Below are 112,518 nucleotides of genomic sequence, written 5' to 3'. Positions count from 1 at the left end.
CGTGGGCGCCAGCAGGTCGGGTGCCTGCACCTGGGCGTGGAACGGCACTCCGAACGCGTGCGCGGCCACGGCCAGTCCCAGTGTGCCGACCTTGTTGACGACGTGCCCGTCCATGGTGACGCGATCCGCCGCCGTGACCAACGCGTCGACCTCGCCGCTCTGCAGGACCGCGGCGCCCATGCCGTCGGTGATGAGCGTGGTGTCGACGCCCATCTCGATCAACGTCTCCGCCGTGAGCCGGGCCCCCTGCAGGTACGGCCTGGTCTCGGTGCAGAAGAACCGCAGCGTCTTGCCCTGCGCCTGGGCCGCCCTGACCGTCTCCGTCAGGTACAGGTCGGCCCAGCAGTGCGTCAGGACGGTCGCCTTGTCGGGCAACAGGGTCGCGGTGTGCTCCCCCAGCGCCTGGCTCTTGGCGCGGTACCGGCGGTCGCCTTCCTCGGCGCCCCGCAGGGCGTGCGTGACGTCCTGGGCGGCGTCGACCGCCTCCAGGACGACCTCGGTGGCCTTGCGCAGGGCGTTGTTGGTGCGCCTGGTGTTCTCCAGCAGCCGAGCGGTCTCACCCAGCTGTGCGCGGGCCTGGTCGAACGGCAGGGCTTCGAGGGTGCGCGCCTTGAGCACCATGCCGTACAGGACGGCGAAGTACGGGCCAGAGGACTGGGTGACCATGTCCTCGATGGCCCGGGCGACCTCCTCGGCCGTCCGGCACAGCACCCAGTCGCGTTCGAACGGGAACTGGCGGCGGTCGAGGATCAGCACGCCGTCGCCGGTGAGCCGCACCGAGTCGGCGAGCACCGGCTGCATCAGCTGTACCCGGTGTGGGCGGGGCGCGCGCCGGTCAGGAAGTTCTCGCCGACCTCGCGGGCCTTGTAGACGACCGGGTCGTGCAACGTGAGCGTGCGGGCGTTGCGCCAGAAGCGGTCCACGCCGTACTTGGCGGCCGTGCCGCGTGCGCCGACCTGTTCGAAGATGCGGCTGGTGACCTCGTTGACGAGCTTGGTGCTGACGACCTTCGCCTCGGAGATCGTCACGGCGACCTCGCCGCGCTTGGCGGGCGTGAGGTGGCGGCCGAGTTCGGACGCCTCGTGCAGCCGGCGGGCGGCCTCGTCGGCGAGCAGTCCGGCGGCCCTCGTCTGCGACACCATCTCGCCGTACGCGACGACGATGTACGGGTCCTCGGTGGCCGCCTCGACACCGCTGACGAACCACGGGCGGGTCTTCGTGCGGGTGTAGTCGGCGGCCTCGGCGAGCGCGCCCTCCGCGATGGCCACGTAGAGCTGGGCGAGCACGAGCTGGAAGCCGAGGGCGGCGAGGCTCAGGCGCGGGTCCTCGTTCGCCGGCTGGACGCCGAGGACCTCGCTCACCTGGACGTTCTCGAAGTTCACGCCACCGGACGCGGTGAGGCGCTGGCCGATGTTGTCCCAATCGTCCAAATAGGTGATTCCGTCGGCCTTGCCGTCGAGCAGGAAGGTGAGTTTCTCGCCGTTGTCGGTGCGGGTCGCGCTGACCACGAGGCGGTCGGCGACGGCGGCTCCGGTGGCGAAGGTCTTGCGGCCGTTGAGCGTGTAGCCGCTGCCGTGGGGGGTGAGTTCGAGGGCCGCGTCGAGCGGGTTGCTGACGCCCGCCCAGAACTGGTCGGGGTGGACGGTGAACTGGGCGTCGAACAGGCCGCTGCGCCAGATCTGCAGGTAGTGGTACCCGAGGAGGTGGCCGGCGTTGGCGTCGGCGGCGCCGATGACCCGGCCGATCCGCTGCTGCTCGGTCCAGTCGGTGACGTTCAGGAGGCCGCTCTGCCGGAGCAGTTCCACCTCTTTGGCGGGTGGCTGGTTGGCCCGGTCCCTGTCGGCCGCGTCGGACCTGAGCGTCGCCGCAACCTCGTGCGCGACGTCCAGCCAGTTCGTCATCCCTGCTCCTCTCGGTGGTACCCGGTCCAACTTACTTCTTCACACCACCGGGCTAACCACGATGTGAGAGAGACCTGTGCCTGGCAGACTGCGCGCGAACCTCGCTCTGGCGGGGGTCCATCATCTAGGGAGCAATCGGTATGGCGCAGGGCACCGTGAAGTGGTTCAACGGCGAGAAGGGCTTCGGATTCATCGCGCAGGACGGCGGTGGTCCGGACGTGTTCGTGCACTACTCGCAGATCTCCGGCTCGGGCTTCAAGTCGCTCGACGAGCAGCAGCGCGTGGAGTTCGAGATCGGTCAGGGTCAGAAGGGACCGCAGGCGCAGGACGTCCGCGTCATCTGATGTGAGCTCTTCGGGGCCCGTCCGGCATTCGTGCCGGGCGGGCCTTTTTGATGCCCTGAACTGCGGTTTCCCGAAATTGTCAGACCTGCCTGCCATGGTGATCACGTGCTTCGACCGGAGCGCTCCACGATCGAAAGGCCGGTACCCGCTGTGCGCATCGTCGCCTCGTTCCGCGGTGAGCTCCCCACCCAGGTCTGGGCCCGCAGGCTCGGGACGGGTCTCGGGGACCGGCGGGCCGACGTGGTGCCGCGCGCTCCTCGGGGGCGGTGGGGAGGTCCGGGAGCGGCCCGGCCGTCCGGCCGGGGCGAGCGCTGAGGACGGCACCCCGCACACGACACAGGCGCCGCGGCCCGTCGGCCACGACGCCTGTCCTGCCCGCCGCGGGATGTCGACGAGGAGTGCCCGGCAGGAAGCCCTGCGAGCGAGTGGCAACCGAGGGAGTCGAACCCTGCGCGGCTTGTGAAGGCGGCGCCCGAGACCGGCCCTAACCCTTCGGCTGGGCGACGGCTGCCGTGGAGTTGTACTGCTCTGTTCGTGCGGTGTGCCCTGCTCGGCAAGAGCGGTTCACGTTGCGTGGGATACCCACAGTGTTAAACGTCCAAACGGTTGAAGCGGTTTCATGTTTCACCCGGATGGATGACCCTGGTCACATGCGATACCTCCCTGCCATCGCAGCCCTGCTGCTCCTGCCCCTGGTGCCCGCCCCCGCGCAAGCGGCCCCGGCCGGCACGTTCTACGTCACCGGTGTCCGGACCGGTCTCAACGTCGCCCAGAGCGGCGCTGGAGTCGAACTGCACCGCCCCAAGGGCAACGAGGACCGCCAGCAGTGGCGGCTGAGCGACGGGAGGTTCGAGAACACCGACTCGCCGGGTCAGTGCATCACCCGTCAGCTCACCATGGGTTCGTGTTCCCAGGGGGATGCGGTTCACCAGCCCGTCCAGTTCGGGGATCAGTGGGAGTTCTTCACCCTCAGCGGTGAGTCGCGCTGGTACCTGACGCCGGTCACCGCTCAGACCTCGCCGATGCCGGCGGATCCCCGGCTCGACGAGATGACGTTCCTGACCTCCCACAACGCGTACGCGAACGGGGTGGACGGCGGGTTCGCGCCGCCGTTCGTCAACCTCGCCAAGAACCAGACGCGCGGCATCGTGCAGCAGCTGAACGACGGCGTGCGGGGCTTCATGCTCGACATCCACCAGACGCCCGACGGCGCGATCCTGTGCCACAACAGCTGCACGCTGGTCAGCAAGCCGGTGGCGCTGAACGTGGACCTGCAGCGGATCGTGGACTTCCTGCGCGCCAACCGCAGCGAGATCGTCACGGTGTTCCTGGAGGACTACGTCGACGCGAACACCCTCAGGGCCGAGCTGCGGAAGGTGCAGGGGCTGAACGACGTCCTGTACCGGGCCGAGGGCGTGCGGCAGAACGGCTGGCCCACCCGCAGCCAGATGCGGAGCAGCGACAAGCGGCTGCTGATCTTCACCGACCACGGGAAGGACGGGCGCGAGGACTCGGGGGTGCTCTACCAGAAGGACTGGACGGTCGAGAACTACTGGTCGATGGGATCGGGGCTGGGCAGCTCCGACTGGTCCTGCTACTCCCGATGGGATGAAAAACCGCTCACGGCGACGGGCAGCTTCCGGCCGTTGTTCGTGATGAACCACTTCCGGGACGTTCCGTTCACGAGCACCGCCACGACCGACAACGGCAAGCTCGCGAACCGGGCACAGCAGTTCTGCCAGCCCGCGGCCAGGAAGAAGCCCAACTTCCTCGCCGTCGACCACTACGACCTCGGCGGCGCGGCGCAGGCCGTCGGCCGCCTGAACTCATACGTATATGGGCCGTAGCCCAAATGCTGGGAGTTGTACGCTCCGCGCATGGCCTCGATCCTGTTCACGCGCGGAGCGCCCTCTCTCGACATCATCGACCAGGAAGGCCTGCGCGAAGCAGCGCAGAAAGCCTTCACGGACGACCCCGGCGGCACCTTCGCGTACGGCACGAGCGTGGGCTACGTGCCGTTGCGCGCCTGGCTGGCGGAGCAGCACGGCGTGGAGCCGGAGCAGGTGCTCGTCACCAACGGCTCGATGCAGGCCGACGCGTTCCTGTTCGAGCTGCTCGTCGGCAAGGGCGACGACGTGGTGGTCGAGTCGCCGACCTACGACCGCACGCTGCTGAACCTGCGCCAGCGCGGCGCGAACGTCCACGCCATCGAGCTCGAGACCGACGGCATCAACGTCGACGCGCTCGAGAAGCTGCTGGAGAGCGGGGTGCGCCCGAAGCTCGCGCACATCATCCCGAACTTCCAGAACCCGGCCGGCTACACGCTGTCCGAGGCGAAGCGCGCGCGACTGCTGGACCTCGCGGCCCAGTACGACTTCGTGCTGTTCGAGGACGACCCGTACGTCAAGGTGCGCTTCGAGGGCGAGGCCCTGCCGACGATGCTGTCGCAGGACGAGAACGACAAGGTCGTCTACGCGTCGTCGTTCTCGAAGACCATGGCGCCCGGCATCCGCTGCGGCTACCTGGTGGGCCCGAAGGCGACCATCAAGGCCATCCAGGACATCGCCACCACCACGTACATCTCGCCGAACATGGTGGCGCAGTCGATCGTGAACTCGTACTGCCGTTCGGGCCGTCTCGAGGAGTCGGTCGTGAACGTCCGCACGGCGCTGCGTGCGCGCAGGGACGCTCTCGTGGCGGCTCTGCAGCGCGAGCTGCCGGAGGCGGTCTTCACCGCGCCGCAGGGCGGTTACTTCATGTGGGTCGAGCTGCCGGGCGTGTCGATCGACAAGCTGGCGCCGGTCGCGAAGGAGCACGGCGTCGAGTTCGTCAAGGGCTCCGACTTCCTGCTGGAGGGCGGCGACAACGCGCTGCGCCTCGCGTTCTCGGGCGTCACGCCGGAGCAGATCGACGAGGGCATCACGCGCCTCGCCGCGGCCGTTCGATCGCTCTGACCTGCGCTTCCAGGTGGTCCGGCAGCGCTCGGCGCTGCCGGAGCGCCTGACGCAACCGGGGTAGCGCCGCCCCGAAGGCCTTCGGGTCCTTCACCGACGCCGCGAGCGCCCGGTCGAACGGCCTGCGCATCCACGCGGACAGCACGGCGTTGCGCCGCTCGACCAGCTCCCCTCCCGGCGACCGCCCGGTGGCCGGGTGGTGGTGCGCCACCACGTCCTCGACGTAGCAGAGCGCCCATCCCGCCGCCGCGAGGTCCCACGACAGCAACGTCTCCTCGCCGCGGAAGAACAGCACCGGACTGAACCCGCCCGCCTCGACGAACGCCTTCCGCCGCACGATCGCCGAGCAGGCGAGGAACCCCAGCACGGACGGTCCCGCCACCCCGTCGCCCAACGGGCTGTGGCGCAGCAGCGGCGTGATCGGATCCGGCCGGTCCGACGGCCCGACGAGCGTGCGCGCCGCGATGAGCCCCAGGCCGGGGTGCTCGTCGAAGATCGGCTCGGCTCGTTCGAACGCGTCGGGCGCCCACCACGAGTCGTCGTCCGCGAAAGCCACGAACGGGGTGAGCGCCGCGAGCACGCCGTGGTTGCGCGCGACCGCGCCCTGGTTCGCCGACGCCTGGAACACGGTGGCACTCGGGAAGTCCCGCCGCACCCGCGCGACCGTGTCGTCGGTGGAGGCGTTGTCCACCACGATCACCGGCACAGCGAGTTCGCTGAGCCGCGAGAGCGTGTGCAGCAGGCTGTCCGCGCGGTTCCGCGTGGCGATGACGACCGTGGTCCGGGCCATGTCCTCCAGTACCCCGACGCTTCGCCCCTACACATGACATCAACTGACATGAAATATGGCAGTTACTGACTTTTTCGGCTACGGTGACGGCGTGGACACCTTGACCACCCGCGCCGCGAAGGAGCTGCGCACCCGCCTGGCGATCCAGGAGGCGGCCATCACCCTGTGCCTCGACCGGGGTTTCGCGGCCACGTCGACCAAGGCCATCGCCGATCGCGCGGGCGTGTCGGAACGCACCCTCTTCCGCACGTTCGGCACCAAGGCCGCGATCTTCTGGTACGACGCGTTCCTCAGCCGCGTCGTCCGCGCACTCGCGCCGGACCCGGATCCCGTTGCGGCGCTGGCGAAAGCGGTGCGCACGGCCGTCGACACGATCACCCCGGAGCAGTGGGCGCTGGAGCTCGGCCGCCGGGCGGTGATCATCTCCGAGCCCGACCTGATCGCGACCGGCACCCAGGAGCTCACCACCGGCGCCCAGCAGATCGCGACGATCCTGACGCCGCCGCTCGCGTCCCCCGCCCAGGCCTTCGACCTGCTGCTCTTCGCGCGGTTCGCGGTGGCGGGCATGGGGGTCGTGCCCGTCCACGCGGACACCACCCCGCCGGCGTGGGGCGCGGAACTGGAACGCGTGGTGCACAAGGCCGCGCACGGCGCGTTGGAGAGGCCATGAAGCTCATCACCGACCCGAACACCCTGGCCGGACTCAGCCACGACGAGGCCGAGTGGGCACCGGCGGGCACGCCGTACGCCGCGTTCCGCCCTCAGTCCACAAAGGACGTCCAGGAGGCCGTCAGGTTCTGCGCGGAGAAGCACATCCCGATCGTGCCGCGCGGTGCGGGCACGGGACTGTCCGGTGGCGCCAACGCCGTCGACGGCTGCCTGGTGCTCGACCTCAGCAGGATGACCGAGGTCGTGGAGATCGACAGGGACAACCTGCTCGCCGTCGTGCAGCCGGGTGTCGTCAACGACGACCTCAAGAAAGCCGTTGCGGCGCAGGGCCTCTGGTACCCGCCGGACCCGGCCAGCTCGCCGTGGTCGACGATCGGCGGCAACGTCGCCACGAACGCGGGCGGCCTGTGCTGCCTCAAGTACGGCGTGACGCGCGACTACGTGCTCGGCCTGGAGGCCGTGATGGGCGGGCCCGTCGAGTACGGCACGGCGGTGCGACTCGGCCGGCGCACCACCAAGGGCGTCGCCGGGTACGACCTGACCAGCCTGCTCGTCGGCTCGGAGGGCACGCTCGGCGTCGTCACCGAGATCACCGTTCGCCTGCGTCCCGCCCCGCGCCCGGCGGACACCGTCGTCGGCGCGTTCGACACCCTCGTCGCCGCCGGTCAGGCCGTCGCGCTGGCGACCGGTCGCGGTCTGCAGCCCGCCGCGCTGGAACTGGTCGACCGCGCGTGCCTGCAGGCCGTCGAGGACTGGAAGCACCTCGGCATCGAGCCGGACACCGAGGCCATGCTGCTGGCCCGCGCCGAGACGGCCGAGGACGCCGACGGCCTGGTCGCGGCCTTCACGGACGCGGGCGCCGCCTGGACGGAACGGTCCACGGACTCGACCGAGGCCGAAGCCCTCTTCGCCGCCCGCCGCCTCACCTACCCGGCACTGGAGCGCCTGGGCCCGCTGCTCACCGAGGACGTGTGCGTGCCGCGCACCCAGGTGCCCGCGATGCTCGCGCGCATCGAGGACATCGGCGCGCGCCACGGAGTTCGGATCGCCACCATCGCGCACGCGGGCGACGGCAACCTGCACCCGTTGCTGATCACCCCGCCCGGCGACGAGAACGCGCGCGTCGCGGCCCAGGCGGCGTTCGAGGACATCATCGACGGGGCCTTCGAACTGGGCGGCACCGTCACCGGCGAGCACGGCGTGGGCCTGCTCAAGCGCGACGGCATGATCCGCGAACTCGGCCCCGACGCGCACGCCGTCCACCGGGCCGTCAAGAACGCGCTCGACCCGCTGAACATCTTCAACCCGGGCAAGGCCTAAGGAGTTCGCATGCTCGTTCCCGTTGACGGTGGCGACCTCGCCGTCGAGATCCACGACGGCCACACCGCGCCCGTGCTGGCGATCCACGGCGTCAGCGGCAGCCGCAAGCTGTGGAACCGGGTCGCCGCCCACGGGTTCTCGCTGATCACCCCCGACCTGCGCGGCCGGGGCGACAGCTCCGGGGTCCCCGGTGCCACGATCCGGCAGCACGCCGACGACATGGTCCGCGTGCTCGACGCCCTGGAACTCCCGTCGGCGACGGTGGCCGGCATGTCGATGGGCGGCTACGTCGCCGTGGACCTGGCCGTGCGCTATCCGGACCGAGTGCGCGCGCTCGTGCTCGTGGACGGCGGCTTCCCCATGCCCGCGCACGCGCAGATGACCGAGGAGATCCTCACGGCCGCCCTCGCCCCGCAACTGGCGGCCCGCGAACGCACGTGGACCCCGGACGAGTACCTGGCCGTCCAGGCGGTGGTGGACCCGCTCATCGACACGACCGACCCGCTGGTCCGCGAGTACTACACGCACGACCTGACCGCCGACGGGCACCTGCGGCTACCCGCGGAGACGCTGCTCGCCGACACCCGTGACGTCGTCTTCGGCGAGTCGCGCTGGCAGGAGCTGACCGTGCCGACGTGGTTCGTGCACGCCGAGTGGAGCGTCGGTGCGGACAGCGCGCCCGCGTACACCGCGGAGCAGGCCGCCGGGTTCCGCGCGGCGCTGCCCGTGCTGCGCGAGCCGGTGCTGATCACCGAGGTCGACCACGGGGGCACGGTGCTGACGCGGAAGGGCGCCGCCGTCACGGCGGAGGTGCTCGCGGAGGCCTTGAAGTAGCCGAGTCTCGTGCACCACACCTCGTGGACCCGAGCCTGCCCTCCAGTTAGTGTGTACACCAATGATTAGTACACCAATCGTTCCGGAGAACCCGCTCGAGCTCGAGCGGCAGGTTTGCTTCGCCCTCGCCGTGGCATCACGCACGGTGATCGCGGTCTACCGGCCGATCCTGGAGCCGCTGAACCTCACGCATCCCCAGTACCTGGTGATGCTGGCGCTCTGGGAGCGGTCGCCGCGCACGGTCAAGGACCTGAGCAACGCCCTGCAGCTCGACCCCGGCACCCTCAGCCCGCTGCTCAAGCGGCTGGAGGCGATCGGGTACGTCGAGCGGCAGCGGGACAAGGCGGACGAGCGCGCGCTCGCGCTCACGCTGACGGCCACGGGGCAGGAACTCCGCAACGAGGCGCTCAAGATTCCCTTCAAGGTCGTGGAGCAGCTCGACATGACGTTCGAAGAGCTCGCGCAGCTGAACCAGGTGCTGCACAAGGTGATCGCGAAGGCGACCCGGTGAACCCGGCGCTGAAGGTCTGGTACTACGCGGGCGGCAGGCTGCCGCAGCGCTACCGGCAGTTCGTGTACGACGACGTGACCGGTCCGAAGTGGTTGCTGCGCTTCACGGTGCGCAGCCTCGTGCAGGTCACGCCACTCACCACGGTCATCGCGCTCGCACTCGTGTTCGGACTCGGTTCGCCGTGGCCGCTCGCGATCGCGTGCGGTGCGCTCGGTTTCGTTGTGGGGCTGTACTTCGCGCTGTCCTACGCACCTGAAAGTGTGGACCATAGGCTGACGAAATACGGGTATCCGAGAGGAACGGCGACGCAGGGGCGCCGGGACCGCAACGCCGTGCAGGACCGCGAGAAGCAGGCCAAGTACGACGCGGTCTGGCGGCGATCCGAAGGGTAGAGACCTATGGCCTTGTCGACCGCGCAGTTCGAGTTCACAAGGCCACAGGCACTCACCCTCACGGCGGGCGTGTTGCAGCTCGCGTTCGGATGGCTGGACCTGTTCGCCCTGAACCCCAACTACCGCGTCGTCCAGCTCGGCGTCGGGGTCATGGGCATCGTGATGGCGTGGCGGCTCGACACCGCGCGCATGTACGGCCTCGTCCTGCTGCTCGGGTTCGGGATCCTGGCGTTCTCCCTCGAGAACATCACGACCGAGGGGTTCCTCGGGGTGCGAACGGCGCTGGTCGGGCTCGTGATCACGCTGGCCAGGCCGGCAAAGCGCGCTCCCGGCTGACGTCGCGGTCGACGGAACGCAGTGCCGTCAGGGTCGCGAAACCCTCTGCCAGCAACGCGGTGTCCGTGCCCGGCACGAGGGACTGCTCCGCGTAGACGTGGACGAGTTCGACCTCGCCGTCACCCACGTCGTCCACCCGGCTCTGCACGGTGCCGAACCGGGCGAGCTCGGCCCAGCGGAGTCCTCGTACGTCGGCGTTCGGCACGTTCAGCGACAGCACCGGGGTCTCCGGCATCTCCAGCAGCATCGGCAGCACGACGCGCACCACGTCGCCTGCCTTGTCCCACAACGGTTCGGGTCCGTCCAGGCCGACGTCGAGCGACACCGCCATCGACGTGACGTCGTTGAGGTGCGCGGTGAGCGCCGCCCCGACCGTGCCGGAGTGCAGGACCGCGCGGCCCACGTTCGCGCCGAGGTTGATCCCGGAGAGCACCACGTCCGGCTTGCCGCCGAAACCGCCGCGGCACGCGATCAGCGAGATCAGTCCCGGGTGCGCGGCGACCGCGTAGGCCTCCACGTCGAGGCCGGGCAGCGAGCGGCGTTCGCTGACGACGCGGCCGTCGTCGCCGATCGCCGCGACCGACGCGCTGGTGCCGCTGGCCTGGGTGACCGGTGCCGCCACCACCACGTCCAGACCGGAGTCCGCGGCGGCCGCCGCCAGGGTCCACAGGCCGGGTGAGTCGATTCCGTCGTCGTTCGTGATCAGCGCGCGCATCCGCTCATTCCTCGATCGGCTCCAGTTCGACGCGTTTGCTCAGCTCGCGCACGGCCTCTCCACTGCCGCTGCCGAGGCCGTGCCGCGTCACGTTCACCGCGCCGGCGGCCGCGCCGAGCTTCACCGCGTCCGTCAACGACATACCCAGTGCCAGGCCCGCTGAAATCCCCGCGGTCATGGAGTCGCCGGCGCCGCGCGTGTCGACGGGCTCCAGCTTGGGCATGCGCACCAGGTACAGCTCGTCCTCCAGCAACGCCAGCGCGGGCTCGTCGGCACGGGAGACGACCACGCCGTGCACGCAGGAAGAAGCGATCTCGCGGGCCTTCTCGATGAGCTTCGGAAGCTCTTCCTCGCCCAGTTCCTCGTGCGAGACCTTGACGACGTGCGGACCGCCGCGCACGGCCTCGGCGAGCCGGTCCCCCGCCAGGTCCACGATCACGCGGCAGTCGTTGCTGGTCAGGTCCGAGGTGAGGCGGTAGTACGTCTCGTGGGGCAGCACGCGGTCGTCGGACGGCCCGCTCAGCACGGCGGTGCCCGCGCGGATCCCTTCGACCAGCGCCATCTCGTAGACGTCGTCGAGCTCGTGGCGGGACAACGCGTCCGGAAGCATCTCGACCATCTCGGAACGGCTGCCGTCGCGGCGGTCGTGCACGTAGGCGCCGTTGCGCGCGGCGACCTGCCGTGAGCGCAGGTCGACGTGTTCGCCTTCTAACAACGTGTGCAGCACACGGCCTGTCTCGCCGCCGAACGTCGCGCAGACGACGGCCTCGACGCCCAGGGCGGCGATCATCCTGGACTGCCAGAAACCCTGGCCGCCGGCGTGCAGGTGCACGTCCGGCTCACCGTCGAGGTCCTCGACGGTGACGGTCAGCTGGGGGGACGGGGCAAATACGGCAACTCGGGCATCCACGACAGCCTGGTACCCGATGCGGGCGAACACTATTCGCCCGCACCGGATGAATCAGACATCACGCCCCGGAGCCGCCGGTCGGGTCATCACCGTCCTGCGGTGGTGGCGCGCCGTCCGGTCCCATCTTCTCGTCGGCGCGCCACTCCCCAGGCTGCGTCATGTCGCGGTACTCGTCGACCTCCTGGGGAGTCGGGTCGACACCGGCTTCCTCGGCGAACTCCTCGGCCACTTCCGGATCCGTCATGACCGCGGAGTACCCCGGAGGAGTCAGCAAACGCCTCCGTCACGCCAGACGCCCCACTGACCGGTGGTGCCGGGCTCCTCGCCCTGCGTCCACCACTGCGCGGTCCACTTCCGGCTGTTGTGCGACACGACGTTGCCGCCGGTGTAGACCTTGCCGCGCTCCCACGCCGGCTGCGTGCAGGGGCCGGGCCCCGGACCGCCGCCGGTGTCCCACGGGACCTGCGTGGACTTGTAGAAGTTGATGCCCATCGTGGTCCAGCGCGGGCCCTGCGCGCCCAGCCGCACCTTGAACTGGTCCCAGTTGTGCGTCGACCACGGCGACCAGCCCAGTTCGGCGATCGCGGCGAGCCTCGGGAACGCCATGAACTCGATGTCCTGCGCCGTCACGATCGTCTCGCTCCACAGTGGAGCCTCGACGCCGCGGACCGCCGACTCCGGCACCCCGCTCACGTGCGTGCCGGGGTTCCAGTCGTACGCGGTCTGGACCTCGATCAGCCCGGCCCAGGACAGGCCGAGCGGCGTGCTGGAGTTGTACTTCATGTCCAGGTACGCCTTGTTCGCGGGCGACATGACGACCTTGTGCCCGCGCGCCGCCGCTGCCTGCACCACGGCGTTGGACGTCGAGGTGCCCCAGTACTGCGGGATGGTGGCGGTGTCGGTCGTGGTCTTCACGAACTCGTGCCAGCCGAGCGCCGTCTTGCCGTACTTCTTCACGATCGGCAGCGTCCGGTCCATGAACGTCTGGTAGTCGGCGTCGGGCGTGGAGAGCGCCTCGTCGCCGCCGATGTGGAAGTACGGGCCGGGCGTGAGCGCGGCGATCTCGCGGATCACGTCGTCCACGAACTGGTAGGTGATCTCCTTGTTCACGCACAGCGAGGAGTAGCCGACCTCGATGTCCGTGCGCAGCGGCGGGGCCTGGCCGTTGCAGTTGAGCTCCGCGTACGACGCCAGCGCGGCGTTGGTGTGGCCGGGCAGGTCGATCTCGGGGATCACCGTGATCTTGCGCGAGGCCGCGTACTGCACGATCTCGCTGTACTGCGCCTTCGTGTAGTACCCGCCGGGGCCGCCGCCGACCTGCGTGCTGCCTCCGTACGTCGCGAGGCGCGGCCAGCTGTCGATGACGATCCGCCAGCCCTGGTCGTCGCTCAGGTGGAGGTGGAAGTAGTTGATCTTGTAGAGCGCCAGCTGGTCGATGTAGCGCTTCACCGTCTGCACGGGGTGGAAGTGGCGGGCCACGTCGAGCATCGCGCCGCGGTAGGAGAAGCGCGGGTGGTCGACGATGAGAGCGCCCGGCACGGTCCACGGACCGGCCTGCGCGGTCGTGCTCTCCACCTTGGCGGGCAGCAGCTGCCGCAGCGTCTGCACGCCCGCGAACAGGCCTTCCGCGGTGTTGGCGCGCAGGACGACACTGCCCGCCGAGACGTCGAGCTGGTAGCCCTGCTGACCGACCGCGGCCGGCGCGCCCGAGAGCAGCAGCGAGATGCCGTCCGACGGCGTGCCGGACGTGTCGGAGACCGGGAACGCGTAGCCGGTCGAGGGCCGCAGCACGCCGGCCAGGAAGGTGCCCACGTCACGGGCGGCCGGTGCGGTGTAGATCTTCGTGGCGGCCGTCAGCGTGTGCGTGACACCGCTCTTGGCCTGCACCGACACCGGGACCGGCACCAGGCTCTGCAGTGGCTCCGCGGCTTGCGACTGCGCGCTCACGGACAGCGCTGCGGTGACAGCGACGACCGCGGCCAGAACGCGAGTTCTCACGACTCCTCCTCACGAGTCGGGGGCGGCGACCCTGCCTCCAGCGTGCTCAAGCATCCCTTTTGTCGTCAATGGTCTGAGCCAATTCTTTGTTCGGGACCGGCTCGAAAGCAGCCTTCCGGGCCGTCCGGCGCAGCGTCCGGAGCAGCACGGGCGCCGTCACCGCGACGATAACGGCGGTTGTCGACCCAGGGTCGTGCGGGAGGGATCGATTCGAGTCAAATGGCTGTGAGCCGGGCCATCCACCGGCAGAATCGGCGGCATGGGGGAATTCGAGGAGCTGGTCCGCACCGCCGCGCCGTCGGTCGAGGCGCTGATCCCGGCTGAACCGGCGGCCGAACTGGGCCGGCACACCGCGCGCAGGAGCCCGGACCGCTTTCCCGGCGGATCGGTCGCGCAGCAGGCGTTGCACCTGTTTCCCGGGCTGACCGCGGAACGGCTGCTGGGCGCGCTGGAACTGGGTGTCGCCCGGCTGGACCTGACCGCGCCCGCCCACGTCGTCGCGGGCCTGCGGCCGCTGCCGGACGGCAACAGCTTCATGTTGCTGTCGGCGAACGGGCAGAGCGCGATGACGACACCGATGAGCATGGTGAACGCGGTGCACCCCGGCGCCGCCGACCTCGTCGTCGAGCGGGTGCGCGCACTGCTCCCGGACCTCGGCGACGTCACGGGCGACGAGGCGGCCCTCGCCGCGAAGCGCGGCGCCGCACACCTCGCCGTGGCGGTGGTCGTGTCGAGGGCCGTGCTGAACGCGCTGGGCACGCCGACCGCGGCGGATCCGGTCGCCGCCATCGGGATCGCGATCGGCGCGACCGCCGAGGTCCTGCCGGACGTCCCGATGCCGGCCGCGTACGAGCAGGCGTTGCTGGAGAAGCGGCGCGCCGAGTACAGGGGCTCCTCCTGGAGCACGACCGTCCCGGTGTTCGACCACGAGTTCGTGTTCGCCGAGGAGGCGGCCCTCCCCGGCACGGACTTCACGGCGACCGGGCTCGTCGCCGCGATCGACACCGGGTTCGCCGTGCGCACCGGGATCGCGGAGGGCACCGTCCCGGTGTCGGTGCGGGTGGTGCTCGACGAGCCGGGAGAGCCGGACCTCGCCGACTGGGACGAGGTGGCCGAGACGAGCTTCACCGCTCGCAAGGGCGACGCGCGGTTCGGGCACGGCGGGATGCCGCCCTGGCCGGGCGATTTTCGCGTCCGCGTCCACGCGCACGGCCGCGACGGGGACGACGACGAGAGCCACCACCTGCTGATCTGGCCCGCGCCGCACGCGGAACCGCTGGTGCACAAGAAGACCGACCGGGTCGGCCACCGCCTGCGCGGGGAACCGGAGCCCGCCCGCGCGGCAGCCCCGGAGGCCGCGCTGAGGTGGCTGCCCGCCCTGCTCGGTGCGGCGGCGACCGTCACGGTGGTCACCGGCGTGGCCGACGTCGACGGCTTCGGACCGGACGCGATCACCGTCGAGGTCGACGGCGGCGTCGTCGTGCTGGAGTCCGACGGCTTCGCCGGTACCGAACGCGGGGTGCTGGAACGCCTGTCCCGCAACGGAAAAGCGGCCAGCCACTTCTGGAACGGCAACGGCGACAGGTGCCTGTCGTTCGCCCGGGCCGGCCGCGTCCTCGTCTCCCGGGAACCCTGGGAGCACACGGACTTCGGCGACGACCCGGAGGTCGCCGCCGCCCTCGCCGGGCTCGACTTCGGTGCGTGGCGGCACAAGGAGGCCAAGGGGATCACGGCGGTGGCCCGCTTCACCGGCGTCGCGCTCCCCCAGGACGAACTCACGGCCGTGATCCGCGCGAGGGTCAGTAGGTGGGAAGGCTGAGGCTGTTCACGACCTCGGCGAACTCGTCGGTGGGCGCGCCCCCGCCGGCCTGGTTCTTCAGCGCAATGTCCTGGTTCGCGAGCACGTAAGGGCGCAGGATCTCCTCGTAGCGCCGGAAAGCCGTCGAGGGGTCCTTCGCCAGCTCGCCGGCGAGCACGTACGCGCCGACCAGCGCCATGCTGGTGCCCTGCCCGGACAACGGCGAGCCGCAGTAGCCGGCGTCGCCGAGCAGCACGACGGTGCCGCGCGACCAGGAGTCCATCCGGATCTGGCTCATCGAGTCCATGTGGAAGTCCGGCGCCTCCCACATGTGCTTCACCGCGGTCGGCCACACCCAGCCGGCGCCCTCGAACTTCTCGGCGATCAACCGGCGCTGCGCGTCCACGTCGCGGTGGTCGAAGTCGACCTCGCCCGTGAAACCCATGTAGACGCGGCACTCCGTGTTCGACCGGGCGCTCATGATCCCACCGCCGATGACGTCGCCCTGCTGGAACGTCTGCCAGTGGTCGAGGCCGAGGAAGTTCGGCGCGGTGAAGACGGCGAGGTTCGTGCCGAGGTGCGAGACGAACCGCGACTCGGGCCCGAACACGAGCCTGCGGACCTGGGAGTGCAGGCCGTCCGCGCCGACGACCACGTCGAAGTCGCGCGGTGGCGCCTTCTCGAACGTGACGCGGGTGCCGTCGATCGAGGTGATGGTGTCGTCGAAGAGGTACTCGACGCCGTCGGCCGCGTCGAACAGCATGCGGGCGAGGTCGTCGCGCAGCAGTTCGATGTCGGGGCTCGACAGGTCGCCGCCGCTCACGGTGTGGGTGGTGGAGCGGAAGAGCTCGGTGCCGTCGGCGTCGACCACGTTCATGCCGCGCATGTTCGTGCTGGACGACCGCAGCCGGTCGCCGAGACCCATTCGCTCGACGACCTCCAGCGCGGGTCCGCGGACGTCGATGGCCTGGCCGCCGGGCCGCAGGGCGCGGTGGCGCTCGACCACCGTGACGGTGAAGCCGTGGCGGCGCAGCCAGTAGGCGAGGGCGGGGCCGCCGATGCTGGCGCCGGAGATCAGGACGTTCTTCACGGTGTTCCCCCTGTGGGTCGGTGATGCCCACAAGGTGCCGACCGGCGCTGACCGCCGGCTGACCGGACGCGGTCAGTGCCGGACAGCGATCCGGTACGCCGAGGTGCCGAGGCCGGAGGGGCCCTGCTGGAAAACGGGCAGCTCCGCGGTTTCGGTGTAGCGGCTGGTCTCCTCGTGCCAGTGCACGATCCCGGCGATCCAGTCCTTCAGCTCGTCGGCGTACCGGATCAGGCCGGCGCGCGCCCCGGCGTCCAGCGCGAGGTCCTCGAAGAGCTTCGGCAGATCGGTCTCGACGGACTCGACGAACTGGCCGAGGCGGGCGTCCATCAACGCGCAGGTGATCTCGAAGGCGCGTTTCTGGGGCACACCGAGGAAGTTCTCGACGACGCGCACCATGTTGTGCACCTCGCCCTCGTGCTGGATCTCCTTCCGGTACGAGAAGACGTCGTTGAGCATCGTGCAGTAGTCCATGGCCGAACGCTCCATCGTCTGCACGACCCGCGTTTCCCACAGCTCCGCCGGGACGGTGGCGGAGTGCGAGAAGCGCGAGAGCGACGTCGTCAGCTCGGAACCGAACGTGCTGCGCCGCATCTCCACGTAGTCGACCGGGTCGGGGATGCGGTTGTGGTGCATGTTGACCACCTCCCACACCCACGCGTCGAGCATCGCGTCGATCGTGTCCCGGAACGTCGCCCGGAAAGCGGGCGTCATGGGTGCCGCGGTCCGCCCCCACAGGTCGGCCAGCGAGAGCTCCATGGCGTTGGCGGGCAGCAGGGTCTGCACGAGGTCGAGCGGCATGCACGCCTTGAGCCGCGCCGTCTGCGTCTTCAGGCCGAGCAGGTTGCGGGTCTGGCCGAACCACAGCGGGTAGACGTCGTCGGCGTAGGTGCCCCAGGTGAGCCAGCAGCCGGACAGGAACAGCTCTTCCGGCGTCGCGTCCGGGTCGATGCCGGCCGAGCACAGCGGGAAGTCGAACCCGCGCACCTTCGCCGCGTCCCAGACGCCCTCGCTCGTCATGCCGTGCTCGACGGCCCACGCGACGCACTCGTCTCTGGCCTGGTCGACGTGCGGGCTCAGGGTCAGCGTGAACGGCGTCGTGAACTCCGGCAGCACGTACGGCTCGACGACCTTCGGCGTGCTGGAGAACTGCCGGATCCGTTGCGGCATCGTCCTGGCGTACGAGCCGAGGATCCCCGGTTGCGGCTTCGGGGCCTTGTTCATGTAGCGCGACGACCGCAGGTGCCACTCGTGCCCGCCCGCCTGCCAGTCCTGCAGGCCCTTCACGTAGCCCAGGACGGCCGCGCGCCCGATGGGGTCGATGGCGTGCTCGTCCAGCAGGATCGGCACCTCGGTGAGCGCCGTGTGCTCGAACTGGTGCAGCCGCGAGGTCAGCAGGTCGTTGACGGCCTCGGCGGCCTGCTGGGTGGGGAGGCCGAGGAACTTCTCGAACACCAGCACGCCGTTGGACAGCTCGCCCTCGTCGAGCACCTCGCGTTCGTAGGAGAACAGGTCGTTGCGCAGGTGCACGGCGTCGCTGAAGGTGTCCCTGAGCACCCCGACGGGCCTGCTGGACGCGATGCCCGCCGGCACCTCCAGGCCGACGGCGTGCTCGACGAGGTTCGCGCTCCACGGCGCGCCCCCGACCTTGCGGCGCATCTCGACGTACTCGATGGGGTTGGACAGGCGCCGGGTGCTGATGTTGTGCAGCTCCCACATCGACTCGTCCAGCAGGTGCTTCGTGTTGGCGGCGAACCGTTCGCGCCAGTCGCGTGAACGCGCCGGGACGGTGCGGCGCCAGAGGTCGGCGAGGCCCTTCTCGACCGGGTTGGCGGGGGTTTCCCGGATGACGCCGTTGAGGGGCATGAAGAGCCGGAGGCGGTCGAGGTGGGCCTGCGCGCCCTCGATGTCCGGGTTCCGCTTGTACAGCTCGACGAAGTGGTCGTCGAAGTAGAAGACCCACACGTACCAGTCGGTGACGAGGTCGAGCACCTCACCGTCGCAGTCGGGGTGGGTGTAGGCGCAGAGCAACCCGTAGTCGTGCGACTCCAGGTCCCCGGCGGTCCAGACACCGTTGCCGATCATGTCCATCTCGTGCGCCCAGGCACGGCTGTGGACGCGGGCGCGGTCGAGGTTCGGGTTCAGCCGGGCCGGGTGGGGCGTGTAGAACTCCGGCAGCTGGAACGGCATGTGCGTTGGACCTCCGCGCGTCGGGCTGGACGCACTGCACGCAACCAGCCCGGCGCACGCGAACGCCAGATGGTGGCACCGTGATCCACACGAGCGTGGCGTGGTGTCGCCCGTTCAGCCCAGCGAGGTCGCGGAGGGCGATACTCAGCGCACCAGCGACTGGGCGCTGAGCTTCACCGGGAACGGGAATTGCAGCTCGATGATTTCCTCACCGTCGGAACGGGCCTGTTCGACGTAGACGCCGTTTTCCAGGTGCAGGCACCGCAGCCACGGGGCGTCGTAATCGATCATCCAGTAGTTCTCGCAACCGACTTCCTGGAACTTCGCCCGCTTGAGTTCGAGGTCCACGTGTCGCGTGCGCGGCGACAGGACCTCGACCGCCAGCACCGGCGGCCCGATGAGCGCCTGTTTCGAGAACTGCTCCCGGCGCCCCACCACCAGGTCGGGGATGAAGACCGTGTCGTCGGCGAGCACGACGTCGACCGGAGCCGGGAGGACCTCGAGCTCCGGTGGGCAGGCAGCGGTCAGCGCCACCAGCAGGCGGGCGACCACGCGCTGGTGCACGGGGCGGGGTGAGGGGCTCATGACCAGCACCCCGTCGACGAGTTCGAAACGGTGCCCGTCATCAGGCATCGCCTCCAGGTCCGCCCACGTCAGCGGTCTGCCGTGGGGAAACGTCGGGACACCACCCATGGTGCGTTCCACCCCCTGGTCGAGGCCACCGTCCGCCGGACGGATCCCGGCGATGCCATTAGACAAGACTGGTCCGGTTCGCACGACTCGCAAGCCCCTTTTGGCCGACCCCACACCACTGCACGCACACCGCTCCGTCAACACCGTCCCGCAGGGTGAGCGGTGACTGGTCCTGCCGTGGACGGCACCACCCGGACGGAGCAGCGAGATGGTTTCAATCGAACAAGTGGCTAATTTTGGATCAATTTTCGGGCGATTTTCGGTAACGCACCCCGCCCCGCCAATTGTCCGCGAATGCGACCCTAACGGAATCTTACGAGCGCGCCAAGCACTCCGTTGGAGCAATACCTCACGAGTACCTCACACTGCGGTGATCAAAACACGTCCCGACGCATTCCGATGAATCCGTGTGATCGCGGTGGGGACGCCGTGGGGACGGGCTCGCACACCCTCGGTGGCATCACCACCGAGGGGAGCCAGGGGATGCGCAGGACGTCGGACAGGATCGGTCAGTGGGTGGCCTTCGCCGTGCTGGCGGCGGCCGTGATCACGCTGGTGGCGCTGGGGATTGCGCTTTAGCGAGGATCCGCTCCGCCACGGCGACGGCCCTGGGCTGGCGCAGGCGCTCGGCGGCGCGCACGGCCCGTTCGCCGTAGCGGACGGCGGTGTCGCGGTCGCCGAGCGCCAGGTGCAGGCGGCACATCTGGCCGAGCACCCGGTCACCCGCCCACCGGCGCTGGGAGCGCTCGACCGCGGCCAGGCACCACTCGCCGTACCGCACCGCGTCGGCCAGCCGGCCCTCGATCTCGGCGAGGATGGCCAGCACGAAGGAATGGCCCAGCTCCGCGTAGTGGTCGCCCATGTCCTTCATGGTCTGCAGGACCTCGTCGTCGTCGGTCACCCCCATGCCCGTCCGGTAGAGCTCCGCCGCCGCCCGTGCCATCTCCAGCGCCTTGCCCGGCATGCCGAACTCGAGCGCCGTGTGGGCGAAGTCGGACCGGGCGGTGGCCTCGCCCCGCCAGTCGCCCACCTCCTGGTAAGCGGCCAGCGACCGCTCCAGGTAGGCGACGCAGTCGTCGTCGTTGGACAGGTGGTAGTGCACGAAGCTGATGTCCTGCAACGCCATCGCGGCGCGGTTCACGTCGCCGTGCGCTTCCATCAACGCGAGCGCCGACTCGAGGTGCGATATCGCCCTGTCGTTGTCGCCTCGCAGCGCGTACATGACGCCGACGTTGTGCAGCGCCCTCGCCTCACCGGTCGGCGCTCCCGCGCTGCGCATCAGCTCCAGGCCGCGGTCGAAGTACTCCTGTGCGTTGTCGAGGTCGTTGCGTTCCCGCGCGATGATCCCCAGCAGGCCGAAGACCGACGCCTCTCCCCGCACGTCCCCGATCTGGCGCATCAGGTCAAGCGCCTCGTGCAGGTGCTTGAACGGAGTGTCGTCGTTGCGGTTCATGTAGGCCGAACCCAGGCCCTTCAACGCTTCCGCGCGGGCCTTCAGATCACCGAGCTGGTGCGTGGCGGCCAGCGCGACGCTCTGCAGTTCGATCCGCTCACGTCCGTAGCCGCGGAGCAGGTAGTGCGCGAGGTGGTGCGGCAACTGCCACGCGTGCGCGTAGTGGCCGCGATAGGCCGCCAGGTACACGGCGGCCCTGAGGTTGCGGCGTTCGGTGTCGAGCCACGCCACGGCCTGCCGCGGGGTGGTGAGCGGGGGTGGGTCGAACGGCAGGTACCGCACCGCGGAGGCGATCTGCGGGCTTCCCGGAGCTATCCTGAGCTCCGCCGTGCTCGCCACGTGCAGGTAGTAGTCGAGGATGCGCAACACCGCCTCCTCGGTCTCCTCCGGCTCCACGCACGCCTTCGCGTGGTCCGCCAGCAGGTCGTGGAACCGGTAACGCCCGTTCTCCTTCTGCTGCACCAGGTGCGCGTCGAGCAGCTCGTCCAGCAGCCGTTCGGCCTCGGCACGGGTCGTGCCGATCACCGCCGCCGCCAGGTGGGCGTCCCAGTCCTGGCCCGTGTGCAACCCCAGCAACCGGAACAGCCGCTGCTGCTCGGCGGTGAGTTGCTGGTAGGACAACGCGAACGCGCCCGCGACGCTGCGTTCGCCCGCGATCAGTTCGGCCAGGCGCTGCTCGCTCAGACGGCGGACCAGGTCCTGCGCGGACCACGCCGGCCTGGTGCGCCAGCGGGCGCCGACGATCCGCACGGCGAGCGGGAGGTGGCCGCAGAGCCGCACGACCTCCCGGCAGTCCTCTCCGGTCCTGCGGGCGATGCTCGCCAGCAGCTTCAGCGAGTCCTCTTCGGACAGCACGTCCAGCGAGATGGTGTGGGCGGCGTCCAGGTCCACCAGGCGGCGCCTGCTGGTCACGAGGACGAGGCCGGCGCCCGGCAGGAGCGGGCGGACCTGGGCGGCGCTGCCCGCGTTGTCGAGGACCACGAGTGCCTTGCGGTGCGCCATTTCCGCGCGCCACCGGGCGGCGCGGGCGTCCAGGCCGTCCGGGATGCTTTGCGCGGGCACGCCGAGGGCCGTGAGCAACGCCATCAGGGCGTCCGACGGGGTGCGCGGCTCGACGCCCGCCGTGTGGGAGTGCAGGTCCACGAACAGCTGTGCGTCGGGGAAACGGGCTGCCAGGCGGTGGGCGGCGCGGACGGCGATGGTCGTCTTGCCGATGCCCGCCATGCCGTCGATCGCGGTGATCGCGACGCACCCGGACGGCACGGCGGCGAGGATCTCGTCCAGGTCCTCGGTGCGGCCCGCGAAGTCGGCGATGTCGCCCGGGAGGTCGTTGCGGGCGCGCGGTCTGTTGTCGGCCGTGAGCACCTGCTGGTGGGCCCGTTGCAGGTCCCGGCCGGGGTCCAGGCCGAGCTCCTCGGCGAGGCGGCCGCGGATGTCGTCGTACGCCTGCAACGCCTCGGTCTGCCGGTCGCAGCGGTGCAGCGCCACGACCAGCTGCGCCCACAGCCGTTCCCGGACGGGGTGCTGGCGGGTGAGCGACCGCAGTTCGGGCACCAGCCGCTCGTGGCCGCCGCGGGCGAGGTCGGCCTCGATCCGGGCTTCCAGCGTCGTCAGGTACTTCTCCGTCAGCGCGGGCACGTGGTCGCGTTCCAGGGCGTCGCTGCCGATGTCGGCGAACGGGCGCCCGCGCCACAACGCGAGTGCCTCACGGGGTTCCAGGTGGTCGAACCGGTGGACGTCGACCTCGTCGGGCCGCACGTCCAGCAGGTACCCGCCGGGCCTGGTGAGCACCAGCGAGGGCAGCACCTCGCGCAGGCGGCCGACCGCGGTCTGCAGCGCGTTGCGGGAACAACCGGCCAGGTCGACCAGCTCGTCGACCGGAACGACCTGGCCGGGCCGCAGCAGCAACGCGGCGAGCACCACGCGCCGCTTGCCGGGCGGGACGTGGACGTGGCGCCCGTCGAGCACCACCTCCAACGGCCCGAGCAGGCCGAACGACCTCACGTCCACTGACCCCAGTGCACGACCTCGTCGAACGACTTGCGCTTGCGCCGCAGCGGCGAGGCCCCCTCGGAGATGCCCTCCTCCGCCGGGTGCCCGATCGCGATCATGCCGATCGGCACGTACGCGTCCGGCACGCCGAAGGCCGCACGCAGCTCCGGCCAGGTCTCCTTGTCCGTGCCGAAGAAGACGGCACCCAGGCCCTCGTCGACGGCGGTCTGCAGGATCAGCAGCGCGGCCATGCCCGTGTCGATGTCCCAGTACGGCACCGGCCAGCGGTCCTCGTCGCCGAGCGAGGTCCAGGCCTTGTCCGACTGGGAGTAGCGCTCGAGGTAGACGGACTTGGCGGAGAACGGGATGACGACGACAGGCGCCGTCTTCGCCTCTTCCCCGCCCCACCACTCGAACATCTCGCGGAGCTCGACCAGCTCCTCACCCCGCAGCACGAGGAACCCCTGGCCCTGCGAGAACCCCGCCGACGGACCGCGCACGGCGTTGCGCATGATCCGTTGGATGCTCTCGTCGCTGACCGGCTCGTCGGTGAACCTGCGCACCATCCGCCGGCGACGGACCACGTCCTGGAACTCCACGGCTACCCCCAGTCGTCTCGACTCGACCGTAGCGCAGGGGTCAGAGCCGGCGCAGGCCCGCCAGCACGCGTTCGAGCAGCATCCCGTCCGGCCTGTCGCCGCCGTAGGACGACGCCGTGCGGTGCACGTCGATCAGCCCGTGCCCGGCCATGTCGCCGAGCAGCACCTTGGTGACACCCAGCGGCAGCCCGCGCAGGGCGGCGATCTCCGCCACCGAACGGGGCTGCGCGCACAACGCCAGCACGTCCTGGTGTTCCGGGCGCACGGCCGTGGCCGAGAACTCGTTGACCGAGACCAGGGTCTCGATCTCCAGGTGCACGTCGGAGGTGGTGCGGCCGCCGGTCCACGCGTAGGCGCGCACGATCGACGACGAGTCGTAGCCCGACTCGACCGACGGCAGCGGCGGGATCTCGTCGAACGGGAGGGTCGCGTACGGATCCGGCTCCGGCGGCGGTTCCGGCGCGCGCTGGGCCTTCTTCTTGCCGCGCTTGCGGATCCGCTCGCTGTCGAAGCTGAACCCGCTCATCAGGTCACCGAAGTTGACCTGATCGTCCGGTTCCCCGCTCACAGGAGCTCAGCCCTCAGCTCGGGAGTGAGCAGCTGGCCCACCTGGCGGACGACGACCGTCATCTCGTAGGCGACCTGCGCGACGTCGGCCGACGACGACGCGAGCACCGCGAGGACCGAGCCGTCGCTGATCGAGGACAGCAGCATGACGCCCTTGTCCATCTGCACGACCGTGCGGACGACCGCCTCGCCGGCGAAGCACTGCGACGCCGACTCCGCGAGCGAGACCACTCCGGCCACGATCGCCGCGAACTGCGGCGCGACGTGCGCCGGCAGCTTCGACGTCGAGATCAACACCAGGCCGTCCGCGGAGATCACCACGGCGTGCTCGAGACCGGGCGTGCGTTCGGCGAAGTTGGTGACCAGCCAGCCGAACTGGTCCACCTGCGTGCTCATCGACTCTCCTGGTTCTCGGGAAGGCCGCGCTGCACACCGCGCTGGAAGGCGTTGAGGAAACCTCGTGCGGCTTCTGGCGTCTGACGTGCGGGTGCGGGGGGAGGTGGCGGTGCGGCGGCGGCGGCCGTCGTCGTCTGCTGGAACCACGAGGTCTGCTGCCGTTCGATCGCCTCCCCTCGGAAAGACTCCCAGGACTCTTGCCGCCGTGGTGCCAGTTCGGCCGGAACCAACACGATCGCGCGAGTCCCCTTGCCTTGTTTCGCGTCCAGACGTACCACGATCTGGTGGCTCGCGGCGAGCCTTCCGACGACGAAGAGACCCATCTCCCGGAAGACCTGCACGTCAACACCTTCGCCGGCGGCCTCGAGGCGTTCGTTCACCGCGGCGAGCGCCTCGGGGTCGATGCCGATGCCGTTGTCGACGACGTCGATCTGGACGATGCCGCCCGCCTCGATCGACGCGCTGATCGAGACCTGGGTGTGCGGCGGCGAGAACGCCGTCGCGTTGTCGAGGAGCTCGGCGAGCAGGCGGACCAGGTCGCTCGCCACGTAGCCGACGACCTCGGCGTTGGGTGCCGTGTGCACCATGACCCGCTGGTACTGCTCGATCTCCGCGGCCGCCGCGCGCAGCACGTCGGTGAGCGGGATCGGCTTGTGGAACCGCCGGGCCACGTCGCCGCCGGAGAGCACCATCAGGTTCTCGTTGTTGCGGCGCATGCGGGTGGCGAGGTGGTCGAGCTTGAAGAGGTTCGCGAGCTGGTCCGGGTCCTCCTCGTACTTCTCCAGCTCCTCCATCAGCTTGAGCTGGCGTTCGACGAGGCTCTGGCTGCGGCGCGAGAGGTTCACGAAGATGTTGCGCATGTTCGCGCGCATCGCGGCCTGCTCGATCACCGACTTCACGGCCTGCTGGTGCACCGCGTCGAACGCGCGCGCCACCTGGCCGAGCTCCTCGGTCGTGTCCACGGGCACGGGCTCGATCTTCGTGCTGCCGCGTCCGGTGGCGACCATCTCGGGGAGCTTGTTCCACGCCACGTCGAGCGCGGACCTGCGCAGCGTGTTCAGCGAGCGCAGCAGGTAGCGACCCACGCCGAAGCCGATGGTGGCCGCGAGGATCAGGGTGGCGAACAGGATGACGGACGCCGTGCCGGCCTGGTCGCTGGTCTCGTCGCGCAGCCGGTTCGCGGTGCTCAGCAGGTCGTCCTGCATGCCCTGCACGACGCTGTCCATCGACTTCCCGACCGCGCCGGAGGCACCGCTCCACTCCGCCGCCGAGATCGGCAGCGGGGTGGGCCTGGTGCCGGCATTGGGACCGTCGGAGGTCGGGTGCAGCATCGCGGCGGCGAGCATCTTGCGGTGCGCCTCGATGTCCGGCCCGTTGAACTTCGACGTCCAGTAGGTGTTCATCTGCTCTGGCGTCGCGAGAGCCGCGAACTGGTCGGCGATGTAGCCGAGCTTGACGTTCGACTCGAGCAGCGCGCGCACCTCGGCACTGGTCAGACGGCCGCGCTCGAGCCCCGCCAGCACGACCGACTGCTGGTTCATCACCTCTTCCTGCACGTGCAGGGCGTGGTGCATGCCCATGGCCGTGCGGGAGAGCGCGATGTCGCTGAACTCGCCGGCGAGGACCTCGTCCACGGCGAGCATCGACTCGGTGACGGCGGTGTAGCCGGCGAGCGCGGCCGGCACGTCGCCCGCCTGCTCGCGCAACCGCGGCAGGCTGCCGAGCTTCGCCGTCACGTCGGCCACCCTGGCCGTCATGACCTCGCTGAACCCGGCCTGGCCGATCTGGCCGCGCAGCCCCTCCAGCGCTCTCTCGGTGCGGCGCGACCGGTCCGTGAGCGACTCGGCACCCGACCCCTCGGCGATGGCCCGCCGCTCTCCCTGCACCCCCTCGATCACCGGGACGAGGGAGGCGCGGACCTTCACCAGCCGCTGGAACTCCGCGTAGGAGTCGGCCCGGTCGATGTAGGACATGATCTGCAGAACGCCGACGCCCGTCGCGATGATGACCGGAACGATCAACACCGCGGCGAGCTTCACCGGCAGGCGCCAGTTGCGCCAGTTGACGAGCGCGTTGAACATCAGACGAAGAGCTTGGCCGCGTTCAGGAAGAGCCGGTACAGGCCGTAGGCGAGCGGCAGGCCCACCCACAGCCACGCTCCGATCAGCAACAACGTGCTCGATCGGTTCTCCTGGGGTGAGCTCACTTCTTCACCGCGCCTTCCGCGTCCTGCTTCTCGGCCGACTCGGCGGCGTCCGCAGCTTCTGCTTCGTTCCACTTGGCGACCGCGTCCTCGTCCCGCTCGGGCGAGGGCTGCGCGGTCCCGGCCGCGGATTCGTGGAACTTCGGGTTGACCGGGCGGATCAACTCGTTCGCGACGAAACCGACGACCAGCAGCGAGATCATGATGTAGAACGACGTGGCGTACAAGTCAGGACCGGTGTGTCCCGCCTTCTTGCCCGCGTCCGCGATGGCGTTGACGATCAGCGGCCCGAGGACACCGGCCACGGACCACGCCGTGAGCAGGCGGCCGTGGATCGCGCCGACCTGGTAGGTGCCGAACAGGTCCCGCAGGTAGGCCGGGACGGTCGCGAAGCCCGCGCCGTAGAACGACAGGATCACCATCGCCGCGATCACGAACAGCGGGGTGCTGGTCGAGCCGACGGTCAGCAGCACCAGGTAGAGCAGTGCGCCGACGCCGAGGTAGAGGCGGTAGATGTTCTTGCGGCCCACGATGTCCGAAGTGGACGACCAGACGAAGCGGCCCGCCATGTTCGCGGCGGAGAGCAGCGCGACGAAACCGGTGGCGGCAGTCGCGGCGACCGGCGTCGAGGACTCCTTGAAGAAGTCGACCAGCATCGGGGCGGCCTTCTCCAGGATGCCGATGCCCGCGGTGACGTTGAAGCACAGCACGACCCACAGCAGCCAGAACTGCGGCGTCTTGATCGCGTTGTTGGCGGAGACGTTGAACGCGACGGTCGCCTTCGGCCTGTCCTTGAGCAGCGCCTCCTTCTCCGCCGTGAACTCCTTGGAGGGCAGGCGGATCAGCAGGACGCCGAGGCTCATGAAGACCGCGTAGGCGATGCCGTGCACGAGGAAGGCCTGGCCGATGCCCGTCGTCGTGGAGCCGAACGCCGTCAGCATCGAGGTCGACCACGGCGACGCGATCAGCGCACCGCCGCCGAAGCCCATGATCGCGATGCCGGTGGCCATGCCCGGCCGGTCGGGGAACCACTTGATCAGGGTGGAGACCGGCGAGATGTAGCCGATACCGAGGCCGATGCCGCCGACCAGGCCGTAGCCGAGCACGACGACCCAGTACTGGCCGGCCCAGACGCCGAGCGCCGAGATCAGCAGACCGGAGCAGAAGGCGATCGTGGACATCAGCATCGCCCAGCGCGGGCCCCTGCGCTCCACCGTCGTGCCGAGCACGGCGGCGGACAGCCCGAGCATCACGATGCCGAGCTGGAACGGGAGTGCGGACTGCGTTCCCGTGATGCCAAGCGATTTCTCCAGGGGCGTCTTGAAGACGCTCCAGGCGTACGCCTGACCAATGGAGAGATGAATCGCCAGAGCCGCAGGCGGAACGAGCCAGCGGTTCCATCCGGGAGGCGCGACTTGGCGTTCGCGCGCTAAGAACCCCACTTTATCCCCAACCGTCACCAATAACGCGGACCGACCGGATCCTAGGCCAGGTGCACACGTGCGACAACGGTCTTGAGGAAGCCTTCAGGTGTTGCACGTCTCGCAACTTCCGCGATCAGCTTGGTACAACCCCCGGGTCGAACCATTTGAGACGAATGAAAAGCCCGGGTTCCTGTCCGGTTGTGGTCCGATTCGGGTTCGCGGTTGGTCCGGTTTGGCCCGATTCCGCGCACCACGCGACATTGACTGCACACGTGAGGGCGCTACAGTAGGCGCCGCACACCGAGGGGCAGGGCCACATGACCAAGGCGATGAGGTCGCCTGGCGAAGCGCACCACGAGTACCGGGAAATCCGGGGTTTCGCGTCGTTCGACGACCCCGATGCTTTGTCGTACGTCGATTCCGACGGGCGCCCGAACTTCGCGCTGATTCAGCAGACCGACGAATTCCGCGTGTTGCGTCGCCGACTCACGACGTTCATCTTCCCGATGACCGCGCTTTTCCTGGCGTCCTACCTGACCTTCGTACTGCTGTCCGCGTACGCGAAAGACTTCGTCAGCACCAAGGTGATCGGCGTGATCAACCTCGGGATCCTGCTGGGCCTCGGACAGTTTGTGACTTCGATCATCATCACGCTCGGTTATGCCCGTTACGCAAAGCGACGGCTGGACCCGCAGCGGAAATTGCTCGCCGAGATGACAGGCGTCGAGGAGTAAGGCATGCCCACCACCGGCAACCCGGTGCTGAACCTCAGCGTCTTCGCGGTGTTCGTCCTGATCACCCTGTACATCGTCTACCGCTTCAGCAGCCGCAACGTCACGGCGTCGGACTACTACGCCGCGGGCAGCTCGTTCACCGGCGCGCAGAACGGCGTGGCGCTGTCCGGCGACTTCCTGTCCGCCGCGTCGTTCCTCGGCATCTCCGGCGGCATCGCGGCGCACGGCTACGACGGCTTCCTGTACTCGGTCGGCTGGGTCGTCGCGTGGCTCGTCGGCCTGCTGCTGATCGCTGAGGGCCTGCGCAACACCGGCCGCTTCACCGTCGGCGACGTGCTGGCGTTCCGGATGCGGCAGCGCCCGGTCCGCGCGGCCGCGGCGAACGCGACGCTGGTGATCTCGTTCTTCTACATGATCGCGCAGATGGCGGGCGCCGGCGGTCTGATCGCGTTGCTGCTCAACGTGACCTCGAAGTGGGGCCAGGCGGTCCTGATCGCGGTGGTCGGCATGGTCATGGTGCTCTACGTGCTGCTGGGCGGCATGAAGGGCACGACCTGGGTGCAGATCATCAAGGCCGTCCTGCTGCTGCTCTGCGTGACGATGATGAGCATCTTCCTGCTGGGCAAGTTCGGCTTCAGCCTGTCCGGGATCATGCAGCAGGCCACCGAGAACAACCGGCTCGGCGACGCCGTGCTGGATCCCGGCGCCAAGTACGGGTTCAGCTCGACGTCCAAACTGGACTTCGTCTCGCTGGCGCTCTCACTGGTGCTGGGCATCGCCTCGCTGCCGCACGTGCTGATGCGCTTCTACACCGTGCCGAACGCCTCGGAGGCCCGCCGCTCGGTCGTGTGGGCGACGTGGACGATGGTCATCTTCTACCTGTGCACGCTGGTGATCGGCTTCGGCGCGATGGCGCTGGTGGGCACGGACAAGATCGCCGCCGCACCCGGTGGCGAGAACTCGGCCGCGCCGCTGCTCGCGTTCGAGATCGGTGGTGCGGTGCTGCTCGGCATCGTGTCCGCGGTCGCGTTCGCCACGATCCTCGCGGTCGTCGCCGGCCTGACCCTGGCGGCCTCCGCCTCGTTCGCCCACGACGTCTACGCGAACGTGATCAAGCGCGGCAACGTGGAGCCGCGCAGGGAGATCCGCGTCGCCCGGCTGACCGCCGTCGTCGTCGGCTTCCTGTCGATCCTCGGCGGCATCGCGGCGAACGGGCAGAACGTCGCGTTCCTCGTGTCGCTCGCGCTGGCGCTGGCCGCCTCGGCGAACCTGTCGACGATCCTCTACACGATCTTCTGGCGCCGCTTCAACACCACCGGCACGCTGTGGAGCATCTACGGCGGCCTCGGCTCGTGCCTAGTGCTGATCATCTTCTCGCCGGTGATGTCGGGCGCGAAGACGTCGATCTTCCCGGACGTCGACTTCGCGTGGTTCCCGCTCGGCAACCCCGGGCTGGTGTCGATCCCGTTCTCGTTCCTGTGCGGGTTCCTGGCGACGATCTTCTCGAAGCGCGAGCCGGAGATGGACGGCAAGGCGGCGGAGATGGAGGTCCGGGCGATCTCGGGGATCGGTGCCCGGACCTGACGCTCACGCCCTGCGGTCCGGCACCCCGGCGTAGTCCGGCAGCTCGACGCCGTTCAGCGCGCGGTCGACCAGCGCCATGAACGCGTCCATGTCGGGCTCCGGACCCGGTTCGGCGTCCGGGTCGGGCACGGCGAGGCTCGCCACGTGCATCCGGCCGACCTCCTGGCTCGCCTCCACCATCGGGCGCATCCGCGCCTCGTAGGCGGCGAACCCCTTCTCCGGGTCCCACCCGGCGGCCGCGAGCTCCCCCGCCAGCACGTAGGCGCCCACCAGGGCGAGCCCGGTGCCCTGGCCGGACATGGGCGAGGGGCTGAACGCGGCGTCGCCGATCAGCGCCACCCGTCCGTCCGACCAGCGGTCCATCACGACCTGGGCGACCTGGTCGAGGTAGAAGTCCGGGGCGTCGTCCGCGTGGGCGAGGATCCGCGGGGCCAGCCAGCCGAGACCCGCGGCGTGCTCGCGGAGCAGGCGCTTCTGGGCCTCGACGTCGCGGTGGTCGATGTCGAAGCCGGTGGCGGGGAACGAGAACATCGCCATCGCCTGCGTCGCGTCCCGCAGTGGCCGCAGGCCCGCGGAGCGGCCGGTCGCGGCGTCCTTGTGGTCGATCATCCAGCGGTCGATCCCGAACTCGTTGGGCACGGTGAAGAACGCCAGCACGAGCCCGAGGTGGTGCAGGTACCGCTCGCGCGGCCCGAAGACCATCGCGCGCAGCGACGAGTGCAGCCCGTCGGCGCCGATGACCAGGTCGAAGCGCCTGCTGCCGCCGCTCGCGAAGGTCACGTCGACCCCGTCCGCGTCCTGGACGAGCCCGGCGATCCGGTCACCGAACACGTACTCGACGCCGTCGCGGGTGTCGTCGTGCAGCAGCCGGGACAGGTCTCCGCGCAGGATCTCGATGTCCGCGATGTAGCCGTCACCGCCGTCGTCCTCGGCGCGGAAGGTCTCCACGACGTTTCCGTCGGCGTCCACGTTGTGAGCGCCCGCGGTGTCGGTGCAGGCCGCGCGCACCTCCGCGTCGAGGCCCATCCGCGCGATGACCTCCTTGGTCACGCCGCGCGCGTCCACCGCCTGGCCTCCTGGACGCAGGCCGGGCGCCCGTTCCACGACGGTCACCTCGGCTCCCCGCCTGTGCAACCAGTGCGCGAGCGCGGGTCCCGCGATGCTCGCCCCCGCCACCAACACCCTGACACCGCTCACCGCGGCCTCCGATCGCCCGTTCCAGGAAGGTCCGAAGTGTACGGAGATTCGGGCCACGTGCGACCGCTTTCGCTTGCACGGCAAGCACAGACCGGCAGAATTCGGTCAGTCCGGGATGATCCCCGACTCGTGGGCGATGATCGCTGCCTGCACGCGGTTCTTCACGCCCAACTGCCGGAAGATCGTGCTCACGTACACCTTCACCGTGCCCTCGACGACGTGGAGGCGTGCCGCGATCTCGGCGTTGGACAGGCCGGCGCCGACCAGGCCGAGCACCTCGCGTTCGCGTGCCGTGAGGACCTCGATCCGTTGCGTGGCACGCGGTCGCGGGTGAGCGCGGGAGAGCTGGTCGACGACCCGCTTGGCCACCAGCGGGGACAGGAACGCGCCGCCGGCCGCGACCGCGCGGACGCCGGAGATGATCTCCTGCGGGTCCCCGGTCTTCAGCACGAACCCGGCCGCGCCCTCCCCCAGGGCGCGGCTGATGTAGGAGTCGTCCGCGAACGTGGTCAGCACCAGCGTCTTCGTGCCCGGATGGCACTCGCGGATCACCTTGGCCGCGTCCAGGCCGTCGAACACGGGCATGCGGATGTCGAGGACGGCCACGTCGGGCCGGTGCCGGGCGACGAGGTCGATCGCCGCGCTGCCGTTCTCCGCCTCCGCGACCACCTCGACGTCCCCCGCGGTCGCGAGGACGGCCTTCACGCCGAACCTGACCACCGGTTCGTCGTCCGCGAGCACGACCCTGATCAACCGCTCCTCCTGGCGAGCCACTGCTTGGACACGAGCCGATCATCCCGGAAGCACAGCTGGTGCAGGTCGTGGCGGTCGCCGTCGAACGGGTTGGGGTGCGTGCTGTAGTAGCGGCACTCGGTGCCGGGCGGCGCGGTGACGCCGAGCGGGTTGTCGACGCGGGTGCGCCACGGCAAGTCGAGGGCGTCCTCGTCTTGCCCGATTTCCGCCCGTTCGAACTGCTGCGGCGTCAGCACCGACGTCACCGCGTCGAACACCATGTAGCCCGGCACACCGATCGCGATTCCGGCGCACACGACCGATGTGATCAGCACGGTCCGGCGCGCGCTCTTGCGGATCTCCTCCTCCGTGCGCTCGCGACGGACGTGCGTCGGGGTCGTCCGGGCGCGCGGGCGTTCCGGGAGCTTGGCCCTGACCTCGAACCCGCCGTCGTCGCTCGGCGCCGCCTCGAACCAGCCGCCGACGAGCGCGACGCGTTCGGCGAGACCCACCAGGCCCTTGCCGCTGCCGACCGCCTGGGTGCGCGGCGCCGGGCCGTTCGTGATCCGCAGTTCGAGGTTGGCGGTGAGGGTGACGGTGACCTTCGCGCCGGGCGCGTGCTTGATCACGTTGGTCAGCGCCTCGGCGGTCACCCGGTGCACGGTCCGCGCGATGATCCCGTCGATCGCGGTCCTGCGGTGGTTCGCGAGGTCGACGTCGAGCCCGCTCCTCGCCACGACCTCCTCGATCGTCGCGACGGGCTCGTCCTCGTCGGCCCGCAGCACCTGCATGACGTCGGCGAGCCGTTCCGCGGCGGCCGTGACGCTGGCACGGGCGGTCTTGGCGGCCTCGCGTTGCTGTGTGGTGAGGGTCGGTTCCAGTTCGAGGGCACCGACGAGGAGCGCGGCCCGCGCGAGTTCGTGGCCGACGAGGTCGTGCATCTCGCCGGCGAGCCGGGCGCGTTCGGCGTTGCGGGCGTTGTCGACGCTGCGCTCCAGCAGGGCCGCGTGCTCCCAGCCGACCTCCCGCAGTTCCGCGAACCGGCGCCGGAACCGGCCGAACGCCCACGGCACCACGCCGAGCACGCCGACGCCGGAGGTGACGGCGAGCGCGGTGTCGGAACCACCGCGCTCGGTCAGGGCGACGACGACACCGGCGATCTCGGCCAGGGTCAGCGCGATCGCGGTCGGCCTCGGGTCGGCGGCGTGCCGTCCGGCGAGGAAGCTGAGCAGTGCCAGCGCGGGAGCGAGCGCCACCACCCGGACGTCGAACTCGACGGTGACGAGGTAGCAGACGATCCACGTCCCGAGCCCGGTCCCCAGGGCGACCGCGGGCCGGCTGCGCACGAACGCGAACGCCACCGCGAACAGGACCAGGTAAAGCAGAACCTCCCACACGGCGGCAATCATCGCAGCCGCTGCATCACCACGGTCGGCGCGTCCGCCTCCTCGCGCTTCACCGGCATCTTCTTCTTCAGCAGCAACGCGATCCCCCACGACACCAGTGCTCCGAGCGCCAGCCCGGCCATGACGTCGTGTACATAGTGGACACCCACGACGACACGCGAGGCAGCCGCCGCGATCGCGCACACCACGGCGATCCAGCCGTAGGTCCGGTGCAGCAGGAAGATCGCCATCGCCGAGGCGCCCGCGATCGTGGAGTGGTTGCTGGGGAACGACCAGTCACCGGGCGCCGGGCACTCCGCGATCGACGGCGCGGTGCGGCACGGCCGTTCCTCCTGCACGACCAGTTTGACGACCTCGCTGACCGCGTAGGCCACCACGACCCCGGCTCCCGCGAGGAACGCACGGAGCTTGTGCTGGAACCACAACAACAAGAACATCAACGCGAACACACCGAGCACCGCGTCGGTGCCCACAGTCAGCCAAGTCACCCAGCCGAAACTACGAAGGTCCTCTCGCGCGCGCCTCTGCCCATCGGAACCGGTTGCCCCTAACTTTCGACAGGGTCCCCGTCAGGCGGGCCCGGTGACCGACTCGCTCGCCATCCGGAGGACCAGGTCGTGGTAGCCCTCGGGGTTGTCGGCGCCGGACCGGCCGTCGACCAGCTCGCGCACCAGGTCGCAGTGCCCGGCGTGCTGCGCGGTCTCCGCGACGACGCGGACGAGCAGGTGCCCGAACGTCGTCCGCCTGCGTTCCTCCGGCCACCACGGCACCGAAGCGGGCGCGTCGAGCGGCAGCTGCGCGATCGACTCGTCGGAGTGCTCCCAGGCCGCGCGGTAGAGGCCGACGACGTACTCGCGGGTCTCGTCCGGCTTGACCCACAGGTCGCCGTTCTCCCAGATCGACCCGTCCTCGACCCAGGGCAGGGTGAACGACGCCGGACGGCCCGCGCTCGTGCCGAGGTAGCCGAGCTCGATGCCGACGAGGTGCTTCACCAGGCCGAGCAGGTTGGTGCCGCTCGGCACGAGCGGGCGCCGCACGTCGTACTCGCCCAGTCCGTCCAGGGAGGACAGCACCGAGTCGCGGGACTGCTGCAGGTAGCGCTGGAGGTCTGCGGCGATCATGTTCCTGCCCTCACTTCCTTCGGGTGCGCGACGGTCTGTCGTGGTGGTGGCAGGACGTCCGGCGCGGTGCCCCACTGGCTGTAGACGGCGACGAGGCGTTGCTGCCGCCGGTCGGTGGACGGCGTGGTCTGCTCGATCCGCACGACCCGGTCCTCGTCGTCCGTCTGGACCACGATCCGCACCTCGCCGATCGTGTAACCGCCGGAGCGCGGCACACCGCCCGCGGTGAACACGTACCTGTCGCCGTCGTGCTCGGTGAGGCGCAACGTCGTGCGGTCGACGTCGGCGAAGAGGTTGCCCGGGTGGTAGTAGCGCTCGTCCAGCGACAGGTCGCTCGCGTACGGACCGACCCAGGGCGCGTCGTTGAGCCCCATGCCGGAGAACGTCCTGCCCGGAGGCAGGACGAGGGCGCTGTGCTGCAGGTAGCTCTCGTCGCCCACCCGCACCGACCGGTAGTCGACGACGCGGTGCTCGCCCTCGATGTGCGCGGTGACGTCCTGCTGGGCCGTGGCACCACCGCTGGCGACGTGCAGCACCCCGGCGAAGGTCCGCTTGCGCGGCTCGACGGTGACGTCGAACCGCACCGACCCCTGCGACTGGATGGTCTGCCGCCACTCCCGCAGCAACGCCACCGGGTCCGCGGGCGACGGCGAGCACGCGGTCAGCACCAGCAGCAGGGGCAGGGCTCGCAGCATGCGACGAGTCTGGCAGCACCCGGTCGTGAAGTTTGTGCGTTCGGATCAGCGGCAACCACGAAGCATGAGCGAACACCAGTTCACGACGCCCGAAGGCGGCGGCGAGCCCGTCGACCAGGAGCCGGACGCGGTCGCGCTGGACCTCGACGGCGAGCACGTCACCGCCCCCGAGGAGACCGCGATGCACATCGAGGAGACGGAGGAGGGCGGCGGCCGCGTCGACCGCCCGGACGACGGCTACCTCGACAGTTGAGCCCCAGCGGCGCTCGAGCGCGTCACTTTAGGCTGATTCACGCACAGTGACCCCAGGTCAGCGCGCGATCGCTCGAACGCCGGTGGAGTTTCGCTGGAGCGGCCGTTCCTCTAGGACACAAGCTGACCGCAAGTGGTCATACAGTCCTTCGTGTCGGGACAAACGAGCGAAGGACAGGACCAATGACCACCACCGAGACCCTCACCGGCGACCGCGCGGACCTCCTCGAGGCCCTGCAGCAGCACCGCTGGTTCCTGATGTTCACCGCGCAGGGTCTGAGCGACGAGCAGGCGGCCTCGACGCCGACGGTCAGTGCTCTGAGCGTCGGCGGCCTGATCAAGCACGTGACGTCGGTCGAGGCGAACTGGATCAGGTTCGTCGAGGAGGGCACCTCGGCCATGGAGGCCGACCCCGGCTCCGAGGCCTACGACAGCCACGAGGCGAACTTCAAGATGGCGCCGGGCGAGACGCTGGAGGGCCTGCTCGCGCGCTACCAGGAGGTCGCGGCCCACACCGACGAGCTGATCAAGACCGTCGACATGGACCTGTCGCACCCGCTGCCGTCCGCACCGTGGTTCCCCGAGGGCAAGTCGTGGTCGGCGCGGCGCGTGTTCGCGCACATCGTCGCGGAGACCTCGCAGCACGCGGGCCACGCGGACATCATCCGCGAGACGATCGACGGTCAGAAGACGATGGGCTGAGCCCTGGGCTGAACGGTCGTTCGTTCGCCCCGCTAGACCTTCGGCGGGCTGAAGGCCGCGAGGAACTGGTCCCGGAAGTCGCTCATCCGCGACACCGGGGCCGACCCTCCCGGCTTGATCCCGTCGTCCCACTTCCACGAGTCGGTCCCGGCCACCACCGCCGGGTCCTTGGCGACGATGGTGATCGGCACGTCCCGGGAGGCCCCCTCGCCGGTCACCATCTGCGCCGGCTGGTGGTCGCCGAGGAACACCATCACCAGGTTCTCGTCGCCGTAACGCTCCAGGTACGAGATGACGGACTCCAGCGAGTACGAGATCGAGTGCGCGTAGTCGGCGCGCACGGCACCGGGGTCGCGGCCGAAGATGGACTCCGGCGGGTCGTTCGAGGCGGGCATCGTCGAGTAGATCGAGCCGTCGCCCAGCTTGTCCCAGTCGACGGAGTCCGGCGTCGGTGACCACGGCGCGTGCGAGGACACCATCGGGATCGCCGCCATCACCGGGCCGTGCTGCTTCGCGCGCTCGTTGCGTTGGAACGACTCCAAGGTGAACTGGTCCGGCGTCGTGGCGTAGCCGAAGCGCGGGCCGGCGTAGCCGAGGTCCTGGGCGGCGTAGATCTCGTCGTAGTGGAAGAAGTCGCCCTCCGGCCACGCCTGCGTGATGCCCGGGACGACGCCGACCGAACGCCACGACGACTCGCGGAACGCGCGCGGCAGCGTCAGGCGGTCGGAGGCCACCAGGTTGCGGTAGCGCTGCTGGTTGTCGATCCACAGCCCGGACAGCAGCGTCGCCTGCGCCATCCAGCTGCCACCGCCCGCGGTCGGCGAGGTCAGGTAGGCCGAACGGGCCGTGTACCCCGCCGCCTTCAGGCGATCATCGCCCTGTGCCAGTTTCGCGGCCACGTCCGGCATGTCGAGCGCCGACTTGCCGTAGCTCTCCACGAACGTGAACACGACGTCCTTGCCCTGCAACGAGGACAGCAGGTCCGAGCGGCCGTGGAACGCGTCGACCGAAGCCTCCGCCGCGAACACCTCGCGGTCGTTCAGGCCTGCCTGCACGCGCCGCGCGTGGTCGACCAGCGACGTGGCGGCGGCGTCGGAGTAGACCGGAACGCCAGGCACGGCAAGCGAAACGCACGCGACGGCCAGCACGGCCACCGCGCGGATCGCGACGGGACGGCGGCCGGCGGCCACGGAACCCAGGCGCAGCACGGAAACAGCCGCGACCCACACGATGCCCACGACCAGCGCCACGGCCAGACCGACGGCCAGCACCGAGGCGAAGCGGCCGAAGGTCACGTCCACGAAGTCGATGGCGGGTACCAGCAACGGCCAGTCCAGCACGAGGTCGAAAGGCCGGTACAGCACCATGTCGAAGCCGATGTCCATGATCTTCACGACCGTGAACAGGCCCAGTGCGATACCGCAGGCGATCGCGGCGGGCCTGCGGAACCGGTCCGGCAGCAGCACGAGCACCATCACGCCGATGAGGCCTTCGAGCGGTACCCGCAGGAACGCTTCGAACGTGAACTTCTCGAGGTCGCTCGGTGCGATGAGAACGAACAACACGAACAGTCCCGCCAGGACCGTCACCGTCCGCCGCAGCACCGTCTTCACCGAGCACCCCTTTCCCGAACCCTACGAGGTAAACGCGGCGCGGCACGCCACCGGTTCAACTCCTCTACGATCGGCCTCGTGACCCGCCCGCACGTTCTGCTGAGCGTCGCCGTCAGCCTCGACGGCCACATCGACGACCGCGGCACCGAGAGGTTTCCGCTTTCCAACGCCGAGGACTTCGACCACGTCGACAGGATGCGCGCGGAGTCCGACGCGATTCTCGCCGGAGCCGAGACGTTGCGCCGCGACAACGCGCGACTGCTCGTCTACAGCGACGAGCGGCGCGCGCGGAGAATCGCGGACGGAAAACCGGAGTTCCCCTTGCGCGTCACCGTCACCAGGAGCGGCGACCTGGACCCCGGCCTGCGGTTCTTCCACTGCGGCGGCGAGCGGCTGGTCTACACGAGGAGCGCCCGGACCACCGTCGAGCACCTGGCCGAAACGAAGACCTTCAGCGATTTCGCGGAGATCCTCGACGACCTCGGCGCGCGGGGCGTGAGAAAGCTCATGGTCGAAGGCGGCACGAGCATTCACACGGCGTTCCTCGAAGCCGGACTGGCCGACGAGATCCGGGTGGCGGTGGCACCGATGCTGATCGGGCAGGCGACGGCCCCGCGTTTCGTGAATCCCGCGGAATTCCCCGGTGGACCGGCACGCCGTTTCCACCTGGAGGACGTCACGAAAGTCGGGGACGTCGCGGTGCTGCGCTACTTCCCGAAAGTCACTTCCGAACGAGCTTGAGCGCCCCGAAGATCTGCTCGCGGCGGTAGACCGCGATCACCAGCGCCCACACCACGAACATCAACGGCATCCACGCGCCCTTGAGGCCGCCGTTGGTGACGAGGAACAGCTCGGTCAGCGCGGCGCCGGCCATGATGCCCGCCAGCGCGAGGGCCGCGAGACCGCAGATGCGCGGGATGAGCAGGCCGATCGCGGTCGCGATCTCCAGCACACCGGTGAAGTACCGGAACCACTGGCCGAAGCCGATGTCGTCGAACTTCGCGACGAACTGGTCGGTGAACAGCGCGTAGCCGTTCATGAAGAACTGCACGGCGAGCGCGATCTGCAGGATCCAGACGACGACGTTGCCGACCTTCGCCGCGGTTGAGGTCTGCTCAGGCATGGCGGGATTCTCCCACCGCGACGGCGCTGTTGTTCCACAGCCAGAGCACATCGCGACCGAACGACCACACCAGCGACACCAGCGCGAGACCGACGAGCACCTCGGCGAACGGCAGCAGGCCCGACGCGGCCACGACGAGGAAGATCCCCTGCACCGCGGCGACGACCTTGCGCGCGTAGCTGGCGGGCAGCGGAGCGTTCATCCAGCGCAGGCGCCACGAGGCGGCGACGAACACGTACCGCATGAGGCCGATCGCGAGCACCCACGGACCCATGTGCACGGCCACGTAGGCGCTGAGCACCAGGATGAGGAACGCGTCGACCTCCATGTCGAACCGCGCGCCCAGTTCGGTCGACGTGCCGGTGCGCCGGGCGACCTGGCCGTCCACCCAGTCGAGGGACAACGCCACGGCCGCCAGCGTCACGACCAGCGCGACCGGGACGTCCTGACCGGCCCGGTCCGCCACCAGCGCGGTCACCGCGCCGACCATCAGGCCGCGGGCCAGCGTGACGCGGTCGGCGGGGCCTAACGCCGCGGTGCGGTGCCGTTGCATGCCGTAGCCGAGGAACGCCCACGTGGCGAAGCCGTAGGCCAGCCCGGCGGCCCAGCCCATCGGGCCGAGCCCGGCTGTGGCACCGACCACGGCCAGCGCGACGACCTGGAAACCGGCCCAGATGGCAGGCTCCCGCAGGACGGGCGCGGTCCTGGTGTGCTGAAGTGTGATCATCAGGTGCCCCTAACGAACTTCGTGCGGCGGAGGTGTTGTGAGTGACACGTACGGCGAGTGCCTTTTGGCTCAATGAATCCGGAAACGGGGAGGTTCGGCAGGTCGCACTGGCCGAACCGGGTCCGGGTGAGGTCGAGGTGCGCACGCTGTTCTCGGGCGTGAGCCGGGGCACGGAGACCCTGGTCTTCCGCGGCGGTGTCCCGGAGAACCAGTACGCGGTGATGAGGGCTCCCTTCCAGGAGGGCGACTTCCCGTGGCCGGTCAAGTACGGGTACCTCAACGTGGGCGTCGTCGAACACGGACCCGCACACCTGCGCGGGCGCGCGGTGTTCTGCCTCTATCCACATCAGACCCGTTACGTGGTGCCGGAAAGCTCGGTCACGCCGGTGCCGGAGGCGGTTCCGGCCGCTCGCGCCGTGCTCGCGGGCACCGTGGAGACCGCGGTCAACGCCGTGTGGGACGCGCGTCCGCTGGTCGGCGACCGGATCGCGGTGGTCGGCGGCGGCATGGTCGGGTCGAGCATCGCCGCGGTGCTGGCGACGTTCCCCGGCGCCCGCGTGGAGCTCGTGGACGCGGATCCGGCACGGGAGGAGATCGCCCGCGGTCTCGGCGTCGGGTTCGCCCTGCCGGGCAACGCCCTCGACGGTTGTGACCTGGTGTTCCACGCGAGTGCGACCGAACCCGGCCTCACCACCGCGCTGAACCTGCTCGCGCCGGAAGGCCGGGTGATCGAGCTCAGCTGGTACGGCGACCGGAAGATCTCGGTTCCGCTCGGCGAGTTCTTCCACTCGCGCCGGCTCACGATCCGCAGCAGCCAGGTCGGCGCTGTCGGCCGCCCGGACCGCACCTACGCCGAACGCATGGCCGTCGCGCTGGACCTGCTGGCCGACGCCAGGTTCGACGCGCTGATCACGGGCCACAGCGCGTTCGAGGAGCTCCCGGACGTGATGCCGCGGCTGGCCGACGGCACGATTCCTGCGCTGTGCCACCGGATTGACTACGGTCAGGCCCATGTTCCCGAGTGACACCACGGTCGACGTCCGGGGCAGGAGCGTGGCCGTGCTCCCGGTCGGCAGCACCGAGCAGCACGGCCCGCACCTGCCGCTCGCCACGGACTCGGTGATCGCGTGGACCATCGCGTCGGAGATCGCCGCGAGGTACCCCGAGGTGCGGCTGCTGCCGCCGATCCAGTTCTCGTGCTCGCAGGAGCACGCCGACTGGCCGGGGACCGTCAGCATCTCCGCGCGCACGTTGATCTCAGTGGTCGAGGACATCGCGGAGTCCTTGCGGCGCAACGGTGTCGAGCACGTCGTGCTGGTCAACGGCCACGGCGGCAACTACGTGCTGTCGAACGTCGTGCAGGAGGGTGAAGGGCTGGCGCTGTTCCCCGGACGGGACGACTGGGCGTTCGCGCGGGAGAAGGCGGGCATCGAGACCTCGGCCTACAGCGACATGCACGCCGGCGAGCTGGAGACCTCGATCCTGCTGCACGCGCACCCCGATCTCATCCGTCCCGGCTACGAAACCTCTGACCACCTGGCGGAGGACCGGCGGCACATGCTCACCCTGGGTCTGGCGCCGTACACCGGGTCCGGTGTCGTCGGGCGCCCGTCCCTCGCGTCAGCGCGCAAGGGCGAGCTCCTGCTCGCGGGTCTGGCCGACTCGTTCCGCCACTACCTCGACCTGTTCGGTCCTCGGACGGCGTGACAGGAACAGCACGACCGCGCCGGGCAGGGCGGCGATGAGCGCCAGCACGCCGTAGACGATGCCCGTGGTGAAGCCCTGCGCCGCGCCCAGACCGGCGGCGCCGAACGCCACCGCGAGGAACGCCTCGCGCGGGCCGAACCCGCCGATGTTGACCGGGATCGCCATGATCAGCAGCGCCAGCACGACGACCGGCGCGAGCTGGGTGGTCGTCGCGTCCGACCCGGCGGCGCGGGCGGCCACCAGGAACAGCGCGACGTAGCCCGCGACCGCGGCGGCCGACAGCCCGAGAACCGCGGGCCAGGTCCTGAACGACAGCAGCCTGATGCCGTCGGCGAGGGTGTCGACCAGTGCCCTGCGCACCGGCCGGATGTGCCAGCCGACGACCACGAGCGCGACCAGACCGGCGAGGACGAGCGCGACGGTGGTGCCGTCGGGTGCGAGGTCGAGGCCGGGCGCGGGGTGCGTGAGCAGCACCGCGAGCCCGATCCCGATGAGCACGACCTGGCCGGCGGTGCGCTCGAAGAACACGGCGCGCACGCCCCGTCCGACGTCGCCCGACTCCCGGCCGTGGTTGACCGCGCGGTGCACGTCACCGAGCACGCCGGCGGGCAGCACGGCGTTGACGAGCTGGGCGCGGTAGTAGTCGCCGACGGCGGTCTTCAACGTCAGCGGCAGGCCGAGGCGGCGCGCGACGAGGACCCAGCGACCCGCGCTGAGCACCGTCGTCACGAGCCCGATCGCCAGCGCGGCGGCCACGGAGAACGCGTCGATCGCGCGCAGTCCGTCGAGGAAGGCACCGGTGCCCAGGCGCACGCCCAGGGCCACCAGGATGCCCACCGCCAGCAGCAGTCGGAGCCACGGCCAGAACTTCTTCATCTCACACAGCTCCCGGTAGTGCCAGCAGGTCGACGTGGTGGACCACCGCGGAGGCCGTTGACCTGCGACGCAGGTACTCGGGCGCCTCGGCGGCGAGTGCGGGTTCCTGCTCCACCGCGGCACCGACCCAGCCCCGCAGCCATTCCCGCTGCAGGGCGTCGGCGTTCATGCGCCAGGGGCTCTGAGCCGTCCGGACCGAGGCGCCTGCCGCCGCGAACGCCTCTTCGGCGGCGGCGGGGGCGTCGGGCCCGAGGAGACGGCGCCCGTCCACGACGCGACGCTGGTGGGCGTTGAACGCGTCCTGGAAGGCGGCGTCGAGCGGCTCGGCCGGATCCAGTTCGATCCGGCCTGCCACCGAGAGCGTGAACAGTGCGGGCACATGAGCTTCTACGCAGGCCATGGCCAGTTCGTTCATCTCTTCGGCGGTGAGCAGGTCGAGCAACGCGGAGCACGTGACGAGGTCGGCGCCCGCGAGGTCGGAGGCTTCGAGGGACGTGAGGTCGCCCTCACGCGTCTCGACGGTGACGTTCTCGAAGGCGCTCATGCCGGCCTCCGCCAGCCCGAGCAGCCGGGGGTCGCGGTCGTGCAGCACCCAGTGCTGCACGCCGCCGAGCCTGCCGGCGAGCCATCGTCCCATCGATCCCGTTCCACACCCGAGGTCACGGATGGTCAGGGGGGTTCGGTTCACCAGAGTTTCGCGGAGGGTGTCCACGAGCTCGGTCGAGCGCGCCCGTGCGTCGGCGTTTTCCCTCAGTGCCAGCCATTCCGGGGAGAAGGTCATGGCCGGAGCGTAGCCAGCACCCTCCGCAGGTCCTCTGTGGATTCGTCCCAAGTGGACAGAACGGCCCGCCGCGCGAGCGCTTTGCGACGCAACTCCGACCGGAATTGTTGATCTTCAAACCAGCGCGTTAGTGCAGCTTCCAATGCATTTTCGTCCTCGGTGGGAAAGAGCAGTCCGCCGTCGCCGAGGGCGTCCGGAACGGCGCTCGCGATGACCGGCAGACCGTGCGCGAGGGCCTCGGTGACGACCATGCCGTAGGTCTCGGCGCGGGAGGCCAGGACGAAGAGGTCCGCACCCACATACGCGCTGGTCAGGGCCTCGCCGGCGAGGGGGCCGGGGAAGCTGACGCGGTCGTCGTGCGGCAGTTCGCGCAGGAACGGCCGGTGCGGGCCCACGCACGTCAGCCGCCAGTCGCGGTCGATCCTCCGCAACGCCCTGACCAGCAGGTCGTGGCCTTTGCGGGGTGTGATGGACGCGACGCAGAGCAGGTGGTGCACGCCGTCCGTGCCGTGCGCGAGCGGCGCCGGATCGGTGCCCGGGACGACCACGTGGACGTGGTCGAGCCCGTGCCGCGTCCTGATGTCCCGCGCGGCCGTCGGGCTGGTCGCGACGACCGCGCTCGCGGCCCGCAGGACCTGGCCCTCCTTCTCGTTCAGGAACGCGGCGGTCGCCGGGTCGAGGCCGGTCTCGTCCGCCAGCGGCAGGTGGACGAGCACGACGATCTCCAGCCTGCGCGTGTGGGGAACGACGACTTCAGGCAGTCCGCAGCTCACGAGACCGTCGAGGAGCACGACGTCTCCCCGCGGGATGGCCGCAAGCGCTTGCTCCAACGCGGTGGGGTCGCTCGGACGCGGCCAGTCACCAGCGACGAGCACACGCTCCAGGCCCGCGCTCACACGCAGGTCGTAGACGTTGCCGCCGCTGGGACTGCCGGGGTCCGCGACGTCAGCCGGAAGGACGAAGTGCACGTTCGTAGCTCGCCCACGCCACATGCGACTCGTGGAGTGTGACGGCGATCGCATCGATCCCGTGAGCGCCCTCACCCAGGGCACCCGCGGAGATCTTGTCCGCGAGCTGGTCGGCGATGTGCTTCGCGAGCCACTCCGTGGACGTGTTGATGCCCGCGAACTGCGGTTCTTCGTCCAGGTTGCGGTAGTTGAACTCCGCCAGGACGCCGCTGAGCTCCTGGGTCGCGAGTCCGATGTCGACGACGATGTTGTCCGAATCGAGCTCAGTCCGTTTGAACGTTGCGTCCACCAGGAACGTTGCTCCATGCAGACGTTGCGCTGGACCGAAGACCTCGCCGCGGAAACTGTGGGCGATCATCACGTGATCGCGGACGGTGATGCTGAACAGGATGACCTCCGCTGTGCGGTCGGGTTACGGTGCGACCTCCATCCGAGCGTAGCTGCACGTTCGGAAGGCGCCTGGCGACAAGGGGACCGGAGATGTTCGAGCAGGCCTTCAACGACGAAGACGTGGCGGAGTCCGATCTGGTGACACGGCGTGGCACCTTCCGCGCAGTCGCGTTCCGCGCGGACGGCCACGAACACATGGCTCTCGTGCACGGCAAGACGAAGTTGCGCGAGAACGTGCTGGTGCGCATCCACTCCGAGTGCATGACCGGCGACATCTTCGGGGCCATGCGCTGCGAGTGCGGGGAACAGCTCGACGCCGCGCTGAACACGATCGTGCGCGAGGGCAGCGGCATCCTCGTCTACCTGCGCGGCCACGAGGGCCGCGGCATCGGGCTGGTGGACAAGATCCGCACGCACGTGCTGCAGGACGAGGGACTGGACACGTTGGACTCCGCCACGTCGCTCGGGCTCCCCGTCGACGTGCGCGACTACACCCCGGCGGCGCGCGTGCTCAAGCACCTGCGCGTGCAGTCCGTGCGGCTGATGTCGAACAACCCGGACAAGATCGCGGCGCTCGAGTCCCACGGGATCCCGGTCACCGCGCGGGTGCCGTCGCTGATGAAGCCCAACCAGCACAACATCGCGTACCTGACCGCGAAGCGCGACCGGCTCGGGCACGACCTGCCCCAGGTGGAGGGGTTCACGACGCTGCCGCACGCCCGCTGACCGTTGCTTTGCCGGCACGCGGGGCTCAGACTGGGCCGATGCTGGCGCTGCGGGCTGCGCGCGCGTTCGACGGTGAGCGGTCGATCGCGGGTCCCGTCACGGTCGTCACCGAGGACGGGAAGATCAGGGCCGTCGAGCGCGGCCACCCCGACGTGGCGGGTGCCGAGGTCGCCGACCTCGGCACCGCGACCGTCCTGCCCGGACTGATCGACACCCACGTGCACCTGTGCGCGGACAGCGAGAACGGTGCGCTGGACCGCCTGCCCGAGTTCACCTCCGAACACCTCGACGCGGTGATCGCGGACGGCCTCGACCGGCAGCTGAGGGCCGGTGTCACGACCGTCCGCGACCTGGGCGACCGCGCGTGGGCCGTGGTGGACCAGCGAGACCGGCACCGGCAGCGCGTCCTCGCCTCCGGCCCGCCCATCACGAGCCCGCGCGGTCACTGCTGGTCGATGGGCGGTGAGGCGTCCGGCGACGAGGCGCTCCGCTCGGCCGTGCGGGAACGGGCCGAGCGACGGGTCGACGTCGTCAAGGTCATGGCCAGCGGCGGGTTCGCGACCCCCGGCACGATCGTCGACGACTGCCAGTTCACCGAGCACGAACTGCGCGTGGTGGTCGAGGAGGCCCACTCGCTCGGCCTCCCGGTGACCGCCCACGCCCACAGCCTCGCGGCCGTGCAGCGGTCCGTGGCCGCGGGCGTCGACGGCATCGAGCACTGCACGTGCCTGTCCGGCGGGGCCATGGTGGTCCCCGTCGACCTGATGGACGCGCTGGCCGAGGCCGACATCGCCGTCTGCCACACGCTCGGCTCCACGGAGACGCCGCCCCCGCACATCAGGGAGGCGTTCGAGCGCATGGGGATGAGCCTGGCGGCCAAGATCAACGCAGTCGGTCGCATGTACGACCACGGCGTGCGCGCGGTCTCCGGCACCGACGGCGGGATCGGCGCGGGCAAGGCCCACGGGATCACCGCCCACGCCCTCGGCGACATGGTCGAGGCCGGGATGCCGAACTCGGTGGTGCTGGCGAGCGCCACCAGTGGGGCGGCCAGGGCCTGCGGGGTCACCAAGGGCGCGCTGAAGCCGGGATGGGACGCGGATGTGATCGCCGTGCAAGGAGATCCCATGCGGGACATCACGGCGTTGCACCACGTGACGACCGTGGTGATCGGTGGTCAGATCGCGACGACCGTCTTGCCGGCCGACCGTCGCGAGTAGACGTGGTCGATCGCGTCCAGCGCCTCGGACAGCGGGAAGACCTTGCCCACGGCGGGTTTCACGCGGCCGGCCTCGACCAGCACGCGCAGTTCGTCGAAGATCTCGGCGCGCTCGCGCGCCACCAGCGGGACGAACTTCTGCTTGATGAAGGGGTTCTGCAGGACCGAGGCCAGCGACTTCTCGAACCCGCCCGTGACCGCTCCCCCGTCCTCGGAACCGACCAGGACGATCCGGCCGCCCGCGACCGTCGCCCGGCGCAGCCTGGACAACGGCCTGGCCCCGCCGCACGACAGGATCAGGTCGTACGTGCCGGTGAAGTCCGCGACCGTGTGGTCGAAGACCTCGTCGGCGCCCAGTGACCGCACCAGTTCGACCTTGGTCGTGCTGCACACACCGGTCACGTGCGCGCCCAGGGCTTTCGCGATCTGGACGCCGTACGAGCCGACGCCGCCGCCCGCACCGAGCACCAGGACCCGCTGTCCGGGCCGGACTCCGCGCAGTCCTTCCAGCGCCGTTCCTCCCGAGATCGGCACCGCGGCCGCCTCGGTGAACGAGATCCCCTCCGGCTTGCGCGCCAGCCGCGAGACCGGCGCGACGGCGTACTCGGCGAACGACCCCTCGCACGTGCCGAACACCTCGTCGCCCACCGCGAACGCGGTGACGCCCGGCCCGACCTCCTTCACGACGCCGGAGACGTCCCGTCCCGGCACCGGCGACTTCGGTCCGCGGAACCCGAACCCGAGGATCCGCACCACGTACGGCTTGCCCTCGAGCAGGTGCCAGACGCCCATGTCGACGCCCGCCGCCCGCACCTCCAGCAGAACCTCGCCCTCCCGAGGCACAGGCACAGCGAGCTCACCGAACACCGCCGATCCGTATCTTCGTTGCACGACAGCCTTCATCAGTCCTCCTCCGGGTACTGGAACACCTCGTCGAGCGACACCCCGAACGCCCGCGCGATCTTGAAAGCGACCTCCAGCGAGGGCGAGTACTTCCCCTGTTCGATGGCGATCAGCGTCTGCCGCGTCACGCCGACGGCCGCGGCGAGGTCGGCCTGCTTCATCTCGCCGTGCGCGAACCGCAGCGCACGGATGGAGTTCGTGACCTTCGTCGGTTTCACAGCATTCCCCGCTGGTAGAGCGCGATCTTCGCCAGCGAGCCGAGCACCGCGGACAGCACGAAGCACAGGTAGAGCACGTTCGCGATCCAGAAGTGCGGGGCCTCGATCATCGCCAGCGCCATCGCGGACACGCCGCCGATGACGACGAACGACTGGCCGATGTTGTCGGCGATCCGGCCGATCTCGCGGTCGCGCTCGTCGGCCTGCAGGCCGTCGTTGCGCGCGGCGATGCCGAACCAGATGCCCGACACGATGCCGGCGACGACGCCGAGCCCGATCGTCCACAGCATCGGTGTGACGTACGGCGCATTCACGAGCGGTCTGCCCGCCGCGCCATTCACCACAAGCACGACGTACAAGGCATATCCGACCACGGAGATGACCGCCAACGCCCACGCCCGCTTCTCTTCGAACGCCATGGTCCCGCTCCTGATGTCAAAGAAACCTGACATCACCAAGGTAAAGCGAACCAGACACCGTGTCAAACATCTTTGACTCGGTGCCAGCACGGCCGCGGCGGCCGGATGGCGGTCGACTACGTCCGATCGGACCCGTTAGCGTGCCGCGCATGCTCCGTCCGATGCTCGTCGCGTGCGCGCTCGCCCTCACGGCCTGCGGTCACGCAGTGACGGCGGAACCACCCGCCGCCGCGCACACGCCGGCGGCGGCGCCCCTCGTCGCGACGCCCGAGGTCTGCCCGCTGCCCGACAGCGGGTTCGAGTGCGACTTCCAGAAGCGCATCAGAGCCGCCGAGGACTACGCCGAGACCAGGCCCGGATCCGTCGGTTTCGTGCTGCGCGACCGCAAGACCGGCGTGGTCTGGCGCAACGAGCACGCGGGCGACCTGACGTGGACGGCCTCGACGATCAAGCTCGCCATGGTCGTCAACCTGCTCGAACGCCACCGCGCCGGCAAGATCACGCTGAGCGCCGGCGACCGCACGCTGATGAGCGCGATGCTGCACACGTCCGATGACGACGCGGCGGACTCGCTGTGGAAGAAGTACAACGGCACGACGTTCAACGCGGCGTTCGCCAAGTACGGGATGACCGACCTGGTGCCGCAGAAGGGGTATTCGTCCACGTTCCCCTACTGGGGCTTCGAGAAGTGCACGGCGAACGACCTCGACCGGCTGATGAACCACGTCCTCGACGCCGTGCCCGCCGCCGACCGCGACTACATCGTCGGGCAGATGCGTGACGTCGGCCCGGTGCAGCAGTGGGGTGTCTGGGGCCCCGACTCCGGCGCGAAGAACGGCTGGTCGGAGGAGGACGGCGGCTGGGTCATGAACTCCGTCGGGTTCGTCGGGAAGGACGAGCGGTACACACTCGCGATCATGAACGACCTCCGGGGCGAGGGCGCCTACGACGAGGGTCGTGAGACGGACACGGAGATCACGCGCATCCTGTTCCGCTGAGCGTCAGCCCGGAATCGACTCCCACAGGCAGAGCACGCTGCCCTCGCTGTCCTTGACGTACTGCGAGAACCCGAAGTCGCCGACGCGCTCCTTGGCGTTGAGGAGCTCACCACCGGCCGCCTCGACCTTCCGCGCCACCTCGTCGATGCTCGGCACGTCGATCATCAGCACCGGCCCCTGCACGAACTCGCTGCGCGGCGAGATCCCGCCGTCCGCGTCCGCGACGTCGACCGGCCTCCCGCTGGAGTCGACGAGCACGTAGTCGAACGGCAACCGCTGCGCCGACCACCCGAACACGTCGCGGTAGAACGCCGTCGCCCGCGCCAGGTCGTCCGCGGGCAGCTCGAACTTGACCCTGGTCATCGCGCGAGGTCCGGCACCTGGGCGATCAGCTCCTCCGGAGCCGACAACCGCCACGCCTCGAAGACCAGTTCCTTCATCTCGTCCGCCTCGACGCCCTCGAGGTACGCCACGACCCAGCCGAACCCGCCCGCCGTGAACTGCACCTCGAACACGTCGGGCCGCTCCGCCACCAGGGCCAGCTGCTCGGACAGCGTCTGCTTCAACCCGACCGTCTGCGTGCGGGGCCAGTAGTACCCGAACACCTTGCCGCGCACGCGGAACGTGTCGTACTGCTGCCCCGACGAGCGCGTCGCCTCGGCGAGCCCGTCCACGATCCTGAAGAGCTGCTTGTTCGTCGTCGCCACAACCGACCCCCAAAGCCGAAGAGCGGAAAGTATAAATCGGGCATCGCGAGGCGGCCGGTCCGCTCTCGTGCCACCACGATCACGGTGACCAACCAGGGCAGCCTTAGTCGGTCGCCATCAGGCACGCCTTGAGCCACAGGGCTTCCGGGTGGTTGAGGATGATGTCGCCCGCGACCGGCACGTCGCCGAAGAAGCGCCGAACTCCGGCAGGAAGATCCTTGTTCGCCCCTCCGCTGGTCGGCGGGCCAGCGATCTGCTTCGGCTCCCACCCCAGGTCCGAGTGCAGCAGCACCGCCGTCTTCTTCTTCCGACCTCGCACGAACACCAGTCGCTCTCCGTGCTCGTTCACGAAGTAGGAGACGTAGTCGGATTCACCGATCGGATATCCGCTCATCTTCGAGAGCAACGCACGCATCTCGCGCCCGAGTTCGTCAGTCACGAACGACACCGTATCGCCCGTGCCACACTCGATGCGTGAATTACCGATCCGGTTTCGTGCTCCTGCAATTCCTCAAGGAAGCCAAGGCGATGACCAGGTCTTCCGAGGTGGGTCAGCACCTCGATGACGCGATCGCCTTCATCACGGCCGGCTCTGGTGACGGTCCGCCCTACCACCGCGGCAAACCGCTCGTGACCCACTTGAAGGCGGCTGCGCTCGCCGCCGGCCAGGCAGATGAGCCCGAGATCAGCAATCGGTTGACGGACTTCGCCGAGTACGCGGCGGGCGAAATACCATTGACTCTTCTCGAACACTTCTACGAGCCGGGCACAAAAGAGTCCAGCGAGCAGATGATGCGTTCGATGCTCCAGATCGGCCTGCAGAGGTGCACCGAACTGCTCACCGAGTTCACCAGACACCGCCCGGACGCGACCGCCGACGATGCCCGGCGTTGGATGCGTGACGTGTCCAGAGTGATGGAGCGGTGGAAGATCGGAGAGGACCGGCTCGGTGGTGTGAAGTTGCCGAGGAACATTCCGGACTCCCTGACCTGGTTCAGCCGGATTCAGCTCGTGCTCGCGGAAGACCCAGGGACGCGAGAACACCTCACCGAAGAGCTCGCAGAGGAACTCGCCGATGTGCCCGGTGCTGAGGCACTGGCCCAAGCCGTCCAGTGGCATCGTCGGAAAACCGCCCTCGATCGTCTCCGGTCGGTCGTGGAAAGTCCTGGTAGCAGCGAGAAGGACATCCATGATGAGCTCAAGCAGCAGACGTGGATCTTCGGTGGTCGTTACGTCGAGGAACTGTCACGTCGCCGGCTGGCACCCGGCGACGAGCTCGACATCCCGCTGCTGCGCGGGGACGGAGCACTGCACGTCGTTGAGCTGAAGAAGGCCGACGTCCCCGGTCTGATCGAGAAACCGCGCTCCCATCCCGCAGTCGGGATCGATGTTCACCGGGCCATGACCCAGGTCGCGAACTACCTCCGTTCACTGGACGAGAACCGCGAGCGAATCCTCACGGAACACGGGATCGAATGCCGCCGGTCCTTCGCAACGGTGTTGATCGGACACCCGTCCTTCGTCCGAGGTCCCTACACGGCCGAAGAGATCTCCGGTGCGTTTCGCACGTACAACGCGACCCTGAGCCGCATCGAGGTGATGACGTATCAGGAACTGATCGAGTCAGCGGAGCGCACGCTGGCTCTGGACGCGCGCTGACCGCCGCGGTCCATCAGATGATCAACGATCAGCGCGGCGTGTGACAGCGGCCTGCTGAGATCCTCCACGTCCCCGTTCGTCGTGTAGTCGAGCAGTACGACATCGGCCGACGTGGCCAGCTCGCGCAGCTGCGCCACCTCGGTTCGCACCCGGTGCTCCAGAACCCAGCGGTACGCCGGCAAGTAGATCTCCCGGCGGGTCGGGTAGTCGAGCAGGTGGTCGCCTTCGATGCCGGCCCGATGCCCGCGCACCGGGCCGAGGCGGCGCACCGTGCGCCTGAGGCCCTTCATCGACGTGACCGCGAGCTTCGCCGGGCCGACGTCCTCATCCTCGAAGACCTTCAGCGCCTGCCACAGACCTTCGACCGACTCGCTCGTCACGCCCGGTGACAACGGCACCGGGATGCCGCCGTGCGGGAAGAACGGGCTGAAGCGCACCCACGGCTCAGGACCGCGCGAGGTCACGTCGACGACCACGGCGTCCGGGCGGTTCACCTTGCGTCGCTTGCTCGCGACTTCGACGGGCATGGTTCGAGCATGGCAGGGGGGTCTGACAATTCCGGGCCGCCCGGCACGCGGCTGCGCTGGGTCAGCACCACGCAGACGAGCACGACCGCCGCCGTGACCAGAGCGGGCCAGCCGACCGGTTCCCCCAGCACCGCCGCGGACCACAGCAGCGTGAGGACGGGCTGCGCCAGCTGGATCTGGCCGATCTTGGCGACACCGCCCGCGGCCAGGCCCGCGTACCAGGCGAAGAAGCCCAGGAACATCGAGATCAGGGCCACGTAGGCGAAACTGAGCCACACGACGCCGTCGGCGCGGGAGAAGTCCGCTGTGTACAAGGAGATCGGGATCGTCACGGGCAGGGAGACGACCAGGGCCCAGCAGACGGTCCTGGCTCCGCCCAGCTCGCGGGACAGCGCGCCTCCTTCGGCGTATCCCAAGCCGCACAGCACAACCGCGACGAAGAGGTAGAGGTCGGCGACGCCCAGCGAGCCGGAGAGGCCGCCGCCGGTGGCCACGAACGCCAGGACGGCGAGCAGGCCGGCGCCGCTCGAGAGCCAGAACGCGAGGGGCGGGCGTTCCGAGGCGCGCAGGACCGCCCAGATCGCCGTGGACATGGGGAGGACGGCGATCACGACGGCGCCGTGGGCCGAGGTCTGGGTGGTGAGGGCCAGGGAGGTGAAGAGCGGGAAGCCGATCACGATGCCGATCGCGACGACGACCAGGCGGCGGAGCTGTGTCACCGTCGGGCGGGGCGCGCGCGATAACGCGAGGTAGGCGATGGCCAGGACGCCGGCGACCAGTGCGCGGCCGAACGCGACGAACCACGGGTCCAGACCTGCCACCGCCAGCCGGGTCGCGGGCAGGGAGAAGCTGAAACCCAGGACGCCGAGCGCGCCGAGTGTTACCCCCGCTGGCACGATAACGTTACTCTTGGCTCTCATGAATGAGGATAACGCAGCCGCTCGCGTTATCGAGGACCTGAGAGCGGCGGCACGTGCCGGTCGCGCCGGTGACCGGATGCCCTCGGTGCGCGACCTGATGGCGCGGCACCGGGCCTCGCCCGCGACGGTCCAGCAGGCCATCCAGCGGGTGGCCGCCGAAGGGCTGGTCGAGGTGCGGCCCGGCCGGGGCAGCTTCGTCGCCTCGCGCGCGTCCACCCCGGGCCACGACCTCTCGTGGCAGGCCGTCGCGCTCGGCGAGGGCCGGCCGGGTGAGGACCTGGTGGCGAACCTGGTCGCCGTGCCGAAGCCCGAGGCCATCCCACTGACCAGCGGCTACCTCGACCCCGAGCTGCAACCCACCGACGCGCTCGGGGCGGCGCTCGCCCGTGCCGCGCGCCGGCCCGCGAGCTGGGGGCGCGTGCCGGTCGAGGGTCGCGAGGAGCTGCGCGCGTGGTTCGCGAAGGAGGCCGGCGGCGAGCTCAGGGCCGGGGACATCACGGTGTGCGCGGGCGCCCAGGAGGCGCTCGCCACGGTGTTCCGCGGGCTCGGCGACCGGGGTGACGCCGTGCTCGTCGAGTCGCCCACCTACCTCGGCGCGATCGCCGCGGCGCGGGACGCGGGACTCAAGGTCGTGCCCGTGCCCGCGGACCAGGACGGCGTGCGGCCCGACCTGTTGCAGGCAGCGTTCGAACGGACCGGCGCGAAGGTCTTCTACTGCCAGCCGTTGCACGCGAACCCGCACGGTGCCGTGCTGTCCGACGAGCGTCGCGCCGAGGTCATGCGGATCGTCCGCCGCGTGGGCGCGTTCCTGGTCGAGGACGACTGGGCGCGCGGCTTCACCATCGACGGCACCGCGCCGCCGACGCTGGTCTCGCAGGACACCGACGGCCACGTCGTCCACGTCCGCTCGCTCACCAAGGTCGCCGCGCCCGGACTGCGCGTCGCCGCGATCGGGGCGCGCGGACCGGCGGGCACCCGGCTCAAGAACACGCGGTCCCGGCAGGACCTGTACGTCGCGGGGCCGTTGCAGGACGCGGCGATCGACTTCGTGACGTCCCCGGCCTGGCGACGGCACCTCCGCACGCTGCAGCAGGCGCTGCGGTCCCGCCGCGACGCGCTGGCGCGGGCGATCGGCGAGCACCTGCCCGAGTTCGAGATCGCCAGGTCGTCCGGCGGCCTGCACCTGTGGGCGGCGTTGCCGGAGGGCGTGGACGACCTGGAGCTGACGACGGCGGCCGCGGCGCGGGACGTCGTGGTGTTCCCCGGACGACCGTGGTTCGCCGCTGAACCACCGGGCAGCTTTCTCCGTTTGACCTATGGCGGCGCGCCCGAGCACGTGCTCGCCGAGGGTGTCCGGCGGCTGGCCGAGGCCGTGTCCGCCGTGCGGCGGTGACCGGATCGGGTGACTTGCATCGTTCGTTAACTTGACTCAATCCAGAAAAGACGGCAGTGTGGCGTCCGTGCCCACGACTTCCGATTTCGAGCGCATGTTGCGTGGAGCGTCGCTTCGGGTGACGGCTCCGCGGATGGCCGTGCTGTCCGCGGTGCACTCCCACCCGCACGCCGACACGGACTCGATCATCGGCGTCGTGCGTCAGAACCTCGGCGCGGTCTCCCACCAGGCCGTGTACGACGTGCTCCGCGCACTGACCGGAGCCGGCCTGCTGCGCAAGATCGAGCCCCAGGGCTCGGTCGCCCGCTACGAGGCGCGCGTCGGGGACAACCACCACCACGTCGTGTGCAGATCCTGCGGTGCCATCGCCGACGTCGACTGCGCGGTCGGCCACGCGCCCTGCCTGGACGCATCCGACGACCACGGGTTCGTCATCGACGAGGCCGAGGTCATCTACTGGGGCTCCTGCCCCGAGTGCACGACCGCCGCGAAAAGTTCCTGAACACCCGGAAGGATTCCCGTGTCCGACAGCACTGACGCCAAGGTGAGCGAGTCGAAGGGTGAGTGCCCGGTGGCTCACAGCCGGCGCAGCCACCCGAGCGAGGGCGGCAGCAACCGAGACTGGTGGCCGAACCAGCTCAACCTCCGGATCCTCCGCAAGCACCCCGTCCAGGCGAACCCCATGGGCGGTGACTTCGACTACGGCAAGGAGTTCCTGACCGTCGACCTCGACGAGCTGGCTCGCGACGTCGACGCCGTGCTCACCGAGTCGAAGGACTGGTGGCCCGCGGACTTCGGGCACTACGGCCCGTTCATGATCCGCATGGCGTGGCACAGCGCGGGCACCTACCGCACCCACGACGGCCGTGGTGGCGCCGGCGCGGGCATGCAGCGCTTCGCGCCGCTCAACAGCTGGCCGGACAACGGCAACCTGGACAAGGCCCGCCGTCTGCTGTGGCCCGTCAAGAAGAAGTGGGGCGCCAAGGTCTCCTGGGCCGACCTCATGATCTTCACGGGCAACCGCGCCCTGGAGACCATGGGCTTCAAGACCTTCGGCTTCGCCGGTGGCCGCGCGGACGTGTGGGAGCCGGACGAGGACGTCTACTGGGGCCCGGAGACCGAGTGGCTCGGTGGCGACTCCCGCTACAGCGGTGAGCGCGAACTCGAGACGCCGCTCGCGGCCGTCCAGATGGGTCTGATCTACGTCAACCCCGAGGGCCCGAACAGCAACCCGGACCCGCTGGGCTCCGCCCGCGACATCCGCGAGACGTTCGGCCGCATGGGCATGAACGACGAGGAGACCGTCGCCCTCATCGCCGGTGGCCACACCTTCGGCAAGGCGCACGGCGCGGGCGACCCGTCGCTCGTGGGCTCCGAGCCCGAGGGCTCGCTGATGGACGCGCAGGGCTTCGGCTGGGTCAGCACGCACGGCACCGGCAAGGGCCGTGACGCCATCACCTCCGGCCTGGAGGTGACCTGGACGCAGCAGCCCACCAAGTGGACGAACCTGTTCTTCAAGAACCTGTTCGAGTTCGAGTGGGAGCTCACCAAGTCCCCGGCGGGCGCGCACCAGTGGAAGCCGAAGGGCGACGCGGGCGCCAACACCGTCCCGGACCCCGAGGACGGCACCCTCAACCGCCAGCCGATGATGCTCACCTCGGACCTCGCGCTGCGCGTCGACCCGATCTACGAGCCGATCTCGCGCAGGTTCGCCGAGGACCACGAGGCGTTCGCGGAGGCCTTCTCCCGTGCGTGGTTCAAGCTGACCCACCGCGACATGGGCCCGATCCAGCGCTACCTCGGCCCGCAGGTGCCGCAGGAGGAGCTCATCTGGCAGGACCGCCTGCCGGTGCGCGACTTCGAGCTGATCGACGCCGCCGACATCGCGTCGCTCAAGGCCAAGATCCTCGAGTCCGGCCTCTCGATCTCGCAGCTCGTGAAGACCGCGTGGGCCTCGGCCTCGTCGTTCCGCCAGAGCGACAAGCGCGGCGGCGCCAACGGTGCCCGCATCCGCCTCGAGCCGCAGCGCGGCTGGGAGGTCAACGAGCCCGACCAGCTCGCCCAGGTGCTGCGCACCCTGGAAGGCGTGCAGGAGGCGTTCAACAGCTCCGCGACCGGCGGCAAGAAGGTCTCGCTGGCCGACGTGATCGTCCTCGGCGGCGCCGCGGCGATCGAGCAGGCCGCCAAGGCCGCGGGCCACGACGTCGAGGTGCCGTTCCTCGCGGGCCGCACCGACGCCACCCAGGAGCAGACGGACGCCGAGTCGTTCGCCGTCCTGGAGCCCAAGGTCGACGGCTTCCGCAACTTCGGCAGCAAGGCCAACCCGCTGCCGTCGGAGTACCTGCTGATCGACAAGGCCAACCTGCTCGGCCTCTCCGCCCCCGAGATGACCGTGCTCGTCGGCGGCCTGCGCGTGCTGGGCGCCAACCACGGCGGCTCGCAGGCGGGTGTCCTCACGGCCAAGCCGGAGACGCTGACCAACGACTTCTTCGTCAACCTCCTCGACATGGAGACGGAGTGGAAGTCGGTCACCGAGGACCAGGAGAACTTCGAGGGCCGCGACCGCGCCACCGGTGCCGTCCGCTGGACCGCCACCCGCAACGACCTGGTGTTCGGCTCGAACTCCGAGCTGCGCGCCGTCGCCGAGGTCTACGCGAGTGACGACGCCTCCTCCAAGTTCGTCACGGACTTCGTGTCCGCGTGGAACAAGGTGATGAACGCGGACCGCTACGACGTGCACGCGGGTCTCTGACCTCAGCGCGTTCTCCAGGCGCCCCAGGCCGGTTCCCCGGCCTGGGGCGCTTTCGCGTTCGGGGGTGGGGCTCGGAGGCCGGGCATCACGACCCCGCTCCGAAGACGAGAGCGATGGACTGGTTCGTATGTCCACTTCGGACTCCTGGTGGCGCGGGGCGGGTAGGCCGAGCTGCTTCCGCAGTGCGGCAGGACCTCCACGCGGCGGACGAGGTGCACGGCCGCGGATGCCGCGACCGGCCCCGGTGCGCGAGCGACACGGGAAGCCGCCCGCGATCTCCGGGAGGAGTGGCGCAGCCGCTGAACCCGGCCGGCCCGCGCACCGGGCTTCACCGCCGCACGCGGGGTAACACCGCGGTCGCCTCCGGGTCGCCCTTCGTGCGCTGGCGCAGCCGGGTGATCACGAAGAGCGCGACGGCGACGGCGACGGCGGCGATCACGAGCTTCTGGAAGATGCCCGCGTAGGACTCGACGCGGTGCCAGTTCTCGCCGAGCAGGTAGCCCGCCCCGACGAAGAGGGTGTTCCAGATCAGGCTGCCGAGAGTGGTGAGCAGCAGGAACTTCGGGAGGTTCATGCGTTCCACGCCCGCGGGCAGGGAGATGAAGCTGCGGAACAGCGGCACCATCCTGCCGAAGAACACGGCTTTCGTGCCGTGGCGGGCGAACCAGGCTTCTGTCCGGTCGAAGTCGGTCACGCGGACCAGCGGGATGCGGGCCACCAGGGCCCGGGTTCGGTCACGGCCCAGCAGCAGACCCGCCCAGTAGACGATCACGGCGCCGGCCACCGAGCCGAGCGTGGTCCAGAACAGGGCCTCGGACAGGCTGAACACGCCCTTGCTCGCGGAGAAGCCGGCCAGGGGCAGCACCAGTTCGCTCGGTATGGGCGGGAACAGGTTGTCGAGGCCCACGACCACGGCGGCGCCCACGCCTCCCAGCGACTCCATCAGTGAAACGGCCCAGTCAGCCAGCATTCGACTTCCCCTCCTGTGTGGACGAATCGCTCGGGATCAACGCTAGGAAGGGGGAAGGCTCGGGACCATGAGGTTGTCCGTCGGAAATGGTGTGGGAAACCGCAGGCCGATATTGCGGTAAACCGCAATGCCGGGGCGTGTGCCGGTCGGTACGGTGGCGAACGTGCATCAGGAAGGGCAGCTCGGTGCGGGTTCGCTGGTGCGGGGCTGGTTCCGGATGCTCTTCGGGCTCGCGATCGGGTCGCTGACGGGGCTGCTGGGGCTCGCCGCCGCGATCAGCGGTGCGGGCGCGGTCCGGCAGACCGGGTACGAGTTGCGCAGGATCGCGCTGTTCGACCGGGCCGTGCACACGAACCCGTTGACGCGCACGAGATGCCGCCGCTACCTCGCGGTGCGGTGGCTGGTCGGCGGGCTCGGCGCCGGCGTGATCTTGATGCTGGCGTTCTGGTACGCCGTCGCGATCTCGATGGTGACGGCGTGGCTGTTCGACGGCGACTGGGGCCTGGTCGAGGACGGGGACCGGGTGTCCCTGGACCTGATCGGGCTGGTGGCGGTCCCCGGTGTGCTGGCCGTCTTCGTGACGACGGCCGGTGTCGTGGGGGTGGCGGCGCTCGACAGGTGGCTCGCCACCGAGATGCTCGGGACGAACCAGCAGGCGTTGCTGCGCCGGCGGGTCGCCGAGCTGACCAGCACGCGGGCGGGCGTGATCGAGGCGATCGACGACGAGCGGCGGCGCATCGAGCGCGACCTGCACGACGGCGTCCAGCAGCGGCTCGTCGCGCTCGGGATGCTGATCGGCAGGGCGCGGCGGGCGAAGGGCGAGGAGCAGTTGCAGGAGCTGCTGGACCAGGCGCAGGACACGGCGGGCGAGGCGATCGACGAGTTGCGGGAGGTCGCGACCAGGGTCTACCCCGCCGTGCTCGACGACGCGGGCCTGGACGCGGCGCTGGAGGTGCTGGCCGAGCGGTCGAGCGTGCGGGTCGAGATCAGCAACGAGCTCAAGGCGTCGCCGGGCACCGCGCTGGAGACGGTGATCTACTTCGTGGTGTCCGAGGCGGTCACCAACGCGGCCAAGCACGCGGACCCCTCGGTGGTCGAGATCTCGGTGTGGCCGGACGCGAAGGGCATCACGGTCATGGTGTGGGACGACGGCGTCGGCGGCGCCGACCCGGCCGGCAGCGGGTTGTCGGGGCTGGCCAGGAGGGTCAGGGCGGTGGACGGGGAGTTCGAGGTGACCAGTCCCGAAGGCGGTCCCACCACGATCTACGCGAGGGTGCCGTGCGAGTGATCCTGGCCGAGGACTCGACGCTGCTGCGCGAGGGGCTGATCCGCCTGCTCACCGAGGAGGGCCACGACGTCGTGGCCGCTGTCGGCACCGCACCCGAACTGCTCAGGGCCACCGGGGAACACCGGCCGGACGTGGTGGTCACCGACGTCCGGATGCCACCGGACCACAAGGACGACGGCATGCGCGCCGCGCTGGAGATCCGCGAGCGGTGGCCGGAGGTCAGCGTGCTCGTGCTCTCCCAGTACGTCGAGAACCGCTACGCCACCGAACTGATGACGAGCACCGGCGGCAAGGTCGGCTACCTGCTCAAGGACCGGGTGGCGCAGGTCGACGAGTTCCTGGAGGCACTCGAGAGGGTCGCGGCGGGTGGTGCCGCGTTCGACCCGGAGGTCGTGCGCAGGCTGCTGACCAGGACGACACACGTCGACCCGCTCGACACGCTGACCGCACGGGAGAAGGACGTGCTCGAACTGATGGCGCAGGGCCTCACGAACACGCGCATCGCCGAGACGCTGCACATCTCGCAGAGCGCCGCGGAGAAGCACATCAACGCGATCTTCGACAAGCTCGGCCTCTCCGGCTCGTCCGGCCTGAGCCGCCGCGTGATGGCCGTCGTCCGCTACTTGGGGAGTTGAGGGAGGAGCTGCCCAGGACACCGGGCGCCCACGGGGCACGCGGCACGTTCAGCGACGTCGTGGTGCTGCCGGGCAGGTGGGTGGCGCCGTTCGCCGTGCCGGAGGTCCTCGAGGACCGGAAGACCGTGGGCGACGAAGCCGTCCGCGACGTGCTCAACGCGCTGGCGGCCCAGCGGCCGTGCGCCGAACTTGGTGCCCTGCTGGAAGAACCGCTGCGCCCCGCGGGAGCTGCCGAAGGCAGTGGGCTTCGTGCACGGCGACCTGGCACCGGTGAACCTCCGCCGGCGCGGCGGAGAGGTCAGCGGGATCATCGACTGGGACTTCGCCTGCCTCCGCGATCCGGCCCTCGACGCGGCCGCGTTCGCCGCCTACGGCTGGCCGCTGGTCGAACGGGTCCGGCCCGCCCTCTACGACCGGGCGCTCACGCACGCCGCAACGTTCCCGTTGACCGGCGCGGCGTCCGTGCTGCGGCAGGAAGGCGCCCCGGCACGCTTCCCGGCCTGGTTCGCCGCCGTTGCGCGCTCCGGCAGCACCCACCGCTCGGCTGAGGACCGCGGGCGGTCGCGGGATGTGCCGGACCGGCGAGACCACGACGCACCGACAGCGAAAGCGGCCGGAGTTCGTCCTGCTCACGGCGGTCGTACGGGCCCACAACGGCGGACTTCACCCGTCCGGGTGACCTGATCTCTATGATGGGCACGTGCCCCTGAGTCGCCCACCTGTCGCGTTGCTCGCTGCGCTCACGCTTCTCAGTGCGGTCACGGCGTGCACCAACGCGGCGGTCGGCGACCCGATCGGTGTGGCGGTCGAGTCGCAGCAGCCCACGTCGACGAAGAAGGCGCCTCCGGCAGCACCACCCCGGAACAAGATCACCCTCGGCGTGGAGAACGGCAGGCAGAGCGGCGGAACGGTGATCGCCGGCGCCGGTGACGCGCCGTACAACTACGCGCCCGCCGTGATGGTCGACGGCGACCGCGTGCGCGCGTGGTGGTGCAGCCAGCTCAGCGCGGCCCCTCCCGGCGGCGACGACATCCTCTACAGCGAGGGCTCTGCCGTCGGCGGACCGTTCTCGACGGCGGTCCCGGTGTTCTCCGGCAGCGGCGGCAGCTTCGACGCGATGCACACGTGCGACCCGTCGCTGATCAAGATCGGCGACACGTACTACATGTATTACACGGGCGCGGCGCGGGACAACCACGCGAACGGCAGCTCGGTCGGCGTCGCCTCCAGCAAGGACGGCGTCAGCTGGACGCGGGCGAACGGCGGCCAGGCGCTGCTGGGTCCCGCCGGGGACAACATCCGCGAGAACACCTACGGCGCGGGCCAGCAGTCGGCCGTCTACCTCGACGGCTGGGTGTACCTGATGTTCACCGACACCACCGGTCTCGCCTCGCACCAGAACGGCGCCGGCCAGTACGTGCTGCGGTCGCAGGACCCGACGTTCGCCAAGGGCGTCGAGGCGCTCGGCACGCAGGGCTTCAAGCCGGTGACGTCGAACAACAGCCCGCGCACGCGATCGGTCGTCGAGGCGTTCAGCGCGGACTGGATGTGGATCGAGGCGGCGGGCTCGTTCGCCATCGCCCACGAGACCGACGCGGGCACCACGATCACCTTCTGGAACAGGGACTTCACCCGCCACCCGTTCGAGCCCGTGGTGATCCCCGGCCCCTGGAAGGAAGGTCCCGGCCTGTTGCGCACCCCGGAGGGGCACGCGGTGGTCGACCCGCGGGACCCGTGCGGGCGCGTGGCGATCGACGTGCTGCGCGGCACCGTCGAGGGTCCGGCGGGCCCGACGAACATCGCCCACTTCGGCATCGACGCGGTCGGTCTCAAGGGGTGCGCCACCACGAGTGAGGCGAGGGCGCTCAACGGGTTCGCGGTGCCGTCCCCGGAACGCACGCTCGACGTCGTCGTGGGCGGCAGCGTGATGCGCTTCGAGCGCCGGTCGGTGGCCGAGAGGTTCTCGCGCGGTGTGCTCGGTTCACGGCCGCAGGGAGTCGACGGCCTCAAGCTCGCGTTCACCGTCCCGGCCGGGGCTCCCGCGGTGAGCCGCCCGGACGGCCAGGTCGGGCTCCTGCTCGACGGCAGGCTGTGGGTGGTCGGGTCCCCCGAGGTCGCGACGCTGAACTCGTCGACGATCACGCAGGTGTCCGCCGAGAAGTGGGCGGAGTACGAACGCCTGCCGGATCTCGTCCGGCGCTGACCGGCTAGGTTCTCCACCGACGTCGAATCGGACATGGGGGACCGAAAGATGACATCAACGACATTACGGCGCGCGGATCTGGCGGACGGCGTCCTGCCCCTGCCGGACGAGCCGCGGCACGAACTGGCGTGGCTCGGCCACGGTGCCGCGTTCGTGGCCTCCGTGGCGTTCCTGCTGCTGATCCCGGCCGGCTGGGCCAGGCTCGACCACCTGTGGGCCGAGGACGGCGCCCGGTTCCTGCTCGACGCGCTGAGCTCGCCCGCCCTGTCGAACCTCGCCGACCCGTACGGCGGCTACCTGCACGCACTGCCGCGCCTGGTCGCCGAACTGGTCGCGCTGCTGCCGGTCGAGCAGGCGGCGGCGGGGTTCGCGGTCTGCTCGGCGGTGCTGCGCGCCCTCGTCGCGTTGATCACGTTCGCGGGCTCGAAGGCGTACCTCCGGTCGGCGCCCGCGCGGTTCGCGCTGGCGGCGCTCGTCGTCGTGCTGCCCGCGGGCAACTCCGAGACGTTGAACAACGTGACGAACCTGCACTGGTTCCTGCTCTACGGCACCTTCTGGGCGTTGTTGTGGCGCAACGCCCCGCGTGTGCCGGTCGCGGTGTTCGTGGTCCTCTCCGCCCTGACCAGCCCGCTGATCTTCCTGCTGGCACCGATCGCGCTCGTGCGGCTCCCCCAGCCGCGCCGGGAGGTGCCGATCGCGTTCCTCGCCGCGCTGGCCGTGCAGGGTCTGACGATGGTGTTCGCGTCCAGGACGCCGTACTCCCACGACGAGGTGGACCCGGTGCAGGTGCTGCTCGCGAGCCTGCTGCGGGTGCCCGTGGTCGCGTTCACGGGCTCCGAGCGGGTCAGCGAGTTCTACCCGGCGAACGGGAACCTCGTGATCCTCGCGGCGGTGCTGGTCGCCGCCGTGCCGATCGCGGCGGCCCTGCGGTTCGGCGATCGGCACGGCCGGGCGCTGGTGCTGGTCGCAACGGCCTTCAGCGTGGTGCTGATCGTCGCGTGCCTGGTGCTGAACTGGGCGCAGGTCCTGCAGGTGCAGGCGCCGGGCGTCGTGATGGCCGCGCAGCGCTACAGCATCGCGCCGTGCCTGTTCCTGTTCACCGCGATCTTCGTCGGCCTCGACGCGGTGCCGGCACGGACCTGGGAGCGCGCGGTGGTCGCCGGGAGCCGCTACCTCGTCGGAATCCTCGTGGTCGTCAGCGTCTTCGCCCACCTGCGCGAACCCGGCACGGTGCTGGACGGCGTCCCGTGGGACGAGAGCGTGGCCAACGCCCGTGCCGAGTGCGCGGCAGGCAAGGAGAACGCACGGCTCGAGCACGAGCCGCAGGACTGGTTCTTCATCGTTCCGTGCGCAGCGTTGCGCTGACGAAGTCGCGGAACGACCGGGCCGGCCTGCCCGTCACGTCCTCGACGGTGGTGGTGACGCGGTCCTCCGCTCCCCCGCGGATGTCCTCGTCCAGACGTGCCAGCACCTCGGCGAACTCGCGCGGCAGCACGGCGGCGATGCGCTCCGCCAACTCCGCGGTGCCGACCGAACGGTGCCGGACGGTCCTGCCGGTGACGTCGGTGATGATCGCGGCGGCGTCCGCGTAGCTGAGCGCCTCCGGGCCGGTGATGAGGTGTTCGGTGTTGTGCGGCAACGGGTCCGTCAACGCGCGGGCGGCCACGGCGGCGATGTCGGCGGCGTCGACGAACCCGACCCTGCCGTCCCCGGTGGCCGTCACGACCTCGCCGGTGCGGACCCCGGCCGCCACGAGGTGGTCGCCGGTGAAGTTCTGCATGAACCACGACGGCCGCAGCACCGCCCACTCCGGCATCGCGCGCACGAGTGCTGGGAGAGCGCCCATCCCCGTGGCGCTCTCCGGCACCGCGGACGAGCTGAGCAGCACCACTCGCCGCACGAGCCGCGCTCGCGTGAGCAGCGACTCGACCACCGGCGCGGGGTCGACGACACCGACCGGGGGGATCAGGTAGAGACGATCTATCCCCTCCAGGGCGCCGTCAAACGTCCCGGGCGCGTTCCAGTCGAAGCGGACCTGGTCGGCGCGCTCCGGTTTCCGGGTGGCGACACGGGCGCCGGGCAGCAGGGACGCGAGCCGGCTGCCGGTCGTGCCGGTACCGCCGATGATCAACGTGGTCACGCGAGCTCCTGTGCCAGCAACGGGTTCCAGTAGTCGCGGTAGTGCGCGATCTCGCCGTCGCGGGTCGTGACGACGGCGATGTACGACGCCCGGTACGGCTTGCCGGACGCGACCACCACCCCTTCCGCGTCGAACTCGGCGACGACGACGTCCGGATCGGTCGTCACGTGCACGACCTGCTTCGGGAAGCCCTGGATGTCGAGCGTCTTCGGGTAGTCGCGCAGGTAGTCCTCGATCGCGGCACGGCCCTCCAGCCTGGCGGGCCAGCCGGGCGGGGCGAAGGGGAACTCCATCACGCCGTCGGGCGCCCACAGGCCCGCGAACCCGAGCATGTCCTTGTCCAGCAGCAGTTGCAGCGCCCTCGGGATGAGGTCCACGACAGCCTCCGAAAGAAATGGACGAGACGGTCCCGTCCCGTCCAACTTAGGCGGGACGGGACCGTCTCGTCCAGTCCTATGATGTGCGCCATGACCAAGCGCACCCCGACCGGCGCCGCCGTGCTGCAGCCCCAGGTGACGCAGGCGATCACCGACGCCGTGTTCGACGAACTCGCCCGCAACGGTTATGGCCGGCTGTCGATGGAGGCCGTCGCCAAGCGCGCGGAGGTCGGCAAGAGCGCGCTGTACCGGCGGTGGCCGTCGAAGCAGGACATGGTCGTCGCGGCGCTCTCGGAGTTCTCCGTGCCGCTGGCCGAGGTCCCGGACACCGGGTCACTGCGCGGCGACCTGCTGGCCACGGTCACGGCCGTGCACGACTGGCTGACACACCCCCGGTTCGCCACGATCCTCCCCGACCTCACCGCCGAGGCCGTCCGCAACCCGGCGTTGTCCGAGGCGATCGCGGCGACGATCGGCGAACCCCGGCGCGCGCTCGGTGCCGTGACCCTCCGGCGCGCGGTGGCACGCGGCGAGCTGCCGGCCGACCTCGACGTCGAGATCGCGCTGGACCTGGTCGCGGCACCGGTCTACTGGCGGCTGTCCGTCCGGCGCGCTCCCGTGGAACCCGACTACCTGGAACGGCTCGTCGACCACCTGGTGCGCGCGCTTCAGTGCTGATAGCTCGGGTAGTCGACGTACCCGTTGGGCGCTCCGAACCACGTCTCGCGGTCGGTGACGCGCAGCGGCAGGCCCAGCCGGAACCGTTCGACCAGGTCGGGGTTGCCGAGGTAGGCGCGGCCGTAGCTGATCAGGTCGGCGCCGTTGGCGAGCCAGCGCCGCCCCTGCTCCAGGGTGCCCTCCTCCGGGCCGATCTGGCCGCCGGGGTTGAACAGGAACGCGGTCGGCCACGCCTTGCGCAGGTCCATCAGCACCTCGTCGTCCGCGGTGGCCATGACGTGGATGTAGGCGATGTCCGGCAACGCCTTCAGCAGCTCGCCGTAGAGCACCGGCACGTTGTCCTCGACGATGCCCTGGATCTGGCCACCGGGTGACAGCCGGATGCCGACGCGGTCCGCCCCGATGGCGTCCACCGCCGCCTCGACCGCCTCGACGGCGAACCGGATGCGCCCGGCGGTCGAGCCGCCGTAGCCGTCGGTGCGCTCGTTCGCGCTGGAGGACAGGAACTGCTGGATCAGGTACCCGTTGGCGCCGTGCAGCTCGACCCCGTCGAACCCGGCCTCGACGGCCCGTCGTGCCGCGTCGCCGAACGCCTGGACCTGGTCGGCGACCTCGGCCGTCGTCAGCGCGTGGGGCACCGGTGCCGGCCGCATGCCGGTGGGCGTGAAGACCTGGGCGTCTGCGGCGATCGCGGACGGGCCGACGGGCTGGTGGCCCGCGACCTCGACGTGCCCGATGCGGCCGCCGTGCATGAGCTGGGCGAAGATGCGGCCGCCGTTGGCGTGCACCGCGTCGGTGACCACGCGCCACGCCGCCACCTGCTCGTCGGTGTGCAGGCCGGGCATGGCCGGACCGGCCTGGCCGACCGCGCTCGGGTGCACGCCTTCGGTGACGATGAGTCCGGCGGTGGCGCGCTGGGCGTAGTAGGTGGCCGTCTCCGCGGTCGGAACGCCGTCAACGGCCCGTGAGCGGGTCATCGGTGCCATGACGACGCGGTTCGGGAGGGTCAGGTTGCCGAGTCGGTAGCTCGTGAGCAGCATGAGAGCTAGGCTAGAAACCTGACACTAACGTCAGAGGTAGCTTTTGTGGCGGAGGTCTCAATGCGCATCGGTGAGCTCGCGGAACGCACAGGCGTGAGCGTGCGCGCGTTGCGCTACTACGAGGAGCAGGGCCTTCTCGCAGCTCAACGCAGCGAGAGCGGGCAGCGGCACTACGAGGAGCACGCCGTCGGCAGGGTGCGGCTGATCCAGCAGCTCTACGCGGCCGGGATCTCCAGCGCGTCGATCCTCGAGATGCTGCCGTGCGTGGTGACGGGCGTGGGCGCGCCGCACGTCATCGACAAGCTCCGGGGACATCGGTCGTCGGTGGTCAAGCAGATCGAAGAGCTGCAGGAGACGCTCCTGCAGCTCGACAACGTGATCGTGAGCGCCACGGCGGCCTACGAGACCGGAAGGCCGTGCCCGCCCTCCTGAGCGGGCACGGCGCCGGCACTCAGATGGTGGCGGTGTCGATCACGAACCGGTAGCGCACGTCGCTCGACTGCACGCGCTCGTAGGCGGTGTTGATCTGGTCGGCGCTGATCAGCTCGATCTCCGCGCCCAGGTCGTGCTCGGCGCAGAAGTCCAGCATCTCCTGGGTCTCCGCGATGCCGCCGATCATCGAACCGGCGAGCGTCTTGCGGCCGCCGAGCAGCCCGAACAGGTTGATCGAGACCGGCTCCTCCGGCGCGCCGACGTTCACCAGCGCGCCGTCGGTCTTGAGCAGGCCGAGGTAGGCGGTGAAGTCGAGCGGCGCGGACACCGTGGAGACGATCACGTCGAACTTACCCTTGAGCTCGGTGAACGTGGCCGGGTCGCTCGTGGCGCGGTAGTCGTGGGCGCCGAGCTTGAGCCCGTCCTCCTTCTTGCGCAGCGACTGCGACAGCACGGTCACCTCGGCGCCCAGCGCGGCGGCGATCTTCACGCCCATGTGGCCGAGGCCGCCCAGGCCGACGACGGCGACCTTCTTGCCCGGTCCGACGCCCCAGTGCTTGAGCGGCGAGTACAGCGTGATGCCGGCGCACAGCAGCGGCGCGGCGACGTCCAGCGGCAGCGAGTCCGGGATGCGCACGACGTAGTTCTCGTCGACGACGATCTGCTGCGAGTAGCCGCCGTACGTGACGTCGCCGCGGCGGTCGACGCCGTTGTAGGTCATGGTGTTGCCGTTGGCGCAGTACTGCTCCAGCCCGCGCTTGCAGAAGTCGCACTCGCGGCACGAGTCGACCATGCAGCCGACGCCGACGTGGTCGCCGACGGCGTGGCGGGTGACCTCGGAACCGACCTCGACGACCACGCCCGCGATCTCGTGGCCGGGCACCATCGGGAAGATGGCCTCGCCCCAGCCCTCGTCGACCTGGTGGATGTCGGAGTGGCAGATGCCGGCGAACTTGATGTCGATCAGGACGTCGTGCGCGCCGACCGCGCGACGCTCGATGGTCGTGCGCTCCAGCGGCGCCTTGGGTGCGGGCGCGGCGTAGGCAGCGACGGTGCTCATCAGGCTGTTCTCCTCGTTTCGTCGTGTCGGTGACGACACTGCTCCCGTCCGCGAGGATTACCCAGGCACCTGGTTTTCGTATGCGCGCTGTGCCTACTACCAGCAATGTCAGGCACGCTCCCCGGGACGCGGGGATACTCGGCCCCATGACCGTCGATCCGCGCACCGAGCTGAGCGACTTCCTGCGCAGCCGCCGCGCACGGCTGTCGCCGGACGACGTGGGGCTGCCGCAGTACGGCCGGGCCCGCCGCGTACCGGGCCTGCGCCGGGAGGAACTGGCGCAGCTCGCGGGCGTGTCCGTCGCCTACTACACGCGCCTGGAGCAGGGCAACGGGCGCAACGTCTCGACCGAGGTCCTGGACTCGATCGCCCGCGCGTTGCGGCTCACCGACGCCGAGCGCGACTACCTGGGCAACCTGACCAGCAGCAAGCGCCCGAAGAAGAAGGCCGCCACGCGCACGATGGTGCGGCCCGCGTTGCGGCACCTGCTCGACAGCATCGGCGTGCCCGCGTACATCAGCGGGCGGCGCACGGACATCCTCGCGTGGAACCCCATGGCCGAGGCGTTGTTCGGCGACTGGGGCGAGCTCGAGCCACGCGACCGCAACTGGGCGCGCCTGATCTTCCTGCGGCCCCGCTACCAGGAGCTCTTCGTCAACTGGGAGGCCAAGGCCGCCGACATCGTCGCGTTCCTGCGCTCGGACGCCGCCTGCTGCATCGACGACCCCGAGATGGCCGCCCTGGTCGGCGAGCTGTCGCTGAAGAGCGACCTGTTCCGGCAGCTCTGGGCCGCGCACGAGGTCAAGGACAAGAGCTTCGGCACGAAGGTGGTGCGCCACCCGCTCGTGGGCGAGCTGACGCTGTCCTACGAGGCGCTGGCGATGCCGGCCGAGCCCGGTATGTTCCTCAACACCTACCACGCCGAGCCCGGCTCCCCGTCCGCCGAGGGGCTGCAGCTGCTGGCCAACTGGGGTACCGACGCCTCCCGCTCTGTTACTACTAAGGCGTGAGAACACCGCGTCTGGAGATCGAGTACTGCACGCAGTGCCGCTGGCTGCTGCGTGCCGGGTGGACGGCCCAGGAGCTGCTGACCACGTTCACCGCGGAGCTGGGCGAGGTCGCGCTGATCCCCGGCACCGGCGGCGTGTTCGACGTGCGGCTCGACGGCGAGACCCTGTGGTCGCGCAAGGAGCAGGAGGGCTTCCCGGACCTCGCCGTGCTCAAGCAGCTCGTGCGGGACCGGGTGGCGCCGGAGCGGTCGCTGGGCCACACCGACCGCAAGGGCTCAGCCGACTCCTGACGCCCGTCACGCGGACCGATCGGCCACGTGCTCGAACACATCCACCTGGTGGCCCCGCCCGCCGAAGTCGGCGTCAACCCAACACCGTTGTGGACGGTCCGGCATTCGCTCGCCTGTGGACCGATCGCGGAGAAGACCGCGTTACCAGGGATCACTCCGCAGAAGTTGCGGACGAGAGCAGATCGTGCAGTTCGGTGAGGAACTCGGGCAGCGTCGCCGCGATCACCCGCGCCCGCGAGTCGTGGTCGTCGTACACGCCCTCACGGTCGACGGCACTCGGTGGGAGCGCGTACACGGGCGCGCCACCCGGCAGCCCGAGCGCGAAGTGCGTTCCGCCGCCGTCGGATCCGAAGCTCACCACGTCGATGCGCTCGGATCCCTCGATCCGGACGGGCCACCTGCCGTCCCGCCCGTCCACCACGGCCTTCGCCGGGGCGACGAAGAGCCCCTGCCGCAGGTCCGGAAAGGACACTTCGGCGACGTGGCGGTAGAACTCGGCCAGCGGTGCGGGCAGGTCCGCCACCCCGTCCGGCACAGGCCCGGCCGCGCGCCTGACCCCGTTCTCACCGGGCGGGTACCCGAACCGGGCGGTGAACCCGGCGACGAAGCGCGCCGCGAGGCCGTCCACCGACGTCAGCCACTGCTCGTAGTCGAAGCCGTTCACGAATCGCACCTTACTCGCGGGAAAGGCGGGGAGGCCCGGGTCCGGGCCTCCCCGCGGACGGTCACGGCCAATACCAGAACGAACCGGAGAACTCCTCGTCGATGCGCCGGGCGAACTGCTCGATCTGCGACCGGCTCGCGTTCGGGTTCTGCCTGCCGAACTCCGCCCACCGGTTCGTGATGTCCTGGTGGTGGTTGTCCGGCCGGCCGTGGTTCGGGACGTTCGCCCGGCTGCCGGGCACACCGCGGATGTTCGAGGGCGCGTCGAAGTCGAAGTCCTTGAACTCCGGGTGGTTGCGGTACTCCTGCGGGATCGCGTGGTGTGCGTCCCAGTCGTCCGGCAACCGCGGCTTGCCCTGCCTCCACAGCTCCGCCTGGTACCTGCCCCGCCAGTTGCCCTTCTCGATGTTCGGGGACTCCGGCGCCATCTCCTTGCCCGGCGAGCTCGAACTGCTCGACGAGCTGGAACTGCTGGAGCTCTCGAACATCCCGCCGAGGCTCTGGGCGAACAACGCGGCTCCGCCGACGGCGATGGTGCCGCCCGTGAGGATGCCGGCCGCTCCGAGCGCGGCACCGCCCACTCCGACCGGGCACAGCACGCCGGTGGCGCAGACGACCGGGGTGGCGAGCAGCGGCGTGCTGACGACCACCAGGGCACCGCCGCCGACCATCAGGCCGGCACCGCCGATCATGCCGCCGATGTCGTCGATGTGGTCGCCGAGGTAGTCGAACGTGGCGTCGGCCGCGTCGCCCACCGCGTCCGCCGCGTCCCCGACGGCCTCGCCCGCGTCGCAGAGGAAGCTCCACGCCCAGCAGTGCCCGTCGACCTCCACGCGGCTGATCGGGTTGCCGCCGGTGAACGCGTACCGGTTGCCGGTCCACGCGCTCGTGCCCAGCTTCAGGTCCGCCAGCGCGCCGTTGTAGCTGTCACGCGTGAGGAACCTGTTCAGGCCGGGGTCGTAGTCGCGGAACCCCATGTCGTAGCCGCCGGTGGTGCTGTCCCAGCGCTTGCCGTTGAAGCGGTAGAAGTTGTACGGCTCCTTGCCCGGCTGCTGCGGGTCCGGCTTGTCGATGCCGGTGAACGAGTCCTCGTCGTCCTTGCCGTAGGCCGTGTACCCGTAGGTGGACTTGGTGTTGCCGCCGGCGTCGGTGAGGAGCTCGACGTCGGTGTGCGGGTTGAAACCGTACTGCGCCTGCTCGGTGGTGCCGTCGTCCTTGTGGGTCGTCTGCGACAGCCGCCTGCCGTTCGGGCTGTGCTGGTACGACTTCGTCAGCTTGCCGCCGAGCTGCTCGGTCAGCACCTCCGACGACAGGCCGAGGTAGGCGTACTCGGTCGTCTTGTCCCCGTCGACCCGCGTGGTCGTCCGGTCGATCGGGTCGTAGGCGAACCTGATGGTGACGAGGTCGGTGCTGCCGTCCTTGAGCTTCTGGTGCTCGGCGACCCGGTCGAAGCCGTCGTAGCGGTACTTCTCGATCGTCTTGCCGAGGGCGGTCACCTTGTCCAGCCGGCCGAACGGGTCGTACGAGTGCCTCGCCGTCTGACCGTCGACGGACGCGGAGGTGACCCTGTTGCGGTCGATGGTGTATTTCGTCGTCTTGCCCTCGAGCGTCTGCTCGACGACGTTGCCGTTGGCGTCGTGGACGTACGACTCGGTCTTGAGCTCGGTGCCGGAGGCATCGGACTTGACCTGCTTGCGCAGGCGGTTCACCGGGTCGTACTCGTAGGTGAGCGTGCGGTCGAGGTACGCCGAGTTGTTGTCGGCGTTCATCGTCTTCGCGATGTCCTTGACTCGCTGGCCGTTCGCGTCGTAGGAGATCGTGTGCTCGTTGACGAGCGTGCCGTCGGGCTTCTTCTCGGCGTAGTGCCGTTGCTGCCCGTCGAGGAAGTACTGGTAGTCGACGGAGTTCCCGTTGGCCTTGGTCTCCTTCAGGACCTGGCGACGCGCGGTGTAGGTGAAGGTGGCCACCTGCGCCTCGGCACCCGGCGTGCGGGCCGTGTTGGTGACCTTGGTGATCAGGTTGCGGGCGTCGTACTCGAACGCCGACGACTGCGAGGGATGTTCACGGGTCTTGGGGTTCCCGTCGGCGTCGTAGGTGTAGCTGGTGACCTTGTTGCCGGCCCCGATCTCCTCGACCTGCTTGATCTGGTCGAGCTGCGTGTAGCCGACCACGTACCTGCTGACCTTCGCGGTGGAGCTGCTGTCGGTCATCTCGACGAGGTTGCCGTTGGCGTCGTAGGAGAAGCCGAACGTCTTCTGCTCGTTGTCGGCCTCACCGCTGCCGTCGCGGACGACCTTCACGGCGTCGGCGACGACGGTGCCGTTCGCCCGGTCGGACAGCGTGATCTTCTTGACCGCGTCCTCGGTGAAGCCGAAGCTGCCGAGCGACACCCACTGCCCCGCCTGCTGGGTCTGGTCGACCTGCTTGGTCTCCGTGCCGCCGTCGTGCTCGACCGCGTAGGAGGCGTTCTTCGCGGTGGCCGCGCCCGCGTAGCGGACGAACACCTCGTACCTGCCGGTGCGCGGCACGTCGACGAGCCAGCGGAAGGAGTCGCCGCCGTCGCCCGCGTCGTGCGTGCGGTAGTCGAACCCCTCGTGGTCACCCCCGGCCGTGCCCGCCGTACCCCACTCGCCCTGCACCTCGACCGCCTGGTCGGAGTTGTCGACGACGAGCACGTCCCTGCCCACCGGAACGCCGTCGTCCTTGCGCGACAACTGCTTTCCGTCCGGGGTGTACTCCCACTCCATCGACCGCGTGGCCGACCCGCCCGCCGCGGTCAGCACGCGTTTGGTCTGGTTGCCGATCGCGTTGTACTCGTAGGTGGCGGTGATGTTCCACGGGTCGGTGGACGACTTCAGCCAGCCGTTGTCGAAGTAGGTGTTCGTGGTGACGTTGCGGACGCTCTGGCCGCCCGACGGCGGTGCGCTGGTCTCGACGACGTTGCCGACCTCGTCGTAGCCGTAGAGCGTGCGGTCCGGCGTCTTGACCCGCGCGTCGTCCTTGTCGAAGAGTGCCAGCTTCTCCTTGACGCGGTTCAGCTCGTCGTAGACCACCTGCTCGGTGAAGTCCTCGGGGTCGTCCGCGGTCTCGACTCCCTTGGGCGTGACCGTCTTCGTCCTGTTGCCGACGGCGTCGTACTCGAACCGCTTGACCCGCTCGACGTTCTCGGCGTGCGGCGACCTGATCTCCCGCACCATCGCGCGTCCGTCCAGCACGCGCACGGTCCTGTTGCCGTCCTGGTCGATCGCCGCGACCACGTTGCCGTCGCGGTCGTACTCGGACCGCGTGCTGTGGCCGGCCGCATCGATCACCCTGGTCACGCGGTGGTTGAGGTCGAACTCCGACTTCGAGGTCCTGCCGAGCGGGCTCGTCTCGGCGACCACGTTGCCCACGACGTCGAACGTGGTGGTCGACCTGTCCCCGGTCGCGAGCGTCGTCGCGACCAGCCGGTTGAGCTGGTCGTAGGTGTAGGTGGTGGCGAAGTCCTTGTCGTCGTTCCTCGTCAGCGTGCCCTCGGGCGCCGTGTCCTTCACGAGGTTGCCGACGGCGTCGTACTCGTAGGTCGCCGTCCTGACCTTGCCGGTCGCGCTGTCCTTCGGCGACGTCACGGACGTGATCTCGTCCATCGCGCCGTAGGTCGCGGTCGACACGGCACCGTTGGCAGCGGTCTTCACCAGGACGTTGTCGTTCTGGTCGTAGCGCGGTCCTGGGGTGACGAGGAACTTCCCGGCGGCCGCGTCCTGCGGGACCCTGGTCGTGCCGGGACGGCTGAAGACGTCGTAGGTGTAGGTGCTGGTCTTCCGCTTGGCGTCGGTGATCGACACGACGTTGCCGAGCACGTCGTAGGCCGTGGTCGTGACGCAGCCCAGCGCGTCGACCGAGCGGCGCGGGTAGCCGGTCGGGTCGAAGTCCTCGAACCGGGTCGCGTGGCCGTTGGCATCGGTCGCGACGACCAGCCGGCCGGCGTCGTCGTACTCGTTCCTGCTGACGTTGCCCAGCGGGTCGGTGAGCGAGGTCAGGTTGCCGCGCTCGTCGTGCCCGAACGTCCACTTGCGACCCTCCGGGGTGGTCTTCTCGGAGAGTTCGGCGGTGTACCCGTCCGGCCCGGTGCGGTAGCCGAGCCTCGTCGGCGCGGTGTCGTGGACGTTCGCCTCGGCGTCCCTGATCTCCAGCGGGTACCCGGTCTTCGGGTCGTACCTCCACGTCGACGTGGCGCCGTTGTGCTCGCGCATCAGACGGACGTTGTTGTCGTCGTCCCAGGCGAGATCGGTCGTCTCGCCCTTGGCGTTCGTCTGCTTCGTGGGCCTGCCGAACCCGTCGAGGAGGAACTTCGTGCCGTTGCGGTTCGCGTCGGTGACGGTGGACGACATGGCCTCGCCGTTGCGCCCGTCGACGTCGTGGTACTCGAACCCGGTCGTGTGACCGCGCCGGTCGACGAGGTGCTGCAGGCGGTGCCTGCGCACGGGGTCGCCGAGGTCCTCGTAGTACTTCAGCTGGGTGCCGCGGCCCAGCGCGTCGTTGACGCGCACCAGCTTCGAGTCGTGGTCGCGGGGATCGGCGTAGAAGAAGGAGACGACCTTCTGCCCCGGCGTGTCCGCGCCGTCCACGACCTCCTGCAGCTGACCGCGATCGCTGTAGGCGAAGGTGGTCCGGCGACCGCTCACGTCGGTGATCGACCGGAGCTGGCTCGTGATCGACGTGTTCGCCAGGTCCCTGCCGAACACCTTCACGTCGTCCACGAACGAGAAGAAGTCGTCGCCGCGCTGGTAGTAGTCGAGCGTGAGCACGCGGCGGCCGGACGCGTCGGTGATCTCGGTGAGCACGCCGGTGTTGCGGTTGCCGTGCGTCGTGCGGACGTAGGTGAACTTGAGCTCGTTGCCGTTCTTGTCGGCGATGGCGGTCTGGTAGCCGTCGGCGTCGAAGAAGTTCTTCGTGCGGTCCGGGTGCGTCATCACCCAGGTCCGCGCCTTGTCCTGGCCTCCGGCGCGGGCGAGCCGCAGGTGCACTCCGGCGGGGCTGTCGTAGGTCCACTTCGTCTTGTCGTGGCTGCCGTTCTTGTTCAGCTCGAACCAGTGGCTCGTGCCGTCACCGTCGATCAGCGTGACCTTCGCCGGATGGTCGGGATCGCTCAGCAACGGGCGGTGGAACTGCAACGGTGAGCCGAGCCGGTGCAGGCTCGACGTGGTGAGCGACCAGCCGGTGCCGAGGTAGGAGTTCGAAGCGTCCAGGCTGTTGTAGTTGAGCCGGACGAACGTGCTCAGGCCCAGGTTCGGGTTGGTGTAGGCGTTGAGGCCGACGACGGCGTTGCCCGAGTACTGGTTGACCGTCGCGGACCAGCCGGTGCCGGCGTCGATCCCGTTGTACTGGTAGAACTTCTCCAGCCCGAGCTGGTCCGACGTCGGGTGCTCGGCGGTGACCGGCTGGCTCAGCACCGGCACCCCGGCGGTCTCCGAGAGCCACTTGCCCGTGCGCTTGTCGCGCAGGTCCCAGTCCAGCACGAACGACTCGCGTTGCGGGCCGAGGCCGGTGCCCGTGGGCGCCTTGACCCTCGCCTGCAGTGTCACCGACCGGCCGGGCGCGAGGTCCTCCGGCAGCGCCGTGTCGGCGCGGTTCGACGGTGTCGTGTAGTCCGTGCCGTCGGGGAGTTTCCATTGGTACGAAAGGACGATGTCGGCCTTGGACAACGCCGCCGCGGTCGTGTTGGTGACTTCGACCTCGACCGAGTACTCCTCGCCGGGAATCATCCGCTGTGGCGTGAGCAGAGCCGAGTAGGCGGGTGATGTCTCCGCCACCGCCTGTGGCGCACGTGGCACCGGCGCCGTCGTCGCGGATCTCGCGGATGACACCGCATCTGTTGTGACACAACGGATCTGCGAGCGGAGCTCCGCGTTCTGCCGCTGTTCCAAGCGAGTTGGAACCGGTGCCGCCTGCACCGGTGAGCCGGCCGCGACCAGCGCGACGAGCAGTGCGATCGTTCCGGCTTTTCGGACTGTCCCCACAGCCACCCTCCCCCTACGCGCCAGGGGGCAGCCGGACAGACGCCGGCACGTGCTTGTGCGACAGGCGTTTCGGCTACAGGCGCCGGGTTCCCCAACCCGGACACAACGGTGAATCCCCCGGCAAGCACCACCGACGGTAGTGACACCGCCACCGCTCGCCATCCGCCGATCGGCGCAATCCGCTCGCCTGGCGTTGCGCGACTCGGTGCAGCCGGGCCACTATCGAGGCACTGCACCAGGGGGAAATGTCCACTGTGGACATCTAGTGCACGGACCTTGGGGGTCAAGGTGATTCGCAGAGCAATGATCATCGGCATGACCGTGCTCGCACTCGGTTCGGCGGTCACCGCGGCGCGGGCGACGGGCGGCGACGTGCTGCCGCTGCCCGGATTCGGCGACCTGGCCGTGGACGACGCCCGCGAGCGGGTGTTCGTCAGCGGCGGGAGGTCGTCGAACAGCGTCGTGGTGGTCGACGAGCACGGACGCGTCAAGAAGAAGATCGACAACCAGTTCGGGGCGAGCGGCCTCGTGCTGAGCGAGGACGCCAGGACGCTCTACGTGGCGCAGGCGGCGGGAGACGCGATCTCCGCCATCGACACCACGACGTTCGCCGAGACGGCCCGCTATCCCACGGGCGCCCGGACGTGCCCGGCACACCTGGCGCGCACCGGCACCGTGGTGTGGTTCGGCTACGGCTGCGAGGACGAGTGGAACGGCGGCGTCGGCAGGCTCGACCCGGCGGCCGCCACCCCCGTCACCCTCGACGAACAGGGCGACGTGCTGTTCCAGGGCGCGCCGCTCGTCACCTCGGCCGGAACGACCGTGGTGGCGGGCCAGCTCACCACGAGCCTGTCCGGCGTGCACGTCTACCGGGCCGAGGCCGGCGGCCTGACGCCGGGCGCCTCCGGCGACGCACCCGGCGGCAACCTGACCGACGTCGCGCTGAGCCCGGACGGCACGGGCATGTACACCGCGGCGGGCTCCCGAACGCAGGTGCAGGGCTTCGCGACCGAGGACCTGTCCGGCCGCGGCTCCTACAGCACGGGGCCGTACCCGAACGCCGTGGCGCCGTCCCCGAACACCACGCACGTCGCCACCGGCGCCTACACCACGAGGAGCAAGGCGATCACGATCTTCCCGGTCGGGGGCACCGTTGCGACGAGGTCCTACGACCTGGGCGGTGCCGTGCCGGCCGACCGGGGCCTGGCCTGGTCGGCGGACTCCCAGCGGCTCTACGCGGTCCTGCAGGGCACGACCGACCCGCGACCCCGCCTGGAGGTGTTCTCCCGGCCCCTGAGCTGAGGTGGAGACCCCCGCCGGAGCGCTGGTCCGGCGGGGGTCTCCGCGGTCCCGTCCCGGCCGGAAGACAAGGCGCTCCAGCGGGTTTCGAGCCGGCGTTCGTAGATTTCTCGAGGTAGTCAGCTCACGTACCCGCTGGTGCCGTTTGCTACCTTGGGGGATTTCTGAGATGTCGCAGGAAGCTGAAGTGGACGGCGGCTGCCTTCCCGACCTGCTGCGCAAGCAGGTGGAGGAACACCCCGATCGCACAGCCGTCGTCTTCGGCGAGGAAAGCATCACCTACGGCGAGCTCTTCGAACAGAGTTCCGCGCTGGCGACACACCTCCGCCGGCTCGGGATCAGCGAGGACGACTGCGTCGGCATCTTCGTCGAACCCTCGCTCGACCTCGTCGTCGGCGCGTGGGGGATCCTCTGCGGCGGTGGCGCCTACCTGCCGCTGAGCCCGGAGTACCCCGAGGAACGCCTCCGGTACATGATCGAGGACTCGCGCACGAAGGTCGTCGTGACGCAGCCCGCGCTCAAGCAGCGCCTGACGGAGCTCGCGCCCGCCACGACGCGGGTCGTCACCCTCGCCGACTGCGACGAGGCGTTCGACGACGGCTTCTCCCCCGCGCACGACAGCCTGGCGTACATCATCTACACCTCGGGCAGCACCGGCCGGCCCAAGGGCGTGATGATCGAGCACCGCAGCATCGTCAACCAGATGCAGTGGCTGCACGACTTCCACGCCATCGACGACACCAAGCGCGTGGTCCAGAAGACGCCGATGAGCTTCGACGCGGCGCAGTGGGAGATCCTCGCGCCCGCGGTCGGCAGCACGGTGGTGATGGGCCGTCCCGGCATCTACCGCGACCCGGAGATGCTGATCGAGACGATGCGCGAGCACGGCGTGACGACGTTGCAGTGCGTGCCGACACTGCTCCAGGCGTTGATCGACACCGAGGAGTTCGGCACGGTCACGTCGCTGGAGCAGGTCTTCAGCGGCGGCGAGGCGTTGTCGCGCACGCTGGCGCAGGCGTTCGTCGCGGAGATGCCCGGTGTCGCGCTCATCAACGTCTACGGGCCGACGGAGACGACGATCAACTCGTCGTCGCACGTGGTCGACCCCGACGAACTGGCCGAGGCCCCGAAGTCCATCTCCATCGGCCTTCCTGTCGCGGGCACGACCTACCTGGTGCTCGACGAGAACCGGGACGTGGTCACGCCCGGCGAGATCGGGGAGCTGTACATCGGCGGCGTCCAGGTCGCCCGCGGGTACCTGCACCAGCCCGAGCTGACGCGGGAACGCTTCGTGGACGGCATGTTCCGCACCGGCGACCTGGTGACGCAGAACCTCGACGGCACCGTGCAGTTCGCCGGGCGCGCCGACAGCCAGGTCAAGCTGCGCGGCTACCGCGTCGAGCTGGACGAGATCCGGCTGGCGATCGAGACCCACGACTGGGTGCGCAACGCCGCGGTGATCGTGAAGGAGGACCAGCGCACCGGGTTCCAGAACCTGATCGCGTGCGTCGAGCTGAACCCCAAGGAAGCCGCCCTGATGGACCAGGGCAACGCCGGCTCGCACCACCAGTCGAAGGCCAGCCGCCTGCAGGTCCGCGCGCAGCTCTCGAACCCCGGCGTGCGCGACGACCTCGGCGGGCGGCACACGGTCGACCTGCCCGGCGAGGAAGCGTCCTGCCTGCAACGCAAAGTCGTGTTCTCGCGCAAGTCCTACCGCTTCTACGAGGGCGGCCAGGTCACCGACGACGACCTGCGGCGGTTGCTGGAGCGCAAGCCCTCCGGTGCCGGTTCGAAGGCGCCGGAGAAGGTCGACGTCCTGGAGCTGGGCGAGATCCTGCGCTACTTCGGCGCGCACTTCAGCGACCAGCGCCTGCTGCCGAAGTACGGGTACGCCTCGCCGGGTTCGCTCTACGCGACCCAGCTCTACCTGGAACTGCACCACGTCGCGAACCTGCCGGCCGGGCTGTACTACTACCACCCGCTGCGCCACCAGCTCGTGCTGATCGCGCCGGTCGCCGAAAGCGTTGGGACGCAGGCGAAGTTCCACTTCATCGGACGCAAGGCCGCCATCGAGTCGGTGTACCTCAACAACATCCTCGAGGTGCTCGAGATCGAGACCGGCCACATGGTCGGGCTCTTCGAGGAGGTCCTGCCGGGCTACGGCCTCGACGTCCGGGCCGCCGCGCACACGCCGGAGACCAAGGAGCTGCTGGAGGTCTCCGACGAGGACTACTACCTCGGCACGTTCGAGCTGTGCGCGTACACCGGTGTCCACGAGGACGACGTCGACCTCTACGTCCAGACGCACCCCGGCCGCGTCGCGAACCTGCCCGGCGGCCAGTACCGGTACTCGGACGGCGAGTTCGAGCGCGTGTCGGACGAACTGGTGCTGCGCAAGCACGTCATCGCCATCAACCAGGCGGTCTACGAGCGGGCGAGCTTCGGCGTCACCGCGATCAGCAGGTCCGCGGAGGACTGGCGGCGCTACGTCGACCTCGGCCGGACCATGCACCGGTTGTCCGCCAACGACGTCGACCTCGGGTTCATGTCGTCGGGCTACAGCTCGAAGTCGGACAACGACCTGCCCTCGGCCCGGCGCATCAACGGCATCCTGACCGACATCGGCGAGGAACCCGGACCGTCGTACTTCTTCCTGGGCGGCAAGGTCTCCTACGCCCAGCGCCGCAGCCCCGGCATGAAGGAGGACGTCGTCCACATGAAGGGACCGGCCGAGCTGATCCGCGACGACCTGGTCAACTTCCTGCCGGACTACATGATCCCGAACAAGGTCGTGGTCCTCGACGCGCTGCCGGTCACCGCGAACGGCAAGATCGACGTCAAGGCCCTGGAGGCGTCGGACAAGACCGACGCCGACGACCAGGACCGGCCGTTCGTCGCGCCGCGCACCATCACCGAACGCCGCATCAGCGAGATGTGGAAGAAGCTGATGAAGCGCGAGACCGTCTCGACGCACGACGACTTCTTCGAGACCGGCGGCAACTCGCTGATCGCGGTCGGCCTGGTCAACCGCATCAACAAGGAGTTCGGCAGCAGCCTGCCGTTGCAGGTCCTGTTCGAGTCGCCGACGATCGAGCAGCTGTCGCGCCGGGTCGACGGCCTGCACGAGGGTCCGGTCTCCCGCCTCGTCCCGTTGCAGGCGAACGGGGACGGACCGCCGGTGTTCTGCTGGCCCGGTCTCGGCGGCTACCCGATGAACCTGCGCACGCTCGCCAGCCGGTCGGAGCGCCCGTTCTACGGCGTGCAGGCGCACGGCATCAACGAGGGCGAGACGCCGTACAGCACGATCCGCGAGATGGCCGCCAACGACATCGAGGCGATCAGGAAGGTCCAGCCGGAGGGCCCGTACACGCTGTGGGGCTACTCCTTCGGCGCGCGGGTCGCGTTCGAGACGGCCTACCAGCTGGAGCAGGCGGGCGAGGAGGTCGCGACCCTCCACCTGATCGCGCCGGGATCACCGGAGGTCCGGTCGGAGCGCGACAGCGACGAGGCGTCCTTCGGCAACAGGGCGTTCGTGACGATCCTGTTCTCGGTCTTCGCGGGCAGCATCACCGACCCGCGCCTCGCCCGCTGCCTGGAGGTCTCGAAGGACGAGTACACGTTCTCCGGCTTCATCAGCGGCGAGTTCCCCGACCTCGACCGCGAGCTGGTCCGCCGCATCACGAAGATCGTCACCGAGACGTTCTCCTTCAAGTACACGTTCAGCGAGCTGGCCGAGCGCACGATCTCCGCGCCGCTCACCATCTTCAAGGCGCGGGGCGACGACTACTCGTTCATCGAGGGCAGCGAGGGCTTCTCCGCCGACGGCCCGGTCGTCGTCGAGCTCGAGGCCGACCACTACAGCCTGCTGCGCGAGCCCGACGTCGACGAGCTGCTCACGTCGATGCGGCGCCGCGCCGCGGTGCGCCAGGAGGCCGACCGCGTGCCGGTGGTGCTGTCCGCCGACCAGATGGCCGAACTGATCGCGGCCGTCACCAAAGCCGTCACCCTCGCCATCACGGGAGGCCAGTCGTGAGGAGTCCGGCATGCCGCACGTGAACATCAAGCACTTCCCTGCCCCGCTCAACGAAGAGCAGGCGTCCGAGCTGGTCGCGGCCATCACCGGGGCGGTGACGCGCGCGTTCGGCTGTGACGAGGGCGTCGTGTCCATCGCGCTGGAACCCGTCGACCCGCAGGCGTGGCAGGACCAGGTCTACGCGCCGGAGATCGTGGAACGCAAGGAACTCCTGCGCAAGACCCCGACCTACTGAGGTGCCGATGCGCATTCCGCTGGTGTACTGCGAGGAAGTGGCCGAGGCGGTCACGGCGGGCCAGCCCGTCGTGGCGCTCCCGTCGGGCGTGATCACCCGCGGCCCGGACGGTGCCGAGACCGCGCGCCGGGCCGAGGACGCGATCCGGGCGAGCGGGTCGGTGCCGGCCACGATCGGTGTCGACAAGGGACGGATCCTCGTCGGCCTCTCGGACGTCGACCTCGACAGGTTCGCCTCCGCGCGGGCGGTTCCGGTCGTCGGCGGCCGGGACCTCCCGGTCGTGCTGGCCCACGGGACGCCGGCCGCGACGACCGTCTCGTCGTCGGTGGTCGCGGCCGCGCTCGCGGGGCTGAAGTTCGTGTCCTCGGCCACGATCGGCGCGGACCTCGTGCACCTCACGCGGTCCGGGGTCGTGGTGGTCTGCGCGGGCGCGGAGAACGATCCCCGTGCCGCGCTGGAGTTCCTGGAGTCGCAGGGCGTTCCGGTCGTGGCCTACCGGTCCGACGACTTCCCGGGCCACCTCCGCGTCTCCAGCGGACTGCGCAGCCCGCACCGCGTCGACGACCTCCGGGTGCTGGTCAGGGCCGTCGAGGCGCACTGGGCCCTCGGCAACCGCGGCTCGTTCGTCGTCACCACCCCGACCAAGGCCTCGGACGAGGTCGACGGCACCGAGGACACCTCCACGTTCTCCAAGGAGGACGCCGCGGTGCTGGTCACCGTCGCCGAGGTCGCGGGAGAGCTGGCCGCCGCCCACGCGAAGGAGTTCTCCGGATGAGACGGTGCGCGATCTTCGACCTCGACGGCACGCTCGTCGACACCCCGCGCGGGATCGTCACGACGTTCGCCGCCGTGTTCGCCCAGCTCGACCTGCCCACCGCGGACTCCCCGACGATCCGCGGCACGATCGGCCTCGGCCTGCCGGCCGCGTTCGCGAAGGTCCTCGGCGTGCCCGAGGACGAGCCGGTGGTGTCCCGGTGCGTCGACCTCTACCGGCCGACGTTCCGCAAGATCGTGCTGCCGGTGGCGACCGGGCTCGTGTTCCCCGGCGTGTACGACGGGCTGAGGTCGTTGCGGGACAACGGCTTCCTGCTCGCCGTGGCGACGAACAGGTTCATCGCGCCCGCCGAGGAGCTGCTCACGGCGGCCGGCCTGCGCGACGAGTTCTCCGTCGTCGTCGGGGCGGACGAGGTCGCGCACCCGAAGCCCGACCCCGGTGCCGGTCTGCTCGTGCTGGACCGGCTCGGGGTGGCGCCGCGCAACGCCGTGATGGTCGGCGACACGACGTACGACATCGACATGGCGCACGGTGCCGGGATGTCGTCCGTCGCTGTCACCTACGGGGTGCACGGCGTCGACCAGCTGCTCAGCGCGGAACCCACCTGCCTCGCCGGTTCGTTCGGCGAGGCGGTGGCCGCCGTTCAGCGCACGACTTCGTAGACCAGCTTCTGGATGCCGTTCGAGTACGACTCGCTCTCGACGACCTTCAGCAGCTGCTTGTCCTTGTCGGTCTCGCTGAACAGCCGCTTGCCCGCGCCGAGCAGCACCGGGAACACCAGCAGGTGGTAGCGGTCGATCAGGCCCGCGTCGGAGAGGTTGCGGTTCAGCGTCGCGCTGCCGTGGATGGAGATCGGGCCGCCCTCGGTCTCCTTCAGCGCGGCCACGTCGTCGAGCGACCGCAGGATCGTGATGTCGCCCCAGTTGTCGACCAGCTGGTCTTCCTCCAGCGTGCTGGAGACGACGAACTTCGGCATCACGTTGTACTGCGGGAAGTAGTCGAGCGTCGGCCACACCGGGGAGAACGCCTCGTAGCTGACCCGGCCCATCATCATCGCCGTGGCCTCCTCCTGCTCACGGCCCTTGATCTCGTAGGCGGCCTCGTCGAACTCGATGTCCTTGAAGGTCCAGCCGGAGCTGCGGTGGCCGGGCTCGCCACCGGGTGCCTCGACGACGCCGTCGAGGGAGACGAAAGCGGTGGCGATGAGGGTGCGCATCTGGTTCTCCTTGGTGTTCGCGCTTGCTGTCATCAATGCGTCGAACGGGAGATGGCGGGAATCGACATCTCGCGCCAGGAGATTTTCCGGCATGGGTCTCGGCGGCGCCGAACACCCCTCCGAGTTCGGCGCCGCCGGCTGATCGTGGAGTCTTCCCGCTGCTCAGGACCCTCACATGGGGGTGGAGCCCCCAATTGACGGGCGGGCGTGGCTGATCAGGTCGGCACGGGTCCGGCGTCCAGTGCGGGCCTTGAGGCTCGCGACGTGGCGTTCGACCGTCCGCGGGGACAGGAAGAGCCGCTCGGCGATCTCGGCGTTGCCGAACCGTTCGACGACCAGGCACAGCACCTCGTACTCGCGGACGGTGACGCCCGCTTTGCGCAGCGCTGCGGGCACGGTCTCGTGGTCGCGGCGGCGGCGTTGCTTCGGTGCGCCCGCCTCGCGCAGCACCGCCCGGCACGCGGCGGCGACGGCGGGCACGCCGAGCTGGTGGAAGTACTCCTCGGCCTCGCCCAGCCACTCCAGCGGCTCGCCCCAGCCGTCCGCCAGCGCCCGCGGGCCGGCCAGCCGCAGGCCCAGGTACCGGGGCAGACCGAGGCCCTTGCTCAGGTCGAGTGCCTCGGCCGCGGCGGCGTTCGCCTCGGCCGTGCGGCCCTCGCGGCCCAGCAGGATCGCGCGGCTCCACGCGAAGTACGTGCGGTGCAGCTGGACCTGCGAGAGGTGCGACTCGGCGAGCCGGTCGAACTCGGGTCGACCGGCGAGGCCGAGCGCGACCCGGACCAGCAGCCGCGGCCCCTGGTAGAAGGTGCCGCGGAGGATGCGCGGTTCCACGACGGCCTTCTCCACCTCGTCGAACTCGGCCAGCGCCCGGTCGTACCGCTCCTCCATCAGCGCGCAGACCGCCGAGCTGTACGACCAGATCTCCTCGGACTCCCCGTGGTCGCGCAGCCGCGCCAGCGCCCGGTCGGTCGCCCTCCTGTCGCCGTGCACGGCCGCGATGCCCGCCTCGATCGCGACGGCGAGACCCCCGAGGGCGTGCAGCCCCAGCTTCCCGGCCGCCTCCCCCGCGCTCGCGCCGTGCCACGCGGACTTCTCGTACTCACCGCGGACCAGGTACGTGGCGCCCAGATGCAGGTCGGCGGCGATCAGGATGACGATCGCGCCGGTGTCGAGCGCGGCCTGCCGGGCGGCGAGCAGGGTGCCGACGCCGGTCGTCAGGTACTTGTCGGTGATGCCCAGCTCCAGCAACGCCCGCAGCCGCCACGCCGCGAGCCCGTGCTGCTCGGCCGTCCGGAGCCAGCGCTGGACGTGCTGGCGCGCCTCGGCCAGGTCCTGCCCCCGCGTGCAGCGGGTGAGCACCTCGAGGGCCTCGCAGACGATCTCCGGGGTGCCCGTGGCGGCGGCGCGCTCGGCCAGGGCGCGGGCCTTGGGCAGCAGGTCGAGCTGGTTGAGGCCGAGCAGCAGCGCGGCCTTGACGACGTCGACGGCCGGCGAGGTCTCCCCGGCCGTCTCCAGCAGGTCGAGACCTCGTTCCCACTGACCGGCGACGGCGGCGACCCTGGCCTGCGCGAGCCGGACGGCGCCGCGGCGCCGAGGCTCGGCGTGCGACTCGGTCAGCGACTGCTGCAGTCGTTCTCCCAGCGCGAAGGCCCTCGCCCCGTTGTCGGCGGGGACCACGACCGCGGCCAGCGGCAGCACGGCGGCGAGCGCGTCGAGCAGGTCCGCGGCGAGGTCCGGTTCGTCCGTCAGCGCCTGCCCGCGTTCGAGCAGTTCGACGGCGATGCCGAACCGGCCGAGCGCCCCCGCGTGCCGTCCGGCCCGCACCAGGCACCGCACGGCCTTCGCGGTCTCACCGCCCGCCTCCCACAGCTCCGCGACGAGCTCCGGTTCGCCGGGCCGCAAAGCCTCCGCGGCCTCGGCGGCTCTGCGGGCGAGCGCCGCCCGCGCGGTCGGCGTCATCCGCCCCGTGATCGCGTCGGCGGTCAGCGCGTGCCGGAACTGGTGGCCGTGCAGGAGCTGCGCGCGCTCGGCCTCCAGCACCGCCTCCGACACGTCCGCGCTGTCCACGACGGCAGCGACGACGTCGAGCGGGAACGTCCGGCCGAAGAGCGCGGCGGCCTCCAGCACCGCCCTGCTCCCAGGTCCGAGCGCGTCGACCCGCTGGAGCGTGGCCGCCGCGACTGTCGGGGGCACGGCCCGCAGGTCGCCGTCGAGCAGCTCCTCCACGACGAACGGCACTCCGTCCGAGACCGCGACCAGCTGCCGCACCACGTCGTCCGGCACCGGTTCGCCCAGGCAGTGGCGGGCGAGCTCGGCGACCTCGGCGGCGCCCAGCCCGGTGAGCCGCAGCGTCGTGGCGGTGCGCCGCGCGGTGGCCGCGTCCACGAGTCGTTGCGCGCCTTCGGGATGCGGCCGCGTCGTGGCGAGCAACAGCACCGGCGCGTCCGCGAGGTTGTCGAGCAGGTAGTCGACGACGGCCAGCGTCTCGTCATCCGCCTCGTGCAGATCTTCCAGCAGCAGAACGGTCTTCTCCGCCGTGAGCAACCGCAGCACCGCCTCGGCCCTGACGACCGCCGGGTCCGGCACGCCCGCGGGCGCGTCCGGCGTCATCCGCAGCAGCACGGGCAGGTACGCGCCGAGCTGCGTCTCGTCCGGTGCCCCGCCTCTGCGGAACGCTGACAGGACCGCCTCGCACAAGGCCCTGAGCGGCACCGCGCGGCTCGCGCGCCCCTTCAGCACCCGCAACCCGCGTCGCGACGCGTGCCCGGCGGTCTCGGACGCCAGCCGCGACTTGCCGATCCCGGGTTCCCCCACCAGGAACACCGCGCCGCCACGACCGTGCTCGGCCCTCGTGACCGCCGCCCGCAGTGCGGAGGTCTCCTCCGCGCGACCGACCAGCACCGGGGACTGCATGGCGCCCGAGGGTACTCGTGGACCAGCCGGTCAGGAATCGAGAAGCGGCGCAGGGCACCCGGTCCTACCGTGGTCCTCACCACCATCCAGGGAGGACAGAGAAATGGCCGGTAGCAAGGGAATCCGCCAGTTCCACCGCGTCGTGAGCATGGTCTTCATGGCCACCGTGGTGTTCACCGCGGTCGCGCTCACCGTGAACGCCGAGGCGGTGTGGGTGTCGTACGTGCCGCTGCTGCCGCTGTTCGTCCTGATGGGAACGGGCGTCTACATGTGGTTCCTGCCGCAGATCGCCCGCCGCCGGGCCCGCAGGGCCTAGCCGTCGAGCCGGTTCTCCAGCTGCGTGAGGGTGGCCTCCAGCGCCACTCCGTACACCGCGATCCGGCACGCCAGCCGCCACAGCGTCGCCTCCGACGGCGCCACGGCCAGGCCGATCACCAGCTCCCGCACGAGCCGCCGGGTCTGCGCGACGAGCACCCCGACGCTCTCGGTGATCTCCCCGAACGCCGCCGACACCGACGCGAGCCCCCGGATCGCCTCGACGTTGTGGCCCATCAGCCGCACGTGCTCCTCGGCGCCGGTCCACGCGGGGACGTCGTGCTCCAGGAACGCCTCGAGCTCCTCGGCCATGGCCCGCTGCTCGGCCGCGATGTTGTACCAGGTCGTGGCGTGCGCGGCGATGACGTCGGGCAGCCCGGTGAGGTCGTCCAGCACCTCCCGCAACGGCCCGATCCGCTCCATCGCCGCCCGCGCCGAGTCCTCGACCGGCGCCACCAGCGACGGCACGGCGGCCTCGCGCACGGGATCCGGTTGCGGCCGCCGTACCCCGTAGAGGTCGTGCAGGCCGGCGACGATCAGCCGCAGGTTCTCCTCGACGTAGGAGACCAGCTCGTCCTGCCGGGCGTGCTTCTCCAGCACCGTGCCGATGATCCACCGGCACAGCCGCCCGTAGACGGTCTCGTCGCCCACGACGACCGCGCTGGCCTCGTGCACGGCCGCGAACCGCACGCGCACGGCCTCGACCTGGGCGGCGTGGCGGACGATCTGACCGGTCACTCGTCTCCCCCGGATAAGCGAACTCACCGCCAAAGTAGCTTGACCCTGCACCACGGTGCAGGGCGCATCGTGACCGGCATGACGCAAGATCCCGTAGCCCGCTGGGGCCGAGCCGGAGCCCTGTACGACTTCGTGGCGAGCATCTCGTTCGTCACGCCCTGGACCGCCGCACTCGCACTCGACCTGCTCGGCACACCCCACACGTCCCAGACACTCCTGTTCGCGACGCTGTTCGGCACGGTCGTGGTGATGTGGTCGATCGTCCGCTGGCTGCGCCCCCAGCCGTTGCTGATCGCCGCGGACACGGCCGGCCGCGCGCTGTTCAGCGTCTGGTTCACGTGGGCGCTGCTGCAGGGCCACACGCCCGCGCTGGCCGGGTTCCTCGTGCTGGAGCTGTTCTGGGGCGCGGCCCAGCTCCGCGCGTTGCTGCGGAGGTAGTTTCCGGTGGTGCGCATATCCGAACTGGCCCGCGCCGCCGGGGTGGGCATCAGCACCGTGCGGTTCTACGAACGCCGCGGCCTCGTCGTGCCCACCGCCCGCACCCACGGCGGCTACCGCCACTACGACCAGGAGGCGTTGCGGCGGTTGAGGTTCATCCGCCGCGCCGCCCGGCTCGGCTTCACGCTGACCGAGGTCGAGCAGCTCCTCAGCGCGTCCACCAAGCCCGACGTGGGCGACGTCGTCACCGGCAAGGTCGCCGAGATCGAACAGCGGATGCGCGACCTGGAGCGGGTGCGCCTCGCATTGCTCGACGTCGCCGAGAACGGCGTGCGGGAGCAGTGCCCGGTGGTCGCGGCGCTGAGCGACTGAGGTCAGCCGGTCAGCCGGTCAGCCGGTGGAGCCGCCGGGTCAGGTCGTCGAGGTCCCGGCGCAGGCGCTCGACCGAGCTCCACAGGGTGTCCACCCGGCCGGGCGGTTCCAGGTCCGCGGTGAGGATCCGCTGGTGCAGCAGGCGGAGCTCGGGCCCCGGATCGGCGCCGAGCTCGTCGGCCAGCCGCACGCGGACCTGGTCGTAGCGCATCAACGCGTCGGCCTGCCGGCCGCACCGGTACAGCGCCAGCACCAGCTGCCCGGCCAGCCGTTCGTCGAGCGGGAACGCGTCCGCCATCGCCTCCAGCTCGGCCGGCAGCCCCGCGTGCCGTCCTCGTGCGAGCAGCAGGTCGTTGCGGTCGAGCACGGCCGCGAACCGCCGCGCCTCCAACGCCGTCCGCAGCGCCGAGAACCACGGTGTGTCCACAGTGGAGAAGGGTTCGCCCCGCCACAGCCGCAGCGCCTCGCCGAGCACCGCCTCGTCCGGCGTCCGTTCCAGCAACGCGTGGAACCGGTGCAGGTCGACGGACATCGGGTCGGCGGTCAGCACGTACCCGCCCTGCCGCCCGGTGATCCGCACCCCCGGCAGCGCCTGCCGCAGCCGTGACACGTACCCGGCGGCCGCGTTGCGCGCCCGGTGCGGCACGTGCTCGCCCCACACCCGGTCGACGAGCGCGTCGACCGGCACCAGCCGGTTCACCTCCACCAGCAGCACCGCGAGCACGCACCGCTGCCGGGCGTGACCGACGTCCACGACCCGCCCGTCCACGCGGACCTCGACGTCGCCGAGCAGTCCGAACTCCACCGCCCCTGACCTGCCGATCACACGATCACCGAATCCCCGCCGAACACCGGGTGGGAAAGCTCCGCCGCGACAGATCGGTCGCAGGGACCCGATCAGAGCTTCGGAGGACACCATGACTTCTCTTCGCCGCATCAGCGCAGCGATCGCGCTGGCCGCCGCCGCGACGGCGTTCGCGGGCGCGGGGACCTCGTCCGCCGCCATCACCTACGACCTGCTGCGCAACTCCCACAGCGCCAAGTGCCTCGACGTCGCCGACGGCAGCCGCGACAACAAGACCGCGATCGTCCAGTACACCTGCGACGCGTCGAAGTCGCACCAGCAGTGGACGCTCGAGCAGGTCGGCGACGGCAGCGACGCCGTGCGGCTCAAGGTCGCGCACAGCGGCAAGTGCGTCGACATCTGGGACTCGAGCCAGGACCCGACCGCGGACGCCATCCAGTACACCTGCAGCGCCACCAAGTGGAACCAGCAGTTCCTCGTCGAGACGACCGCGACCGGCACGACGAAGTTCCGGGCCCGTCACAGCGGCCTCTGCCTCGAGATCGACGGCAGGAACTTCGACAACAAGTCCAAGCTGCACCAGAACACCTGCATCACCCACCGCGCCCAGGAGTTCACCATCGGCTGACCACCCCTCTGCTCGCGGGTCGTGTCTCGGGGCACGACCCGCGTTCCGGGCTCGTAGGCTGTCGGGCACCGGTGGCGAACGGGAGGTCGAGCGGTGGCGGAGACGGTGACGGGCCTGATGGCCGAACTGGCGGCACTGGACGACCCGAAAGCACGTGCGGTCAACGAGAAGCACGGCGACGACCACGGCGTGAACCTCGGCAAGCTCCGCGCGATCGCGAAGCGCCTCAAGACCCAGCAGGACCTGGCGCTCGAACTGTGGGCGACCGGCGACACCGCGGCCAGGCTGCTGGCGCTGCTGGTCTGCCGCCCCAAGGCGTTCTCCCACGACGAGCTGGACGCCATGCTGCGCGAGGCCGTGCGCCCCAAGGTGCACGACTGGCTCGTGAACTACGTGGTGAAGAAGAGCCCGCACGCCGAGGCCCTGCGCGTGCTGTGGTTCGACGACCCGGACCCGGTGGTCGCGAGCGCCGGCTGGGCCCTCACGATCGACCGCGTGGCGAAGAAGCCGGAGGGCCTCGACCTCGACGGTCTGCTCGACGTCATCGAGAAGGACATGAAGGACGCCCCGCCACGCCTGCAGTGGGCGCAGAACCACTGCCTGGCGCAGATCGGGATCGAGCACCCGGCGCTGCGGGCCCGCGCGCTGGAGATCGGCGAACGCCTGGAGGTCCTCAAGGACTACCCGACGCCGCCGAACTGCACGTCGCCGTTCGCGCCGATCTGGATCAACGAGATGGTGCGGCGCAAGGGTTAGAGCCAGCCGCGTTCCTTCGCGGTCCTCGCCGCCTCCGACCGGTTGCGCGCCCCCAGCTTCGCCATCGCCGTCGACAGGTAGTTGCGGACGGTCCCCTCCGCCAGGTTCAGCCGCACGGCGATGTCCGCGTTGCTCGCCCCGGTCTGGACCTCCTGCAACAGCTCGCGTTCCCGCGGGGTCAACGGATCCGCGCTGTCCCACGCGGCCATCGCGAGCTCCGGCGCCACCACGCGCTCACCGGCGTGCACGCGGCGCAACGCCGACACGAGCTCCGCGATCGGCGCGTCCTTCAGCACGTACCCCGCGACGCCGGCGTCCATTGCGCGCCGCAGGTACCCGCTGCGGGCGAACGTCGTGATGATCAGGACGCGGGTCCGCCCGCGCAGCTCCTGCGCCACGTCCAACCCCGTGCGGCCAGGCATCTCGATGTCGGTCAGCAGCACGTCCGGCCGGTGTTCCGCCACGGCCGCAAGGGCTTCGTCGCCGTCGCCCGCGGTCGCGACGACCGTCACGTCCGGCTGCAGGTCGAGCAGCTGGGCGAACGCGCCGCGCACCATCGCCTGGTCCTCCGCCAGCACGACCCTGATCACGTCGCCACCTCCAGCGGCACGGCGATCGTCACGGTGGTGCCCGCGGTGACCGTGCGCGCGACCACGCCGCCCAGTGCGGCGATCCGTTCCCGCATGCCCGTCAGGCCGTTGCCCTCCCTCGCGTGCCCGCCGACGCCGTCGTCGGCGATCACCAGCCGCAGTTCGCCGTCGCGGGCCTCGACGCCGATGTGACAGGTGCGAGCGCGGGCGTGCCGGGCCACGTTCGTCACGGCCTCGCGCAGCGCCAGCGCCAGTTCGTGCTCGGTGGAGCCGACGATCACCAGGTCCGGGTCCCGTCGCACGACCACCTCCACGCCCAGGCTCGCCAGCGCGCCGCGCGCCGCCTCCAGCTCGGTCTCGAGGGACGCGGTGCGCCACCCGGTGACGGCGTCGCGGATCTCCCCCAGCGCCGCGCGGGCCGTGCGTTCGATCTCCGCCGCCTCCGCTTGCGCCCGTGCGGGATCCGCGGCGACCAGCTGGGCGCGCACGATGATCGCGGTCAGCGTGTGGCCGAGCAGGTCGTGCAGGTCGCGGGCGATGCGCTCCCGTTCGGCGAGGGTGGCGAGGTGCTCGACCCGCGCGGTGCGGATGCGCAGCTCGGAGCCCTCGCGTTCGCGCTCGGCCCACTCGACCTGCACGAGGCCGACCACCCACAGGAAGATCAACGACGGCAGCAGCGCCCACACCCGGTACGGCATCTCGACCACCGACACGACGCCGAACACGCAGATCAGCGCGGACAGGCCGACGAACCACCTCATCGCCACCCGCCGCGACTCCGACAGGCCCGCGAACACCGCCGCGTAGACGAAGAGCACGGCGGCGCCGGCGTTGAACGGGGTCGCGAGCGCGCCGAGCACGACGGTCGGCACCAGGCTCCAGCGGCGGACGTGCTCAGGACGGCGCCACGACAGCATGTACATCGGGACGAAGGCCACCACCACGACGGCGACGAGCGCCCAGTCCACCCAGTCGGCGGCCGGGTCGAACACCGGCGCCCACACCAGGTTCCCCAGGTAGACCAGGTGGAACCAGCGGGAGACCCCCACGTTTCTCTTCATGACCGCGCATGACGATACGACACGGCCGCGAGCACCGCGGCCACGATCGCGAAACCCAGCAGCACGAGCACGTGGGTGAGCACGGGACCACCGGCGAGCTGCGCGCGGGCCAGTTCGGACAGGTGAAAGTTCGGCAGGAACACCGCCACGTCGCGGAAGAACGCGGGCATGATGTCGAGCGGCATCCACAGTCCCGACACGACGGACGTCGGGATGAGGACCGCGTTGAGCAGCGCCGCGCCCGCCCCCGCCCCGACCTGGAACCCGACCGCGAGGCTCAGCAGCGCGAACGGCAGCGCGCCCACCACCAGCACGACGAGCACCCGCAGCAACGCGGGCAGGGGCGCGTTCAACGCACCGGTCAGCGCCGCCGTCACCGTCATCGCGATGATCACCCCGGCCGCGTAGGGCAGTGACGCCACCACTTTCGCCGCCAGCGTCACGCCGATCGGCACCGCGGACACCTGCTTGGAGCGCAGCCAACCGCGTTCCCGATCGGACGCCACCCCGAGGCCGGGGTTCATCAGCACGACGGAGATGACACCGAACGCGCCGAACGTGGCGATCATCGTCGTGCCCGCGGACAGGCCGCCGTCGCCGAACTTCCCGAACAGCGACACGAACAGCGCGAAGAACGCCACCGGCATGACGATCGAGAAGAACAACGCGGCCGGTTCGCGGACGATACCCCTCAGCTCGTCCGCGACCTCGACACCGAAGACCCCCGCGCTCATGCCGCACCTCTCTCGATCAGACCCGCCACCGCTTCTTCCAGCCCGGCGCCCTCGACCCGAAGATCGGTGAGGCCGGGGTCCTCCGCGAGCAGCACCCGCAGCAACGCCTCCGGAGCGCGCGTGCCCAGGCGAACGTGCTCGCCGTCGGTGCGCAGCGACACAACGCCTGGCAGCGCTTGGAGGCGTTCCAAGCCCAACCCTGTCCGGGCGATCACCGTGCGGTCGGGCAGCCGCGCCACCAGTTCGTCCGGCGTGCCCCCGGCGAGCACGCGGCCGCGGTCGAGCACGACGACGCGATCGGCGACGGCCGACGACTCCTCGATGATGTGGGTGGTCAGCAGCACGCCGGTGCCGCGCTCGCGCCGCTCCGCGAGGATCTGCCAGAACCGCCTGCGGGCAGGCACGTCCAGGCCCGCGGTCGGTTCGTCCAGCACCAGCAGCCGCGGGTCGCCGACCAGCGCCATCGCGAGCTGCAGCCGTTGCTTCTGACCACCCGAGAGCTTCGACGCGCGCCGTCCCGCCAGCTCCGTCAGGTCGAGCTCCGCCATCACCGGCCCGGCCGCCGCACGGGGCTTGCCCGCGCGCACCGCGGCTCCCGTGACCAGCTCGGACACCTTCAACGTGTTCGGGAAGCCGAGCGCCTGCTGCACCACCCCGAGCCGCCGGCGGGTCGCCGCGACGCGCGGGTCCCCGCCGCACACGCGCACCTCGCCGTCTCCTGCCGGGAGCAGGCCGATCACCTGGTTCACCAGCGTCGTCTTGCCCGCGCCGTTCGGCCCGAGCAGCGCCACGCACTCCCCCGCGGCGACGTCGAGATCAACGCCGTCCAACGCCTGCGTGGCACCGTATTTGTGCCGTGCCCCTCGCACCTCCAGCACCGTTTCCATGCCCGGAAGCCTGGCCGGAACGGGCGCTCGTCAGTAGTGAAGCCCAGTCACGAGGTCCGGATGACAAATGTCATTCGGGCCGGACGGCCTGCGCCCTCGGGTACTTGCGGCCGGGCATCGGCGCGGGCGACCCGGTGAACGACACGGGCGTGCCCGCGAGCAGCAACGTCAGTCCCGACGGCAGCTCGTCGCGCGAGACGAACCACGACCCGCCGCGCGTGTCCGTGATGAACCCGTGCGCCTGCCCGGTCTTCCAGCTCGCCACGGTGCCCTTGCGACGACCGCGCGGCGCCCCCACCGGTGACGCCACCGCCTGCGACGACCGCACGAACGCGCGCCGCAACGGGTAGTCGGCCTGGTCGCCGGGCGCGAACAGCTCGTCGAAACCGGGCGTGAACGGCGTGGCGGCACGCAGCGGCGCGGCGGTGCGCGGAGTCCACGCGGGAGGCGCCTGCACGGTCCTGATGTCGACCACCGGCACGATCACGTGCACGCCCCGCGCCGTCAGCCGGGACGCCAGGGGCGCGAAGTCCGAGTCGCCGGTCAGCAGCACCACCCACTGCAGCGGCACCGTCATCGCCCTGTCCCACGCCTCCAGCGCGAGCTGGACGTCGACGCCCTTCTCCTTGCCGTTGTGCAGCGGCAGGTCGTGGCGCGTGATGCCGGCGGCGGCCAGGGCCCGGTCGAACGACTCGGCGGGCGTGTCGATGCGGCCGCGCACGTAGTGGGCCTCCGCGACCACGCACTCGTCGAGCGGACGGCCCGTCTCGGTGTGGACGTACCAGCGCACCGCGTCGTGCAGGCCGTCGAGGGCGATGCGCGCGCCTCGGGGGTGCGCGGTGGCGTAGAAATCGCTGAGGTAGGCGAACCACGTGCCGTCGTAGAACACTCCGATCCGGACGGTCTCACCCACCAGCCGAGATTACTACTTCCCCTCGAACGCCGAGTGACCAGGCGCTGCCGGTAACTCCAGGAGCTGGGCCGCGACGTCCAGGAACTCGCCGCCGCACTGCCACAGCGTCAGGTCCGGGTCCACGACGAACGGGTCCGCGGGGTCCGCGTCGGTCTCCCGCACGCGGTAGGCCAGGGCCTCGGTCTCCGACAGCGCGAGCACCGTCTCGTTGGTGCCACGCCACACCCGTCTGAACATCACGGCGTTGGTGCAGGTGAACCGGTCGTGCACGACGCTTCGCTTGAACCCGCGACGCAGCAACAACTTCATGCATTCCTCGACGCTGCTCACAACGTCCGATTCTGGCTGCGCGCAGGAGCCGTCCTCGACTTCCGTCACTCGATAGGGTCAAACGTTTGAGGCACGTGCACAACGCCGGGGTCCCTCTTTCGTGCACACAACCAGACCGGAACGGGCTATCGCCCCGAGCGGCCGGATGCGCAAGCCTCTGGCGGTGGTCGACATCCCCGCCCCGGACCCCGCCGCACCGCTCTACGACCGTGCCGCGACCCAGATCCCCCGCATCGCGGAGAAGGTGCTGGAGGCGTTCTTCGCCAGATCCGCGACCTACCGGCAGCTGCCGCACCAGCTGGTCGACCGCGAGATCACCGAGGCGGTGACCCGCCACCTGCAGGTCTTCCTGCGCGCGCTGCGGGAGCAACGGCCCCCGGCGGCCGAGGAGCTCGACATGCAGATCGCCACGGCCGTGCGGCGCGCCCAGCAGGGCGTTCCGCTCGACATCGTGCTCAGCACCTACCACGTCGCCGCGACCGTCGGCTGGGAGGCGATGGCCGCCGTCGCCGAACCGGAGGAGGTGCCGGACCTGCTCGCGACGGTGCCGGCGCTGCTGCGGTACCTGAGCGTCGCCGTGCCCGCGGTGGCCGGGTCGTACCTCGCCGAGCAGCAGGCCCTGCACGCCGAACGCCGCGAGGCGGGGCGGGCGCTGGTCGCCGCCCTGCTGACCGGCAGGGAGGCCGAGCCCCTCGCCGAACGGATCGGGCTGGAGCTGTCCGGCCACCACGTCGTGGTCGCCGTGCGCGTCGAGGCGCCGCCGTTGGCCGATGGCGCCGACGCACGGCTCGCCGCTCATGGCCTCGTGCGCCGCCTACGAGCCGAACTGCCGAAGCACGCCCTCTCGGCGTTGGACCACGACGGTGGCACGGTGCTCCTGCCGACCACCGCAGACGGCGTCGACGACGAACTGGAGAGCGCGGCCGAGCTCGTCCGCACCCTGCACACCGCCGCCGGCACCGGCCTGATCGGCGGGATCGCGGCCGCCGAGAGCAGGGAGGACGTCCCGGCCGCCGCCCGGCAGGCCGCCGACATCGCCGAGCTCGCCCAGCGCCTCGGCCGGCACCCCGGCGCGTACGTCCTCGACGACGTGCTGCTGGAGTACCAGCTCTGCCGTCCCGGCCCCGGCCGCAAGCGCCTGGCACGCGTGATGGACCGGCTGTCCGAGCACCCGGACCTGCTGCACACGCTGCGGACGTTCATCAACAGCGACCACAACCGCCACCGCACGGCCGACGAACTGCACCTGCACCGCAACACGCTCAACTACCGCCTGCGCCGCGTCGCCGAGCTCACCGGCTACAACCCCGCCGACCCCACCGACATCAGGCTGCTCTCGGCGTCGTTGATCGTGCACGACCTGAGGAACTGAAACGCCTGAAAGGCGAGCGCACCGGAGTGCGCTCGCCTTCTTCGGTCCGCTCAGATCAGTCGCCGTGCGGGTTCTGCACGGAGACGTGCACGTGGTCGTAGTGACCGTTGGTGACACCGGTGCCGGCGGTGTAGGTGCGCCAGCCCTCGGACGCGCGGGCGACGCTCCAGATCTTGCCCTGCCAGATCACGTAGCGGACGTCGAGCTTCGACGCGTACTTCTGCAGCCAGTAGGCCAGCTTCCAGCCCTGGGCCTTCTGCGACTCGGTCGGGTAGGTGCCGATCGCGTTCGAGATGGTGCAGTCGAGCGCGTTGCCCGTGTTGTGGTTGCTCGTCGCCGACTCGTAGCTGCGGTAGTCGCCCACCCAGCACTGCTTCTCGCCGGTCTTGGAGGCGATCTGGTCGTCGATGAACTGCGTCCGCTTGGTCGCGTTGGGCGCCTTCGCCGTCGCCTCCGGGTGCGGGTTCGCCTCCGGCGCCGGGTAGGTGCCCGGAGCCGGATCCGGGTCGCCCCCGGCGTCACCGATGCGGTGCGAGGCGTTCTCGTTCTTGAGCTCGGCCTTCAGGTTGCCCTTGGCGCCGGCCGCGAACGTCTGCTTCGCGCCACCGTAGTTGCTGTTGTAGAAGACCGTGACGGCCTTGTTCGTCTTGTTCCAGACCGACGCGGCGTTGTTCTTCACGCACACGCCCTGGCCGTTGCCCGCGCTCTTGAACTCGTAGCAGCTCGGCTGCGAGTCGCCGTAGTCCGCGACCGAGCCCGCGAAGTCGGACACCGAACCGGCCTGGTCGCTGTTGTAGTAGAGGCAGAACTCGCCCGACTCGCAGGAACCGTTGCGCTCCGTCGCCGCGTTGGCGACACCGGCACCGAAGGACGCGGTGACCAGCGCGCCCATCAACGCCACAAAGGTGAACTTCTTCAGCACGATCGACCCTTTTCGCTCACAGGTCCCCCGGCCTGTGCAGGGGAATCTTCGTTACGGCCGAAGAATTCCGCGAGGCGCTGACATTCCGCTGACACCGGGGGCCACCGAAGTGTCAGCGGGTGAGGTGCCGGGTCACTCGCAGGCGACGCCGTCCCCGTCCCGGTCGAGCCCCGCGCGGTAGCCGGGTGATCCCCGGTGCAGCGGTGCCGCGCCGGCCGCCTTGGCCGCGGCGCAGTTCGCGAAGTAGGCGGGCGCGGGAACCGGTACCGGCTGAGGTTGCGGCTGCGGCTGCGGTGCGACGGGTTGCGGTGCAGGAGGTGCGGGCTTCACGTCGAGGCCGCCACACGACGGTCCCCAGAAGCCCAGCGCGGCCGTCTTGGCAGCCGCCTCCGCGGCCTCGATCGCCGCTCCCGCCCCCGCCGCCGCACGCGCGGCGCCCTCGCTCACGGCGAGGATCGCGTAGTCCCCGCCACCCACCACCTGCAGGCTCGACACCACGGCATCGGCGGGCAGGCCCGACGCCACCACCCGGACGGCCTTGCCCACCAACCTCTTCGTCGCGAAGTCGGTCGCCGACCCCGCCCAGCACTCACCCGGCGCCGCGAGCCCCGAGACCTGAACCTTGACCCCACTGGACAGCACGACCGTCCGACCGTCCACAACGGACTGCACGGTGACCGGCGGAGGGGTCGTCGTCGTGGTCGTCGTGGTGACGGCCGTGGTGGCCGTGGTCCTCGTGGTGGAGGCGACGGCCGCGAGTTCGGTGGGCTCCCGCGTGCCGCACGCGGACACCACCAGCAGGGTGCCGGCCGCGATCGCGGCAGCCTTCGACAGCTGCGTGAAAACGGTCATGGCCGCCACATCGTGGCGATCGCGACGCGTCGTTACACAAGTCCGCGCGACTGGGCATAAAGCGCCGCTTGTGTCCTGTCCCGCAGTCCGAGCCTGCCCAGAATGCGCGAGATGTGGTTCTTCACCGTGCCCTCGGACAGGTACAACCGCTCGGCGATCTCCTTGTTCGTCGCCCCGCTCGCGACCAGCCGCAGCACCTCGACCTCGCGCACGGTCAGCGGTTCGCGCTCACCACCGGACCTGTCCAGCACCGCCGCCAGCCGTGCCGCCGCGGCCGGGTCGAACTGCGCCACCCCCGCCGCGGCCAGCTTGACCGCCGCGGCGAGCTCCTGCGACGGCAGGTCCTTGAGCAGGTACCCGCTCGCGCCCGCCCGCAGCGACCGCACGACGTAGTCCTCGTCGTCGAACGTCGTCAGCATGACGACCTTGCACGCGGGCGCCCGCCTGCGCAGCGACGCCACCGCCTCGACGCCGTCCATCCCCGGCATCCGCACGTCCATGAGCACCACGTCCGGCGCCAGCAGCACGGCCTGCTCCACGGCCTCGTGCCCGTCGGCGGCGGTGCCGACGACCTCGACGCCGGGCTGGATCCCGAGCAACGACGCGATGCCCTCGCGGATCAGCCGCTGGTCGTCGACGACCAGCACGCGCGTCACGCCGGCCTCGCCACGGGGATCGTGACGGTCAGCCGCGTCCCCGCCGCCGTGCTGGCGAGGTCGACCCTGCCGCCGGCGAGCGCGACCCGTTCCCGCATCCCGAGCAACCCGAGCCCCTCCGCCGCGGCACCCATGCCCCGTCCATCATCGGCCACGACCAGCCGTGCCCGCTCGGCGTCGAGCTCGACCGCGACGTCGATGCGCGTCGCGGCGGCGTGCCGGCGCGAGTTCGTGATGCCCTCCTGCGCCGCCCGGTACAGCGCGTGCAACGCACCGGTGTCGTGCCGCTCCGGCGACCCGCTGACGGTCAGCGTCACATCCCCTTGTCCCGCAACGAGTTCGTCCAGCGCGGACGGCAGGTGGAACGACCGCAGCGACCGGACCGACTCCCGCACCTCCCCCAGCGCCCTCCGCGCGGACCGTTCGGCGTCGAGCACCGCGGTCTTGGCCGTGCCGGGTTCGCGGTCGTGGAACACGGCGGCCTTCTCCAGCAGCACCACGATCGCCGTCAGGTGGTGGCCGAGGTCGTCGTGCAGGTCCCGCGCCACCCGAGCCCGTTCCGCCGCCGCCGACAGCTCCGCGACCGTCCGATGCGACTCCTGCAGCCGGATCCGCCCGTCGCGTTCCCGCACGGCCACCGCGGCCATCGTGATGGTGAGCACCAGCCCCACCGCGAACATCACCAGGTCCGACGCCTGTTCGACGTGCGCGTACCAGTCGGGCGTGCTCACCACGGCCACCGCCAGGCAGGCCGCGGCCAACCCGATCGCCACCCCCGGCCCGAACGCGAAGTAGGCCGTGAACGGCACGAGCAGCAACAGCACCCGCGCCAGCCCCGAACCGTCCACATGGGCCAGTCCGACGTACACGACCACCCGCAGCACCAGCAGTCCCGCCGCGACGCGCCTCGGCGTGCGCACCGGGTACCGCCGGAACTCGACGAGGTCCACGACCACGAGCACCGCCAGCCCACCGGCCAGCAACGGCACGTTGGTGCGACCAAGCCCCGACACCGCCGCGTACACACCCGCGACCAGCACCGCCGCGCACATCACGGGCGACACCCAGAACGCCGGTCGCGAGGTCCACATGCCGCTCAGGCTAGTGCCGGCCGAGCGGACCAGACCGTCACCGAAAGCCACACCAGCACCGCCGCGCACGCCACGTGCACCAGCGCCGACACCGGCGTGTCCGGCAGCACCGCGAACACCGCCAGCGACACGAACCCGATCCCGTAACCCCAGGCCGGCACCGCGGGGAACACCTTCGCCCGCACCATCGACGCCCCGAACAACGCGGAGCCGGCCACGAACACCAGCGACCCGGCCTTCAGCACCACCTGGGTGAACGGCACCACCGACCCCGGTTCCAGGAAGAACACCACGAGGTTCAAGGCGAACGCCACCCCGGTGAACACCCCGAGCCCGAGCAGGTTCGCCCCGAAGGCGAACACCCCGAACCGCCCCGACGCGTGCGCTTGGTGCCCGTGCAACGCCAGCACCGCGGGCACCCCGAACGCCGTCCCCAGCCCGATCACCGCGCTGGTGAACGCCGTCTCCCCGGTGAAGGCCTCCACGGCCCCCGGCACCCCGATGGACAGCGCGAGCACCACCCCGCACACCGCCCCGAACCTCGGCAAGACGATCCTGTTGTCCGTCACGCCACCGACGCTAGGAAAAGCGCCTGCGTGCGCCGAAGTCCCGACCGGCCACGTCGCACGCCGGAGGTCATGCCCGCAGGGGCGCCGATCGGCACGTGCACCCCTGCTGCTACCGGTCCCGTCAGGCAGGAACGTTCGCGACGAGCCAGGACGTCAAAGCTCCGTCACATCGTCCTCCTGCCGAGTCGCTGCCAGTTCCGGGACGGCGGCACCGTTCAGCCTTGTGGTGCCGTCCAGCAACGCCGTGCTGTCGAGCTGCGTCGGCATCGGCGTCTCCAGACGGCCGTTGGTGGCGGTGTGGGCCGGCTTGGCGGCATCCGCGTCGAGCTGCGAACTCGTGTCCTCCAGCAGAGTGCGAGGCAGAGCGCTCACCGCGGAGCGCCTGCCCGCCGCCTCGGGGCCGACCGGCGCCGAGAACCCGCTGGTCGAGCCCAGCAGGGGCTCGATCTCCTTGATGGCGCGCTCCAGCCGCATCGCCGGCCGCTCATCCCGGTCGAACGACAGGCGGTGCCGCGGAACGACCTCGATCAGGTCGTGCACGAGCGAGACGACCTGGCTCGGCAGTGCCGGGACCAGCTCGTCGAGCCGTTCGCACTTGACCTTGCCGTCGGAGATCCGCCTCGCGATCTCCTTCGCTCCCAGGTCTCTCGGGACGTCGTGGTACGGAGGTCGGCCGGTGAGCAGGAAGTACCAGGTGGCGCCGATCGAGTAGACGTCCGCCAGCTCGGCGTCGAAGTCGCGGCGCAGCAGCGCCTCCGGCGCCGTGTAGAGCGGGGTGCCCCCGAAGGCCTCGTCGTTCTGCTCGACCTGGTTCAGCACACGGGCGAAGCCCCAGTCCACCAGCATCAGCGTCGGGCCGTCCAGGACGGCGTTCGTCGGCTTGATGTCGCCATGGGTGACCTTCTTGTTGTGGGCGTGGACCAGCGCCCTGGTCAGCTGCAGGACGTGGTCGATCGAGTGCCTCAGCGTGTAGGCGTTCATCGACCGCTCGGTCGTGCTCTCGATCCACTGCACCAGGCTGCCCGGTTGGTAGAGCGGGGAGACCGTCCACAGGTAGCCGAGCTCACGTCCGGAGGCGAGGATCTGACCGATGTTCTGGTGGTGCAGCTTGGCCGCCGCCTCGATCTCGCGCTGCCACATGCGGCGCAGCGGGCTGCGGAACAGCTTCCGCTGGTCGCCCTCCTGGTCGCGGACGGCCTTGATGACGACGCGCTTGCGCGTCTGGAGGTCGCGGCCGAGCAGCATGCGGCCGAACGCACCGCGGTCCGCTCCCTCCAGCGGTTCGATCGCGCGGTAGCGGCCCGCGAAGAGGTGCGTCACCAGCTCCCGGTCCTCGTCGCTCCAGTGATCGGGGATCTGCATGTCCTCACCGGCGTCGGGCTCCGCGCCGCTGTCGGCGCGGTCGGCGGGGCCGGGCTGCTCGACCGGGGCCGCCGGCTCGTCGTCGGGGAGCGGTTCAGCGTCCAGCCGCGCCAGTGCCGCCTCGACCCTGCGCTTCTCCCGCTTCGTCACGATCTCCAGGCGTGCCGCCGCCATCACCCTCACCTCCTCGATCTCCGCGTCGCCGGTCAAGCGGTCCTTGATGACCGCGCGGTCGAGTCTGGCGCGGGTCAGGTTCCGGCTCGCCACCACGTTCATGTCGTAGCCCGTCTGCCCCCTCCAGATCTTGAGCAGCAACGGGACCAGGTCGAGCAGCACGCAGAAGACCACGATGAGCAGGTGCAGGAACGCCGCGGCCGGGTCTTTCCTGGTGAAGTCGAGCATCGCGCGCCAGCGGGCGGGCATGCCCTGGCTGGCCTGCGCGGCCGTGGTGACCACACCGACCTCCTCGGCGAGCTTCTTCTCCAGCTCGCTGATCTTGGGGTCGAGCGGTTTGCCCTTGGTCTCCCACTCCTGGCGCGCCTTGTCCCGTTCCGCTTCGGCCGCGGCCTTCTCCGCGTCGCGCAGCCGAGTCTTGTCCCCCTCGCCGCGCTTCCCGGTGACCTTGCCGGCTCGCACGAGGTCGTCGCAGCCGTCCGGCTCACGTTCACACACGGCGATGCGGCCCGCTTCGGCCGCTTTCGCCTCGGCCGCGGTCAGGTCGTTCTGCAACTTGTCGCGTTGCCCGCGCATCTCGTCGAGCGCAGCCGCTCTGGCGGTAGGGGCGTCCTGGGTACCGAGGACACCGACCGCCGAGTCCTGCACCTGGCGGGAGATCGTGTCGCGCATCGTTCGCTCGATGTCGTCCCGGAAGAACGCCATCGCGCCCGCCTCCGCGATGATGAATCCCAACATGCAGGCGACCAGTCCGCGCACGACGTAACCGGTCGTGGTGACGCCCTTGCCCTGCGACGGGTCGACCGTCCTCGCCGAGATGGCCCGGTCGAACAGCGCGACGAACAGACCCCACGCGAACGTGTAGGGCAGCGCCGCGGCGAAACTCGGCGCCACCCCCATGCCGACCGCGGCGAGCGAGAACAGGCCCCAGGCGATGAAGCCGTTCAGGAGCACGAAGAAGCCGGACAACTGGTACGACGAACGGTCGTGCCGGCTGGTGATCCCGCGCCAGGACGCGCCGCCGAGCCACGCGAAACCGTTTCCCAGCAACCAGATCGGCTGCAGGGGCCAGCGGGGCTTGGCCGTCGCCAGCACGTCGGACTCCAGACCAGGGCTGTTCACTGTGGTCCTACCTCACTCAGTTCTCGTGCTGAACGGCGGAAACGAGACCCTCCGGCGCGGACAGGCGCCACGGACGGAGGCGCCGGACATCGGCGTAACTGATCGATCCCGTGACGACGAGGTCTTCGAGCAGCTCGGGATCCGCGCCCCTGCGGCCGATGTCGGACCACGGGAACGCGGCGTTCGCGTCGGCCGCCGCGGCGAGCCGGTGGTAGGCGACCCGGTGGGACGCGCCACCCGGCACCTCGGACCAGGCCCGCACTCGCCCCGGCTCGGCCGAGGGAGGCCAGCGGACGGCATCGATCAGCGGCACGACCAACGCCTCGCGTTGCGTGGGCGAGACCACGATCGGCGGTGGCGCGCCTTCGAGTTCGGTGATCTCGTCGTCCGGACCGGCGAGCGGGCCACGACCGGCTCGCCGATCGCCGGAGTGCACCGTGAGCACCCAGGCCGGGCGGTCGGGAAGCCGGAACGCCAGCAGACCGTGCCGCGGTTCCACCCGGCTGCCCGCGCCGACGGAGCGCCAGGTCAGCTCACCCCAGTGCCTCGTCTTGCCCGGATTGCGCACTTCAGCGAGCACGAAGAGGGAGGCGGCCGAGACGCCGTTGCGCACAACGAGGTGTTTGCGCGAGATGAACGACTGGTCGGACGGGATGCGCAGGACCCGTGACCGGGCGCTGACCCGGTCGTCGCCGAGATCGGTCCCGCGGCCGACGAGCAGGTCCTCGTCGAGCCCGAGCCTGACCACGTGCACGCAGCGGTCGTCACGCCACACCGCCACGACGGACTCACCCGGTGCCGGGACGAAGTCCTCGGCGTCAGGCGTTCCCATGCAGCTCCAACCGCAACCGAACCTTCCTGCCGAGCCCGAGGATGTCGCCGTGGACCAGCACTCCGAGCTCGGTCGTCCGGGAGTTGATCGTCATCCCGTTCGCGCTGTTGAGGTCCTCGACGGTGAAGCCGCCGAGCCGAGGCGCGATCCGCACGTGCCTGCGGGAGACCGTGGGCAGGTCCAGAACGATCTCGCACTCGTCCGCGTCCCTGCCGATCACGCCTCCCCCGGCCGGCAGGGAGAAGCACTGCCCCGGCGCGTCGATCGAGACGAGCCGCGCCTGCTGCCTCGGCCCCACGCGAGCCGGCTCCCCCGGCTCCAGCAGGTGCGTGACGGGCTTCGGCCCGTCCTGCCCCGCGATCGTCACCCGCGCTCTGCCCAGCAGGACGCCGGAGTCCTCGCGGTACTCCCGGATCCGGACCGCGGCACCGCCCAACTCCAGCACCTGGACGTTCAACGACCGCTCGTCATCGATCAGGTCGCGGCCCACGAGCGCCATGTCCGCGGGATGCACGCACAGGACCACGAACCGGGTCTTGTCGCTGTCCGGCAACGACATCACAGCGCGCGCCGCACGACGTAGCAGCACCTGACGGCGGTTGCGGAACTCACCGTCCGCCGCGGACAGCCCTGCGGGATCCGCACGACCATTCGCAAATGCAACGCGGGCTCGGTGCAGCAGTGCCCACATCGTGCATCACATCCCTCTTTCGCAGCTGCAAGGATTATCGGCAGCCCGAACGCACATCGGTTCAGCACACCGCGGAAGACGTTCGTTTCTGTACGCAGCGGTGACGATCACTCGTCGACCGTCGTATCGACGACGCGAGAAATTCCGTTAACAGTCCACACCGGCACATCGAAGTCTTCGCAACGGCCTGGAATAGCGACCACCTTCGCCAATGGCCTGGCCACCAGCGTCCAACCGGGACGAACCCCGCCCAGAACTTCACTGGAACGGGCGAACACACCCGACGCACGCCGCTGCCGCCACAATGGACAAAAATGTGCCAACCCAGGCGAGCGAACCGCACGTCGCCGATTGCGGAGCGAAAGAGACTCGAAATCCGTGCACTGCCATTGAAGTCCACAAAGGACCGTTGTCGGCCGAGGAAGAGGGCCGTGGCAGTACGACGGCAGGTTCATCACCGAAAGCGGAACAGGGTTGCGGCGCAGAGCCTCCCCGCCGCCCGGCGCCGTTCCGCCCCGGCCCCGAGATCGCGCAGGGGACGCCGGATCCTCGACTACCTCCGGTGCCGCCCTGCACATCACCCGTCAACGGCGCACCGCGCACACCAAGATCCACCCGGAACAGCAAAAAACCCGTCTGACCAGCGAGGTTCGCCAGTCAGACGGGTTTCTGCTTCAAGTGGAGCTGAGGGGACTCGAACCCCTGACCCTCACACTGCCAGTGTGATGCGCTACCAGCTGCGCCACAGCCCCTTGAAGGTGCACGTTCCCGGCGGGTTTCCCTGTCGTTCTCGTGTGGCAATACCGTACAACACCCGTGCCACAAGATAAAAATCGGGGGTCCCCGAACCACGTTCGACCTGGTAGGACCGGGTGCCCACAACCAGAGCACTCCCCCGGAGCAGCCAAAATTCCAGGCCTCCGCCCACCGTCAGCGGGAGTGATTCACGGCACAGATGAGCCCCAAAACGCACAACGCCCGGCCCCGCGAGAAGCAGGGCCGGGCGTCAACCGGCGCGGAAGGCCTTACTTGGCCAGGTCGGAAAGCCAGTTCTTGTTGTCCAGGTCGACGAGCTTGCCGCCGGCAGCGACACTCGGCGTGCCGCGGAACCGGCCCGTCTCGGCGTCGCGGAGGACCGGGTCGTTGCTGGTCTTGGACATCAGCTCGTCCAGCTGCGCCTTGTAGGTCTGGTTCTGCACGCACGACTCGAAGCCGGCCGACGTCACGCCGACCTCCTTGCCCAGCTTGATGAGCTGGTCCTTGGTGTAGCCGGCGTCGCCCTCCTCGGGCTGGCTGTTGAACAGCGCCGCGTGGAACGCGTTGAACTTGCCGTCGTCGGCCACGCACAGGGCGGCGTTGGCCGACTCGGTCGAGTAGCCCTCGGGCTTCGAGAGGCGGTTGAGCATCGGCAGGATGTTGTAGCGGATCTTCACCTTGCCGTCCTCGACGGCCTTCTTGATGTCGGTGCCGTAGGTCTTCTCGAACGTGCCGCAGATCGGGCACAGGAAGTCCTCGTACACGTCGACCGTGACGGTGGCCGTGTCCTTGCCGACGAGCACCGTGTTGCCCTCGCGGACGGCGGGGGCCGAGATCGTGTGGTCCGCGGGGGCCAGCGGGATGGCGTCCGAGGCGGATGTCGAGGGCTTCATCTGCTCGTAGACGACGTATCCGATGACCGCCACCGCCAGGACCGCCACGACGGCGATGCCCGCGATCACCTTCGTGCGATCGGAACCGCCCGTCGAACGGGCCTGGACCACCGCACGCGCGGCCTGCTTCTTCTTCCGCGCACTGCGCTCTGCTCCACCCACGGCGACGAGGGTAGCGACACAAACTAAAAGAAAGCTGAGCGCGCAATCACGCTTCCGGGTGACGTGGCTTGCCGCCCACGCGTTCGCCGGTCGGGACCTCGGCGCTTTCGTCCAGGCAGCCGCATTCGGGTGCGACTGCGGCGGCCGTGTGCTCCTCTTCGTGCGTGGGCAGCGTTTCGGGGGCGGTGAACCAGAAGAGCACCGAGAGCAGCAGTGCGGCGCCGGTGATGGCGAACGACGCCTCGAAGCCGAACGAGTCGGCCAGTACGCCCGCGCACAGCGGGCCGATGATCGCGCCCAGGTCCGTCACCATCTGGAAGCCCGCGAGGACGGGGCCGCCCTTGCCGCGCGGGCCGATGACGTCGGCCACGACGGCGTTCTGCGGCGGGTTCAGCAGGCCGGCGCCCATGCCCGCGACCAGGGACGCGGCCATGAACGTCCACAGGTCTCCGGTGAAGCCCATCCAGACCGTCGCGGCACCGCTCACGAGCAGGCCGGCGATGGCGACGGGCTTGCGGCCGCGGGTGTCGGCGAGCCGGCCGGACAGGAACAGCATCGCCGCGTTGCCGCCGGCGAACACGGACATCGAGATGCCCGCCACGGCCGGGCTGTGCTTCAGGGCCTCGATGACGAACACCGGCACCAGCGAGATCCGGACGCCGAACACCGCCCAGCCGTTCGCGAACCCGGACGCCAGCGCGGCCCGGTAGGCGCCGTGCCGCACGGCCTCGCGCACGGTCATGGGCGTCTCGGTGTTGGTCCTGTCGATCTCCACCAGCGTCGAGCGCCGCAGGAAGAACCAGACCACGAACGCCGCGAGGCACAGCAACAGGCCGTACGACACGAACGGCACCCAGAGCCCGAACGGCACGAGCCCAGCGCCGAGGATCGGCCCCGCCACGTTGCCGATGAGGAAGCCCGCGGCCCACATCCCGGAGGCCCGGCCGCGCATCGGCGCCGGGGTGATCCGGATCAGCAGGCCCAGCGCGGCGACGGTGAACATCGTCGACCCCACACCGGCCACCGCGCGCCACGACAGCATCTCGGCGTAGCTCGTCGAGAACCCGCACATCGCCGTGCCCAGGGCCACGATGAGGATGCCGACGATGTACACGCGCGGCTCGCCGAACCGGTTGACCAGCCTGCCGCTGACCGGCGCGAACGCCAGCCGGACGAACGCGAAAGCGCTGATCAGGGCCGCGACGGCGGTGTGACCGACGCCGAACGAGGCCGCGTACACCGGCAGAACGGGCGCCACGATCCCGAACCCCACGGCGATGATGAAACTCGCCGCGACCAGAACCCACACCTCGACCGGCAACCGCTCGCGCACAAAGCCTCCCTTAGCCCTGCTAAGGATATGTCACGCGGCAACTAAGTAACTCAGTCGAGTAGCTCATCAACCCTGCGTACGTACGCCGTCACCGGATACGCCGCGACGAACCCGCAGGCCTCGGCGAAACGCTCGCCCGGACCCTCGTCGACCTGCGACGCGACCAGCATCGCGCCCGCCGACCGCAGCGCGGCCACGGCGGAGACGACCAGCGACCGCCCGACACCCCGGCGACGCCGCGCCGGACGCACCACGCACTGCTCGACGAGGCCCACACCGCGCTCGGCGAACCCCGACGCGAACCCGCCGATCCGGTCGCCGTCGTCGACCACGAGCACCAGGCACCGCGGGTCGTCCAGCCGGTGCCCGAGCCACCGCGACAACCGCTCCCGGTTGCCGACCAGCTCGTCGGACAGCAGCTCCACGATCCCCGGAACGTCCGCGTCGACGGCCCGCCTGACCTCGGCGGACGCCGACGAAGCCCCGCGGTGCACGACCGTCAGCAACTCCTCGACCGCGTACCAGCCGGAGTCGTCCGCGATGCCCTCGATCTCGTCCACTGTGGTCGGCGACGCGTACACGACGGCCTCCGCGCGCCCCACGTCCGCGAACGTCTGCTCCAGCTGCAACAGGGTCGACGCGACCTCGACCGACGTCCCGTCGAGGGCGCAGCCGAAGTTGCCGGACGGCAGCGGGTTCTCGCGGTTGACCACCACCGCGGCGCTGCCGACCTTGCCCACCTTCCCGTACCGGACGGCGCCGGACGCGAGCCGCGCCCCTTCCACCAGGATCGCGAGCGACCGCGACTGGTAGGGGTCGAGCAGCTCCGGGTCGTCCGGGTCTCGCAACGGGTCAACCAACGCGGCAGTCCTTCCGATGGGCTCCTGCAACCCTGACACACTGGACGACGTGGACCTGCCCGACCTCCCGGTGAAATCCGTCCTCCCGCGACTCCTGGAGCAGCTCCGGGAACGCGGGGCAGCCGTCCTCGTGGCACCGCCGGGCACCGGCAAGACGACGCTGGTCCCGCTCGCCCTCGAAGGCAGGGTGGTCGTCGCGGAACCGCGGAGGATCGCCGCCAGAGCCGCCGCCGCACGGATGGCGAGCCTGCTGGGCGAACCGGTCGGCCACACCGTCGGCTACTCGGTCAGGGGCGACCGCAAGACCAGCAGGCACACCCGCATCGAGGTCGTGACCAGCGGTCTTCTCGTCCGCCGGCTCCAGCACGACCAGGAGCTCAAGGGCGTCGGCACGGTCCTGCTGGACGAGTGCCACGAACGCCACCTCGACGCCGACCTGCTCCTCGCGCTCCTGCTGGACGCCAGGGCGGGCCTGCGCCCGGACCTCAGGCTCCTCGCCACGAGCGCGACCGTTGCCGCGCAGCGGCTCTCGGACCTGCTCGACGCCCCGGTCCTGGAGTCCGAGTCGCGCATGTTCCCGACGGAGATCACGTACGTCCCGCCGACGCGCAACGAGCACATCGAGAACACGGTCGCGCGGGCCGTCAACAAAGCACTGTCCGAAGTGGATGGCGACGTGCTCGCGTTCCTGCCCGGTGTCCGGGAGATCAACCGCACCAGGGGCCTGCTCAACGCGGACACCGTGATCCTGCACGGCCAGCTGAACTCGCGGATCCAGGACGAGGCGCTGCGACCCGGCCCGCGCCAACGGGTCGTGCTCGCCACGAGCATCGCCGAGTCGAGCCTCACCGTCCCCGGAGTCCGCGCCGTGGTGGACGCGGGCCTCGCCAGGGTGCCGCGCGTCGACCACCGCCGCGGCCTCGCGGGCCTCGCCACGATCCGGGTCTCCCAGGCCGTCGCCGACCAACGCGCCGGACGAGCCGGGCGTGAAGCGCCCGGTCGCGTCTACCGCTGCTGGCCGGAGCACGAGCACTCGACGCTCCCCCGCTACCCCGAACCGGAGATCAAGACCGCCGACCTCACCCGGCTCGCGCTCGAGCTCGCGGTGTGGGGAACGCCGGACGGCAGCGCCCTGAACTGGTGGGACGCCCCGCCGGAGGGTGCGCTCACGGCGGCGCAGGAGACGCTGAACGCCATCGGCGCGCTCGACCCCGACCGCCGCGACCGCATCGCGAACGTCGGCCTGCACCCGAGGCTCGGCCGCGCCCTCATCGACGGCAGCGCGCTCGCGGGCAACCGGACCGCCGCCGAGGTCGTGGCCCTGCTCGACGACAGCGCGCACCCCGCCACCAGCGACCTCGCGACGGCTCTGAAGTCCCCCGGCAAGTGGCGCCAGGAAGCCAAGAAGCTCGAGAAGCTCGGCACGAACCCGGCAGGCAACGGCGACCCGGCGCTGGTCGTCGCCCTCGCCTACCCGGAACGGCTGGCGAAGCGCAGGTCCAAGAACAGCAACGTCTACCTGATGGCCAACGGCACGGCCGTCGAGCACACCGACTCGCACAACAAGTGGCTGGCGGTAGCGATCGCCGACCGCGAGCCGGGCAGCAAGCACGGCCGCGTCCGCCTCGCCGCCCCGGCCGACGAGGAGCTCGCCGTCACCGCAGCGAAGGCCTTGGTGCACACCGAGGACGACATCCGGTGGGGCGGCGACGTCATCGCGAACGAGGTCCGCAAGCTCGGCGCGATCACCCTCGACGAACGTCCGCTGAACGACCTCGCCAAGTCGCAGCAGGCACTGCGCCTGGGTCTGGAAGCCGAAGGCCTGGGCCTGCTGAAGTGGCCCGACGCCGCCCTGCGCCTGCGCGAGCGCATGGCGTTCCTGCACCGGACCCGCGACTGGCCGAGCGTCGACGACGAGGCCCTGGTCCGCGCGATCGACCTCGGCAAGGCGAAGAAGCGCTCCGACCTGGCCAAGATCGACACCGTGGCCCTGCTGCGGAGCCTGCTGCCGTGGCCGGAGGCGGCGGAGTTCGACAAGCTCGCCCCGGAACGCATCGGCCAGGGCAAGGTCGACTACACGCAGGACCAGCCCGTCCTGTCCGTCCGCATCCAGGACGCGATGAAGTGGGCCGACACCCCGCAGATCGCGGGAGTGCCGGTGGTGGTGCACCTGCTCTCCCCCGCCGGCCGTCCGACCGCGGTGACGAGCGACCTCAGAACGTTCTGGCGCAACGGTTACGCGCGCGTCCGCAGTGAGCTCAAGGGCCGCTACCCCAAGCACCACTGGCCGGAGCGCCCGTGGGACAGGAGCAGGTGAGCGTGGAGGGCGTCCGCCCGCTGATGGATCAACCGGCCACTGATTCCGCGATTCCCGCGCGGGTGGGGGCCATGCGGCGCATGATGCACCGGGCGGCCGGCAGCGCGGCCGCCGCGGACGTCGTCGAGGAGGAGCTGGCGCGGTGAGACGGGTCTGGGACGACGCGGTCCGCACGCTCGGTGGTGCACCGGACGCGGGCGATCTGATGGAGCGCTACGCCGAACCGCACCGGACCTACCACAACACGTTCCACGTGGTGTCGGTCGTGCGCGACTCGTCGGCGCTGGCGGACGCGTTCGCGTTCACCGTGGAGGAACGCGCGGTGCTCGCACTCGCGGCCTGCGCGCACGACGTCATCTACGAGGGCGCGCCCGGCGAGGACGAACGCGCGTCGGCGGCGTGGGCCCGCAAACGCCTGGCGGGCCTGGACGAACCGCACATCGCGCGCGTGGAGTCGTTGGTGCTGGCCACGATCACGCACTCGTCCGACGACCCGCTGGCGCACGTGCTGCTCGACGCCGACCTGGCCATCCTCGGCTCGGAGCCCGAGCACTACGACCGCTACAGCCTGGCCGTGCGGCAGGAGTACGCGCGGTACGACGACGCGACGTGGCGCGCGGGCCGGTCGAAGGTGCTCCAGACCCTGCTCGAGCGCGAGGCGCTGTTCGTGACCGAGCCCGCGCGACAGCTGTGGGACGCCGCCGCGCGGGCCAACCTGGCGAGGGAACTTCAGTCCCTGGCCTGAACCTCGAGACGCGCCTTCCGCACGCTGTAGCCGAAGTAGATGGCGAACCCCAGCACCATCCAGGCGAGGAAGGCGATCCAGGTGTCCAGCCCGAGGCTGAACATCATGTAGACGCAGAAGGCCAGGCCCAGCAACGGCGTCACGGGCGAGAACGGCACCCGGAAGCTGCGCTCGCGGTCCGGCTCGGTGCGGCGCAGGATGATCACCGCGACGTTGACCAGCCCGAACGCGAACAGCGTGCCGATGCTCGTCGCGTCGGCCAGCGATCCGAGCGGCACGAGCGCGGCCAGCACGGCGATGAACAGGCCGACGATCACGGTGTTCGCGAACGGCACACCGGTGCGCGGGCTGAGCTTCGAGAAGATCGACGGCACGAGTCCGTCGCGCGACATGGAGTAGAGGATGCGGGTCTGTCCGTAGAGGACGGTCAGCACCACGGACGTGATCGCCACGACAGCACCGATCGAGAGCAGGATCGGCCAGATCGTGCTGCCGGTGTTGTCCGTCAGCACCCGCGCCAGCGCCGCCTCCGTGCCCTCGAACGTCTGCCACGGCATCGCCCCGACCGCGGCCAGCGCGACGGCGCAGTACAGCGCGGTGACGACGACCAGCGAGATGATGATCGCGCGCGGCAGGTCGCGCTGCGGGTTCCTCGCCTCCTCACCGGCGGTCGACGCGGCGTCGAACCCGATGTAGGAGAAGAACAACGTGGCCGCGCCGGCGCTCATCCCCGCCAGCCCCAACGGGAACAGCGGCGCGAAGTTGCCCGCCTTGAACGCCGTGAACGCGACCGCGCAGAACATCAGCAGCGCACCGACCTTCACCCACACCAGGACGGTGTTCGTGCGCGCACTGCCCTTC

The 112,518-nt window shown here is 70.2% G+C and carries 114 protein-coding genes, 1 tRNA gene and 2 pseudogenes (2 of these 117 cut by a window edge); 49 read left to right on the top strand and 68 right to left on the bottom strand.

Annotation, left to right across the window (positions count from 1 at the left end):
* Together BMY74_RS30395 and BMY74_RS30390 are read right to left on the bottom strand one after the other, a co-directional pair.
* On the bottom strand, positions 1-801 hold the 5' portion of the coding sequence (locus BMY74_RS30395) for a s-methyl-5-thioribose-1-phosphate isomerase (RefSeq protein WP_177229989.1). 201 nt of this gene lie to the left of the window's left edge; 801 of the gene's 1,002 nt are visible here — the first part of the coding sequence; the start codon lies at positions 799-801; its stop codon lies off the left edge, out of view.
* Entirely contained in the window at positions 801-1,901 is a 1,101-nt protein-coding gene (locus tag BMY74_RS30390; RefSeq protein WP_089921920.1) for an acyl-CoA dehydrogenase family protein, read from the bottom strand. The genes BMY74_RS30395 and BMY74_RS30390 overlap by 1 nt, the downstream gene beginning before the upstream one ends.
* Before the next feature lie 140 nt (positions 1,902-2,041).
* Here BMY74_RS30390 and BMY74_RS30385 point away from each other — a divergent pair, with 140 nt between their 5' ends.
* From BMY74_RS30385 to BMY74_RS30375, 4 genes are all read left to right on the top strand, one after another.
* Entirely contained in the window at positions 2,042-2,245 is a 204-nt protein-coding gene (locus BMY74_RS30385) for a cold-shock protein (protein ID WP_089921919.1), read from the top strand.
* A gap of 105 nt (positions 2,246-2,350) precedes the next feature.
* On the top strand, positions 2,351-2,560 hold the full coding sequence (locus BMY74_RS44385) for a hypothetical protein (protein WP_143091758.1): 210 nt from the start codon (positions 2,351-2,353) through the stop codon (positions 2,558-2,560).
* A gap of 335 nt (positions 2,561-2,895) precedes the next feature.
* On the top strand, positions 2,896-4,092 hold the full coding sequence (locus BMY74_RS30380; RefSeq protein ID WP_089921918.1) for a PI-PLC domain-containing protein: 1,197 nt from the start codon (positions 2,896-2,898) through the stop codon (positions 4,090-4,092).
* 30 nt (positions 4,093-4,122) lie between these two features.
* Positions 4,123-5,199, top strand: a complete 1,077-nt coding sequence (locus BMY74_RS30375; RefSeq protein WP_218159789.1) for an aminotransferase-like domain-containing protein — start codon at positions 4,123-4,125, stop codon at positions 5,197-5,199.
* On the opposite strand, the gene BMY74_RS30370 is transcribed toward BMY74_RS30375, so the two are convergent.
* Positions 5,165-5,989 carry a glycosyltransferase family 2 protein gene (locus BMY74_RS30370; protein WP_089921916.1) on the bottom strand — a complete coding sequence of 275 codons (825 nt, stop codon included), beginning with the start codon at positions 5,987-5,989 and terminating at the stop codon, positions 5,165-5,167. The two genes, BMY74_RS30375 and BMY74_RS30370, sit on opposite strands and share 35 nt — an antisense overlap.
* 91 nt (positions 5,990-6,080) lie before the next feature.
* Here BMY74_RS30370 and BMY74_RS30365 point away from each other — a divergent pair, with 91 nt between their 5' ends.
* The 6 genes from BMY74_RS30365 (at position 6,081) to BMY74_RS30340 (ending at position 10,051) form a co-directional block, all read left to right on the top strand.
* Positions 6,081-6,659: a TetR/AcrR family transcriptional regulator gene (locus BMY74_RS30365; RefSeq protein ID WP_177229988.1), complete on the top strand. Its 579-nt coding sequence runs from the start codon at positions 6,081-6,083 to the stop codon at positions 6,657-6,659.
* Positions 6,656-7,978 carry an FAD-binding oxidoreductase gene (locus BMY74_RS30360; protein ID WP_089921914.1) on the top strand — a complete coding sequence of 441 codons (1,323 nt, stop codon included), beginning with the start codon at positions 6,656-6,658 and terminating at the stop codon, positions 7,976-7,978. The genes BMY74_RS30365 and BMY74_RS30360 overlap by 4 nt, the downstream gene beginning before the upstream one ends.
* A 9-nt stretch (positions 7,979-7,987) precedes the next feature.
* Positions 7,988-8,812, top strand: a complete 825-nt coding sequence (locus BMY74_RS30355) for an alpha/beta hydrolase (protein ID WP_089921913.1) — start codon at positions 7,988-7,990, stop codon at positions 8,810-8,812.
* A gap of 61 nt (positions 8,813-8,873) precedes the next feature.
* A complete protein-coding gene (locus tag BMY74_RS30350) occupies positions 8,874-9,323 on the top strand; it encodes a MarR family winged helix-turn-helix transcriptional regulator (RefSeq protein ID WP_089921912.1) in 450 nt (149 codons plus the stop codon).
* Positions 9,320-9,715 carry a DUF5313 family protein gene (locus BMY74_RS30345; RefSeq protein ID WP_089921911.1) on the top strand — a complete coding sequence of 132 codons (396 nt, stop codon included), beginning with the start codon at positions 9,320-9,322 and terminating at the stop codon, positions 9,713-9,715. The genes BMY74_RS30350 and BMY74_RS30345 overlap by 4 nt, the downstream gene beginning before the upstream one ends.
* A gap of 6 nt (positions 9,716-9,721) precedes the next feature.
* Positions 9,722-10,051, top strand: coding sequence for a hypothetical protein (locus BMY74_RS30340; protein WP_089921910.1), 330 nt, complete (start codon positions 9,722-9,724; stop codon positions 10,049-10,051).
* On the opposite strand, the gene surE is transcribed toward BMY74_RS30340, so the two are convergent.
* From surE to BMY74_RS30320, 4 genes are read right to left on the bottom strand one after another with little or no spacing between them, the layout of a single operon-like run.
* A complete protein-coding gene (surE, locus tag BMY74_RS30335) occupies positions 10,014-10,766 on the bottom strand; it encodes a 5'/3'-nucleotidase SurE (protein WP_089921909.1) in 753 nt (250 codons plus the stop codon). The genes BMY74_RS30340 and surE overlap by 38 nt on opposite strands.
* Positions 10,767-10,770: 4 nt before the next feature.
* Positions 10,771-11,676, bottom strand: a complete 906-nt coding sequence (locus BMY74_RS30330; protein ID WP_089922027.1) for a 1-phosphofructokinase family hexose kinase — start codon at positions 11,674-11,676, stop codon at positions 10,771-10,773.
* 58 nt (positions 11,677-11,734) lie between these two features.
* On the bottom strand, positions 11,735-11,920 hold the full coding sequence (locus BMY74_RS30325) for a hypothetical protein (RefSeq protein ID WP_089921908.1): 186 nt from the start codon (positions 11,918-11,920) through the stop codon (positions 11,735-11,737).
* Between the two features lie 23 nt (positions 11,921-11,943).
* Entirely contained in the window at positions 11,944-13,659 is a 1,716-nt protein-coding gene (locus tag BMY74_RS30320; RefSeq protein WP_425434870.1) for a family 20 glycosylhydrolase, read from the bottom strand.
* A gap of 274 nt (positions 13,660-13,933) precedes the next feature.
* Between BMY74_RS30320 and BMY74_RS30315 the strand changes: the two genes are divergently transcribed.
* The gene (locus BMY74_RS30315) at positions 13,934-15,493 is read left to right on the top strand and encodes a DUF6461 domain-containing protein (protein WP_089921906.1); all 1,560 of its coding nucleotides are present in this window, start codon (positions 13,934-13,936) and stop codon (positions 15,491-15,493) included.
* Here BMY74_RS30315 and BMY74_RS30310 read toward each other — a convergent pair.
* The 3 genes from BMY74_RS30310 to BMY74_RS30300 form a co-directional block, all read right to left on the bottom strand.
* On the bottom strand, positions 15,474-16,562 hold the full coding sequence (locus BMY74_RS30310) for an FAD-dependent monooxygenase (RefSeq protein WP_089921905.1): 1,089 nt from the start codon (positions 16,560-16,562) through the stop codon (positions 15,474-15,476). The two genes, BMY74_RS30315 and BMY74_RS30310, sit on opposite strands and share 20 nt — an antisense overlap.
* Positions 16,563-16,634: 72 nt before the next feature.
* Complete coding sequence (locus BMY74_RS30305; protein WP_089921904.1) at positions 16,635-18,749, bottom strand: terpene synthase family protein; 2,115 nt, start codon at positions 18,747-18,749, stop codon at positions 16,635-16,637.
* A gap of 144 nt (positions 18,750-18,893) precedes the next feature.
* Positions 18,894-19,526, bottom strand: coding sequence for a Uma2 family endonuclease (locus BMY74_RS30300; protein WP_245786439.1), 633 nt, complete (start codon positions 19,524-19,526; stop codon positions 18,894-18,896).
* A gap of 345 nt (positions 19,527-19,871) precedes the next feature.
* On the opposite strand from BMY74_RS30300, the gene BMY74_RS45290 reads away from it, so the two are divergent.
* The gene (locus BMY74_RS45290; RefSeq protein ID WP_177229987.1) at positions 19,872-20,021 is read left to right on the top strand and encodes a hypothetical protein; all 150 of its coding nucleotides are present in this window, start codon (positions 19,872-19,874) and stop codon (positions 20,019-20,021) included.
* On the opposite strand, the gene BMY74_RS30295 is transcribed toward BMY74_RS45290, so the two are convergent.
* The 7 genes and pseudogenes from BMY74_RS30295 to BMY74_RS30270 all read right to left on the bottom strand — a co-directional run.
* Entirely contained in the window at positions 19,990-22,905 is a 2,916-nt protein-coding gene (locus tag BMY74_RS30295; RefSeq protein ID WP_143091757.1) for an AfsR/SARP family transcriptional regulator, read from the bottom strand. The genes BMY74_RS45290 and BMY74_RS30295 overlap by 32 nt on opposite strands.
* The gene (locus tag BMY74_RS30290) at positions 22,896-23,486 is read right to left on the bottom strand and encodes a nitroreductase family protein (RefSeq protein WP_089922025.1); all 591 of its coding nucleotides are present in this window, start codon (positions 23,484-23,486) and stop codon (positions 22,896-22,898) included. Before BMY74_RS30290 ends, BMY74_RS30295 begins: the two co-directional genes overlap by 10 nt.
* A gap of 40 nt (positions 23,487-23,526) precedes the next feature.
* Positions 23,527-24,054, bottom strand: a complete 528-nt coding sequence (locus BMY74_RS30285; RefSeq protein ID WP_245786438.1) for a DUF742 domain-containing protein — start codon at positions 24,052-24,054, stop codon at positions 23,527-23,529.
* Positions 24,051-24,449: a roadblock/LC7 domain-containing protein gene (locus tag BMY74_RS30280; protein WP_089921902.1), complete on the bottom strand. Its 399-nt coding sequence runs from the start codon at positions 24,447-24,449 to the stop codon at positions 24,051-24,053. The genes BMY74_RS30285 and BMY74_RS30280 overlap by 4 nt, the downstream gene beginning before the upstream one ends.
* Positions 24,446-26,530, bottom strand: coding sequence for a sensor histidine kinase (locus tag BMY74_RS30275; RefSeq protein ID WP_089921901.1), 2,085 nt, complete (start codon positions 26,528-26,530; stop codon positions 24,446-24,448). The genes BMY74_RS30280 and BMY74_RS30275 overlap by 4 nt, the downstream gene beginning before the upstream one ends.
* Complete coding sequence (locus tag BMY74_RS46700) at positions 26,530-26,655, bottom strand: MFS transporter small subunit (protein WP_256557306.1); 126 nt, start codon at positions 26,653-26,655, stop codon at positions 26,530-26,532. Before BMY74_RS46700 ends, BMY74_RS30275 begins: the two co-directional genes overlap by 1 nt.
* A 122-nt stretch (positions 26,656-26,777) precedes the next feature.
* Positions 26,778-28,094, bottom strand: a pseudogene (locus BMY74_RS30270) (OFA family MFS transporter); the annotation flags it as partial.
* Positions 28,095-28,393: 299 nt separating this feature from the next.
* On the opposite strand from BMY74_RS30270, the gene BMY74_RS30265 reads away from it, so the two are divergent.
* Positions 28,394-28,810: a DUF485 domain-containing protein gene (locus BMY74_RS30265; protein WP_089921899.1), complete on the top strand. Its 417-nt coding sequence runs from the start codon at positions 28,394-28,396 to the stop codon at positions 28,808-28,810.
* A 3-nt stretch (positions 28,811-28,813) separates the two neighbouring features.
* Positions 28,814-30,394 carry a solute symporter family protein gene (locus BMY74_RS30260; protein ID WP_089921898.1) on the top strand — a complete coding sequence of 527 codons (1,581 nt, stop codon included), beginning with the start codon at positions 28,814-28,816 and terminating at the stop codon, positions 30,392-30,394.
* Positions 30,395-30,397: 3 nt separating this feature from the next.
* On the opposite strand, the gene BMY74_RS30255 is transcribed toward BMY74_RS30260, so the two are convergent.
* The 6 genes from BMY74_RS30255 to BMY74_RS30230 all read right to left on the bottom strand — a co-directional run bounded on the left by BMY74_RS30255 (position 30,398) and on the right by BMY74_RS30230 (position 35,545).
* Entirely contained in the window at positions 30,398-31,591 is a 1,194-nt protein-coding gene (locus tag BMY74_RS30255; protein ID WP_177229986.1) for an FAD-dependent monooxygenase, read from the bottom strand.
* 105 nt (positions 31,592-31,696) lie between these two features.
* The gene (locus BMY74_RS30250; RefSeq protein WP_089922022.1) at positions 31,697-32,344 is read right to left on the bottom strand and encodes a response regulator; all 648 of its coding nucleotides are present in this window, start codon (positions 32,342-32,344) and stop codon (positions 31,697-31,699) included.
* A complete protein-coding gene (locus BMY74_RS30245; RefSeq protein WP_177229985.1) occupies positions 32,341-33,720 on the bottom strand; it encodes a sensor histidine kinase in 1,380 nt (459 codons plus the stop codon). The genes BMY74_RS30250 and BMY74_RS30245 overlap by 4 nt, the downstream gene beginning before the upstream one ends.
* Before the next feature lie 8 nt (positions 33,721-33,728).
* Positions 33,729-34,217: a phosphatase PAP2 family protein gene (locus tag BMY74_RS30240; protein WP_143091756.1), complete on the bottom strand. Its 489-nt coding sequence runs from the start codon at positions 34,215-34,217 to the stop codon at positions 33,729-33,731.
* A gap of 81 nt (positions 34,218-34,298) precedes the next feature.
* Positions 34,299-34,850: a DinB family protein gene (locus tag BMY74_RS30235; protein ID WP_089921895.1), complete on the bottom strand. Its 552-nt coding sequence runs from the start codon at positions 34,848-34,850 to the stop codon at positions 34,299-34,301.
* Positions 34,847-35,545 carry a hypothetical protein gene (locus BMY74_RS30230; RefSeq protein ID WP_089921894.1) on the bottom strand — a complete coding sequence of 233 codons (699 nt, stop codon included), beginning with the start codon at positions 35,543-35,545 and terminating at the stop codon, positions 34,847-34,849. Before BMY74_RS30230 ends, BMY74_RS30235 begins: the two co-directional genes overlap by 4 nt.
* Before the next feature lie 64 nt (positions 35,546-35,609).
* On the opposite strand from BMY74_RS30230, the gene BMY74_RS30225 reads away from it, so the two are divergent.
* Both BMY74_RS30225 and BMY74_RS30220 read left to right on the top strand, forming a co-directional pair.
* Positions 35,610-35,798, top strand: a complete 189-nt coding sequence (locus tag BMY74_RS30225; RefSeq protein WP_089921893.1) for a hypothetical protein — start codon at positions 35,610-35,612, stop codon at positions 35,796-35,798.
* Between the two features lie 182 nt (positions 35,799-35,980).
* Positions 35,981-36,499: a DinB family protein gene (locus BMY74_RS30220; protein ID WP_089921892.1), complete on the top strand. Its 519-nt coding sequence runs from the start codon at positions 35,981-35,983 to the stop codon at positions 36,497-36,499.
* 32 nt (positions 36,500-36,531) lie between these two features.
* Here the strand turns inward: BMY74_RS30220 and BMY74_RS30215 are convergent, their stop codons facing one another.
* A complete protein-coding gene (locus BMY74_RS30215) occupies positions 36,532-38,112 on the bottom strand; it encodes an LTA synthase family protein (RefSeq protein ID WP_089921891.1) in 1,581 nt (526 codons plus the stop codon).
* A 78-nt stretch (positions 38,113-38,190) separates the two neighbouring features.
* Here BMY74_RS30215 and BMY74_RS30210 point away from each other — a divergent pair, with 78 nt between their 5' ends.
* Positions 38,191-38,853: a RibD family protein gene (locus BMY74_RS30210; protein WP_089921890.1), complete on the top strand. Its 663-nt coding sequence runs from the start codon at positions 38,191-38,193 to the stop codon at positions 38,851-38,853.
* On the opposite strand, the gene BMY74_RS30205 is transcribed toward BMY74_RS30210, so the two are convergent.
* Both BMY74_RS30205 and BMY74_RS30200 read right to left on the bottom strand, forming a co-directional pair.
* Positions 38,834-39,235 carry a DoxX family protein gene (locus BMY74_RS30205; RefSeq protein ID WP_089921889.1) on the bottom strand — a complete coding sequence of 134 codons (402 nt, stop codon included), beginning with the start codon at positions 39,233-39,235 and terminating at the stop codon, positions 38,834-38,836. The genes BMY74_RS30210 and BMY74_RS30205 overlap by 20 nt on opposite strands.
* On the bottom strand, positions 39,228-39,962 hold the full coding sequence (locus tag BMY74_RS30200) for a CDP-alcohol phosphatidyltransferase family protein (RefSeq protein ID WP_089921888.1): 735 nt from the start codon (positions 39,960-39,962) through the stop codon (positions 39,228-39,230). Before BMY74_RS30200 ends, BMY74_RS30205 begins: the two co-directional genes overlap by 8 nt.
* 41 nt (positions 39,963-40,003) lie before the next feature.
* Between BMY74_RS30200 and BMY74_RS30195 the strand changes: the two genes are divergently transcribed.
* Together BMY74_RS30195 and BMY74_RS30190 are read left to right on the top strand one after the other, a co-directional pair.
* Positions 40,004-40,987, top strand: coding sequence for a zinc-dependent alcohol dehydrogenase (locus tag BMY74_RS30195; RefSeq protein WP_089921887.1), 984 nt, complete (start codon positions 40,004-40,006; stop codon positions 40,985-40,987).
* Entirely contained in the window at positions 40,974-41,669 is a 696-nt protein-coding gene (locus BMY74_RS30190) for a creatininase family protein (RefSeq protein ID WP_089921886.1), read from the top strand. Before BMY74_RS30195 ends, BMY74_RS30190 begins: the two co-directional genes overlap by 14 nt.
* Here the strand turns inward: BMY74_RS30190 and BMY74_RS30185 are convergent.
* Genes BMY74_RS30185 through BMY74_RS30170 form a run of 4 tightly spaced genes read right to left on the bottom strand, consistent with a single transcriptional unit; the run spans position 41,583 to position 44,682 of the window.
* On the bottom strand, positions 41,583-42,545 hold the full coding sequence (locus tag BMY74_RS30185) for a lysylphosphatidylglycerol synthase transmembrane domain-containing protein (RefSeq protein ID WP_089921885.1): 963 nt from the start codon (positions 42,543-42,545) through the stop codon (positions 41,583-41,585). The two genes, BMY74_RS30190 and BMY74_RS30185, sit on opposite strands and share 87 nt — an antisense overlap.
* 1 nt (position 42,546) lies before the next feature.
* On the bottom strand, positions 42,547-43,326 hold the full coding sequence (locus BMY74_RS30180) for a class I SAM-dependent methyltransferase (protein ID WP_089921884.1): 780 nt from the start codon (positions 43,324-43,326) through the stop codon (positions 42,547-42,549).
* Entirely contained in the window at positions 43,323-44,318 is a 996-nt protein-coding gene (locus BMY74_RS30175) for a glycosyltransferase family 4 protein (protein ID WP_218159788.1), read from the bottom strand. The genes BMY74_RS30180 and BMY74_RS30175 overlap by 4 nt, the downstream gene beginning before the upstream one ends.
* Positions 44,272-44,682, bottom strand: a complete 411-nt coding sequence (locus BMY74_RS30170; RefSeq protein ID WP_089921882.1) for a 6-pyruvoyl trahydropterin synthase family protein — start codon at positions 44,680-44,682, stop codon at positions 44,272-44,274. The genes BMY74_RS30175 and BMY74_RS30170 overlap by 47 nt, the downstream gene beginning before the upstream one ends.
* Positions 44,683-44,774: 92 nt before the next feature.
* Between BMY74_RS30170 and ribA the strand changes: the two genes are divergently transcribed.
* A complete protein-coding gene (ribA, locus tag BMY74_RS30165; protein WP_089921881.1) occupies positions 44,775-45,410 on the top strand; it encodes a GTP cyclohydrolase II in 636 nt (211 codons plus the stop codon).
* A 38-nt stretch (positions 45,411-45,448) separates the two neighbouring features.
* Complete coding sequence (locus BMY74_RS30160) at positions 45,449-46,630, top strand: amidohydrolase family protein (RefSeq protein ID WP_089921880.1); 1,182 nt, start codon at positions 45,449-45,451, stop codon at positions 46,628-46,630.
* Here BMY74_RS30160 and BMY74_RS30155 read toward each other — a convergent pair.
* The 3 genes from BMY74_RS30155 to BMY74_RS30145 are packed head-to-tail and all read right to left on the bottom strand — an operon-like array spanning position 46,588 to position 48,169.
* Positions 46,588-47,532, bottom strand: a complete 945-nt coding sequence (locus BMY74_RS30155; protein ID WP_089921879.1) for an NAD(P)-dependent alcohol dehydrogenase — start codon at positions 47,530-47,532, stop codon at positions 46,588-46,590. The genes BMY74_RS30160 and BMY74_RS30155 overlap by 43 nt on opposite strands.
* Positions 47,532-47,693 (bottom strand): helix-turn-helix transcriptional regulator, encoded by a 162-nt coding sequence (locus tag BMY74_RS30150; protein WP_089922021.1) that lies wholly within the window; start codon positions 47,691-47,693, stop codon positions 47,532-47,534. Before BMY74_RS30150 ends, BMY74_RS30155 begins: the two co-directional genes overlap by 1 nt.
* A 53-nt stretch (positions 47,694-47,746) precedes the next feature.
* Entirely contained in the window at positions 47,747-48,169 is a 423-nt protein-coding gene (locus BMY74_RS30145; protein WP_089921878.1) for a hypothetical protein, read from the bottom strand.
* 149 nt (positions 48,170-48,318) lie between these two features.
* On the opposite strand from BMY74_RS30145, the gene BMY74_RS30140 reads away from it, so the two are divergent.
* Positions 48,319-49,167 carry a class A beta-lactamase-related serine hydrolase gene (locus tag BMY74_RS30140; RefSeq protein WP_218159787.1) on the top strand — a complete coding sequence of 283 codons (849 nt, stop codon included), beginning with the start codon at positions 48,319-48,321 and terminating at the stop codon, positions 49,165-49,167.
* Positions 49,168-49,170: 3 nt separating this feature from the next.
* Here BMY74_RS30140 and BMY74_RS30135 read toward each other — a convergent pair whose 3' ends face one another.
* From BMY74_RS30135 to BMY74_RS30125, 3 genes are all read right to left on the bottom strand, one after another.
* A complete protein-coding gene (locus BMY74_RS30135) occupies positions 49,171-49,530 on the bottom strand; it encodes a VOC family protein (protein WP_089921877.1) in 360 nt (119 codons plus the stop codon).
* Positions 49,527-49,874, bottom strand: coding sequence for an MmcQ/YjbR family DNA-binding protein (locus tag BMY74_RS30130; RefSeq protein ID WP_089921876.1), 348 nt, complete (start codon positions 49,872-49,874; stop codon positions 49,527-49,529). Before BMY74_RS30130 ends, BMY74_RS30135 begins: the two co-directional genes overlap by 4 nt.
* Before the next feature lie 103 nt (positions 49,875-49,977).
* On the bottom strand, positions 49,978-50,313 hold the full coding sequence (locus BMY74_RS30125; RefSeq protein WP_143091755.1) for a hypothetical protein: 336 nt from the start codon (positions 50,311-50,313) through the stop codon (positions 49,978-49,980).
* Between the two features lie 35 nt (positions 50,314-50,348).
* On the opposite strand from BMY74_RS30125, the gene BMY74_RS30120 reads away from it, so the two are divergent.
* A complete protein-coding gene (locus BMY74_RS30120) occupies positions 50,349-51,533 on the top strand; it encodes a Shedu immune nuclease family protein (RefSeq protein ID WP_143091754.1) in 1,185 nt (394 codons plus the stop codon).
* Here the strand turns inward: BMY74_RS30120 and BMY74_RS30115 are convergent.
* The gene (locus BMY74_RS30115; RefSeq protein WP_089921873.1) at positions 51,482-52,060 is read right to left on the bottom strand and encodes a DUF6939 family protein; all 579 of its coding nucleotides are present in this window, start codon (positions 52,058-52,060) and stop codon (positions 51,482-51,484) included. The genes BMY74_RS30120 and BMY74_RS30115 overlap by 52 nt on opposite strands.
* Positions 52,024-52,956 (bottom strand): DMT family transporter, encoded by a 933-nt coding sequence (locus tag BMY74_RS30110; protein ID WP_218159786.1) that lies wholly within the window; start codon positions 52,954-52,956, stop codon positions 52,024-52,026. The genes BMY74_RS30115 and BMY74_RS30110 overlap by 37 nt, the downstream gene beginning before the upstream one ends.
* A gap of 22 nt (positions 52,957-52,978) precedes the next feature.
* On the opposite strand from BMY74_RS30110, the gene BMY74_RS30105 reads away from it, so the two are divergent.
* From BMY74_RS30105 to katG, 3 genes are all read left to right on the top strand, one after another.
* On the top strand, positions 52,979-54,373 hold the full coding sequence (locus tag BMY74_RS30105) for an aminotransferase-like domain-containing protein (RefSeq protein ID WP_089921871.1): 1,395 nt from the start codon (positions 52,979-52,981) through the stop codon (positions 54,371-54,373).
* Positions 54,374-54,440: 67 nt separating this feature from the next.
* Positions 54,441-54,875, top strand: coding sequence for a Fur family transcriptional regulator (locus tag BMY74_RS30100; protein WP_089922019.1), 435 nt, complete (start codon positions 54,441-54,443; stop codon positions 54,873-54,875).
* Positions 54,876-54,893: 18 nt separating this feature from the next.
* The gene (gene katG, locus BMY74_RS30095) at positions 54,894-57,125 is read left to right on the top strand and encodes a catalase/peroxidase HPI (RefSeq protein ID WP_089921870.1); all 2,232 of its coding nucleotides are present in this window, start codon (positions 54,894-54,896) and stop codon (positions 57,123-57,125) included.
* A gap of 328 nt (positions 57,126-57,453) precedes the next feature.
* On the opposite strand, the gene BMY74_RS30090 is transcribed toward katG, so the two are convergent.
* Positions 57,454-58,095, bottom strand: coding sequence for a DedA family protein (locus tag BMY74_RS30090; protein WP_089921869.1), 642 nt, complete (start codon positions 58,093-58,095; stop codon positions 57,454-57,456).
* A gap of 163 nt (positions 58,096-58,258) precedes the next feature.
* Between BMY74_RS30090 and BMY74_RS30085 the strand changes: the two genes are divergently transcribed.
* The 5 genes and pseudogenes from BMY74_RS30085 to BMY74_RS30065 all read left to right on the top strand — a co-directional run bounded on the left by BMY74_RS30085 (position 58,259) and on the right by BMY74_RS30065 (position 63,586).
* Complete coding sequence (locus tag BMY74_RS30085; RefSeq protein WP_245786435.1) at positions 58,259-59,383, top strand: sensor histidine kinase; 1,125 nt, start codon at positions 58,259-58,261, stop codon at positions 59,381-59,383.
* Complete coding sequence (locus BMY74_RS30080) at positions 59,374-60,018, top strand: response regulator transcription factor (RefSeq protein ID WP_089921867.1); 645 nt, start codon at positions 59,374-59,376, stop codon at positions 60,016-60,018. Before BMY74_RS30085 ends, BMY74_RS30080 begins: the two co-directional genes overlap by 10 nt.
* Positions 60,019-60,189: 171 nt before the next feature.
* Positions 60,190-60,702: pseudogene (locus BMY74_RS30075) on the top strand (phosphotransferase); the annotation flags it as partial.
* A gap of 16 nt (positions 60,703-60,718) precedes the next feature.
* On the top strand, positions 60,719-62,221 hold the full coding sequence (locus BMY74_RS30070) for a glycoside hydrolase family protein (protein ID WP_089921865.1): 1,503 nt from the start codon (positions 60,719-60,721) through the stop codon (positions 62,219-62,221).
* 48 nt (positions 62,222-62,269) lie between these two features.
* Positions 62,270-63,586, top strand: a complete 1,317-nt coding sequence (locus BMY74_RS30065; RefSeq protein WP_089921864.1) for a hypothetical protein — start codon at positions 62,270-62,272, stop codon at positions 63,584-63,586.
* Here BMY74_RS30065 and BMY74_RS30060 read toward each other — a convergent pair.
* Positions 63,558-64,361: a Rossmann-fold NAD(P)-binding domain-containing protein gene (locus tag BMY74_RS30060; protein ID WP_089921863.1), complete on the bottom strand. Its 804-nt coding sequence runs from the start codon at positions 64,359-64,361 to the stop codon at positions 63,558-63,560. The genes BMY74_RS30065 and BMY74_RS30060 overlap by 29 nt on opposite strands.
* Positions 64,358-64,738, bottom strand: a complete 381-nt coding sequence (locus BMY74_RS30055) for a nuclear transport factor 2 family protein (RefSeq protein ID WP_089921862.1) — start codon at positions 64,736-64,738, stop codon at positions 64,358-64,360. The genes BMY74_RS30060 and BMY74_RS30055 overlap by 4 nt, the downstream gene beginning before the upstream one ends.
* A gap of 90 nt (positions 64,739-64,828) precedes the next feature.
* On the opposite strand from BMY74_RS30055, the gene BMY74_RS30050 reads away from it, so the two are divergent.
* Positions 64,829-65,416 (top strand): TetR/AcrR family transcriptional regulator, encoded by a 588-nt coding sequence (locus BMY74_RS30050; RefSeq protein WP_218159785.1) that lies wholly within the window; start codon positions 64,829-64,831, stop codon positions 65,414-65,416.
* Here BMY74_RS30050 and BMY74_RS30045 read toward each other — a convergent pair.
* A complete protein-coding gene (locus BMY74_RS30045; protein ID WP_089921861.1) occupies positions 65,407-66,456 on the bottom strand; it encodes an alkene reductase in 1,050 nt (349 codons plus the stop codon). The two genes, BMY74_RS30050 and BMY74_RS30045, sit on opposite strands and share 10 nt — an antisense overlap.
* A gap of 60 nt (positions 66,457-66,516) precedes the next feature.
* Between BMY74_RS30045 and BMY74_RS30040 the strand changes: the two genes are divergently transcribed.
* Positions 66,517-66,888, top strand: a complete 372-nt coding sequence (locus BMY74_RS30040; protein ID WP_089921860.1) for a MerR family transcriptional regulator — start codon at positions 66,517-66,519, stop codon at positions 66,886-66,888.
* Between the two features lie 19 nt (positions 66,889-66,907).
* Here the strand turns inward: BMY74_RS30040 and BMY74_RS30035 are convergent, their stop codons facing one another.
* Positions 66,908-67,948: an NAD(P)-dependent alcohol dehydrogenase gene (locus tag BMY74_RS30035; protein ID WP_089921859.1), complete on the bottom strand. Its 1,041-nt coding sequence runs from the start codon at positions 67,946-67,948 to the stop codon at positions 66,908-66,910.
* Positions 67,949-68,094: 146 nt separating this feature from the next.
* On the opposite strand from BMY74_RS30035, the gene BMY74_RS30030 reads away from it, so the two are divergent.
* Together BMY74_RS30030 and BMY74_RS30025 are read left to right on the top strand one after the other, a co-directional pair.
* On the top strand, positions 68,095-68,958 hold the full coding sequence (locus BMY74_RS30030) for a helix-turn-helix domain-containing protein (RefSeq protein WP_089921858.1): 864 nt from the start codon (positions 68,095-68,097) through the stop codon (positions 68,956-68,958).
* A complete protein-coding gene (locus BMY74_RS30025) occupies positions 68,955-69,248 on the top strand; it encodes an Rdx family protein (RefSeq protein WP_089921857.1) in 294 nt (97 codons plus the stop codon). The genes BMY74_RS30030 and BMY74_RS30025 overlap by 4 nt, the downstream gene beginning before the upstream one ends.
* A gap of 151 nt (positions 69,249-69,399) precedes the next feature.
* Here the strand turns inward: BMY74_RS30025 and BMY74_RS30020 are convergent, their stop codons facing one another.
* Both BMY74_RS30020 and BMY74_RS30015 read right to left on the bottom strand, forming a co-directional pair.
* On the bottom strand, positions 69,400-69,912 hold the full coding sequence (locus BMY74_RS30020; RefSeq protein ID WP_089921856.1) for a hypothetical protein: 513 nt from the start codon (positions 69,910-69,912) through the stop codon (positions 69,400-69,402).
* A gap of 61 nt (positions 69,913-69,973) precedes the next feature.
* Complete coding sequence (locus tag BMY74_RS30015; RefSeq protein ID WP_177229983.1) at positions 69,974-75,724, bottom strand: golvesin C-terminal-like domain-containing protein; 5,751 nt, start codon at positions 75,722-75,724, stop codon at positions 69,974-69,976.
* Positions 75,725-76,213: 489 nt separating this feature from the next.
* Between BMY74_RS30015 and BMY74_RS30010 the strand changes: the two genes are divergently transcribed.
* The 5 genes from BMY74_RS30010 to BMY74_RS29990 all read left to right on the top strand — a co-directional run bounded on the left by BMY74_RS30010 (position 76,214) and on the right by BMY74_RS29990 (position 82,914).
* Positions 76,214-77,212, top strand: a complete 999-nt coding sequence (locus BMY74_RS30010; protein ID WP_089921854.1) for a YncE family protein — start codon at positions 76,214-76,216, stop codon at positions 77,210-77,212.
* A gap of 166 nt (positions 77,213-77,378) precedes the next feature.
* Entirely contained in the window at positions 77,379-81,242 is a 3,864-nt protein-coding gene (locus BMY74_RS30005; RefSeq protein WP_143091752.1) for an amino acid adenylation domain-containing protein, read from the top strand.
* A gap of 10 nt (positions 81,243-81,252) precedes the next feature.
* On the top strand, positions 81,253-81,477 hold the full coding sequence (locus tag BMY74_RS30000) for a tautomerase family protein (protein WP_089921852.1): 225 nt from the start codon (positions 81,253-81,255) through the stop codon (positions 81,475-81,477).
* A gap of 7 nt (positions 81,478-81,484) precedes the next feature.
* Complete coding sequence (locus BMY74_RS29995) at positions 81,485-82,252, top strand: pseudouridine-5'-phosphate glycosidase (RefSeq protein WP_089922017.1); 768 nt, start codon at positions 81,485-81,487, stop codon at positions 82,250-82,252.
* Positions 82,249-82,914: an HAD family hydrolase gene (locus BMY74_RS29990; protein ID WP_089921851.1), complete on the top strand. Its 666-nt coding sequence runs from the start codon at positions 82,249-82,251 to the stop codon at positions 82,912-82,914. Before BMY74_RS29995 ends, BMY74_RS29990 begins: the two co-directional genes overlap by 4 nt.
* Here the strand turns inward: BMY74_RS29990 and BMY74_RS29985 are convergent.
* Positions 82,896-83,468 (bottom strand): dihydrofolate reductase family protein, encoded by a 573-nt coding sequence (locus tag BMY74_RS29985; protein ID WP_089921850.1) that lies wholly within the window; start codon positions 83,466-83,468, stop codon positions 82,896-82,898. The two genes, BMY74_RS29990 and BMY74_RS29985, sit on opposite strands and share 19 nt — an antisense overlap.
* Before the next feature lie 171 nt (positions 83,469-83,639).
* Complete coding sequence (locus BMY74_RS29980; RefSeq protein WP_089921849.1) at positions 83,640-86,381, bottom strand: ATP-binding protein; 2,742 nt, start codon at positions 86,379-86,381, stop codon at positions 83,640-83,642.
* 103 nt (positions 86,382-86,484) lie between these two features.
* Between BMY74_RS29980 and BMY74_RS29975 the strand changes: the two genes are divergently transcribed.
* Positions 86,485-86,697: a hypothetical protein gene (locus BMY74_RS29975; protein ID WP_089921848.1), complete on the top strand. Its 213-nt coding sequence runs from the start codon at positions 86,485-86,487 to the stop codon at positions 86,695-86,697.
* On the opposite strand, the gene BMY74_RS29970 is transcribed toward BMY74_RS29975, so the two are convergent.
* Complete coding sequence (locus BMY74_RS29970; RefSeq protein WP_089921847.1) at positions 86,694-87,434, bottom strand: hypothetical protein; 741 nt, start codon at positions 87,432-87,434, stop codon at positions 86,694-86,696. The genes BMY74_RS29975 and BMY74_RS29970 overlap by 4 nt on opposite strands.
* Positions 87,435-87,512: 78 nt before the next feature.
* On the opposite strand from BMY74_RS29970, the gene BMY74_RS29965 reads away from it, so the two are divergent.
* Both BMY74_RS29965 and BMY74_RS29960 read left to right on the top strand, forming a co-directional pair.
* Positions 87,513-87,872: a hypothetical protein gene (locus BMY74_RS29965; protein ID WP_089922016.1), complete on the top strand. Its 360-nt coding sequence runs from the start codon at positions 87,513-87,515 to the stop codon at positions 87,870-87,872.
* A 6-nt stretch (positions 87,873-87,878) separates the two neighbouring features.
* On the top strand, positions 87,879-88,244 hold the full coding sequence (locus BMY74_RS29960; RefSeq protein WP_089921846.1) for a MerR family transcriptional regulator: 366 nt from the start codon (positions 87,879-87,881) through the stop codon (positions 88,242-88,244).
* 10 nt (positions 88,245-88,254) lie between these two features.
* Here BMY74_RS29960 and BMY74_RS29955 read toward each other — a convergent pair whose 3' ends face one another.
* Positions 88,255-89,049, bottom strand: a complete 795-nt coding sequence (locus BMY74_RS29955; protein ID WP_218159784.1) for an AfsR/SARP family transcriptional regulator — start codon at positions 89,047-89,049, stop codon at positions 88,255-88,257.
* Between the two features lie 112 nt (positions 89,050-89,161).
* Between BMY74_RS29955 and BMY74_RS29950 the strand changes: the two genes are divergently transcribed.
* The gene (locus tag BMY74_RS29950; protein ID WP_089921844.1) at positions 89,162-89,677 is read left to right on the top strand and encodes an RICIN domain-containing protein; all 516 of its coding nucleotides are present in this window, start codon (positions 89,162-89,164) and stop codon (positions 89,675-89,677) included.
* Between the two features lie 117 nt (positions 89,678-89,794).
* Positions 89,795-90,433, top strand: coding sequence for a DNA alkylation repair protein (locus BMY74_RS29945; protein ID WP_089922015.1), 639 nt, complete (start codon positions 89,795-89,797; stop codon positions 90,431-90,433).
* Here the strand turns inward: BMY74_RS29945 and BMY74_RS29940 are convergent.
* The 6 genes from BMY74_RS29940 to BMY74_RS29915 form a co-directional block, all read right to left on the bottom strand.
* Entirely contained in the window at positions 90,430-91,023 is a 594-nt protein-coding gene (locus BMY74_RS29940; RefSeq protein ID WP_089921843.1) for a response regulator transcription factor, read from the bottom strand. The genes BMY74_RS29945 and BMY74_RS29940 overlap by 4 nt on opposite strands.
* On the bottom strand, positions 91,020-92,084 hold the full coding sequence (locus BMY74_RS29935) for a sensor histidine kinase (RefSeq protein WP_089921842.1): 1,065 nt from the start codon (positions 92,082-92,084) through the stop codon (positions 91,020-91,022). Before BMY74_RS29935 ends, BMY74_RS29940 begins: the two co-directional genes overlap by 4 nt.
* The gene (locus tag BMY74_RS29930) at positions 92,081-92,818 is read right to left on the bottom strand and encodes an ABC transporter permease (RefSeq protein WP_089921841.1); all 738 of its coding nucleotides are present in this window, start codon (positions 92,816-92,818) and stop codon (positions 92,081-92,083) included. Before BMY74_RS29930 ends, BMY74_RS29935 begins: the two co-directional genes overlap by 4 nt.
* Positions 92,815-93,705 carry an ABC transporter ATP-binding protein gene (locus tag BMY74_RS29925; protein WP_089921840.1) on the bottom strand — a complete coding sequence of 297 codons (891 nt, stop codon included), beginning with the start codon at positions 93,703-93,705 and terminating at the stop codon, positions 92,815-92,817. Before BMY74_RS29925 ends, BMY74_RS29930 begins: the two co-directional genes overlap by 4 nt.
* 70 nt (positions 93,706-93,775) lie before the next feature.
* The gene (locus tag BMY74_RS29920; RefSeq protein WP_089921839.1) at positions 93,776-94,618 is read right to left on the bottom strand and encodes an NYN domain-containing protein; all 843 of its coding nucleotides are present in this window, start codon (positions 94,616-94,618) and stop codon (positions 93,776-93,778) included.
* Positions 94,619-94,630: 12 nt separating this feature from the next.
* Positions 94,631-94,927 carry a hypothetical protein gene (locus BMY74_RS29915; protein WP_143091751.1) on the bottom strand — a complete coding sequence of 99 codons (297 nt, stop codon included), beginning with the start codon at positions 94,925-94,927 and terminating at the stop codon, positions 94,631-94,633.
* A gap of 166 nt (positions 94,928-95,093) precedes the next feature.
* Between BMY74_RS29915 and BMY74_RS29910 the strand changes: the two genes are divergently transcribed.
* The gene (locus BMY74_RS29910) at positions 95,094-96,320 is read left to right on the top strand and encodes a PucR family transcriptional regulator (RefSeq protein ID WP_089921837.1); all 1,227 of its coding nucleotides are present in this window, start codon (positions 95,094-95,096) and stop codon (positions 96,318-96,320) included.
* Positions 96,321-96,375: 55 nt separating this feature from the next.
* Here BMY74_RS29910 and BMY74_RS29905 read toward each other — a convergent pair whose 3' ends face one another.
* The 12 genes from BMY74_RS29905 to BMY74_RS29850 form a co-directional block, all read right to left on the bottom strand.
* Complete coding sequence (locus BMY74_RS29905) at positions 96,376-97,242, bottom strand: peptidase inhibitor family I36 protein (RefSeq protein WP_245786434.1); 867 nt, start codon at positions 97,240-97,242, stop codon at positions 96,376-96,378.
* A gap of 132 nt (positions 97,243-97,374) precedes the next feature.
* Complete coding sequence (locus tag BMY74_RS29900) at positions 97,375-98,094, bottom strand: excalibur calcium-binding domain-containing protein (protein WP_089921836.1); 720 nt, start codon at positions 98,092-98,094, stop codon at positions 97,375-97,377.
* 32 nt (positions 98,095-98,126) lie between these two features.
* The gene (locus BMY74_RS29895) at positions 98,127-98,750 is read right to left on the bottom strand and encodes a response regulator transcription factor (protein ID WP_089921835.1); all 624 of its coding nucleotides are present in this window, start codon (positions 98,748-98,750) and stop codon (positions 98,127-98,129) included.
* Entirely contained in the window at positions 98,747-99,841 is a 1,095-nt protein-coding gene (locus BMY74_RS29890) for a sensor histidine kinase (protein ID WP_089921834.1), read from the bottom strand. The genes BMY74_RS29895 and BMY74_RS29890 overlap by 4 nt, the downstream gene beginning before the upstream one ends.
* Before the next feature lie 5 nt (positions 99,842-99,846).
* Positions 99,847-100,410 carry a hypothetical protein gene (locus BMY74_RS29885; protein WP_089921833.1) on the bottom strand — a complete coding sequence of 188 codons (564 nt, stop codon included), beginning with the start codon at positions 100,408-100,410 and terminating at the stop codon, positions 99,847-99,849.
* A gap of 153 nt (positions 100,411-100,563) precedes the next feature.
* Positions 100,564-103,068 carry a DUF4407 domain-containing protein gene (locus BMY74_RS29880; protein WP_089921832.1) on the bottom strand — a complete coding sequence of 835 codons (2,505 nt, stop codon included), beginning with the start codon at positions 103,066-103,068 and terminating at the stop codon, positions 100,564-100,566.
* A 16-nt stretch (positions 103,069-103,084) separates the two neighbouring features.
* Positions 103,085-103,900, bottom strand: a complete 816-nt coding sequence (locus BMY74_RS29875; protein ID WP_089921831.1) for a hypothetical protein — start codon at positions 103,898-103,900, stop codon at positions 103,085-103,087.
* Positions 103,887-104,489, bottom strand: a complete 603-nt coding sequence (locus tag BMY74_RS29870; protein WP_177229982.1) for an FHA domain-containing protein — start codon at positions 104,487-104,489, stop codon at positions 103,887-103,889. The genes BMY74_RS29875 and BMY74_RS29870 overlap by 14 nt, the downstream gene beginning before the upstream one ends.
* A gap of 781 nt (positions 104,490-105,270) precedes the next feature.
* Positions 105,271-105,343 (bottom strand) — tRNA-Ala (locus BMY74_RS29865).
* Between the two features lie 273 nt (positions 105,344-105,616).
* Positions 105,617-106,402 (bottom strand): DsbA family protein, encoded by a 786-nt coding sequence (locus tag BMY74_RS29860; protein ID WP_089921829.1) that lies wholly within the window; start codon positions 106,400-106,402, stop codon positions 105,617-105,619.
* Positions 106,403-106,448: 46 nt separating this feature from the next.
* Complete coding sequence (locus tag BMY74_RS29855; protein ID WP_089921828.1) at positions 106,449-107,735, bottom strand: MFS transporter; 1,287 nt, start codon at positions 107,733-107,735, stop codon at positions 106,449-106,451.
* Positions 107,736-107,785: 50 nt separating this feature from the next.
* Positions 107,786-108,595: a GNAT family N-acetyltransferase gene (locus BMY74_RS29850; RefSeq protein ID WP_089921827.1), complete on the bottom strand. Its 810-nt coding sequence runs from the start codon at positions 108,593-108,595 to the stop codon at positions 107,786-107,788.
* A 49-nt stretch (positions 108,596-108,644) separates the two neighbouring features.
* Here BMY74_RS29850 and hrpB point away from each other — a divergent pair, with 49 nt between their 5' ends.
* From hrpB to BMY74_RS29840, 3 genes are read left to right on the top strand one after another with little or no spacing between them, the layout of a single operon-like run.
* Complete coding sequence (hrpB, locus tag BMY74_RS29845) at positions 108,645-110,912, top strand: ATP-dependent helicase HrpB (protein WP_089922013.1); 2,268 nt, start codon at positions 108,645-108,647, stop codon at positions 110,910-110,912.
* Positions 110,894-111,058, top strand: coding sequence for a hypothetical protein (locus BMY74_RS45285; RefSeq protein ID WP_177229981.1), 165 nt, complete (start codon positions 110,894-110,896; stop codon positions 111,056-111,058). Before hrpB ends, BMY74_RS45285 begins: the two co-directional genes overlap by 19 nt.
* A complete protein-coding gene (locus BMY74_RS29840; RefSeq protein WP_245786433.1) occupies positions 111,055-111,657 on the top strand; it encodes an HD domain-containing protein in 603 nt (200 codons plus the stop codon). The genes BMY74_RS45285 and BMY74_RS29840 overlap by 4 nt, the downstream gene beginning before the upstream one ends.
* Here the strand turns inward: BMY74_RS29840 and BMY74_RS29835 are convergent.
* Positions 111,642-112,518 carry the 3' portion of an amino acid permease gene (locus BMY74_RS29835; RefSeq protein ID WP_089921826.1) on the bottom strand. 536 nt of this gene lie beyond the right edge of the window, so 877 of the gene's 1,413 nt are visible here — the last part of the coding sequence; its start codon lies beyond the right edge, outside the window — the gene reads right to left on this strand; the stop codon is at positions 111,642-111,644. The two genes, BMY74_RS29840 and BMY74_RS29835, sit on opposite strands and share 16 nt — an antisense overlap.

Source organism: Lentzea albida, from assembly GCF_900111005.1.
Classification (GTDB): Bacteria; Actinomycetota; Actinomycetes; order Mycobacteriales; family Pseudonocardiaceae; genus Lentzea; species Lentzea albida.
Note: the sequence above shows the minus strand (reverse complement) of the source record. Positions and strands in the feature narration are given on the sequence as shown.

Bases quoted from the DNA above. Each gene is read 5' to 3' on its own strand.
- BMY74_RS30390 (WP_089921920.1), bottom strand. From the start codon at position 1,901: ATGACGAACTGGCTGGACGTCGCGCACGAGGTTGCGGCGACGCTCAGG.
- BMY74_RS30385 (WP_089921919.1), top strand. From the start codon at position 2,042: ATGGCGCAGGGCACCGTGAAGTGGTTCAACGGCGAGAAGGGCTTCGGA.
- BMY74_RS30380 (WP_089921918.1), top strand. From the start codon at position 2,896: ATGCGATACCTCCCTGCCATCGCAGCCCTGCTGCTCCTGCCCCTGGTG.
- BMY74_RS30375 (WP_218159789.1), top strand. From the start codon at position 4,123: ATGGCCTCGATCCTGTTCACGCGCGGAGCGCCCTCTCTCGACATCATC.
- BMY74_RS30370 (WP_089921916.1), bottom strand. From the start codon at position 5,989: ATGGCCCGGACCACGGTCGTCATCGCCACGCGGAACCGCGCGGACAGC.
- BMY74_RS30360 (WP_089921914.1), top strand. From the start codon at position 6,656: ATGAAGCTCATCACCGACCCGAACACCCTGGCCGGACTCAGCCACGAC.
- BMY74_RS30355 (WP_089921913.1), top strand. From the start codon at position 7,988: ATGCTCGTTCCCGTTGACGGTGGCGACCTCGCCGTCGAGATCCACGAC.
- BMY74_RS30350 (WP_089921912.1), top strand. From the start codon at position 8,874: ATGATTAGTACACCAATCGTTCCGGAGAACCCGCTCGAGCTCGAGCGG.
- BMY74_RS30340 (WP_089921910.1), top strand. From the start codon at position 9,722: ATGGCCTTGTCGACCGCGCAGTTCGAGTTCACAAGGCCACAGGCACTC.
- surE (WP_089921909.1), bottom strand. From the start codon at position 10,766: ATGCGCGCGCTGATCACGAACGACGACGGAATCGACTCACCCGGCCTG.
- BMY74_RS30325 (WP_089921908.1), bottom strand. From the start codon at position 11,920: ATGACGGATCCGGAAGTGGCCGAGGAGTTCGCCGAGGAAGCCGGTGTC.
- BMY74_RS30315 (WP_089921906.1), top strand. From the start codon at position 13,934: ATGGGGGAATTCGAGGAGCTGGTCCGCACCGCCGCGCCGTCGGTCGAG.
- BMY74_RS30305 (WP_089921904.1), bottom strand. From the start codon at position 18,749: ATGCCGTTCCAGCTGCCGGAGTTCTACACGCCCCACCCGGCCCGGCTG.
- BMY74_RS30280 (WP_089921902.1), bottom strand. From the start codon at position 24,449: ATGAGCACGCAGGTGGACCAGTTCGGCTGGCTGGTCACCAACTTCGCC.
- BMY74_RS30275 (WP_089921901.1), bottom strand. From the start codon at position 26,530: ATGTTCAACGCGCTCGTCAACTGGCGCAACTGGCGCCTGCCGGTGAAG.
- BMY74_RS30265 (WP_089921899.1), top strand. From the start codon at position 28,394: ATGACCAAGGCGATGAGGTCGCCTGGCGAAGCGCACCACGAGTACCGG.
- BMY74_RS30260 (WP_089921898.1), top strand. From the start codon at position 28,814: ATGCCCACCACCGGCAACCCGGTGCTGAACCTCAGCGTCTTCGCGGTG.
- BMY74_RS30235 (WP_089921895.1), bottom strand. From the start codon at position 34,850: ATGATCGCCGCAGACCTCCAGCGCTACCTGCAGCAGTCCCGCGACTCG.
- BMY74_RS30230 (WP_089921894.1), bottom strand. From the start codon at position 35,545: ATGCTGCGAGCCCTGCCCCTGCTGCTGGTGCTGACCGCGTGCTCGCCG.
- BMY74_RS30225 (WP_089921893.1), top strand. From the start codon at position 35,610: ATGAGCGAACACCAGTTCACGACGCCCGAAGGCGGCGGCGAGCCCGTC.
- BMY74_RS30220 (WP_089921892.1), top strand. From the start codon at position 35,981: ATGACCACCACCGAGACCCTCACCGGCGACCGCGCGGACCTCCTCGAG.
- BMY74_RS30205 (WP_089921889.1), bottom strand. From the start codon at position 39,235: ATGCCTGAGCAGACCTCAACCGCGGCGAAGGTCGGCAACGTCGTCGTC.
- BMY74_RS30200 (WP_089921888.1), bottom strand. From the start codon at position 39,962: ATGATCACACTTCAGCACACCAGGACCGCGCCCGTCCTGCGGGAGCCT.
- BMY74_RS30190 (WP_089921886.1), top strand. From the start codon at position 40,974: ATGTTCCCGAGTGACACCACGGTCGACGTCCGGGGCAGGAGCGTGGCC.
- BMY74_RS30185 (WP_089921885.1), bottom strand. From the start codon at position 42,545: ATGAAGAAGTTCTGGCCGTGGCTCCGACTGCTGCTGGCGGTGGGCATC.
- BMY74_RS30180 (WP_089921884.1), bottom strand. From the start codon at position 43,326: ATGACCTTCTCCCCGGAATGGCTGGCACTGAGGGAAAACGCCGACGCA.
- BMY74_RS30175 (WP_218159788.1), bottom strand. From the start codon at position 44,318: ATGTGGCGTGGGCGAGCTACGAACGTGCACTTCGTCCTTCCGGCTGAC.
- ribA (WP_089921881.1), top strand. From the start codon at position 44,775: ATGTTCGAGCAGGCCTTCAACGACGAAGACGTGGCGGAGTCCGATCTG.
- BMY74_RS30160 (WP_089921880.1), top strand. From the start codon at position 45,449: ATGCTGGCGCTGCGGGCTGCGCGCGCGTTCGACGGTGAGCGGTCGATC.
- BMY74_RS30155 (WP_089921879.1), bottom strand. From the start codon at position 47,532: ATGAAGGCTGTCGTGCAACGAAGATACGGATCGGCGGTGTTCGGTGAG.
- BMY74_RS30150 (WP_089922021.1), bottom strand. From the start codon at position 47,693: ATGAAGCAGGCCGACCTCGCCGCGGCCGTCGGCGTGACGCGGCAGACG.
- BMY74_RS30145 (WP_089921878.1), bottom strand. From the start codon at position 48,169: ATGGCGTTCGAAGAGAAGCGGGCGTGGGCGTTGGCGGTCATCTCCGTG.
- BMY74_RS30140 (WP_218159787.1), top strand. From the start codon at position 48,319: ATGCTCCGTCCGATGCTCGTCGCGTGCGCGCTCGCCCTCACGGCCTGC.
- BMY74_RS30135 (WP_089921877.1), bottom strand. From the start codon at position 49,530: ATGACCAGGGTCAAGTTCGAGCTGCCCGCGGACGACCTGGCGCGGGCG.
- BMY74_RS30115 (WP_089921873.1), bottom strand. From the start codon at position 52,060: ATGCCCGTCGAAGTCGCGAGCAAGCGACGCAAGGTGAACCGCCCGGAC.
- BMY74_RS30105 (WP_089921871.1), top strand. From the start codon at position 52,979: ATGAATGAGGATAACGCAGCCGCTCGCGTTATCGAGGACCTGAGAGCG.
- BMY74_RS30090 (WP_089921869.1), bottom strand. From the start codon at position 58,095: ATGCTGGCTGACTGGGCCGTTTCACTGATGGAGTCGCTGGGAGGCGTG.
- BMY74_RS30065 (WP_089921864.1), top strand. From the start codon at position 62,270: ATGACATCAACGACATTACGGCGCGCGGATCTGGCGGACGGCGTCCTG.
- BMY74_RS30050 (WP_218159785.1), top strand. From the start codon at position 64,829: ATGACCAAGCGCACCCCGACCGGCGCCGCCGTGCTGCAGCCCCAGGTG.
- BMY74_RS30045 (WP_089921861.1), bottom strand. From the start codon at position 66,456: ATGCTGCTCACGAGCTACCGACTCGGCAACCTGACCCTCCCGAACCGC.
- BMY74_RS30040 (WP_089921860.1), top strand. From the start codon at position 66,517: ATGCGCATCGGTGAGCTCGCGGAACGCACAGGCGTGAGCGTGCGCGCG.
- BMY74_RS30035 (WP_089921859.1), bottom strand. From the start codon at position 67,948: ATGAGCACCGTCGCTGCCTACGCCGCGCCCGCACCCAAGGCGCCGCTG.
- BMY74_RS30030 (WP_089921858.1), top strand. From the start codon at position 68,095: ATGACCGTCGATCCGCGCACCGAGCTGAGCGACTTCCTGCGCAGCCGC.
- BMY74_RS30010 (WP_089921854.1), top strand. From the start codon at position 76,214: ATGATCATCGGCATGACCGTGCTCGCACTCGGTTCGGCGGTCACCGCG.
- BMY74_RS30005 (WP_143091752.1), top strand. From the start codon at position 77,379: ATGTCGCAGGAAGCTGAAGTGGACGGCGGCTGCCTTCCCGACCTGCTG.
- BMY74_RS30000 (WP_089921852.1), top strand. From the start codon at position 81,253: ATGCCGCACGTGAACATCAAGCACTTCCCTGCCCCGCTCAACGAAGAG.
- BMY74_RS29995 (WP_089922017.1), top strand. From the start codon at position 81,485: ATGCGCATTCCGCTGGTGTACTGCGAGGAAGTGGCCGAGGCGGTCACG.
- BMY74_RS29990 (WP_089921851.1), top strand. From the start codon at position 82,249: ATGAGACGGTGCGCGATCTTCGACCTCGACGGCACGCTCGTCGACACC.
- BMY74_RS29985 (WP_089921850.1), bottom strand. From the start codon at position 83,468: ATGCGCACCCTCATCGCCACCGCTTTCGTCTCCCTCGACGGCGTCGTC.
- BMY74_RS29980 (WP_089921849.1), bottom strand. From the start codon at position 86,381: ATGCAGTCCCCGGTGCTGGTCGGTCGCGCGGAGGAGACCTCCGCACTG.
- BMY74_RS29975 (WP_089921848.1), top strand. From the start codon at position 86,485: ATGGCCGGTAGCAAGGGAATCCGCCAGTTCCACCGCGTCGTGAGCATG.
- BMY74_RS29965 (WP_089922016.1), top strand. From the start codon at position 87,513: ATGACGCAAGATCCCGTAGCCCGCTGGGGCCGAGCCGGAGCCCTGTAC.
- BMY74_RS29950 (WP_089921844.1), top strand. From the start codon at position 89,162: ATGACTTCTCTTCGCCGCATCAGCGCAGCGATCGCGCTGGCCGCCGCC.
- BMY74_RS29945 (WP_089922015.1), top strand. From the start codon at position 89,795: ATGGCCGAACTGGCGGCACTGGACGACCCGAAAGCACGTGCGGTCAAC.
- BMY74_RS29935 (WP_089921842.1), bottom strand. From the start codon at position 92,084: ATGAAGAGAAACGTGGGGGTCTCCCGCTGGTTCCACCTGGTCTACCTG.
- BMY74_RS29930 (WP_089921841.1), bottom strand. From the start codon at position 92,818: ATGAGCGCGGGGGTCTTCGGTGTCGAGGTCGCGGACGAGCTGAGGGGT.
- BMY74_RS29925 (WP_089921840.1), bottom strand. From the start codon at position 93,705: ATGGAAACGGTGCTGGAGGTGCGAGGGGCACGGCACAAATACGGTGCC.
- BMY74_RS29915 (WP_143091751.1), bottom strand. From the start codon at position 94,927: ATGAAGTTGTTGCTGCGTCGCGGGTTCAAGCGAAGCGTCGTGCACGAC.
- BMY74_RS29910 (WP_089921837.1), top strand. From the start codon at position 95,094: ATGCGCAAGCCTCTGGCGGTGGTCGACATCCCCGCCCCGGACCCCGCC.
- BMY74_RS29900 (WP_089921836.1), bottom strand. From the start codon at position 98,094: ATGACCGTTTTCACGCAGCTGTCGAAGGCTGCCGCGATCGCGGCCGGC.
- BMY74_RS29890 (WP_089921834.1), bottom strand. From the start codon at position 99,841: ATGTGGACCTCGCGACCGGCGTTCTGGGTGTCGCCCGTGATGTGCGCG.
- BMY74_RS29875 (WP_089921831.1), bottom strand. From the start codon at position 103,900: ATGGGAACGCCTGACGCCGAGGACTTCGTCCCGGCACCGGGTGAGTCC.